Origin of the sequence: Cellulomonas sp. URHD0024 (assembly GCF_000426185.1) — a bacterium.
Lineage (GTDB): Bacteria > Actinomycetota > Actinomycetes > Actinomycetales > Cellulomonadaceae > Cellulomonas.
The window spans coordinates 1-106,543 of the sequence record NZ_AUEW01000015.1 but is presented as its reverse complement, the minus strand read 5'-3'; the positions used below and the strand labels follow the sequence as shown (position 1 = coordinate 106,543).

General features: G+C 71.2%; 94 protein-coding genes, 4 tRNA genes, 1 pseudogene and 1 riboswitch. Of the genes and pseudogenes, 49 read left to right on the top strand and 50 right to left on the bottom strand.

Going from position 1 to position 106,543, the window contains the following annotated elements; translation table 11 throughout:
• On the top strand, window positions 1-348 hold a 348-nt coding region (locus tag I847_RS26850), incomplete at its 5' end, for an HNH endonuclease signature motif containing protein (RefSeq protein ID WP_028050431.1).
• A gap of 273 nt (window positions 349-621) precedes the next feature.
• Window positions 622-972 carry an MmcQ/YjbR family DNA-binding protein gene (locus I847_RS0115580; protein WP_034610559.1) on the top strand — a complete coding sequence of 117 codons (351 nt, stop codon included), beginning with the start codon at window positions 622-624 and terminating at the stop codon, window positions 970-972.
• A gap of 58 nt (window positions 973-1,030) precedes the next feature.
• Here I847_RS0115580 and I847_RS0115575 read toward each other — a convergent pair whose 3' ends face one another.
• Window positions 1,031-2,155 (bottom strand): LLM class flavin-dependent oxidoreductase, encoded by a 1,125-nt coding sequence (locus I847_RS0115575; RefSeq protein WP_028050429.1) that lies wholly within the window; start codon window positions 2,153-2,155, stop codon window positions 1,031-1,033.
• A 170-nt stretch (window positions 2,156-2,325) separates the two neighbouring features.
• Here I847_RS0115575 and I847_RS0115570 point away from each other — a divergent pair, with 170 nt between their 5' ends.
• The gene (locus I847_RS0115570; RefSeq protein WP_231384243.1) at window positions 2,326-3,780 is read left to right on the top strand and encodes an alpha-amylase family glycosyl hydrolase; all 1,455 of its coding nucleotides are present in this window, start codon (window positions 2,326-2,328) and stop codon (window positions 3,778-3,780) included.
• 157 nt (window positions 3,781-3,937) lie between these two features.
• Here I847_RS0115570 and I847_RS0115565 read toward each other — a convergent pair whose 3' ends face one another.
• Both I847_RS0115565 and I847_RS24110 read right to left on the bottom strand, forming a co-directional pair.
• A complete protein-coding gene (locus I847_RS0115565) occupies window positions 3,938-5,944 on the bottom strand; it encodes a glycosyl hydrolase family 28-related protein (protein WP_051274968.1) in 2,007 nt (668 codons plus the stop codon).
• Window positions 5,945-6,104: 160 nt separating this feature from the next.
• Window positions 6,105-7,583 carry a glycosyltransferase family 39 protein gene (locus I847_RS24110; RefSeq protein WP_051274967.1) on the bottom strand — a complete coding sequence of 493 codons (1,479 nt, stop codon included), beginning with the start codon at window positions 7,581-7,583 and terminating at the stop codon, window positions 6,105-6,107.
• A gap of 117 nt (window positions 7,584-7,700) precedes the next feature.
• Between I847_RS24110 and I847_RS0115555 the strand changes: the two genes are divergently transcribed.
• Window positions 7,701-9,011 carry an NAD(P)/FAD-dependent oxidoreductase gene (locus I847_RS0115555; protein ID WP_028050426.1) on the top strand — a complete coding sequence of 437 codons (1,311 nt, stop codon included), beginning with the start codon at window positions 7,701-7,703 and terminating at the stop codon, window positions 9,009-9,011.
• Window positions 9,012-9,019: 8 nt separating this feature from the next.
• On the opposite strand, the gene I847_RS0115550 is transcribed toward I847_RS0115555, so the two are convergent.
• The 3 genes from I847_RS0115550 to I847_RS0115540 form a co-directional block, all read right to left on the bottom strand.
• The gene (locus I847_RS0115550; protein WP_028050425.1) at window positions 9,020-10,567 is read right to left on the bottom strand and encodes a PQQ-binding-like beta-propeller repeat protein; all 1,548 of its coding nucleotides are present in this window, start codon (window positions 10,565-10,567) and stop codon (window positions 9,020-9,022) included.
• Between the two features lie 10 nt (window positions 10,568-10,577).
• Window positions 10,578-12,005: a PQQ-binding-like beta-propeller repeat protein gene (locus I847_RS0115545; RefSeq protein WP_028050424.1), complete on the bottom strand. Its 1,428-nt coding sequence runs from the start codon at window positions 12,003-12,005 to the stop codon at window positions 10,578-10,580.
• Window positions 12,006-12,104: 99 nt separating this feature from the next.
• Complete coding sequence (locus I847_RS0115540; protein ID WP_081681009.1) at window positions 12,105-13,787, bottom strand: glycosyl hydrolase family 18 protein; 1,683 nt, start codon at window positions 13,785-13,787, stop codon at window positions 12,105-12,107.
• A 320-nt stretch (window positions 13,788-14,107) separates the two neighbouring features.
• Between I847_RS0115540 and I847_RS0115535 the strand changes: the two genes are divergently transcribed.
• The 3 genes from I847_RS0115535 (at window position 14,108) to I847_RS27185 (ending at window position 15,672) form a co-directional block, all read left to right on the top strand.
• Window positions 14,108-14,344 carry a hypothetical protein gene (locus I847_RS0115535; RefSeq protein ID WP_028050422.1) on the top strand — a complete coding sequence of 79 codons (237 nt, stop codon included), beginning with the start codon at window positions 14,108-14,110 and terminating at the stop codon, window positions 14,342-14,344.
• A 27-nt stretch (window positions 14,345-14,371) separates the two neighbouring features.
• Entirely contained in the window at window positions 14,372-14,851 is a 480-nt protein-coding gene (locus tag I847_RS0115530) for an NUDIX domain-containing protein (protein ID WP_028050421.1), read from the top strand.
• A 128-nt stretch (window positions 14,852-14,979) separates the two neighbouring features.
• Window positions 14,980-15,672: a DUF2510 domain-containing protein gene (locus tag I847_RS27185; protein WP_034610555.1), complete on the top strand. Its 693-nt coding sequence runs from the start codon at window positions 14,980-14,982 to the stop codon at window positions 15,670-15,672.
• Between the two features lie 17 nt (window positions 15,673-15,689).
• Here I847_RS27185 and I847_RS0115520 read toward each other — a convergent pair whose 3' ends face one another.
• Entirely contained in the window at window positions 15,690-17,438 is a 1,749-nt protein-coding gene (locus I847_RS0115520) for an APC family permease (RefSeq protein WP_081681007.1), read from the bottom strand.
• Window positions 17,439-17,672: 234 nt separating this feature from the next.
• Between I847_RS0115520 and I847_RS24100 the strand changes: the two genes are divergently transcribed.
• The gene (locus I847_RS24100) at window positions 17,673-18,362 is read left to right on the top strand and encodes a rhomboid-like protein (RefSeq protein ID WP_051274966.1); all 690 of its coding nucleotides are present in this window, start codon (window positions 17,673-17,675) and stop codon (window positions 18,360-18,362) included.
• 28 nt (window positions 18,363-18,390) lie between these two features.
• Here I847_RS24100 and I847_RS0115510 read toward each other — a convergent pair whose 3' ends face one another.
• The 4 genes from I847_RS0115510 to I847_RS24095 all read right to left on the bottom strand — a co-directional run bounded on the left by I847_RS0115510 (window position 18,391) and on the right by I847_RS24095 (window position 22,888).
• Window positions 18,391-20,559, bottom strand: a complete 2,169-nt coding sequence (locus I847_RS0115510) for an MMPL family transporter (RefSeq protein ID WP_028050419.1) — start codon at window positions 20,557-20,559, stop codon at window positions 18,391-18,393.
• A gap of 74 nt (window positions 20,560-20,633) precedes the next feature.
• Complete coding sequence (locus I847_RS0115505; RefSeq protein WP_051274965.1) at window positions 20,634-21,170, bottom strand: TetR/AcrR family transcriptional regulator; 537 nt, start codon at window positions 21,168-21,170, stop codon at window positions 20,634-20,636.
• A gap of 87 nt (window positions 21,171-21,257) precedes the next feature.
• On the bottom strand, window positions 21,258-22,502 hold the full coding sequence (locus I847_RS0115500) for a hypothetical protein (RefSeq protein WP_196804588.1): 1,245 nt from the start codon (window positions 22,500-22,502) through the stop codon (window positions 21,258-21,260).
• 11 nt (window positions 22,503-22,513) lie between these two features.
• A complete protein-coding gene (locus tag I847_RS24095) occupies window positions 22,514-22,888 on the bottom strand; it encodes a hypothetical protein (protein ID WP_034610553.1) in 375 nt (124 codons plus the stop codon).
• A 197-nt stretch (window positions 22,889-23,085) separates the two neighbouring features.
• On the opposite strand from I847_RS24095, the gene I847_RS27180 reads away from it, so the two are divergent.
• The 7 genes from I847_RS27180 (at window position 23,086) to I847_RS24080 (ending at window position 31,659) form a co-directional block, all read left to right on the top strand.
• Window positions 23,086-23,562: a hypothetical protein gene (locus tag I847_RS27180; RefSeq protein WP_051274973.1), complete on the top strand. Its 477-nt coding sequence runs from the start codon at window positions 23,086-23,088 to the stop codon at window positions 23,560-23,562.
• Between the two features lie 44 nt (window positions 23,563-23,606).
• Window positions 23,607-24,821 carry a hypothetical protein gene (locus tag I847_RS24090; protein ID WP_196804587.1) on the top strand — a complete coding sequence of 405 codons (1,215 nt, stop codon included), beginning with the start codon at window positions 23,607-23,609 and terminating at the stop codon, window positions 24,819-24,821.
• The gene (locus I847_RS24085; protein WP_051274963.1) at window positions 24,818-26,221 is read left to right on the top strand and encodes a Dyp-type peroxidase; all 1,404 of its coding nucleotides are present in this window, start codon (window positions 24,818-24,820) and stop codon (window positions 26,219-26,221) included. Before I847_RS24090 ends, I847_RS24085 begins: the two co-directional genes overlap by 4 nt.
• On the top strand, window positions 26,214-27,986 hold the full coding sequence (locus I847_RS0115475; protein ID WP_028050415.1) for a peroxidase family protein: 1,773 nt from the start codon (window positions 26,214-26,216) through the stop codon (window positions 27,984-27,986). The genes I847_RS24085 and I847_RS0115475 overlap by 8 nt, the downstream gene beginning before the upstream one ends.
• A 434-nt stretch (window positions 27,987-28,420) precedes the next feature.
• On the top strand, window positions 28,421-29,050 hold the full coding sequence (locus I847_RS26840; RefSeq protein WP_028050414.1) for a DUF2510 domain-containing protein: 630 nt from the start codon (window positions 28,421-28,423) through the stop codon (window positions 29,048-29,050).
• 153 nt (window positions 29,051-29,203) lie between these two features.
• Window positions 29,204-31,021, top strand: a complete 1,818-nt coding sequence (locus tag I847_RS0115465; RefSeq protein WP_028050413.1) for a ribonucleoside triphosphate reductase — start codon at window positions 29,204-29,206, stop codon at window positions 31,019-31,021.
• The gene (locus I847_RS24080) at window positions 31,018-31,659 is read left to right on the top strand and encodes an anaerobic ribonucleoside-triphosphate reductase activating protein (RefSeq protein ID WP_034610551.1); all 642 of its coding nucleotides are present in this window, start codon (window positions 31,018-31,020) and stop codon (window positions 31,657-31,659) included. Before I847_RS0115465 ends, I847_RS24080 begins: the two co-directional genes overlap by 4 nt.
• On the opposite strand, the gene I847_RS0115455 is transcribed toward I847_RS24080, so the two are convergent.
• Window positions 31,654-32,157, bottom strand: coding sequence for a hypothetical protein (locus I847_RS0115455; RefSeq protein WP_028050412.1), 504 nt, complete (start codon window positions 32,155-32,157; stop codon window positions 31,654-31,656). The genes I847_RS24080 and I847_RS0115455 overlap by 6 nt on opposite strands.
• Window positions 32,158-32,326: 169 nt before the next feature.
• Between I847_RS0115455 and I847_RS27175 the strand changes: the two genes are divergently transcribed.
• Complete coding sequence (locus I847_RS27175; RefSeq protein WP_028050411.1) at window positions 32,327-32,983, top strand: DUF2510 domain-containing protein; 657 nt, start codon at window positions 32,327-32,329, stop codon at window positions 32,981-32,983.
• 128 nt (window positions 32,984-33,111) lie between these two features.
• Window positions 33,112-33,324, top strand: coding sequence for a chemotaxis protein CheW (locus I847_RS26835; RefSeq protein WP_155856175.1), 213 nt, complete (start codon window positions 33,112-33,114; stop codon window positions 33,322-33,324).
• Between the two features lie 47 nt (window positions 33,325-33,371).
• Here I847_RS26835 and I847_RS24075 read toward each other — a convergent pair whose 3' ends face one another.
• Both I847_RS24075 and I847_RS0115435 read right to left on the bottom strand, forming a co-directional pair.
• Complete coding sequence (locus tag I847_RS24075; RefSeq protein WP_034610550.1) at window positions 33,372-34,721, bottom strand: FAD-binding oxidoreductase; 1,350 nt, start codon at window positions 34,719-34,721, stop codon at window positions 33,372-33,374.
• A gap of 120 nt (window positions 34,722-34,841) precedes the next feature.
• On the bottom strand, window positions 34,842-36,284 hold the full coding sequence (locus I847_RS0115435) for an FAD-dependent monooxygenase (RefSeq protein WP_028050410.1): 1,443 nt from the start codon (window positions 36,282-36,284) through the stop codon (window positions 34,842-34,844).
• A gap of 145 nt (window positions 36,285-36,429) precedes the next feature.
• Between I847_RS0115435 and I847_RS0115430 the strand changes: the two genes are divergently transcribed.
• Window positions 36,430-36,999: an NADPH-dependent FMN reductase gene (locus I847_RS0115430; protein ID WP_028050409.1), complete on the top strand. Its 570-nt coding sequence runs from the start codon at window positions 36,430-36,432 to the stop codon at window positions 36,997-36,999.
• Window positions 37,000-37,033: 34 nt separating this feature from the next.
• Here the strand turns inward: I847_RS0115430 and I847_RS0115425 are convergent, their stop codons facing one another.
• Window positions 37,034-38,056, bottom strand: a complete 1,023-nt coding sequence (locus I847_RS0115425; protein ID WP_028050408.1) for a LacI family DNA-binding transcriptional regulator — start codon at window positions 38,054-38,056, stop codon at window positions 37,034-37,036.
• 371 nt (window positions 38,057-38,427) lie between these two features.
• Here I847_RS0115425 and I847_RS26830 point away from each other — a divergent pair, with 371 nt between their 5' ends.
• Window positions 38,428-43,998: a discoidin domain-containing protein gene (locus tag I847_RS26830; protein ID WP_051274962.1), complete on the top strand. Its 5,571-nt coding sequence runs from the start codon at window positions 38,428-38,430 to the stop codon at window positions 43,996-43,998.
• A gap of 171 nt (window positions 43,999-44,169) precedes the next feature.
• On the opposite strand, the gene I847_RS0115415 is transcribed toward I847_RS26830, so the two are convergent.
• The 4 genes from I847_RS0115415 to I847_RS0115400 are packed head-to-tail and all read right to left on the bottom strand — an operon-like array spanning window position 44,170 to window position 47,634.
• Complete coding sequence (locus I847_RS0115415) at window positions 44,170-45,372, bottom strand: ABC transporter permease (RefSeq protein ID WP_028050407.1); 1,203 nt, start codon at window positions 45,370-45,372, stop codon at window positions 44,170-44,172.
• On the bottom strand, window positions 45,369-46,073 hold the full coding sequence (locus I847_RS0115410) for an ABC transporter ATP-binding protein (protein WP_028050406.1): 705 nt from the start codon (window positions 46,071-46,073) through the stop codon (window positions 45,369-45,371). Before I847_RS0115410 ends, I847_RS0115415 begins: the two co-directional genes overlap by 4 nt.
• Window positions 46,070-47,101: an efflux RND transporter periplasmic adaptor subunit gene (locus tag I847_RS0115405; protein ID WP_081681003.1), complete on the bottom strand. Its 1,032-nt coding sequence runs from the start codon at window positions 47,099-47,101 to the stop codon at window positions 46,070-46,072. Before I847_RS0115405 ends, I847_RS0115410 begins: the two co-directional genes overlap by 4 nt.
• A complete protein-coding gene (locus I847_RS0115400; RefSeq protein WP_028050404.1) occupies window positions 47,098-47,634 on the bottom strand; it encodes a hypothetical protein in 537 nt (178 codons plus the stop codon). Before I847_RS0115400 ends, I847_RS0115405 begins: the two co-directional genes overlap by 4 nt.
• A 162-nt stretch (window positions 47,635-47,796) precedes the next feature.
• Here I847_RS0115400 and I847_RS0115395 point away from each other — a divergent pair, with 162 nt between their 5' ends.
• The 5 genes from I847_RS0115395 (at window position 47,797) to I847_RS0115370 (ending at window position 52,591) form a co-directional block, all read left to right on the top strand.
• Window positions 47,797-48,459, top strand: a complete 663-nt coding sequence (locus I847_RS0115395) for a response regulator transcription factor (protein WP_028050403.1) — start codon at window positions 47,797-47,799, stop codon at window positions 48,457-48,459.
• A complete protein-coding gene (locus tag I847_RS0115390) occupies window positions 48,456-49,586 on the top strand; it encodes a HAMP domain-containing sensor histidine kinase (protein WP_028050402.1) in 1,131 nt (376 codons plus the stop codon). Before I847_RS0115395 ends, I847_RS0115390 begins: the two co-directional genes overlap by 4 nt.
• 64 nt (window positions 49,587-49,650) lie before the next feature.
• A complete protein-coding gene (locus I847_RS0115385) occupies window positions 49,651-50,052 on the top strand; it encodes a VOC family protein (protein WP_028050401.1) in 402 nt (133 codons plus the stop codon).
• A gap of 195 nt (window positions 50,053-50,247) precedes the next feature.
• Window positions 50,248-52,050, top strand: coding sequence for a bifunctional UDP-sugar hydrolase/5'-nucleotidase (locus I847_RS0115375; protein WP_081681001.1), 1,803 nt, complete (start codon window positions 50,248-50,250; stop codon window positions 52,048-52,050).
• Window positions 52,051-52,126: 76 nt separating this feature from the next.
• Window positions 52,127-52,591, top strand: coding sequence for a hypothetical protein (locus I847_RS0115370; protein ID WP_028050399.1), 465 nt, complete (start codon window positions 52,127-52,129; stop codon window positions 52,589-52,591).
• On the opposite strand, the gene I847_RS0115365 is transcribed toward I847_RS0115370, so the two are convergent.
• The 4 genes and pseudogenes from I847_RS0115365 to I847_RS27450 all read right to left on the bottom strand — a co-directional run bounded on the left by I847_RS0115365 (window position 52,546) and on the right by I847_RS27450 (window position 55,912).
• Window positions 52,546-53,151 (bottom strand): dihydrofolate reductase family protein, encoded by a 606-nt coding sequence (locus I847_RS0115365; RefSeq protein WP_028050398.1) that lies wholly within the window; start codon window positions 53,149-53,151, stop codon window positions 52,546-52,548. The two genes, I847_RS0115370 and I847_RS0115365, sit on opposite strands and share 46 nt — an antisense overlap.
• Window positions 53,152-53,169: 18 nt before the next feature.
• Window positions 53,170-53,373 (bottom strand): DUF2510 domain-containing protein, encoded by a 204-nt coding sequence (locus tag I847_RS24065; RefSeq protein ID WP_034610547.1) that lies wholly within the window; start codon window positions 53,371-53,373, stop codon window positions 53,170-53,172.
• A gap of 79 nt (window positions 53,374-53,452) precedes the next feature.
• Complete coding sequence (locus I847_RS27455) at window positions 53,453-55,072, bottom strand: peptidoglycan-binding protein (protein WP_369751743.1); 1,620 nt, start codon at window positions 55,070-55,072, stop codon at window positions 53,453-53,455.
• A pseudogene (locus tag I847_RS27450) lies at window positions 54,987-55,912 on the bottom strand (helix-turn-helix transcriptional regulator). Before I847_RS27450 ends, I847_RS27455 begins: the two are co-directional and overlap by 86 nt.
• A 103-nt stretch (window positions 55,913-56,015) precedes the next feature.
• Between I847_RS27450 and I847_RS0115345 the strand changes: the two are divergent.
• From I847_RS0115345 to I847_RS0115335, 3 genes are all read left to right on the top strand, one after another.
• Window positions 56,016-56,900 carry an aldo/keto reductase gene (locus tag I847_RS0115345; protein WP_028050396.1) on the top strand — a complete coding sequence of 295 codons (885 nt, stop codon included), beginning with the start codon at window positions 56,016-56,018 and terminating at the stop codon, window positions 56,898-56,900.
• 19 nt (window positions 56,901-56,919) lie between these two features.
• Window positions 56,920-57,285: a DUF2255 family protein gene (locus tag I847_RS0115340; protein WP_028050395.1), complete on the top strand. Its 366-nt coding sequence runs from the start codon at window positions 56,920-56,922 to the stop codon at window positions 57,283-57,285.
• Between the two features lie 207 nt (window positions 57,286-57,492).
• Entirely contained in the window at window positions 57,493-58,806 is a 1,314-nt protein-coding gene (locus tag I847_RS0115335; protein ID WP_028050394.1) for a glycosyltransferase, read from the top strand.
• 184 nt (window positions 58,807-58,990) lie between these two features.
• Here I847_RS0115335 and I847_RS25800 read toward each other — a convergent pair whose 3' ends face one another.
• Window positions 58,991-60,151 (bottom strand): ScyD/ScyE family protein, encoded by a 1,161-nt coding sequence (locus I847_RS25800; protein WP_051274961.1) that lies wholly within the window; start codon window positions 60,149-60,151, stop codon window positions 58,991-58,993.
• Between the two features lie 309 nt (window positions 60,152-60,460).
• Window positions 60,461-60,544: riboswitch (cyclic di-GMP riboswitch) on the top strand.
• A gap of 40 nt (window positions 60,545-60,584) precedes the next feature.
• Between I847_RS25800 and I847_RS0115325 the strand changes: the two genes are divergently transcribed.
• On the top strand, window positions 60,585-61,616 hold the full coding sequence (locus I847_RS0115325) for a hypothetical protein (protein ID WP_028050393.1): 1,032 nt from the start codon (window positions 60,585-60,587) through the stop codon (window positions 61,614-61,616).
• Between the two features lie 108 nt (window positions 61,617-61,724).
• Here I847_RS0115325 and I847_RS24050 read toward each other — a convergent pair whose 3' ends face one another.
• Window positions 61,725-63,338 carry a VWA domain-containing protein gene (locus I847_RS24050; RefSeq protein WP_081681017.1) on the bottom strand — a complete coding sequence of 538 codons (1,614 nt, stop codon included), beginning with the start codon at window positions 63,336-63,338 and terminating at the stop codon, window positions 61,725-61,727.
• Between the two features lie 402 nt (window positions 63,339-63,740).
• Between I847_RS24050 and I847_RS0115315 the strand changes: the two genes are divergently transcribed.
• Window positions 63,741-64,157, top strand: a complete 417-nt coding sequence (locus tag I847_RS0115315; RefSeq protein ID WP_155856172.1) for a hypothetical protein — start codon at window positions 63,741-63,743, stop codon at window positions 64,155-64,157.
• Window positions 64,158-64,318: 161 nt separating this feature from the next.
• Window positions 64,319-65,419, top strand: coding sequence for a TIGR03118 family protein (locus I847_RS0115310; protein WP_028050391.1), 1,101 nt, complete (start codon window positions 64,319-64,321; stop codon window positions 65,417-65,419).
• 372 nt (window positions 65,420-65,791) lie between these two features.
• On the opposite strand, the gene I847_RS26820 is transcribed toward I847_RS0115310, so the two are convergent.
• From I847_RS26820 to I847_RS24040, 4 genes are all read right to left on the bottom strand, one after another.
• A complete protein-coding gene (locus I847_RS26820) occupies window positions 65,792-65,932 on the bottom strand; it encodes a hypothetical protein (protein WP_155856171.1) in 141 nt (46 codons plus the stop codon).
• A gap of 289 nt (window positions 65,933-66,221) precedes the next feature.
• Window positions 66,222-67,397, bottom strand: a complete 1,176-nt coding sequence (locus I847_RS0115295; protein WP_028050390.1) for a zinc-dependent alcohol dehydrogenase — start codon at window positions 67,395-67,397, stop codon at window positions 66,222-66,224.
• Window positions 67,394-67,849, bottom strand: a complete 456-nt coding sequence (locus tag I847_RS24045; protein ID WP_051274959.1) for a hypothetical protein — start codon at window positions 67,847-67,849, stop codon at window positions 67,394-67,396. Before I847_RS24045 ends, I847_RS0115295 begins: the two co-directional genes overlap by 4 nt.
• A 330-nt stretch (window positions 67,850-68,179) precedes the next feature.
• A complete protein-coding gene (locus tag I847_RS24040) occupies window positions 68,180-68,788 on the bottom strand; it encodes a DUF5709 domain-containing protein (RefSeq protein WP_196804586.1) in 609 nt (202 codons plus the stop codon).
• A 159-nt stretch (window positions 68,789-68,947) separates the two neighbouring features.
• Between I847_RS24040 and I847_RS0115280 the strand changes: the two genes are divergently transcribed.
• A complete protein-coding gene (locus I847_RS0115280) occupies window positions 68,948-70,465 on the top strand; it encodes a PQQ-binding-like beta-propeller repeat protein (protein ID WP_196804585.1) in 1,518 nt (505 codons plus the stop codon).
• 133 nt (window positions 70,466-70,598) lie between these two features.
• Window positions 70,599-70,674: transfer RNA gene (locus I847_RS0115275), tRNA-Lys, on the top strand.
• Between the two features lie 121 nt (window positions 70,675-70,795).
• Here the strand turns inward: I847_RS0115275 and I847_RS0115270 are convergent.
• The 4 genes from I847_RS0115270 to I847_RS0115255 all read right to left on the bottom strand — a co-directional run bounded on the left by I847_RS0115270 (window position 70,796) and on the right by I847_RS0115255 (window position 73,786).
• A complete protein-coding gene (locus tag I847_RS0115270; RefSeq protein ID WP_028050388.1) occupies window positions 70,796-71,101 on the bottom strand; it encodes a hypothetical protein in 306 nt (101 codons plus the stop codon).
• A 133-nt stretch (window positions 71,102-71,234) separates the two neighbouring features.
• Window positions 71,235-71,864, bottom strand: a complete 630-nt coding sequence (locus tag I847_RS26815) for a hypothetical protein (protein WP_155856169.1) — start codon at window positions 71,862-71,864, stop codon at window positions 71,235-71,237.
• A 192-nt stretch (window positions 71,865-72,056) separates the two neighbouring features.
• Window positions 72,057-73,244 carry a hypothetical protein gene (locus I847_RS26810; RefSeq protein WP_051274958.1) on the bottom strand — a complete coding sequence of 396 codons (1,188 nt, stop codon included), beginning with the start codon at window positions 73,242-73,244 and terminating at the stop codon, window positions 72,057-72,059.
• Window positions 73,241-73,786 (bottom strand): RNA polymerase sigma factor, encoded by a 546-nt coding sequence (locus I847_RS0115255; RefSeq protein WP_028050386.1) that lies wholly within the window; start codon window positions 73,784-73,786, stop codon window positions 73,241-73,243. Before I847_RS0115255 ends, I847_RS26810 begins: the two co-directional genes overlap by 4 nt.
• 151 nt (window positions 73,787-73,937) lie before the next feature.
• Here I847_RS0115255 and I847_RS0115250 point away from each other — a divergent pair, with 151 nt between their 5' ends.
• The gene (locus I847_RS0115250; protein WP_028050385.1) at window positions 73,938-74,501 is read left to right on the top strand and encodes a YqgE/AlgH family protein; all 564 of its coding nucleotides are present in this window, start codon (window positions 73,938-73,940) and stop codon (window positions 74,499-74,501) included.
• A gap of 18 nt (window positions 74,502-74,519) precedes the next feature.
• Here I847_RS0115250 and I847_RS0115245 read toward each other — a convergent pair whose 3' ends face one another.
• The 3 genes from I847_RS0115245 to I847_RS24025 all read right to left on the bottom strand — a co-directional run bounded on the left by I847_RS0115245 (window position 74,520) and on the right by I847_RS24025 (window position 78,970).
• Window positions 74,520-75,320, bottom strand: a complete 801-nt coding sequence (locus I847_RS0115245) for a hypothetical protein (RefSeq protein ID WP_028050384.1) — start codon at window positions 75,318-75,320, stop codon at window positions 74,520-74,522.
• A gap of 192 nt (window positions 75,321-75,512) precedes the next feature.
• A complete protein-coding gene (locus tag I847_RS24030; RefSeq protein ID WP_034610543.1) occupies window positions 75,513-76,148 on the bottom strand; it encodes a cysteine hydrolase in 636 nt (211 codons plus the stop codon).
• Window positions 76,145-78,970, bottom strand: coding sequence for an FAD-binding and (Fe-S)-binding domain-containing protein (locus I847_RS24025; protein WP_051274957.1), 2,826 nt, complete (start codon window positions 78,968-78,970; stop codon window positions 76,145-76,147). Before I847_RS24025 ends, I847_RS24030 begins: the two co-directional genes overlap by 4 nt.
• A 95-nt stretch (window positions 78,971-79,065) precedes the next feature.
• Here I847_RS24025 and I847_RS0115230 point away from each other — a divergent pair, with 95 nt between their 5' ends.
• On the top strand, window positions 79,066-79,758 hold the full coding sequence (locus tag I847_RS0115230; RefSeq protein ID WP_028050383.1) for a GntR family transcriptional regulator: 693 nt from the start codon (window positions 79,066-79,068) through the stop codon (window positions 79,756-79,758).
• 66 nt (window positions 79,759-79,824) lie between these two features.
• On the opposite strand, the gene I847_RS24020 is transcribed toward I847_RS0115230, so the two are convergent.
• Window positions 79,825-82,998 carry a glycoside hydrolase family 3 protein gene (locus I847_RS24020; RefSeq protein ID WP_051274956.1) on the bottom strand — a complete coding sequence of 1,058 codons (3,174 nt, stop codon included), beginning with the start codon at window positions 82,996-82,998 and terminating at the stop codon, window positions 79,825-79,827.
• Window positions 82,999-83,220: 222 nt separating this feature from the next.
• Here I847_RS24020 and I847_RS0115220 point away from each other — a divergent pair, with 222 nt between their 5' ends.
• Genes I847_RS0115220 through I847_RS0115210 form a run of 3 tightly spaced genes read left to right on the top strand, consistent with a single transcriptional unit; the run spans window position 83,221 to window position 85,451 of the window.
• The gene (locus tag I847_RS0115220) at window positions 83,221-84,369 is read left to right on the top strand and encodes an ROK family transcriptional regulator (RefSeq protein WP_028050382.1); all 1,149 of its coding nucleotides are present in this window, start codon (window positions 83,221-83,223) and stop codon (window positions 84,367-84,369) included.
• A complete protein-coding gene (locus I847_RS0115215) occupies window positions 84,366-84,839 on the top strand; it encodes an Rrf2 family transcriptional regulator (RefSeq protein WP_028050381.1) in 474 nt (157 codons plus the stop codon). The genes I847_RS0115220 and I847_RS0115215 overlap by 4 nt, the downstream gene beginning before the upstream one ends.
• Window positions 84,840-84,884: 45 nt before the next feature.
• Window positions 84,885-85,451: a GNAT family N-acetyltransferase gene (locus I847_RS0115210; RefSeq protein WP_028050380.1), complete on the top strand. Its 567-nt coding sequence runs from the start codon at window positions 84,885-84,887 to the stop codon at window positions 85,449-85,451.
• A gap of 39 nt (window positions 85,452-85,490) precedes the next feature.
• Here I847_RS0115210 and I847_RS0115205 read toward each other — a convergent pair whose 3' ends face one another.
• On the bottom strand, window positions 85,491-85,934 hold the full coding sequence (locus tag I847_RS0115205; protein ID WP_028050379.1) for a hypothetical protein: 444 nt from the start codon (window positions 85,932-85,934) through the stop codon (window positions 85,491-85,493).
• A 118-nt stretch (window positions 85,935-86,052) separates the two neighbouring features.
• Here I847_RS0115205 and I847_RS0115200 point away from each other — a divergent pair, with 118 nt between their 5' ends.
• Complete coding sequence (locus I847_RS0115200; protein ID WP_028050378.1) at window positions 86,053-86,265, top strand: hypothetical protein; 213 nt, start codon at window positions 86,053-86,055, stop codon at window positions 86,263-86,265.
• A 73-nt stretch (window positions 86,266-86,338) separates the two neighbouring features.
• Here I847_RS0115200 and I847_RS25790 read toward each other — a convergent pair whose 3' ends face one another.
• Window positions 86,339-87,481, bottom strand: a complete 1,143-nt coding sequence (locus tag I847_RS25790) for a hypothetical protein (protein ID WP_051274955.1) — start codon at window positions 87,479-87,481, stop codon at window positions 86,339-86,341.
• A 174-nt stretch (window positions 87,482-87,655) separates the two neighbouring features.
• On the opposite strand from I847_RS25790, the gene galE reads away from it, so the two are divergent.
• Window positions 87,656-88,615 carry a UDP-glucose 4-epimerase GalE gene (galE, locus tag I847_RS0115190; protein WP_028050377.1) on the top strand — a complete coding sequence of 320 codons (960 nt, stop codon included), beginning with the start codon at window positions 87,656-87,658 and terminating at the stop codon, window positions 88,613-88,615.
• Window positions 88,616-88,649: 34 nt separating this feature from the next.
• On the opposite strand, the gene I847_RS0115185 is transcribed toward galE, so the two are convergent.
• The 4 genes from I847_RS0115185 to I847_RS0115165 all read right to left on the bottom strand — a co-directional run bounded on the left by I847_RS0115185 (window position 88,650) and on the right by I847_RS0115165 (window position 92,050).
• Entirely contained in the window at window positions 88,650-89,570 is a 921-nt protein-coding gene (locus I847_RS0115185; protein WP_028050376.1) for an LLM class flavin-dependent oxidoreductase, read from the bottom strand.
• Between the two features lie 209 nt (window positions 89,571-89,779).
• Window positions 89,780-90,721 (bottom strand): DUF2510 domain-containing protein, encoded by a 942-nt coding sequence (locus I847_RS0115175; protein ID WP_028050375.1) that lies wholly within the window; start codon window positions 90,719-90,721, stop codon window positions 89,780-89,782.
• Window positions 90,722-90,779: 58 nt separating this feature from the next.
• Window positions 90,780-91,691 (bottom strand): cation diffusion facilitator family transporter, encoded by a 912-nt coding sequence (locus I847_RS0115170; RefSeq protein WP_028050374.1) that lies wholly within the window; start codon window positions 91,689-91,691, stop codon window positions 90,780-90,782.
• Between the two features lie 5 nt (window positions 91,692-91,696).
• Window positions 91,697-92,050 (bottom strand): metallopeptidase family protein, encoded by a 354-nt coding sequence (locus I847_RS0115165; protein WP_028050373.1) that lies wholly within the window; start codon window positions 92,048-92,050, stop codon window positions 91,697-91,699.
• A 147-nt stretch (window positions 92,051-92,197) separates the two neighbouring features.
• On the opposite strand from I847_RS0115165, the gene I847_RS0115160 reads away from it, so the two are divergent.
• From I847_RS0115160 to I847_RS24010, 6 genes are all read left to right on the top strand, one after another.
• Window positions 92,198-92,270: transfer RNA gene (locus I847_RS0115160), tRNA-Glu, on the top strand.
• A gap of 42 nt (window positions 92,271-92,312) precedes the next feature.
• Window positions 92,313-92,386: transfer RNA gene (locus tag I847_RS0115155), tRNA-Asp, on the top strand.
• A gap of 39 nt (window positions 92,387-92,425) precedes the next feature.
• Window positions 92,426-92,501 (top strand) — tRNA-Phe (locus I847_RS0115150).
• A 201-nt stretch (window positions 92,502-92,702) separates the two neighbouring features.
• A complete protein-coding gene (locus tag I847_RS0115145; RefSeq protein WP_028050372.1) occupies window positions 92,703-93,155 on the top strand; it encodes a phage holin family protein in 453 nt (150 codons plus the stop codon).
• Between the two features lie 114 nt (window positions 93,156-93,269).
• Window positions 93,270-93,677 carry a phage holin family protein gene (locus I847_RS0115140; protein ID WP_028050371.1) on the top strand — a complete coding sequence of 136 codons (408 nt, stop codon included), beginning with the start codon at window positions 93,270-93,272 and terminating at the stop codon, window positions 93,675-93,677.
• Entirely contained in the window at window positions 93,674-93,994 is a 321-nt protein-coding gene (locus tag I847_RS24010) for a DUF3618 domain-containing protein (RefSeq protein WP_051274954.1), read from the top strand. Before I847_RS0115140 ends, I847_RS24010 begins: the two co-directional genes overlap by 4 nt.
• Before the next feature lie 140 nt (window positions 93,995-94,134).
• Here the strand turns inward: I847_RS24010 and I847_RS0115130 are convergent, their stop codons facing one another.
• Window positions 94,135-94,341: a BldC family transcriptional regulator gene (locus I847_RS0115130; protein WP_028050370.1), complete on the bottom strand. Its 207-nt coding sequence runs from the start codon at window positions 94,339-94,341 to the stop codon at window positions 94,135-94,137.
• A 547-nt stretch (window positions 94,342-94,888) separates the two neighbouring features.
• Here I847_RS0115130 and I847_RS0115125 point away from each other — a divergent pair.
• Window positions 94,889-95,098 carry a DUF3073 domain-containing protein gene (locus I847_RS0115125; RefSeq protein ID WP_028050369.1) on the top strand — a complete coding sequence of 70 codons (210 nt, stop codon included), beginning with the start codon at window positions 94,889-94,891 and terminating at the stop codon, window positions 95,096-95,098.
• Window positions 95,099-95,418: 320 nt separating this feature from the next.
• On the opposite strand, the gene purM is transcribed toward I847_RS0115125, so the two are convergent.
• Genes purM through I847_RS0115105 form a run of 4 tightly spaced genes read right to left on the bottom strand, consistent with a single transcriptional unit; the run spans window position 95,419 to window position 99,020 of the window.
• Entirely contained in the window at window positions 95,419-96,540 is a 1,122-nt protein-coding gene (purM, locus tag I847_RS0115120) for a phosphoribosylformylglycinamidine cyclo-ligase (RefSeq protein ID WP_028050368.1), read from the bottom strand.
• A complete protein-coding gene (gene purF / locus I847_RS0115115; protein ID WP_028050367.1) occupies window positions 96,537-98,084 on the bottom strand; it encodes an amidophosphoribosyltransferase in 1,548 nt (515 codons plus the stop codon). The genes purM and purF overlap by 4 nt, the downstream gene beginning before the upstream one ends.
• 50 nt (window positions 98,085-98,134) lie before the next feature.
• Window positions 98,135-98,620, bottom strand: coding sequence for a hypothetical protein (locus I847_RS25785; protein WP_051274953.1), 486 nt, complete (start codon window positions 98,618-98,620; stop codon window positions 98,135-98,137).
• Window positions 98,621-98,645: 25 nt separating this feature from the next.
• Window positions 98,646-99,020, bottom strand: a complete 375-nt coding sequence (locus I847_RS0115105) for a sterol carrier family protein (RefSeq protein WP_028050366.1) — start codon at window positions 99,018-99,020, stop codon at window positions 98,646-98,648.
• A gap of 186 nt (window positions 99,021-99,206) precedes the next feature.
• Here I847_RS0115105 and trpS point away from each other — a divergent pair, with 186 nt between their 5' ends.
• From trpS to I847_RS0115090, 3 genes are all read left to right on the top strand, one after another.
• Window positions 99,207-100,181 carry a tryptophan--tRNA ligase gene (gene trpS, locus I847_RS24000; RefSeq protein ID WP_081680991.1) on the top strand — a complete coding sequence of 325 codons (975 nt, stop codon included), beginning with the start codon at window positions 99,207-99,209 and terminating at the stop codon, window positions 100,179-100,181.
• 61 nt (window positions 100,182-100,242) lie between these two features.
• Window positions 100,243-100,857 carry a hypothetical protein gene (locus I847_RS0115095; protein ID WP_155856168.1) on the top strand — a complete coding sequence of 205 codons (615 nt, stop codon included), beginning with the start codon at window positions 100,243-100,245 and terminating at the stop codon, window positions 100,855-100,857.
• Window position 100,858: 1 nt separating this feature from the next.
• Complete coding sequence (locus tag I847_RS0115090) at window positions 100,859-101,758, top strand: hypothetical protein (RefSeq protein WP_028050364.1); 900 nt, start codon at window positions 100,859-100,861, stop codon at window positions 101,756-101,758.
• 370 nt (window positions 101,759-102,128) lie between these two features.
• Here I847_RS0115090 and I847_RS23995 read toward each other — a convergent pair whose 3' ends face one another.
• Together I847_RS23995 and I847_RS0115080 are read right to left on the bottom strand one after the other, a co-directional pair.
• The gene (locus I847_RS23995) at window positions 102,129-102,443 is read right to left on the bottom strand and encodes a hypothetical protein (protein ID WP_034610540.1); all 315 of its coding nucleotides are present in this window, start codon (window positions 102,441-102,443) and stop codon (window positions 102,129-102,131) included.
• A gap of 2 nt (window positions 102,444-102,445) precedes the next feature.
• A partial coding sequence (locus tag I847_RS0115080; protein WP_028050362.1) for a PA14 domain-containing protein occupies window positions 102,446-106,543 on the bottom strand: 4,098 nt, incomplete at its 5' end.

Here is a 106,543-nt window from a genome sequence, read left to right as displayed (position 1 = left end):
ATCATCGCCCGCGACGTGACCTGCACCTTCCCCGGCTGCCGACAACCCGCGACCCGCTGCGACCTGGACCACATCACCCCCTACGACCCATCCCAACCCGCGCACACCCAAACCACCGCCGACAACCTGCACGCCCTGTGCCGCCACCACCACCAAGCCAAGACCAAGAAACACTGGAACGTGCACCGCAACCCCACCACCGGAGTCACCTGGTGGACCAGCGCCGACGGCCTCACCTTCGCCCGCCACCCCACCCCCGCCCAGATCGACTACACCGCCCTCACCACCCACCCACCACCACCACCACGACACAGCGGCACAGCCGAGGACCGACCACCACCCTTCTGACGCAGCTGGCACCCCGCCGATGAACGACGGCGACAACGGTCTACCGACGTGCATCCGCGCGCCTACGGACTGGCGAGCGTCCGCCAGTCCGTAGGGGGAGTGTCAGATGAACGGTGGGCGGGGCCCGGCGTTTCTTAGAGGTTCGAGGGGTTGATGCGCCCCTCGAAGGTGATGGCGAACGCGTTGAGTGCGGCCTTCCATCGGATGACCCATCGTGCCCGGCCCCGGCCTGTGCGGAGGGCGGTCGGACGGTGAGGGCTGTTGGATGGACGGATGGACGTCAGCGACGTACGCAGAGCGGCCCTGGCGCTGCCGGAGGTCAGCGAGCGCTCGAGCTGGGGCCAGCCGGCGTGGTTCCACCGGAACATGGTGGCGCGGATGTGGGACGACGAGCGGCTGACCGTGCGAGTCCAGGACGATGGTGAACGGTTGGCGCTCGTCGAGCAGATGCCCCGGCTGTACTCGACGACCGACCATCACGCAGGAAGCAACCTGGTCCTGATGACGCTTGCGGCCGTCGACGCGGTGTCCCTCGAGGCGCACCTCGCGGAGTCGTGGTGGTGGGCGGCGCCCTCGGTCCTCCGCAAGCGCCACCCGCAGCTCGGCCCGACGGAGCCGGCCTGAGCGAGGCTCCCAGGGCCGCAGCGCTTCGCTGAGTGGCGCTCCGCTCGGTGGAAGGCGCTCACCCGAGCGCCGGCACCGTCTCCGCCGCTGAGGTGCGGGCCGCGAACCGTGGGAGGACCTCCTCGCCGACGCGGTAGGCCTCCTCGACGTGCGGCCAGCCGGACAGGATGAACTCGTCGAACCCGGCGGTGGCCAGCTCGGCGAGCCGATCGGCTACCTCGTCGTGGCTCCCGACGAGCGCGGTGCCGGCGCCCTCGCGGAGCAGGCCGATCCCGGCCCAGAGATTCGGGGCGACCTGCTGGTCGTAGGCGGACCCCAGAGCAGCGAGCCCCTGCGTGAGGCTGGTCATGCGCGCCTGGCCGACCGACTCCATCGTCGTGAACCGCGCTTGTGCCGCGGCGCGCGCCTCGGGGTCCATGCCGGCGAGCAGACGATCCGCCTCGCCCCAAGCCTCGTCGGCGGTGTCGCGGGAGATGACGTGCAGCCGGACACCGAACCGCGGGCTCCGGCCCAGAGCCGCGGCCGCGGCGCGCACCCGCCTCAGGCGCTCGACGAGGTCCGGGAGTGGCTCGCCCCAGGCGAGGTAGACGTCGGCGTGCCGGGCGGCGACCGCCTCGGCGGCCGGGGACGCTCCGCCGAAGTAGACGTCGGGTCGCGGTGCTTGCAGCGACGGGAAGCCACCGTCGGTCAGGGTGTAGTGCGGCCCGTCGTGCGAGAGCCTCGTGGGTCCCCAGAGCCCCGCGAAGACCTGGAGGAACTCCGCGGTCCGCGCGTACCGCTCGTCGTGGCTCAGGGTGTCGCCGTACGCGCGCTGCTCGGCGGGGTCCCCGCCGGTCACGATGTTCACCGCGAGGCGCCCGCCGGACAGTCGCTGGAACGTCGCGGCCTGCTGGGCGGCCAGTGTCGGGAGCAGGAATCCCGGTCGGAAGGCGACGAGGAACCGGAGGCGCTCCGTCACGGACAGCAGCGCAGCGGTGGTGATCCAGGCGTCCTCGCACGCGGCTCCGGTCGGCGTCAGGACGGCGTCGAAACCCGACTGCTCCGCCGCGCGGGCGATCTGGCCGAGGTAGGCGAGCGACGCGGGGCGGGTCAGGACCCGTCGCGCGACTCCGGCAGCGGCGACGACGTTGGCGACGTGCCGGCCGTCACCGTTGGTGGGGAGGAACCAGTGGAAGGAGCTCATGTCGACCTGTCCGAACATCGCGCCGGAGGAGGAGCGCGACGTCGTCGCGTTCGTCTGCCGCCGGCAGGTCCGCCGTGGGAACGAGGCATCCTGGGCACCACCGGCGTGGATGACAAGCGACGGGATCCGTCGTCTCACGGCTCGGATGGCCGCGGACATAGGTTGGGGAGGTGGGCGACACCCAGGAGACGACGGATGACGGCACGACTGCGGGCGACGGCACGACCGTGAGTGACGGCGTGAACCACGCGCGCGAACCGGACTGGGTGCGGCACGCCATCTGGTGGCACGCCTACCCGCTCGGGTTCGTCGGCGCCTACCCGCAGATCGGCGCGACGCCCGACGAGCACCGGTTGCGGCGGATGATCGGCTGGTTCGACCACGTGATCGCGATCGGGGCGTCGGGGGTCGCGCTCGGACCGATCTTCGCCTCGGAGAGCCACGGGTACGACACGGTCGACCACCTCCGGATCGACCCGCGACTCGGCACGGACGAGGACTTTGACGTGCTCGTGGACGAGGCACACAGCCGCGGGCTCAGGGTGCTGCTCGACGGGGTGTTCAACCATGTGGGCCGCTCGTCGCGGATCGCTCGACGGTCGATCGAGGCAGCCGAGGGGCGGACGGACGACGAGGTGTGGCTGAGACGGGTTGAGGGCAGCGGGCCGACCGACTTCGCCAGCTTCGAGGGGCACGGCTCGCTGGTCACGCTCGACCACGAGCACCCGTCGGTCGTCGACTACGTGGTGCGCGTGATGAACCACTGGCTCGACCGTGGTGCGGACGGCTGGCGGCTCGACGCGGCGTACGCGGTGCCGACGAGCTTCTGGGCCCAGGCGCTGCCGCGGGTGCGGGCCGAGCACCCCGACGCGTGGGTCGTTGCGGAGGTCATCCACGGCGACTACGCCGAGTTCGTCAACGAGTCGGGCGTCGACTCCCTCACGCAGTACGAGCTCTGGAAGGCGATCTGGAGCTCGATCGAGGACGCCAACCTCTGGGAGCTGGCGTGGTCGCTGCAGCGGCACGACGAGTTCCTGGACACGTTCGTGCCGATGACGTTCGTCGGGAACCACGACGTGACGCGCATCGCGAGCAAGATCACCGACCCGCGCCACGTGGCACACGCGTTCGTCGTCCTGTTCACGGTAGGTGGGACCCCCTCGCTGTACGCGGGCGACGAGCTGGGCTACACGGGCGTCAAGGAGGACCGCATCGGCGGTGACGACGCGGTCCGGCCGGAGTTCGCCGCCCAGGGGCCGGGAGCGGACGGGTCGGGACCAGACGGACCGGGAGCAGACGGACCTGAAGCGGACGGGTCGGCGGCGGACGGGTCGACGGCGGACGAGCGACGCGAGCGTGCGGCCACGATCCTGCGGCTGCACCAGGACCTGGTCGGGCTCAGGCGTCGGCACCCGTGGTTGCACGGGGCGCGGACGTCGCAGGTCGAGCTGGCCAACGAGAGGTTCGTCTACGAGGTCCGGTCGGTCGAGGACCCGAGCGAGGCGCTCGTCGTCGTCCTGAACATCGGCGACGACGAGGTCGCGCTCCCCGCGGGTGAGGTGCTGCTCGCGAGCACGCAGTCAGGAGCGGTCTCGCCGCACGGCTGGGCGATCGTCGCGCGCTGAGGCGGACCGTCGTCGAAGGTGTCGTCGCGAGGCCACAGGAGTGGGGTGGCGCACCGGCTCTCCCGGTGTCGGTGCGCCACCCGTTTCAGGGTGGATCGAGGGAGACGTGAGGTGTGACGGGACAGGGGCCGCGACCGGCTGTCCCGTCACCCGGAGATCACCAGGCCGACGGTGCCGGCGGCACGACGACCGGCGGGCGGTCGTCGCAGGTGATGGTGTTGGGCAGCTCCCAGGACGCGAACCACGGGCCGGTGGTGCCGCCGCCGTCGTTGCCGCCACCGTCGATCGCCGACCACTCGGAACCGGCCGGCGTGAAGTGGAACGTCCCGCAGTTGTTGATGCCGACGGCACCGACGTTGCGGGCGTCCACGTTGGTGAACGAAGCCGAGCCGGCCGCACGGGCGCTGACCACGGACGTCCCGGTGCCGTCGACGTGGATGTCGCGGAAGTGGACGTTGGTGATCGAGTAGAGGTCCTTCACCGGCCAGTCGGCGACGAGCATGATCGCGTTGTAGGTGTTGTCGAGGAAGTTGTCCCCGACCACCTGGACGTCCGCGTCGATGTTCTTCTCGAGCGCGTAGAACCAGATGGCACCCAGGCCGATGTTCCAGTTCAGCTCGTACGTGCCCGACCGGACCGTGGTGTTGTCGGTGATCCACAGGTGCCCGGTGAACGCCTCGGCGCCGAACCGCGACCCGACGTGGATGGCTGAACCCTCGCGCAGCGGGTCGGCGATCAGGTTGTTGGACACCGTGTTGTCGGTGCCGCCGTAGATCGCGATGCCGTTGGCGAGCGTCGGGGTCTGGATGGTGTTGTGGTCGAACGTGTTGCCCGCGTCGGCGGTGTGCTCGGACCACATGGCCAGGCCGTCGTCGCCGGTGTTCCGGATGAAGTTGTCCTTCACGACCGAGCCGGTGACGCCCGTGTGGAAGTTCAGGCCGTCGGCGATCTGGTCGACGATCACGTTGTTGGTGATCGTGAGGTTGTTCATCGGGCCGTCGAGCCAGATGCCGACCTTGGTGTGCTGGATGTAGAGGCCGTCGATCGTCGAGTCGCTGAGCGCCCCCCCGATGCCGTTGACCTGGTCGGTGTCGATGCGCTCACGCACGTCACCACGGATGGTGAACCCGGCCAGGTGCACGTTGTGGCTGCCACCGACGGACGCGTCCTTGCCGTAGAAGCCGACACCGAGGTGCACGGAGTTGTCGGGCGCGGGCGTCGCGAGCGCGACCTCCTTGCCCCGGATGATCGTGTACCAGCTGCCGGCGCCCTGGATGGTGACGTCGTCGACGACGATGTGCCGGTTGACCTGGAAGACGCCCGGGGGCACGTACACGGGCAGGTGCGCCTTCTTGGCGAACGCGATCGCCTTGTCGAACGCGTCGGCCGAGTCACGGCGGCCGAACGGGTCGGCGCCGAAGAGCAGCACGTTCGCGGCCTTGAGCTTGACCACCGGTAGGCCGACCTGCTCCGAGTCGAGCAGGTCGATGACGGTCCAGGCCACGCCGGCCGGCGCGGTCAGACGGACGACCGAGCCCGCTGCGTACGTCTTGCCGAGCAGCACACGCTGCTCGTCGTAGAAGTGCATGGGACGGAACGGCGTCGTGATGGTCGGCGTCGGGGTGGTCGCGGCCGGCACACACGCGCACTCCGTGATCCACCAGTCGGCGTGCAGCAGGCCCGCGTTCGGGTCGTTGGAGAACGGGTACTGGTTGTAGAGGTACGAGTACTGCGACGTCAGGTCGGCGGTCCCCGCCTTCTTGCCGTTCACCGAGATCGGCAGGGACGCCGTCAGGCCGCCGCCGGTGGGGGCGTCCGGCAGGGCGTACCGCACGGTCACGGCGTTGGCGGCCTTGGGCAGCGTGAAGTCGACGTACTGCCCGGGAGCGAGCTCGACGGCCTGGCGACCGGACGCCTCGGCGGGGAGCGAGTACGCATTCCGGTCAGGGCCGATCAGGGTGCCGTTGGTGGTGGCGTTCTCGGCCTCCTGCTCGACGAACGCAACGGCGGCGCCGCGCCCCGCGACGAGGGACGGGTCCAGCGCGGCGCGGGTGACGGGGGTCGGCGTCGGGGGCGTGGGCGGGGCGGGGTGGGCGGACGCTGCACTCGCCGGGACGACGAGCGCGAGGACGAGTGCGGTGAGCAGAGCGGGGACTGCGGACACAGATCGACGAACGGGGTTCCTCACGGGAGCGCCTCCTTGCGCAGCCGGGGCGGCGCCGGGGGTGCCCGCGCCGCATGTCGGAACACACCGTAGGTACTGGACAAATGGTATGACAAGACCGAATGACACATTGCAAGAACTTACGTACTTGCTGCAAGTTCTATGCATCGAGATGGGTGACCTGCGGCCAGGCCTTGTCCCACGTCCCGGCCGGCGCCGCGCAGACCTGGACCGTGCGCCCCTGCTCCTCGTTGTCCACGTCGACACCGTTGTCGACGTGCGCGACCACCCGGCAACCGACCGCCCACGGCGGCGCCTCGTCGTACCCCACCAGCACGAACGGACCGTCGGAGCCTGCCGGTGGACCCCAGGCCGCGAAGCCGTTGTGCCCGCTGTAGACAGGCACGCCGACGCCGTACCACTCGAGCGCACCGGCCTCGCCGTAGTTCTGCGCGACCACGAGACCGGCGCCCGACGACGACACCGCGGACTGCACCGTCGCGACGAAGGCGGGCCAGCCGATCGTCTCCGCCTCGTCCTCGTTGATGTCGGAGTAGAACGACTGCCCGAACGCCCGTTCCGGCAGGATCGGAAGCCCGGCGGGCCACACGAGCAGACCACTGAGTCCAATGGCCGCACCGGTCAGCACGACGGCTCGGGTGCTCCACCGCTCGACCAGCCCGCACGCACCTGCGGCGACGAGCACCGGCACCGCGCCGACGACGTAGTAGGCCTTCCCCCCGGTCAGGAAGAACACCACCACCATGAACGTGAAGGCCCACGCGAGCGGGCGGGCGCGCACCAGGGACGGCACGCGGAACAGCCGCACGAGGCCGTAGATCCACACCGGCGCGGTCAGCGGGCTGAACTGCACGATCAGGAGCCCCAGGAAGTTCAGTCGCTCGCCGAGCACGCCGTACTCCGAGCGGATGTCCGCGGCGAGCGTCAGCTGCGGCCACCCGTGCAGCGCCTGCCACGCGAGGTTGGGCACCCACAGCACCAGCGCGATCGCCACGCCGCCCCAGGCCCAGGGCGACCGCAGGTGGTGACGCACGGCGGGCGTGAGCGCGACACCCACGACGATCCCGGCGAGCAGGAACACCGCCAGGTGCTTGTCCTCGAGCGCGATCCCCGTGAGCAGGCCGACCAGGAGCCAGCCGCGCGGGCGGTCGCGCGAGAGGGTCCACAGGGTCGCGTACACGATGGCGACCCAGAACAGGGTGTCGACCGTCGCCGTCGTCAGCATGTGGCCCAGCACGACGGTGACCACCCCGGTGCCCGTGGCGACCATCGTCAGGATCTGCGCCGCAGTTCCCCCGCCCACCTCCCGCGCGGTGAGGGCCGACAGGACCAGGACCCCCGCCATGGCCAGCGCCGAGGGAAGGTGCAGCGCGACGAGCGAACCGGGCGCCACCACGTCGGCGAGGTGTGCGAGGAGCGGCGTCAGCGACGGCTGGTCCGGGTAGCCCCAGGCGAGGTGGCGACCGGCGGCCACGAAGTAGAGCTCGTCGCGATGTGGGCCGTACCGGGCCGAGAACGCGACGAGGACCACGAGCAACCCGCCCGCGGAGATCAGCACCCAGGGCCAGGCGACGGGCGGCAGCACGTCCCGACGCCGACCAGCGTCGGTCGCGACCACACCAGGAGCGTAGCGAGCCAGGGCGGGAAAGGGACATACCGGATACCGTCGGCTCGGGGACTGAGCACGAGGAGTGGGCTCGGGGACTGAGCACGACAAGTGGCCTGGAGGGCACCCATGAGCACACGCCCGCACGTCGTGGTGGTCGGCAGCGGCTTCGCCGGCTTCTTCGCGGCCCGGACCCTCGAACGCCTGGTCCCGCCCGGGGCGGCCGACCTCACGATCGTCAGCGCCACCGACCATCTCTGCTACTCGCCGCTGCTTCCCGAGGTCGCGGCCGGGCGCCTGGACCCTCGTCGGATCGCGATCCCGCTGCACTCGGCCCTCAGACGGTCGCGGATCGTGCAGGGCCTGGTCGAGCAGGTGGACACCACCGAGCGCACGCTCGACGTCGCCTGCGACCTCGCGGACCCGTTGGTCCTGCGCTGGGACCGGCTGGCGATGACGGTCGGGTCGGTGACCCGCAAGCTGCCCACGCCCGGCATGGAGGAGTACGCGCTGGGCCTCAAGACGCTCGTGCAGGCGGTCTACATCCGCGACCACGTGCTTCGTCAGATGGAGATCGCCGACGCCACGAGCGACCTGGGTGAGCGGCGCGCGCGGCTCACGTTCGTGGTGGTCGGGGCGGGGTACGCGGGCACGGAGACGGCCGCGCAGCTGCAGGTCATGACGACCGCGCAGCTCGACCGGTTCCCGCGGCTGCGCACCGAGGACCTCACCTGGCTGCTGGTCGACGTGGCACCCGCGGTGCTGCCCGAGCTGGGTCCGCGCCTCGGTGAGTTCGCGCTGGACGAGATCCGGGCGCGCGGCATGCAGGTGCGGCTCAGCACGTCGGTCAGCGAGATCGCGCCCGATCACGTCGTGCTCTCCGGCGGGGAGACGATCCCCTGCCACACGGTGCTCTGGACCGCAGGGGTCACGCCTCCCCCGCTCGTCGGCTCGCTCGGGGACGCGGTCGAACGCGGTCGGCTCGTCGTCGACGCGGAGCTCAAGGTTCCGGGGGAACCCGGCGTGTGGGCCGCGGGCGACTCGGCGTCGGCACCGGACCCGTACGACCAGCAGCACCGCGCCTACCCGCCGACCGCGCAGCACGCCCAGCGGATGGGCGTGGTCCTCGCGCACAACATCGCTGCCAGCCTCGGGCACGGGGAGCCGGTCGAGTACCGGCACCACGACCTCGGGCTCGTGGCCGACCTCGGACGGCGCAGCGCGGTCGCGCGTCCCCTCGGCGTGCCGCTGACCGGGTTGCCCGCGAAGGTCGTCGCGAAGGCCTATCACCTGTACGCGGTCCCCTCGATGGCCAACCGCGCGCGCATCGCTGCCGACTGGGCGCTCAACCTGGTCAGCCGCCCGGTCCCGGCGCAGCTCGGGCTGGTCCAGCCGGGCCAGGCCCGGTTCGCCGCCGCCGAGCACACGGCCGGACAGTGACGTAGCGCTCAGCCGAGGCGCATGAGCCCCTCGGGGCCGTCCGTGCCCTGCGCCGATCCGAGCAGCGCGTCGCCGACGCCGTAGACGTAGTCGACGCCCTCGGGCAGCGGCGTCCTCCACCCCTGCTCGCCGGTCGTCGGGTCGAGCGCGACGAGGTCGATGTGGCTGGCGTCGTCGACCTTCGTGGCCGTGACGAGCACGTGGTGCGCGTCCATCATCGGATAGCTGAACTGCCAGCCCTTGGGCGCGTCGACGGACCACAGCTGCTCACCAGAACGCGCGTCGACTGCGGCCAGCCCCGTGATCGTCGCCACGACGACCCGTCCGCGGGCCACGAGCGCCACAGAGAACCCCGCGATCGGGATGTGCGTCTTCCACCGGACGCTGCCGGTCTCGACGTCCACCCCGTGCAGAACTCCCCCGCCGACCACGTCACCCTGGACGGACCTGTCCGCCCCGAAGAGGAGGAGACCCCGCGCGCTGCCGTCGTCGACCGCCGTGAGGATCGGGGCGCCGTCGTAGGTGAACGACGGCTTGTCACCGCCCAGCACTCTGGTCACGGAGAGCCCCGACCCCAGATAGGTGTCCTGGAGCAGTCGGCCGCTGCTGGGCTCGCCGGTGACCGACCCACCCGCGACCGGGCCGTGGGTCCGGTCGACTGCGAGCTCCTCCTCGTAGACCCGTGCGCCCGTCGCGTCGAAGAGCATGGTCGCCCGGTCCCGCTGGTCGAGCCCGACGTAGTCGCCCACCTTGCTGAGGCGCGGCGGGACCAAGGTCTGGTCCATGTCCAGCCCTCGCGTGAGCGCCGGAGTGCGCGCGGTCCACCGCGGGTCGCCCGTGAGCAGGTCACGCGCGTCGATGTCGACCGAGCCGTCGGGCGGAGCCTGGTCGGTGGCCGCGTAGGACGCGAGGACGGCGACCCCGTCGAGGACGACCAGCGAGGCTCCGGTCGCATCCCACCGGGCGACCTTCCGGCCGTCCGCGGTGTCGACGACCTGGACGAAGGTCGTCGTGGCGGGAAACTCCTGGAGATCGTCGCCGTACCGGGTGAACCCGTCGCTGACCAGGCAGGCGATCTGCGCCGGATCGGCGCCGTCGGTCGTCGGGACGCACGCGGGCGCCGACACACCAGACGCCGACTGCGACCTCGTTCGGGCCGGATCAGGTCCGTAGAGCTCGGTCGACCAGCGCACCGTGCCCGTCGCCAGGTCGGTCGCGACGAGCACCTGTGAGCCGTCTTCCGCGGTCATCGGACCGATCATCACCCCGTCGACGACCGCTGCGACCTCCAACCTGTCCAGCGAGTCCGACTGCCACCTGATCGGCAACCCGTCGCCGATCGGCGCGAGCACCCCCGGCACGGCGGCCAGCCGGGCGACGGCGGCACGCTCGCGCGCGTCCGCCACGACCTGGAACCCGACGACGCCCAGCACCGTGACGACCGCGGCGCCGCCCACCCACCAGCGGCCTCTCCGGCGCGACGGTCGAGGTGGCGCGCCGTCGACCTCGGAACGACCGTCGTCCAGGTCGACCTCCTGCATGCCCCCGCGTGCCATGCCCGGGAATCTAGCCCAGAACCGCCACACCATCCGGCCTCAGGCCGAGAAGCACCCGTCCGGCGCCGGCGGTGGAGTGGATGCCGTCGGGAAGTGGTTCCGACCAGACCGGGAGGCCGTCGTCGAGACCCAACGCCAGGAGCACGGAGCGGTCCGGGCCGGCGACGGGCTCGTCCGCGACGAGCACCCCGTGGCCGTCCGTGGCCAGCGCCCCCGGGACGTGGCCGGCGGTCACCGCCGAGCGCCACAGGAGCGCACCGGTACGTCCGTCGAGGGCGACGATCCCGGCCATCGTCGGGAAGTAGATGCGGCCGCGCACGACGAGAGCCGATCCCGAGGCGACCTCGTCGGAGATCCACCGGTGCACACCGGTCCGGGCATCCCAGGCGCGCACCGAGGTGTCGGAGGTGAGCACGAGCTCGGGCACGCTCCCGTCGTCGACCGTGACGTCGAGATATGTGCCCGGGACGTCGACGTCGCGGCGCCCGGCGCGCAGGATCGTCGAGCGGACCTCACCGCCCTTCGTGGTGCGCAGGAGCGCCAGGACTCCTGAGACCTCGTCGTAGCGGTAGCCCTCGACCGCCGGCCGCGGAGTGCGCACGACGTGCCCCGCGGCGTCGAGCAGTGCGACGGACCAGCCAGGGTTCGACACGCCGACCAGGTCGCCGGCGCCGAACACCTGGACCGCCGACAAGAACGCGGCCTCGCTCAGGTCGACGCCGGCGCGCATGGGCCTGTAGCGCCAGCGTTCCACGCCCGTGAGGAGGTCCTGAGCCGTGACCGACCCCGGCGCGCTCAGCACCGCCAGCCCGGGCACGACGGCCATGGAGGTGACCCCCGGGGCCGGGCGGTCGGCGGCCGTCCGGCCGTCGCGCGTGTCGAGGACGACGACGCGGGTGGTCCTCGGGGGCACCACGGCCGGCCTGAGCGCCTCGTCGAAGTGGCGGAAGCCGTCGTTGACCAGGCAGGCGACCTGGTGCGCGCCCGCCGGCTCGCACGGGTTGACCCGCCGGTCGAGGGACGCCGCGCGGGCCGGGTTCGGGCCGAAGATCGACGTCGCCCACCGCATGTCACCGGTCCGCTCCTCGAGGGCCACGACCGACTGCGACCCGTCGTCCGCGACGCTGAGCCCCACGAACGCGCCGTCGGCCACGATGCCCTTGCGCACCACGTTCGCCAGGGCGACCGGCGGACGCCAGCGGACCCGCACGTCAGGGCCGACAGGTTCCACGACGCCCGGTACGGCCGCGAACCGGGCGACGGCCGCCCGCTCCCTCGCGTCGAGCACCGCCTGGGTGCCGACGAGGGCCGCGACGGCGACCAGTGCGACGACCCCGAACCCCCACCAGCTGAGGCGGAGGCGCGGCGCTTCGTCGACGGGCACGACCGCCGGCGCGTCGAGGAGCTCGACGGTCTGCAGGTGGCTCCGGTGCCCCATGGTCGGAGGCTAACCCGCCGCACCGCGCACGGGCGCGCGCAGAACGCACCGAAGCCCGGCCACGGGAGAGGAGTGGCCGGGCTTCGGCGGTGCGAGGGGCTACTTCAGCCCGTTGGAGACCGCGGTGATCAGCTCACCGCCGCCTGTGTCACCCGAGAGCTCCCAGAAGAAGCTGCCGCCGAGGCCCTTGCTCTTGGCCCACGACATCTTCCCCGCGATCGTGCTGGGCGTGTCGTAGCTCCACCACTCGGAGCCGCACTTGGCGTACGCCGTGCCCCCGACGGTCCCCGTCGCCGGGCACTTCGTCTTGAGGACCTTGTAGTCCTCGATGCCCTGCTCGTAGGTGCCCGACGCCGCGCCGGTCGCCGAACCACCCGGCGCCGACTGCGTGACACCGCTCCAGCCGCGGCCGTAGAAGCCGATGCCGAGGAGGATCTTGCTGGCCGGCACACCCTTGCCGATGAGCTTGTTGACCGCGTCCTCGGAGTCGAAGCCCGCGGTCGGGATGCCCGGGTACGAGGTCAGCGGCGAGTGCGGTGCCGTCGGCCCGCTCGGGGCGAACGCGCCGAAGTAGTCGTAGGTCATCGGCTGGATCCAGTCGAGCTTCTGCGCACCGGACGCGTAGTCGGCGAGGTCGATCTTGCCGCCGTTGCTGCCGTCGGCCGTGATCGCGGCGGTGACCAGCTTGCTGCTGCCGAACGTGGTGCGCAGCGCGCTGACGACGGTGTTGAACGCAGCCGGTCCGCTCGAGTCGCACTGCAGACCGCACGCGTTCGGGTACTCCCAGTCGACGTCGATGCCGTCGAACACCCCGGCCCATCGCGGGTCGTTGACCAGGTTGTAGCAGGAGCTGGCGAACGCCGTCGGGTTGGCCGCGGCCTGTGTGAAGCCCGCCGACCAGGTCCAGCCGCCGAACGACCAGAGGACCTTGAGGCCCGGGTGCTTGGCCTTGAGCTTCTTGAGCTGGTTGAAGCTGCCCGCCAGCGGCTGGTCCCACGTGTCGGCCACGCCGTCCACACTCTGGTCGGCGGTGTACGTCTGCTGGTAGTCGGCGTAGGCGTCCCCGACCGAGCACTGGCCGTTCGTCGTGTTGCCGAACGCGTAGAGGATCGCGGTCAGCTTGGCGGCCGAACCACTCGTCTCGATGTTCTTGACGCGGTAGTTGCGGGCGTACACGCCCCACTCGGCGAAGTACCCGACGACCTTCTTGCCGCCCGGAGGCGGCGGCGTGGTCTGCGTGGGAGTCGGGGTGGGAGTCGGGGTCGGCGTGGTCGTGGGCGTGGTCGTGGGCGTGGTGGTCGGCGTGCCCGTGCCGCCCGAGCTGCACGACGCTCCGTTCAGGCTGCAGGTGGCGGGCGTCTTGAACGGGCCGGTCGCGACGTAGCCCCAGGTGATCGAGGCGCCAGGTGCCAGCGTGGGCGCCCAGCTCTTGTTCACGGCCTTGTAGTGGTTGCCGGTGCGCGTGACGTCCGCGTCCCACGAGCTCGTGATCGCGTCGCCGGCCGGCAGGTCGAACTCGAGGGTCCAGCCGTTGACGGTCGCGGAGGTGCCGTTGGTGAGCGTCACGCCGACCTGGTGACCGGTGCCCCAGTCGCCCTGGGAGACGAACGCCGCGGAGAAGGTGCCCGCGGCAGTGGCCGGCTGGGCGGCGACCAGGACGGCCGCGACGAGGGTGGTGGCCGCGGCGAGCGCGACGGCCACGAGCGCGGGACGCCGTCGTCCGCTGCCGGAGCCGAAGCCCTCGCCGCTGCGAGGAGATGCCGTACGTCGGGTGGATGCCATTGAGCGTGTCCCCTGTCCATCGTCGTTGCGTGGAATATGTAAGGCATACGTACAAATGGTTCGCATCGGACGCTAACGGCCTTCACCCGCTCTCCGCAACGATTCGCGCGGCCCTCGGGTGGTGGCACCTGTCGGGACACAATTCCGAGGGGTGGGGCACAGGCGGGACGTTCGCCGGCGGGAAAGCGGTGACCGTGGGGCGATACGTGGTGGTTCGTGCCGATTGGTCTGCGCCTACCGGGCGAACTTGCGCGTGTCGGCGCGAATCGGCCGCGGTCCCGTCGAAAGATGGAGGTGTTACGCAAGACGAGGGAGCCGACATGACGGTCACCGACGTGCAGCTCCGGGTGGACCCGGAGGTCGAACGGCAGGTGCGTGCGGAGCACGCGAGCGCGACCTGGTTCGAGCTGGCCAGCGCGACTGCCAAGGCGCACCGCGAGTACGACGCGGTCCGGCGCCAGCACGACGACGACGCCACGGCCAGTGCCCGAGGTCGGCTGCACGTGCTCGAGGTCATGCTCGACGAGGAGACCCAGAGGCTGCACCCGCACGCGTGAGGCGCTGCTTGACGCTCTAATAGGGCGATGGTCTCGAACAGCGCCGGCATCCTGCTGTTCCGACGAACCTCGGACGCCGGCATCGAGGTCCTCCTCGGCCACATGGGCGGACCGTTCTGGGCGCGCAAGGACGCAGGCGCGTGGACGATCCCGAAGGGTGAGCCGTCTCCGGGCGAGGACCCCTACGCGGCGGCGCTGCGCGAGTTCGAGGAGGAGCTGGGCTCAGCGCCACCCGCGACCGACTCCCCTGACCTCGACCTCGGCACCGTCCGGCAGAAGTCCGGCAAGCTCGTCACCGCGTGGGCCCGGGAGGGGGATCTCGACCCGGCGCTCGCCGTCAGCAACACGGTCGAGATCGAGTGGCCGCCGCGGTCGGGACGCCTGATCGAGATTCCCGAGATCGACCGTGTGGGGTGGTTCGACGCCTCCCGGGCCGCCGAGCTCGTCGTGGCCGGGCAGGGCGAGCTGATCGAACGGCTTGTCGCGCTCGTCGCCGGGCAGCGTTGACGACCGCCCATCGAAATCCCCCCTGACCAGCATGGATGGGCGAAACGGGGTAGATCCCGACGATTCCTCAACTCTGCGGAGGCACCGGTCGATAGAGGACATGGATCGTTGAAGGGCGGTGCACACGGATGGGCCTGACCGGCCAGGAGCCCCGGGGCGATGGCTCGTCCCTGGAGCTCGCCGCTGCGCGGGCCGGCACGGACCAGCAACCGGGCTGGTACGCCGACCCCGTCGAGGCTGACCGGCTCCGCTACTTCGACGGTGCCGGGTGGACCGACTGGGTGCAGGGCGCGCAGCCGACGACGGCGTCCCGACCCCCCGCTCGACGGCTCGCGCTGGTGGCGGCCGTGACCGCCGCGACGTTCGGCACCCTCTCGGTCGGTGCGATCTGGCTCCAGTCGGCCGACCTCGCCCACGCGAGCACCCCGCCGGTCGTCACGGCGGCGCCGGTCCCGTCGAGCACCCCGATCGCGCCGGTACCGAGCGACCCGACGGCCACCCCGCCGGCCGCCGCCGGTGCCTCGTTGACGTGCGAGGACCTGTTCTCGGACGTCATCGACGAAGCCCGCACCAACCCGGCCCCGGGCCGGGCCCCGATCTCCATCGTCACGCTGCACGGCACCGCGGTCCTCGAGGACCACTCCGCCGAGCTCGCGGCAGGGACGCTGGTGATCGCGCCGGGCCAGACCGAGGCCGTGGTCCTGAGCTGCCGGGGCATCGCGACGGCGACCGACGGTGACGACTACCCGGTCGAGTTCTCCGGGGTGGTGGACGCTGCACGGAACTGGTCCGTGCACGTCACCGACGCCCCCGGCGCCTAGCGTTCGCCCGGCCGCGGTCAGACCGGCGCGGGCGGTTCCCCGTCCTGCGACGCCGGCGGATCCTCGCCGGTCGTCGTGACCGCGGTGGCGCCCGGCGGCAGGTTGGACCGGTCGGGAGCGATGACGATGCCGGGCAGGCCGGAGTCGGGCAGGCGGAACACCGTGTCGGGGATGGTCGCGGGCCCGGCGAGGACCAGGTCGTGCGCGCCGCGCATGGGCAGGGTCTCGCCGCGGAAGAACGACGGCTGGCGGATCCACCAGACCAGCATCAGGACGAGCCCGATGAGGATGGCCACCACGCCGACCACCGCCACGGCGCCGATCCCGGCGATGGTCACGTTCTCGTCGTTGTCGTCGGTCAGCCAGTCCGGGGCCGAGAACTGGATGAGCGCGTACACGAACGCAACCAGCAGGATCAGACCCCCGAGCGAGGGCAGCACGCCCTGCATGAAGAAGTCGCGGCGGGTGTGGTGCAGGGTGCGGCGGTAGAACCAGCTGCACGCGAACCCGGTCAGGCCGTAGTAGAAGGCGATCATCAGGCCGACCGACCCGATCAGGGCGGTGAGCAGGTTCGGGCTGATCAGCGTGAAGATCAGGTAGAAGAGCATGGAGACGAGACCCATGGCGATCGTCGAGACCGTCGGCGTCAGGTACGTCGGGTGGATCTTGGCGAACGACGTCGGGATGGCCTTGTACGCCGCCATGGACAGCGAGGTGCGGGCGGTCGGCAGGATCGTCGTCTGCGTGGAGGCCGACGCCGACGTCAGGATCGACGCCGACAGCAGGAGCAGGGCGATCTTGCCGAGTCCCGAGTCGCCGAACAGCGCCGGCCCGATCGCGGCGAAGACGTCGTCGGCGTTGTCGGGGTTGCCGAGCCCGATGCCCGTGGTGCCGACCCCCGCGAAGGCGACGGCCGCGGTGGAGACCATGAGGTACGTGACCAGCAGCAGGACGGTCGAGAGGATCGCGGCCCGGCCCGGGGTCTTGGCGGGGTCGTCGGACTCCTCGTTGACCGAGACCGCCGTGTCCCAGCCCCAGTAGATGAAGACGGCCGTCAGCAGGGCCGGCGCAATGACGGTGGACAGGTCCAGGCCGCCCGGCCAGAACCAGCTCCACTGCGGGGTGAGCGAGTAGGACTCGCCGTTGCCGGTCCACACCTTGGTCAGCGCCACGACGGCGAACATGATCAGGACGAGGACCTCGACCGACAGCAGGACGTACTGGATGCGCGCCGAGACCTCGATCCCGCGATAGCAGATGTAGGTCATGACGGCGATCCACAGGAGCCCGACGGCCGTGGTCCACGCGGTGCTCGAGTCCAGCTCACCGGCCGCGTCCCAGCCGAGCTCGCCGAGGAACGTGAACGTGTAGGTCCCGGCGATCTGCGCCAGGTTCGCCATGACGATGACGTCGGCCGCGATGATCCCCCACCCGCCGAGCCAGCCCGTGATCGGGCCGAACGCGCGCGTCGCCCAGGTGAACGTGGTGCCGCAGTCCGGCTCCGCGCGGTTCAGCTCCTGGTACGCGACGGCGATCAGGTACATGGGGACGAACGCGAGCAGGATGATGGCCGGCGCCTTGACGCCCGCCAGGATCGCCCCGCCCCCTGCGACGACGAACCCGAGGCTCGCGGCCAGGCTGTAGGCGGGCGCGGTGGACGCGGTGCCGACGACGATGCTCGAGACGAGCCCGAGCGCACCGCCCTTGAGGCCCTTGCCCGTCTCGGGAAAGCCCAGAGGTGCGGCGTCTGTACTGGGATCGGACACGAAACCTCGCAATGGCACGGCCCGGGGCGTCGTTGCCGCGAGCGGGGTGGACCGGGCGGATTCGTTGCACAGCCTTACCGCGAGAGCAGAGATCGCTCGTCACTCATGCATCAAGCCACGGAAACCGTAGCGTCCGTGTCCGTTCTCGGGAAGCCCTGCTGGACGGACGTTCGGGTGCAGGGGCGACCGGCCCGAGCGCGCGCCGTCCGCACCGGCTCCCGTAGCGTGCAGTCCATGACGAACCGGCCGGTCGGAGCGCTGGTCGGTCGCGTGCTGCGGGATGTGTGGGCCACGGTCCGGCGCGCCGACCTCGCGATCGCCTACTGCGCGGTGGTCACGGTCGTCACCGTCTGGGTGCACCTGCAGACGCCCGAGCGGCAGGCCGAGATCCTCGCCCGGGTCAGCACCAACCTGGTGAGCCTGCGCGCGGAGCCGGTCGTCGCGATGCTGGGCAGCGCGCTCCTCGTGCAGAGCGTCTGGGGTCTCTATCTCGTCGTGCTGCTGCTCGTGGTCCTGGCCTACCTGCAGCAGTTCGTCGGGCGGCTCGCCTCGCTGACGATCGGACTCGTCGGTCATGTCGGCGCCAGCCTCGTGGTGGCTCTCGGGCTGGCTGCCGGGATCTTCCACGGCGTCGTCGACAAGTCGGTGGCCACCGCGACCGACGTCGGGGTCAGCTACGTGATGGCCTGCGCGATGGGGTTTCTCACCCTGGCCGTGCCGCCTCGGTGGCGCTGGTGGTACCTCGCCGCGATCGCCGTGTACTGGTTGCTGCCGGCCGCCACCCCGACGTTCACCGATGCCGGGCACGCGACGTCGCTGACGCTCGGCCTCCTGCTCGCGTTCGTCGCGTCGCGCGCCGTGGCGGCCGACCACAGGTCGCCTGCGCCGGGCCCGGACGACGTCGACCCGCTCGAGGTGCATTGAGGCACGCTCGAGCGGGTCGACCCGGTGCTCAGTGCGACGGGACGGGCTCCTCGGTCGGCCGGTCGTCGGCGAGGCGCAGGTTGGCGCCCTCGATGTCGACCTTCGGCGTGACCCTCGCCAGCCAGCGGGGCAGGCTCCAGGCCCGGTCGCCCAGCAGCGCGAGGACGGCCGGCACGATCGTCATCCGGACCACGAAGGCGTCGATCAGCACGCCGATCGCCAGACCGAAACCGATGGCCTTGATGGTCGGGTCGTCGACGAGCGCGAAGCCGGCGAACACCGAGGCCATGATCAGCGCGGCCGCGGAGACCACGCGGGCTCCGTGGCCGACGCCGGCGATGGTCGCCTCGGTCGCGTGGCTGCCGTGCACGAACTCCTCGCGGACGCGGGACACGATGAACACCTCGTAGTCCATGGCGAGCCCGAAGAGGATGCCGATCATGATGATCGGCAGGAAGCTGACCAGCGGACCCGGGTTGTCGATGCCGATCAGGCCGCCGGCCCACCCCCACTGGAACACCCCGACCACGATCCCGAACGTGGCACCGACGGTGAGCAGGAACCCGAACGCAGCCTTCAGCGGCACCATCCAGGAGCGGAACGCGATGAGCAGCAGGAGGAACGACAGGCCGATCACGACGCCGAGGTAGATCGGCAGCGCGGCGGCGAGCTTCGCGGAGACGTCCACCCCGACCGCGGTGGTCCCGGTGACGGCGACGCTCTCGGACGGGCCGTCGGCGAGCGGCTGGACCGTGTCGCGGATCGTGCGGACCAGCTGCGCCGTCTCCTCGGTGCTCGGGCTGCTGTTGGGGACGACGGTGACGAGCTGCGTCTCGCCGGACTCGCTCGCGGCGCCCGGCTGCACGACACCGACATCGCCGAGACCCTGGATCGCGCTGGTCACGTCCGCCGCCAGGGCAGCCGTGGACTCGGCGGTGTCGCCCTTGACGACGATGATCAGCGGGCCGTTCGCGCCCGGGCCGAACGACTCGGCGGTGAGGTCGTAGGCGACGCGCTGGTGGCTGCCCGCGGGAGCGGTGCCGCCGTCCGGGAGCGCGAGGTGCATGTTGAGCATCGGGATGGCGAGCGCGGCCAGGCCCAGGACGCCGAGGATGACGACGGGGGTGCGGAAGCGGATCACGCCACGCGCCCAGCGGAACCCTGCGCCGTCCTGCGCGTTCGGCGCGATCGCACCGGTGCGCTGCTTGCGCGGCAGGATCCGCTTGCCGACGAAGCCGAGCAGCGCGGGCAGGAGCGTGAGGGCGACGATCACGGCGGTCAGCACGGTGCCCGCGGCCGCCAGACCCATCGTCGTGAGGAACGGGATCCCGGCGATGCCCAGGCCCGCGAGCGCGATCACGACGGTCGCCCCCGCGAACGTCACCGCGGAACCCGCCGTCGCGACGGCCCGGGCGACCGACTCCTCGTAGTCGAGCCCGTCGGCGAGGTTGTTGCGGTGCCGCGAGCTGATGAACAGCGCGTAGTCGATGCCGACGGCGAGCCCGAGCATGAGCGCGAGGATCGGCGCGGTCGAGGTGATGTCGACGTACGAGGTGAGGATCAGCAGGACGCTCATCCCGGCGCCGAGGCCGACGAGCGCGGTGAGCAGAGTCATGCCGGCGGCGACCAGCGAACCGAACGTCACGACGAGGACGACCGCCGCGACGAGCACGCCGATGCCCTCGGTCGCGCCGATCTCGGGCACGGCCTGCGAGAGCTCGCCACCGGAGACGACCGTGAGCGCGTCGGTGCTGGCCGACTCGCCGAACGCGTCGAAGGCGTCCTTGGCCTCCTGCGAGACGTCCTCGAGCGGCGTGCCGTAGACCACCCGCACCAGACCGGTGCGCCCGTCCTGGCTGACCGCCTTCGAGACCGACGGCGGGACCACGGCGACCACCCCGGGCAGCGCCGCGGCGTCCGTCAGAACGGGCGCGAGGACCTCGTCGGTGACCGTCTCACCCTCGGGCACCTGCACCACGAGCGTGGCCGTCGCGTTGGCGGCTCCGGGCAGGTCCGTCCGCAGGTCCTCGAGCGCCTGCTGCGCCTCCGTGCCCGGGATCGTCAGCTTGTCGCTGGGCGAGCCGCCGAGCACGACCGCGCCGAGGCCGAGCAGGACGACGATGGCGGCCCAGACCGCGACGACGCGGCCGCGCCGGCGGTAGGAGAACCGTCCCAGTCGGTAGAGGAGCTGTGCCATGGGGTGTTCCGTTTCGATCGGTGTGGCGGGGTGGTGGAGTGCGCCACGTCGTCGGGGCACCGGGGTCGTTCGGGCTAGAGCAGCAGGCGCCTCATGCACGTCTGTAGGAGGGCGCGGAGGCTCTCGTCGGTGTGGTGGTGCTCGCGGCACTCGGCGATGACCCCGTTGAGCGCGAAGTTGGCGATCGCGAGCTGATCCGGGCTCGAGGAGCCGCCCAGGAGGCCGGGCAGCGCACGGCACGAGTCAGCGACGGCGACGAACGAGGGGACCTCGACCAGGACCTCGGCGCCGTCGAGAACGACGGCAAGACTCCGGAACTGCACCACGACCTCGATGAACTCATCGATCGCACGCTCCTGACCGCCCGACGTCGGGTCTGCCAGCAGCTCCTTGACGAGCGTGTCGAGCCGCTGCGCTGCGGGCTCGAGCACTTCCGAGATGATCGCGGCCTTGTTGGCGAAGTGATAGAGCACCGTTGCCTTGGAGCATCCCACCGCCGCGGCGATGTCCGCCAGGGAGGTGTCGTGGTAGCCGTGGTCCACGAACAGCTCGAGCGCGTGGTCGAGGATCTCCCGACGGGTGCGCTCGCGCAGGGGAACGGTCGTGATCACCGGCAGAGCGTACCTGACCGATCGGTCAGCGGCCGACCGGTCGGTCAGGCGTCCTGAACAACGCCGACGACGCGCAACCAGACGGGCTCACTCGAACTGCTCGTCCCCCGTCGGCTCTTCGTGCGGCACGGCGTTCCACTGGTGCCGCAACTCGGACAGCTCTCCGTACATCCGCTTGCGCACCCGGTTCTGGTTGCCCAGCGGACGGTGCTCCGCGATCGTGTGCCAGGGGTTGAACGACAGCCGCTTCGCGAACTCCAGCTGCGCGGGAGAGTCGAACGTCTGCCGGGGCAGGCGGAGCGTGGCGACGGGCACCCGCGGCGACAGCGCGGTGGGCCACACCACGCCGGCGTTCTCGACGGGCATCAGGTGCGGGTCGGTCTGGAGCTGGAGGCGGACCTCCAGCTCCACGTCGCCGTGCGAGAGCGCTGCGACCATCGCGTCGCGCAGGTAGTCGTCCGGGGGGCGCAACGGCAGGCGCGGGACGGGGGTCCTCGCGCTCGTCGTCGGCCAGAACGAGTACGACATGGCCTGGCCCTCGCCCATCAGGTACGGCACGCAGCTGTAGTAGGGCGTCTCGAACGGGCTGGTCTGGGTCTTGCTGTGGATCGCCTGCATGAGCATGTCGAGCACGCGCGGGGCGCGCAGGTTCAGGAAGTAGAACAGCTGCGCGTTCTGCACGCTCCAGCGCTGCAGCGCCGCGTTGGCCTTGGCGTCGGGCGTCACGAACGTGGGCGTCGACAGCCCGAACAGGTCGAGCGTGTGCGCCTCGTCCTCGAGCAGCTTCGGCCCCTCGACGCCGATGAGCTTGACGGCGATGCTCAGGACGCCGAGGTCGTCGATGTCGGGCGGTGCGTACGGACCCGGCCCCGCGAAGCGCACCCACGCCTTGAACGTCTGCGGCTTCGCGTAGATCCCCCGCTGCAGGTTCTCCGGCAGGTTGTCGTGCACGGTGAACTCACCCCGGCAGATGCCGTGCGTCTTGGTGTTCCCGCCCCGCTCGACGCCGCCGGGCCGCCACAGGTCGGTCATCTGCTGCGTGAAGCTGCGGACGATCGAGTCGGTGACGCTCTCCTCGTCGACCATCCTGCGCTCCTCGGCGATCGCCAGGTGCAGGTTGCGGCGATGGAGGTTGATGAGCGACGTCGTGAGCCGGTCGAGCGGGCCTTTCAGCAGCGCGTCGAAGGCGGGTCGGACGAACGGGTCGAAGCGACGTTCCAGCCGGATCAGCGCCATGGTCGTGTCGGCGACGACGTCGCGCCAGGCCACGCCGGTGCTGGCACGCGGCTGCGGACGACTGGCGTTCGAGCTCGTCGGATCGGGCGGGCTCACGGTCGGCGGGCTCAGTCGCGGGCGGCGAGAACGGCGAGCGTCGTGTTGGCCGACGAGATGAGCGCGGTGGTGACCGCGGCACGGCGTGGCAGGTCTCCCCGGATGCCCGACACGACGGCGGAGACGGTGTCCGACGCGTGGATGAGGATGGCCAGACGGGTGAGCCTGCGGCGGGAGACGTCATCCGCCGCGAGCAGCTCCACCCCGAGCAGGATCGTGCGGATCCCGAACATGCGGAACGGGTACATACCTGCGCGCGCTGCCTGTGGATCTTTGGACAGCTGGCGCAGGAGGACCTGCGGCGCGACGAGCCCGAGCACCCCGTTGACGATCCGCACTGTCGCCAGGACCTGACCGGAACGGCGTGCCACGCTCGAGACCGCCATTGCGTCCACCCCCTGATCGAGTCCCGTGCCACGCTGGCACCGGCGCGTGCTGCTGTCAACGCCCGACGCCCGCGCGAACCCGCTGGTCGCGGCACCCTCACCCTTTACAAGCGCTGTGGGCAGGGCCAGGCTGAGGAACGATCAGGCCCGGGCGGACCGACGGCCTGCGGGCGGGGGGAGGCCCGACCATGGCGGGCATGTTCACGTTGCTCCATCGACGCGCGAGCGCGCAGCCACGCACCGAGGCGGACCTGCTCCGCCTGGGCAACGTGCTGCTCGACGAGCTCTTCCGGGCCAGCCCCGCGGGACCCGTCCCGATGGGCCGGATGCGCGGAACGCTGCTGGCCTTTCCCGGGAGCCGCGCCGCCCGACCCATCGCCGCGTTCGCGCGCGCGCTGCTGTGGCAGGGCAAGGTGGTGGATGCCGAGCAGACCAGCCTGAAGAACCTCGTGACGCCGCTGCGGTTGCGGGCGATCAAGGCGGCGGTGTCCACGGCGGCGAGCTGGGTGGACGGCGACCCGACCGTCCTCATCGACTACTCGCGCACCTCGCGCGTCGCCGGCATGGTGCGCGACGAGATCCGCCTCGTCGGGCCCGGCCTGTACCTCGGCGTCGTGTGGATGTGGCGACGGCGGGTCGGCTGGTTCGCGCTGCGACCGCAAGGGACCAAGTAGTCCACCGGTTCGACGGACGGGGCTCCCATGGTCGAGACAGTGGCATGCCGGCCCAGGTAGCGGTGTGCGTGCAGGCGGCGCTGGTCGCGGACCGGGAGCAGGCCGCTCGAGACCTCGTCGCGACGATCCCGGCAGACGACTTCGCCACGACGGGCACGGTGCACTTCGCCCGCGTGTTCGTCCTCGACGGCGTGCTCGACCTCGACGGCCGGCCCATCCCCCCGTCGGTCGTGTACATGGCGGACGTGGACGGCTCGGCCGACGAGCACCTCCGGGCGCTCCCCCCGAGCCTGCACGCGCTGCTCGCGCTGTGCGTCGGCTACCCCGGTGCGCCGCCCGACGTCCTCGCATGGTTGCACGCGCACGCACTGCGTCCGGCCGCCTACTACCGCCACACCGCCGACCGCCCGGTGCAGCAGATCACGCGCGAGGCGTACCTGCGCGACCAGGTCGAGGAGCTGCTGGACCGGCTCCCTCCTGGACGGACTGCGACGGCCGACGAGGTCGCGCGCGCGGTGCACCAGGAGATCCGGCGTCGGCCCGACCTGTCCTGGGCGTCACGCCGGCCGGCCGGCCCCGGACCGGTGTACGCGGTCCGCCGGCTCGGCACGCTCGCGCTCCTCGCCGTCGCCGTGTTCCTCGCGCTGCCCGTCGTCCTGCCCGTGCTCCTCGCGTGGCTCCTGGTGGTGCGGTTCCTGGAGCTGCGGGACACGCCCGAGAGCGGAGCCGTCGACGTCCGGCACATCGACGCGGTCCGCCGCCACGAGGACCACGGCGTGCAGAACCCGTTCACGGGCGTGGGGTTCGTCAAGCCCGGCGTCGTCCGGCACGTCACCATGCGCGCCGCTCTGCTCGGTCTCGACCTGGCCTTCCGGCTCGTCATGTACCGCGACAACCTGGCGGGCGTCCGGACGATCCACTTCGCCCGGTGGCAGCCGGTCGACGGTGGCCGTCGGCTCATCTTCGCCAGCAGCTACGACGGCAACCTCGAGAGCTACATGGACGACTTCATCTCGTTGCTCGCGTGGGGGATCAACCTCGTCTTCAGCAACGGGGTCGGCTTCCCGCGCACCCGCTGGCTGTTCTTCGGCGGCGCCAAGGACGAGATCGCCTACAAGCACTACCTGCGCAGGCACCTGGTCCCGACGACCGTCTTCTACTCGGCCTACCCACGCCTCGCGGCCGTCCACGTGGACCGGAACGCCGACGTGCGTCGTGCTCTGCGCGCCAAGGACCCTCGCTGGCTCGAGGCGATGTGAGCACGGGCACGACGGCCGAGCGGCTCGAGCTGTCGGACGTCCAGGGGCTGGTGGTGCGCGGCTACGGGAAGCTGCCGTGCGCGGCCTACGTGCTGCTGCACGCGCCCGAGCCCGACGGCCTGCGCAGGCTGACCCGCTGGGCGGTCGGGCGGGTCACGGCCGGCGACGACAGCCCCACCGACCGGGCGGTGAACGTGGCCGTCACGGCTGACGGGATCCGCGCCCTGACCGGGTGGACCGACCTGCCGGACGGGTTCTCCGAACCGTTCCGCACCGGCATGGACACCGAGTACCGCAACCGGATCCTGGGCGACACGGGTTCGAACGACCCCCGCGGGTGGCTGTGGGGCCGAGCCGCCACTCAGCCGCTGCACCTGATGGTCCTTCTGTACGCGCGGGACGCTGCGATCCTCGCCGCCGACGTCGAGGAGGTCCGCAGCCAGGCCCGAGCCGGCGGCGTCCGGGTGCAGCGCGTGCTCACGACCGACGAGCTGCGCGACCGGGACGCCTTCGGTTTCAAGGACGGGGTCTCGCAGCCGACCATCGCCGGGGTGAGCGACGGTGCCGACCCGCCGGAGGCGCTCCTGCCCGGGGAGTTCGTGCTCGGCTATCGCAACGAGTACGGGCAGCGCTCGGAGCGGCCGCTGCTGCGGGCCGCCGAGGACCCGACGAAGCTGCTCGTCCGCGACCGTTCCGGCGCACCGGACCTCGGTCGCAACGGCACGTACCTCGTCGTCCGTCAGCTCAGGCAGGACGTCGAGGGCTTCTGGGGCTGGGTCCGCCAGGCCGCCGGCGACGACGAGGCGAAGGGTGAGCACCTCGCGGCGCGCATCGTCGGCCGGTGGCCCAGCGGTGCGCCGCTCGCCCTGGCACCGACGGCAGACGACCCGGCCCTCGGCGACGTGAACGACTTCGGCTACCACGACGTCGACCCGATCGGGCTGCGGTGCCCGGTGGGCGCCCACGTCCGGCGGGTCAACCCGCGGGACTCGCTCCCCCCGAGACCCGGGACGGACGCGTCCCTGCGGGGAGTGCGGCCCCACCGCCTGGTCCGGCGAGGGCGGACCTACACCGACGGCGACGAGCGTGGCCTGTACTTCCTCGCGCTCAACGCCAACCTGGCCCGGCAGTTCGAGTTCATCCAGCACGGCTGGCTGAACGGCAACGCGTTCACGACGCTCGACGACCCGGACGACCCGCTCGTCGGCGCACGGATGCACGGTCCGTCGTCGTTCACGGTGCCGGGGCAGCCCGTCCGGCGCCGGTACCGGGACCTCCCGCAGTTCGTCCAGGTGCGCGGGGGCGCCTACCTCTTCCTTCCGGGCCTGCGGGCCCTCCAGTTCCTCGCGGCAGGTCCGCGGACCGGTTCCGACCAGCACACTCGGGGTAGCGATGCGTGAGCAGTCGATGTTCGGCAAGGTCGTCCAGTTCTTCGACCAGCGCTACCGATGGCACCGGTTCCCCACTCTCCTCGGGGTGCTCGCGCTCATCGGCATCCGGAACACCTTGCGGGCCCGGAACCTGTTCAGCACCACGAGGGGCTCGGGCGTCCAGGCGCCCCCTGCTCCCGCGAGCCACCTGGTCGCCCGCACCACCGACGGGTCCTACAACGACCTCCGGCACCCGACGATGGGGATGGCCGGGACGCGGTTCGGCCGGAACGTTCCACTGGAGGTCACCAAGCCCGAGGTCGCGCCCCGGCTGTTCACCCCCAACCCCCGGACCATCTCCGACAAGCTCCTGCTGCGCCACGAGTTCCAGCCGGCGACGACGCTGAACGTCCTCGCCGCCGCCTGGCTCCAGTTCGAGACCCGCGACTGGTTCAGCCACGGCACCGACATGGAGCACCCGATCCACGTCCCGCGCCCGGCGGGCGACGACTGGCCCGACGACCCGATGGTGTGGCCGAGCACGCCCAAGGACCCCACCAACCAGGCGACGGACGGGTCGGCGACGTTCGTCAACACCGAGACCCACTGGTGGGACGCGTCCCAGGTGTACGGGAGCACGCCCGCGTTCGAGGCTGCCGTGCGGACCGGGTCCGGTGGGCGCGTGAAGATCGGCGACGACGGCCTGATCGACGTGGACCCGACGCTGATCAGCACCTCGGGCGGCCAGGACGGGTGGTGGGTCGGTCTCGAGCTCATGCACACGCTGTTCATGCGCGAGCACAACGCCATCTGCGCCCGGCTCGCGTCGTCGTACCCCTCGTGGAACGACGACCAGCTGTTCGAGAAGGCGCGGCTGGTCAACGCGGCACTGATCGCGAAGATCCACACGGTCGAGTGGACCACGGCGATCCTCGGCCACCCCGTGCTGCACATCGCCATGCGCGCCAACTGGTGGGGGGTGGCCGAGGAGCGGGTGCACGACCTCATCGGCCGGATCAGCTCCAGCGACCTGATCAGCGGCATCCCTGGCTCGCCCACGGACCACCACGGCGTCCCGTACGCGATGACCGAGGAGTTCGTCGCGGTGTACCGGATGCACCCGCTGATCCCCGACGACTACGAGATCCGCGACGTCGTCACCGGCGACGTCACCGAGAACCTGGACTTCCTCGACCTGCACGGCGGCCCGAACTCCCGCGCGGTGCTGCGGCGGGCGACGGCGAAGAACCTGTTCTACTCCCTGGGCACAGCCCACCCCGGGGCCATGCGCCTGCACAACAACCCCCGTTTCATGCACCGGCTCGCGCGCAACGACGGGGTGTTCATCGACCTGGCCGCGATCGACGTCCTGCGCTCCAGGGAGCGTGGCGTGCCGCGGTACAACGAGTTCCGCCGCCTGATGCACATGGCGCCCGTCCGGAGCTTCGAGGAGCTCGGCGACGATCCCGAGACGGTCGCCCAGCTGCGGGAGATCTACGACGACGACCTGGAGGACGTCGACCTGATGGTCGGCATGCTCGGCGAGCAGCTGCCGCGCGGCTTCGGTTTCAGCGACACCGCGTTCCGGATCTTCGTCCTGATGGCGTCCCGACGACTGAAGAGCGACCGCTTCTTCGGCCTCGACTTCAACGCGAAGGTCTACACGCCGGAGGGCATGGCCTGGATCGACGGCAACGACATGTCCTCCGTCCTGGTGCGGCACTACCCCGAGCTCGCACCAGCCCTGCACGGGGTGCGCAACGCGTTCGCGCCGTGGCCCGTGCCCGCGAGCTAAGGCGCGTCTGCAGGGCGTGCCGCCGGGGCCGGTGAGGATCGGGCCCATGATGCGCGCCGCCCCCACCTCGTTCGGCGCGCTGCTCGCCGGCTTGCTGACCGCCTCCAGTCCGGCGGGCCGGTCGCCTCCCCGACGGCGAGCCAGGCCGCGCCCCCGCCCGGCCGGGCCGCCGAGTTCGTGCGTCGGAACCGAGTTCGATCGTCTGAACGCACGCAATCGGTTCAAGCGCACGAACTCGGCGGTGGCGACGAGCCGCCGCCGGTCGGGGGCTCGGGTGGGTCATGCGTCGGCTCCTCGTCGAGCGGTCGACGGCGTGGGATCGCTCCCACGGTGCCATCGTACGGTGGGGGGCCGCGGCGCGGCCACGGGCCGCAATCGGGTGAATCGCCCAGAGGCGCGCGGGCTGGCCGCCCGGGTGCTGGGACCATGGCGGCATGGACGCCCACCCACCGGCAGGCTGGTACCGCGACGGCTCGACCGCCGGCGCGGTGCGCTGGTTCGACGGTTCGGCGTGGACCGAGCACGTCAGGCCGGATCCCGCGCAGGCGCCGGTCGCCGTGGCGCACCCTGCGGCGCAGTCCACGTTCGGGGCGCAGTCGACCTTCGGCCAGCAGCCGTCGTCGTTCGGTACGTCGACGTTCGCCACGTCGACCTTCGGTACCACCGTGCCCGAACGGCTCGGACAGTCGCTCAACCTGTCGGAGACGATCAGCCAGAGCGCCGCCTACAAGCAGAACCGCCTCGGCGAGGCGCTCCGGCTGCGGCGCAGAGGCTTCGGACTGTTCGCCGCCGCGCTCGTGGTCTTCGTCCTGGCGGGTGCGATCGGCATCGCCATGGGCGGCGCCGACACGATCTGGTACGCCGCTGCGGTCGGCGGCGTGCTCCTGTGCGTGCGAGCGTGGCGCGACTACCAGAACGCGACGTTCCGGGACGCGCCGACGCTGACGCCCGTCGGCTGGATCCTGGTCGGGGCCGGACTCCTCGTGGCGCTCGCGATCTTCGTCGCGGGCCCGATCGCCGGGGTCAACGCCATGTCCCACCTCGGGGACACGGTCGGCCAGTAGGCCCCCCCGGGGGCGATCTCGACTCGCCCGGCGATCCTGCGCGGGGGCACGCCCGGCGCGGGTCTAACCTCGGTCCCACGTATCGAGCACCACCCCCGCACGGGCGGCGCCGGTCCCAGTCACCCCCAGGTTTCGACCAGACGAGGACCAGCCATGACCACCGCTTCCGCGCGCCCGGACGGCGCCCGCACACCCCTCACCGTCGACGTCGCGGACACGATCGACGAGTACCTCGACCGCTCCGACTGGCGGGTGAACGCCAACGCCAACCAGGGCTACTCGCTCGGCGGCCTGATCCTGCAGACCGCCGGCAAGGTGACCGCCAACTACTGGTTGTCCACGGTCTACGCGCCGGCCGTCGGGGAGGCGCACCGCACGGGCGACCTGCACATCCACGACCTCGACCTGCTCTCGGGCTACTGCGCCGGCTGGTCGCTGCGCATGCTGCTCAGCGAGGGGTTCAACGGGGTCCCCGGCACCATCGAGTCACGACCGCCCCGCCACTTCTCGTCGGCGGTCGGACAGATCGTCAACTTCCTGGGCACCCTGCAGAACGAGTGGGCGGGTGCGCAGGCGTTCAGCTCGTTCGACACGTACATGGCGCCGTTCGTGCGGACGGACGGGCTGGGGTACGACGACGTCCGGCAGCTGGTGCAGGAGCTCGTGCACAACCTCAACGTGCCGTCGCGCTGGGGCACGCAGACGCCGTTCACCAACCTGACGTTCGACTGGACGTGCCCGGACGACCTGCGCGACGAGGTGCCGCTCGTCGGCGGCGAGCCGGTCGACTTCACCTACGGCGACCTGGCGCTCGAGATGGCGATGATCAACCGCGCCTACATCGAGGTGATGACGGAGGGCGACGCGTCGGGACGGGTGTTCACCTTCCCCATCCCGACGTACAACATCACGCGCGACTTCGACTGGGAGTCCGAGAACGCGGACCGCCTGTTCGCGATGACCGCCAAGTACGGCCTGCCCTACTTCCAGAACTTCCTGAACTCCGACCTGGAGCCGGGCCAGATCCGGTCGATGTGCTGCCGCCTGCAGCTGGACCTTCGGGAGCTGCTCAAGCGCGGCAACGGGCTGTTCGGGTCGGCCGAGCAGACAGGGTCGCTCGGTGTGGTCACCGTGAACTGCGCGCGGCTCGGGTACGTCCACCGCGGGGACTGGGACGGGCTGATCGCCGCGCTCGACCGCCTGCTCGAGCTGTCGCGCGACTCGCTCGAGCTCAAGCGCGAGGTCATCGACCGCTACATCGAGGAGGGGCTCTTCCCCTACACCAAGCGGTACCTGGCGGGCGGCCTGGCCAACCACTTCTCGACCATCGGCGTGAACGGCGTCAACGAGATGATCCGCAACTTCACCGACGGCGAGCTGGACATCACCTCCGCGGCCGGGCACCTGTGCGCGGTCGCGCTCCTCGACCACGTGCGTGCGCGGATGGTCGAGTTCCAGGAGTCGACCGGCCACCTCTACAACCTCGAGGCCACTCCCGCGGAGGGCACGACGTACCGGTTCGCCAAGGAGGACCGCCTCCGGTACCCGGACATCATCCAGGCGGGCACCGACGCCAACCCGTACTACACCAACTCCTCGCAGCTGCCGGTGGGCTTCACCGACGACCCGTTCGAGGCTCTGGACCGGCAGGACGAGCTGCAGACCAAGTACACCGGCGGCACGGTCCTGCACCTGTACATGTCCGAGCGGCTGTCGACGCCCGAGGCCTGCCGCAAGCTGGTCCAGCGGGCGCTCGAGAACCACCGGCTGCCGTACATCACCGTGACCCCGACGTTCTCGATCTGCGCGGCGCACGGCTATCTCGCCGGCGAGGTGACCGCCTGCCCGACGTGCGGCGCCGAGACCGAGGTGTGGACCCGCGTCATGGGGTACCACCGGCCGGTGTCGTCGTTCAACGTGGGGAAGAAGGGTGAGCACGAGGAGCGCCTGCACTTCAGCGAACGGCCGTGACCACGACCAGGCTGGCCGTCGCAGGTCTGACTCCACTGTCGACCTGCGACTGGCCCGGCCAGCTCGTCGCCACCGTGTTCCTGCAGGGCTGCCCGCTGGCCTGCACCTACTGCCACAACCCGTCGCTGATCGACGCCCGCGTGCCGGGGTCGGTCGAGTGGGCGTCGGTCCTCGACCTGCTCGCGCGCCGCCGCGGGCTGCTCGACGGCGTCGTGTTCTCGGGGGGCGAGCCCACCCGGCAGCTCGCGCTGCGCGCCGCGATGCTCGAGGTGCGTGAGCTCGGCTACGGCGTCGGGCTGCACACCGCCGGCGTCTACCCGAGCCGCCTCGAGCAGGTTCTCCCCCTGGTCGACTGGGTGGGGCTCGACATCAAGTGCGTGCCGCGGCTCTACCCGGCCCAGACCGGGGTGAACGCGTGGGGAAAGGCGTTCGCCTCCCTGAGGCTGGTCCAGCGCGCCGGCGTCGCGATGCAGGTGCGGACCACGGTCGACCCGACCGTGCAGACGCCTGACGACGTCCTCGAGCTCACCAGCCTGCTCGCCACGCTGGGTGTCGACGAGCACGTCCTGCAGCAGGTCCGGCCCGACGGCACGACGGCCGCCTACCAGGAGGCCCTGCACGCGGGGCAGCCGCTATGACGCGACGACGACCCCACCGGCGACGGCGTCGGCGAGCACCCCCGCTCTCGGGTCCTTGACCCCGAGGGCCAGCGCACGTTCGTAGGCGATGCGCCGCACCTCACGTGCCTGCTCGGCCGTGAGGGCGGCGGGAGGGTCGCCCTTCGCCGCTTCTGCAGGCGCGTCCTTCTTCTTCAGCACCCGGTTCACCCACTGCTGCACGCGGGGTGCGACGGCGTCCCGCAGCGCCTCGCCCGCGAGCTTGGTCAGGTAGTCGATCACCGGCTTGGCGATCGCCAGTGCCACCGGGGCCAGCAGCGCGAGCGCCACCGACGTGTCGACGTCCGGCCTGTCGACGTCCGGCCTGTCGACGTCCGGCCTCGTGGTCGCGGCCTCCGGGTGGTCGAAGTAGTGCCTGCTCGTCTCGTCCAGGACCGCCAGCTCCTCGGGTGCCTCTTGCGCGAGCACGATGCTCGCGAGGTCGAGGACCGCCTGTCGGGTGGCCGTGTCGTCGTCCATGCGTTCACCCGTCCGGTCGTCGGAACCCTGTCGTTGTGACGATCCTCCGACCGACCGATCCGGACAAGGCCGGGCGAAGTTCACCCGAGCCGGAGGGCCGGCGTCGGCGGTCGAGTGAATCGGCCGGCCGAGGGACCCGTTTCTCAGGCCCTCCTGCGACCATCCCGAGATGGCCGACACGCTGCTCCCGGCCGCCGGGTGGTATTCCGACGGGTCGACCGTCGGCGTGCACCGGTGGTTCGACGGGACGGCCTGGACCGAGCACACCCGGCCTGAGCGGGACGCGTTCGACCCGAGCGCCTCCACGGCGCTGCCGTCCGACAGCCGCTTCGCCACGGACGACGCCCCCGCCGTCGGCAGCGTCCTGCCGTCGCGCAACGGCATGGCGATGAGCGTCGCCGACCACGAGGCCCGTGAGGAGTCGTTCCGGAAGCACCGGCTCGCGGACGCGTGCCGGGTCCGGCGGGGCGCGATCGGTGCGTTCTGCTCCGGCATCGCGCTCGTCGTCGTCACGTCCGGGATCAGCCTCGCCCTCCAGACTCCGAGCGAGCTGTGGATCGTCGGCGGCCTCGGCGCGGGATTCCTCGTGTGGCGGGCGGCTCGCGACTACGGCCGCGCGGTCTTCCGCGACGCACCGAGGCTGTCGATCGTGTCGTGGACGGTCGCGATCGTCGGCCTGGTCGCGGCGGTCGGGCTCTTCGTCTCCGTGCCCATCGAGGCCGTCCACCACGCCTCGGCGGCACTGGACGGGGTCACCGACCTCACGAACCTCCCGGGGCTCGGCGTGCCGACCGACATCCCCGAGCTCACCGACCCGACGGGATAGCCGAGTCGGGTCGCAGGGACGCGAGAGACGGGACCAACGGCACGGGTCAGCGGCCCGCCTCCTTTGCGACGATGGTCAGGCCGGCGACCCCGGTCACTGCGAGTACCCGGATCCCACGAGGAACTGCCATGACCACCACGACCTATCACCTCCCTTCCCGACGAGTGCCGCACCACCCCGCGGACGTGCTCGAGACGATCTACACGGCGCCGGCACCGGTGTGGGGCACCTCAGCCGCGCAGCACGGCAGGTACGTCGGCTACCTCGTCGGCAGCATCGTCGTCTGGACGCTGCTGCCTCTCCTGGTCACCGGGGCGATCGGCGCGCTGCTCTCGATCTAGGTGTCGCGCCTACCGCGCGGCCGATCGCGGTCGCCTGGTCGGTGCGCTCAGAAGCGATGGTTCGCGACGAAGACGCCGGTGCTGTCGATCGCTGCCCGGACCTGCGCGAGGCGTCGTGCGCTCGTCGCGTCGAACGCGGTCGAGGCGTCGACCGGGTCCTCCGCGAAGTTGAGGTACGGGCGGTGACCGGTCGTCGCACGCAGGGCACCGACGAGGTCGGCCGCGGCGGCGTGCCCGGCGGTCGCCATCTGTGGGGTCGCGGCGATGGCGACCCCGAACGCGAGGAACTGGCCGTCCAGCCGGGACAGGGCGGCGCTCGCGTCAGGCCGGCCCAGTGCGCCGCCGAGCTGACGCAGCTCGGCCGCCAGGAGCGGGGACGTCGTACCTGCGACCGTCCGGGACAGGAACGCGTCGATCGCGGCAGCGGGCAGCGCGTCGAGGATCGCGGCGTCCGAGACGCCGGGCGTCGGGCCCTCCGGGTCCATGTGCAGCCGGGTGAGGGCGGCCGCGGGGACCCGGCCGAACGTGTCGACCTCGGGCGCGACCGCGCGCAGCGGCGCGAGGATCCGGCGCGCGCTCTCGTCGTCGGCCAGCACCGCGCCGTCGATGACGACGACGTGCCGACCGCGCAGGAACGGGGGCAGCTCCGGCATCGGCGGGAGTCGCAGCACGCGGAACGAGGTCGTGACCTCGTCGGGGGCAGCGGGCGCCCAGTCCGACCAGGCGCGCAGCAGGGCCTCGGCGTGCACCGCGTCCCACAGCATGAAGCCGGCGAACGCCGTCTCGACCGGGTAGAGCCGGAACTCCAGCGACGTCACGACGCCGAACCCGCCGCCTCCGCCCCGCAGTGCCCAGAACAGCTCAGGCTCGTGGTGGGCGTCCGTGCGCACCACCGAGCCGTCGGCGGTGACGACCTCTGCTGCCGTCAGGCTGTGTGCGGCCATGCCGAGACTGCGCGCGTACCAGCCGATGCCACCGCCGAGCGAGTACCCCGCCACGCCCACGTCGGGCGACGAGCCGTGCAGCGCGGCGAGCCCGTGCTGGGCGGCTGCCTCCACGACCGGCTGCCAGACGACGCCGCCACCGACGCGGGCGATCCGCGCCACCGGGTCGACGTGCACGGAGTCGAGCAGGTGCGTGCGCAGCAGGACGGTGTCGTCGAGGCCATGAGCCGCCAGCGGTCCCGCGTTGTGGCCGGTGCTCTGGGGCGCGACGCGCAGACCGGCGCGGACGGCGTCCCGCACGACGTCGGCCACCTGCGCGGAGTCGGCCGGCACCGCGACGGCGGCGGGCCGTTGGTCGACCGCCACGTTCCACGCCGCACGAGCGGCGTCGAAGTCGGCGTCGCCGGGGAGGTGGAGGTGCTGCGGCCGGGGGGTGGTGAGCAGGGCGGGCATGGTGGTTTCTCCAGGTTCGGTGGGGTGGTGCTCCCACCGTCGCGGTGCCCGCTTGCACGCCGGTTGCGCCCTACTTGGAGCCGACCTTGAAGCCCTCTGTCGAAGTGAAGGACCTAAGCCCTACGACGCGGTGAACCAGGTGGCGAGCGCGTCGGACAGACCGACGTCGGCGGGATCCCCCGCCCAGGCGACGTACCCGTCGGGCCGGACCAGCACCGCCGCGGGCGCGACCACCTCGCCGACGACCGGGAGCTCCCACGGACCGTCGTAGGTGGCCTCGACCTGTCGGACGCCCAGGGCGCTGCCGGGTCGGCCGCCGAGGTCCAGGAGCAGCGGCCGGGCGTCGTGCAGCAGGACGGACACGCGCGTCGGGCCGTCGGCGGTCCGGACGTCGAGGTCCGGCATGCGTCGGCCGACGAGCGGGTGCCCCTCGCCCAGGCCGTAGCGGACGTCGAGGCCGGACAGCATGCCGGCGACCCGTCGACGCGGCTCGTCCATCGCAAGCAGCTCGCGGACGATCGCGCGCAGGGCGTCGTGCCCGTCGTCGCCCGTGCTCAGTGCGACCTGCGCCCGGATGTTCCGCAGGACTCGGGCGCCCACCGGGTGCCGCTCTCCGTGGTACGTGTCGAGAAGCGTCTCGGGCGACGTGCCGTCGACCACCCGCGCCAGCTTCCACCCGAGGTTCACCGCGTCCTGCACCCCGATGTTCAAGCCTTGTCCGCCCTGCGGCGGGTGGACGTGCGCGGCGTCTCCAGCGACCAGCACGCGACCTGCGCGGTACGACGACGCCTGGCGGGTCGCATCCGTGAACCGGGAGATCCAGGTCGGGCTGTGGGCGCCGTAGTCGGTGCCGTAGGCGAGGGTCAGCGCCTCCCGGACGTCCTCCATCGTGGGCTCGCCCGGGTCCCCGACGCGCCGCTCCCGCAGGACGACCCGGTACGGTCCGCCGCCCGCGCCCGGGTCGACCGGACCGACGCCGCCGCCCTCAGGACGCGCGCCGACCAGCGGCTCGTCGGTCATCGAGACCTCGGCGATCACCCAGCTCGTCGTCGGGTCCGAGCCGACGAAGTCGATCCCCGCAGCCTTGCGGACGACGCTGCGCCCCCCGTCGCACCCGACGAGGTACTGCGCGCGCAGCGACCGGCCGTCGGTCAGCACCGCGTCGACGCCGTCGCCGTCCTGCACCAGACCCGTCACCTCGCGCTCGCGGACGATCGGCACACCCAGCTCGTCGACCCACTCCGCCAGGAGCCTCTCGATCTCGCTCTGCCGCAGTGCGAGCCCGTACGGGTGGCGCGTCGGGAAGTCGCTGATGTCCAGCGGGGTTCCGACGAAGCCCGTGATCTGCGTCGTCCGGCCCGCCCTCAGGAAGCGGTCTGCGAGCCCGCGCTGGTCGAGCACCTCGATCGTGCGGGAGTGCAGGCCACCGGCGCGGACGCCGTCGACCGCCTGCGTGGCTCGTCGTTCGACGACCGCGACATCGACGCCCGCCAGCGCCAGCTCTCCCGCGAGCATCAACCCGGTCGGCCCGGCGCCGGCGATCACCACAGCACGGTCGGTCATTCCCCCATCGTGGCTCACCCCTCGACCGGCAGGGGGTTCGACCCGACGTGCGGGCTGACGGGCCCGGCCCGCGCCGCGCGGATACGGTGGGTGAGCCGCCCGCGCGGCGACCAGCGGATCGCTCCGTCCTGGAGGTGGGTGCATCGTGACCGCGTACCGAGTCGGGTACTTCGTGGGCAGCCTGTCGTCGACGTCCATCAACCGGACGCTGGCGAAGGCGTTGGTCCGCCTGGCTCCCGACGACCTCGAGCTCAAGGAGATCCCGATCAGGGACCTGCCGCTGTACAGCCCGGACTACGACGCGGACTTCCCCGCCGAGGCGCGCGCGTTCAAGGCGGCGATCGCCGCCGTGCAGGCGGTCCTGTTCGTGACGCCCGAGTACAACCGGTCCATCCCCGGCGCGCTCAAGAACGCGATCGACTGGGCCACCCGCCCATGGGGCGAGAACTCCTTCGACCACATCCCGGCTGCCGTGATCGGGATGTCGACCGGTCCCATCGGCACAGCCCTGGCCCAACAGAGCCTGCGTGGGGTCCTCAGCTTCGTCAACGCGCGGCAGATGACGGCTCCCGAGGCGTACCTGCGCTGGACCCCGGACATGTTCGGCGACGACGGCGAGGTGCTCCTGGAGTCCACGGAGGCGGTGCTGCGCAGATTCCTGGCCGAGTTCCGCGAGCACGTGGTGCGCGTGCTGACGGTCCTGCCACGGTCGTGAGCTGACGCGCCTTCGGCCAGCCGACCGACAGAGGTCAGGCCGACCCGCGGATCACGAGGGTCGGGTCGAAGAGGTGCGCGGTCGGCGGCAGGCCCGGGTCGTCGAGGAGCTCCAGCAGCAGCCGCGCCATCTCGGCCGCCATCGTCTCGATCGGCTGGCGGACGGTCGTCAGCGTCGGCCGGCACATGAGGGCCGACGTGCTGTCGTCGAACCCCACGACCGCGACGTCGTCGGGCACCGAGAGCCCGCGGTCCTGCGCCTCGAGGATCGCGCCGACGCCCATGTTGTCGTTCGACGCGAACACCCCGTCGACGCCGTGGTCCAGCAGCTCGGCCATGGCACGGCCGCCGCTCTCGACGGAGAACGTCCCGGGGGCGACGACGTGCTCGATACCGAGGCGGGCGGTCGCCTCGCGGAACCCGGCCATCCGGTCCATGGCTCCCGCCATCTCCAGAGGTCCCGCGATGATCCCCAAGGAGCGGCACCCCCGTGCTGCGAGGTGCTCGGCGGCGAGCGCGCCCCCGGCGCGGTTGTCGACGTCGACATAGCTGATCGGGAGCGACGCCTTCGGCGGGCGTGAGAAGAGCACCACGGGCACGCGCTCGTCGCTGAGGAGAGACGGCAGCGTGTCGTCGCTCTGCGCCGAGACGAGCAGGACCCCGTCGGCAGAGCCTTCGCGCACGTAGGTCACGACGCGCGTGCGCTCGGCGGGGGTGACGGCGAGCATGAGGACGGGGTGCACGTCCCGGGGCCGCAGCGAGCTCATCAGCCCGCCGGAGACGCGGCCGAAGAACGGGTCCGCGAGCACCTCGCCCGGACCCCAGGCGTCGGGGTCGTCGCCGGCCGTGCCGGACACGACGACGAGGACCGTGCCGCTGCGCCGCGTGACGAGCGAGCGTGCCGCTCGGTTGGGCACGTAGCCGGTGCGGGCGATCGCCTCCTGCACCACCTCGACGATGTGGGGCGCGACGTCGGGCTTCTCGTTGATGACGCGCGAGACCGTCGCGCGGGAGACGCCAGCGACCCGCGCGACGTCCTCGAGGGTGACAGTCGTCATCGCACTCGTCGCCCGTTCAGCCGTCCTCGCATCGTCCACACGGTAACAGCGAGTGCGCTGGGACGGATCCACGAGGTGGTCCGTTCGGGTTACCTCATAGAGCGCTCTATTGCGCATACCCAGGTCCAGTCGACAGAATTCGCCCGCGCCCCATAGAGCGCTCTATACCCGACTTCTCCCGACGATCCGACCGGACGAGTCGTTCCGGGTCGGAAAGCCGCACGAACGTACGTCCCGCACCCACGGGACGGACAGGCACGTACTCGGCACCTCGAGCTCCCCTCGCACGGCCGCACCACCAGCCCCCCATCGCCCCGCCCGTCGACGTCGACGGGCGCACCGGTCGACGACGACCGGAATCTGGAGGACAGATGTCAGCCCGCTCGTTCGTCCGCTCTCCCTCACAGCTGTCCCGACGACTGCGCACCACCGCCGCATCCATCGGCGTGCTCGCGCTCGCCGTGACCGCCCTCGTCGGCGGGATGGGCGCAGCGCAGGCCGCGACGACCTACGACCTGCTCTCGCAGGGCAAGACGGCAACCGCGTCGAGCGGCGACGCCGCGCAGGCCGTGGACGGCAACCTCGACTCACGCTGGGAGAGCGTCCACAACGTGGACCCGCAGTGGCTCCAGGTCGACCTCGGCTCAGCCCAGGCGATCGACCGGATCGCGCTGGACTGGGAGGCCGCGCGGGCGTCGAACTACACCGTCGACGTGTCGACGGACGGGAACGTGTGGACGGAGGTCTACGTGGGGACGACCGCGGCCGACACCGGCGGCGGTCACTTCCGTGAGGTCGCCGACCTGGCCACCACCGCGACCGGCCGCTACGTGCGGGTGACCGGGACGTCGCGCGCGCTCCCCTACGGCTACTCCCTCTGGGAGTTCCAGGTCTACGCGAAGGGCGCCGACGTCGCGCCCGGGAAGACCGTCGACGTCGTGAGCACCGGTGCGAACACCTGGCAGCTCCGGGTCGACGGCCAGCCGTACCTCGTCAAGGGCGTGACCTGGGGTCCGTCCGTCGCCGAGCTGCCCGCGAACATCGCGAACCTCAAGGCGGCGGGCGTCAACACGATCCGCACGTGGGGCACCGACGCGAGCTCGGCCGCCCTGTTCAGCGAGGCCGCGAAGGCCGGCATCCGGGTGATCGCGGGCTTCTGGCTCGCGCCCGGTGGCGGTCCCGGCAGCGGTGGCTGCCCCGACTACGCCAACTACACGCAGGCCCAGAAGGACGCGGAGATCGCGACGGTCCTCACGTGGGTCAACACGTACAAGGAGAGCGACGGCGTCCTGATGTGGGACGTCGGCAACGAGTCCGTGCTCGGCCTGGGCAACTGCACCAGCGCCGCGGGCGTCGAGGCTCAGCGCATCGCGTACGCGAAGCTCGTCAACGACATCGCGGTCGCGATCCACGCGGCCGACGCCAAGCACCCCGTGACCTCGACCGACGCGTACACCGGCGCGTGGCCGTACTTCAAGCAGTACGCCCCGGCGCTCGACCTGCTGGGCATCAACTCGTACAAGTCCATCACGAACGTCCAGGCGGACTGGGAGGCCGGCAGCTACGGCAAGCCGTACGTCATCACCGAGTCTGCAGCGGACGGCGAGTGGGAGGTCCCGGACGACGCGAACGGCGTCCCCACCGAGCCCTCCGACGTCCAGAAGGCGGCCGGCTACGCCCGCGCGTGGAAGGTCGTCACGGACAACCCGGGCCAGGCGCTCGGCGCGACGATGTTCCACTACGGCACCGAGAAGGACCTGGGCGGCGTCTGGCTCAACGTCTTCACCGGTGGCGAGAAGCGCCTCGGCTACTACGCGATCGCGAAGGCCTACGGCGGCAGCGCGGCCACGGCCAACCAGCCGCCGGTGATCTCGGCCATGACGGTCCCGACGACGTCCGTCGCGCCCGGTGCCACCTTCACGGTCTCCGCCACGGCGACCGACCCCGACGGCGACCCGATCGCCTACTCGGTCGAGCAGTCCGGCAACTACGCGGACGGCAACAAGAACCTCGTCGCGGCGACCGCCACGGCCGGTGCGACGCCCGGCACCTTCACGGTGACCGCCCCGCAGACGCCGGGAAGCTGGAAGTTCTACGTGGAGGCACGTGACGGCCACGGCAACCTCGGCATCGAGACCCGGTCGGTGAAGGTCGCAGAGACCGACGTCAACCTCGCCCTCGGCAAGCCGACCAGCTCGTCGGCCAACCCGCAGTTCCTGCCCGACGGCGCCGTCGACGGCAACCTCGCGACGAAGTGGGGCAGCTACGTCGACCCCAACGCGGGCTGGGCCGGCAAGGACAACGAGTGGTTCCAGGTGGACCTCGGCGCGACGAAGAACATCGACCGCGTGAAGATCGCGTGGGAGGGCGCCTACGGCTCGTCGTACGACATCCTCGTCTCCACCGACGGTCAGAGCTGGACCACCGCGAAGCAGGTCCGCGCGCAGACGCTGACGGCGTTCCCCGCGTGGGTCACGCACACGTTCGCTCCGGTCGACGCCCGGTACGTGAAGCTGCAGGGCATCACGCGCGGGACGCAGTACGGCTACTCGTTCTGGGAGTTCCAGGTGTTCGCGGCGGCGCCCGGCTCGGGCGGCTCCGGCGGCTCCGGTGGCTCCGGCGGCGGCACACCCACGGGGTGCACGACCGACGTCACGGCCGGCGCGACCGCGACGGCGTCGAGCGAGCAGAACACCAACGACCGTCAGGCACTCTTCGCCGTCGACGGCGTCTACCAGGTGGACGCGAACACCCCTCGCTGGGGCAGCGCGCTCGACCCGAACGCCGGCTACGCCGGCAAGGACGACGAGTGGCTGAAGATCCAGCTCGCCGCCTCGCAGAGCATCTGCGGCGTCACCATCCAGTGGGAGGCGGCGTACGGCAAGAGCTATGACATCGAGGTCTCGACGAACGGCACGGACTGGACGACGGCGAAGCAGGTCCGCGACCAGTCGCTGAGCCAGTTCCCCGCGACGGTCACGCACTCGTTCGCACCGGTCACCGGCCGGTACGTGCGGCTCAAGGGCATCGCCCGCGGCACGCAGTACGGCTGGTCGATCTTCGAGATGCGCGTGCTGGCAGGCGCCGGCGTCACCGACCCGAACCCCGACCCGGGCCCCCCGCCGGCGACCGACCCGGGCCTCGAGCCCGGTGCGGGCAAGACCCTCGTCTGCGGCCGTGACCTGGTCAACGCCGGTGGCGTCACCGGGACCGCGTCTCGCGGCAACGCGGGCGACGCCCTGGACGCCAACGTCTGGTCGCGCTGGGACTCGGGTGCCACGGAGCAGCCGCCGGGCAGCAACAACTGGGTCGGACGCGATGGCGAGTGGATCCAGGCCGACCTCGGCGCCGTGAAGACGATCTGCGGCATCAAGCCGTACTGGGAGGGCGCGTACGCCAAGGACTACGACGTGCTGGTCTCCACCGACGGCTCGGCGTGGACCACGGCAGCGCAGGTGCGTGGCGTGGACGGTGCCGGTCCGAAGGTGACGCGGTTCGCCGCGACGTCGGCCCGCTACGTCAAGATCCTCTCGGTCACGCGTGGCACGCAGTTCGGGATCTCGCTGTGGGACCTCGAGATCTTCGAGCCCCGCTACGTCAAGATGCCGACCACCGACCTGCTCGGCGACCGCGTGCTGGTCTTCGACCCGTCGATGAACGCCAAGGACATCCAGGCGATCTTCGACTCGGTGTTCGCGGACCAGGAGACCACGCAGTTCGGCGAGGGACGCTGGCAGTTCCTGTTCACGCCGGGCACGTACACCGTCGACGCCCGCATCGGGTTCTACACCGCGATGTCCGGCGTGGGTCTCGACCCGACGGACGTGGACATCAAGGGCGGTGACTGGGTCGACGCCGAGTGGTTCGACATGAACGCCACGCAGAACTTCTGGCGCTCGGCGGAGAACCTCTCCTACACGCCGACCGGTGGCGTGGGCCGTTGGGCCACGTCGCAGGCCGCTCCCCTGCGTCGCATCCAGGTGAACGGCGACCTGCTGCTCGACTCCGGCCGCTACGGCTGGTCGTCCGGTGGCTACATCGCCGACACGAACGTCACCGGCTGGGTCAAGGGCTGGACGCAGCAGCAGTGGTTCACGCGTGACAGCTCGTTCGCCACCTGGGGCGGCGTCGTGTGGAACAACGTGTTCTCCGGCGTGCAGGGCGTCGTGGCCGACGGCGACCAGCCCGGCAAGCCGCGGGCGACCCTGCCGAACTCCTACGCCGCGTGGCCCAAGCCGCCGGTCACCGCCGTCGCCACCACGGGACCGATCGCGGAGAAGCCGTACCTGTACATGTCGAACACGACGGGCGACGTCAACGCCGCCTCGACGTGGTCGGTCTTCGTTCCCGGTGAGCGCAACGGCACCACCGGCACCACGTGGAAGGACAGCCACACGACGGGCACCTCGCTGCCGCTGAGCTCGTTCTTCGTCGTCAAGGCAGGTGCCACGGCCACCCAGGTCAACGCGGCCCTCGCGGCCGGCAAGAACGTCCTGTTCACGCCGGGCGTCTACCGGATGAACCAGACGATCGAGGTCACCAAGCCCGGCACGGTCGTGCTCGGCCTGGGCATGGCCACGATCATCCCGACCGGTGGTGGGTTCGGCATGCACGTCGCCGACGTCGACGGGGTCCGCCTCGCGGGTCTGCTGTTCGACGCCGCCGTCACCGAGTCCCCCGCGCTGCTCGTCGTCGGGGACAAGGACGTCCACAAGGACCACTCCGGCAACCCGATCGTGCTCAACGACGTGTTCATGCGCGTCGGCGGCCCGGTCGCCGGCAAGGTCAAGGCCGCGATGATCATCGACGCGGACGACACGATCGTCGACCACGTGTGGTCGTGGCGTGGCGACCACGGCGAGGGCATCGGCTGGGACAAGAACACGTCCGACTACGGCTTCGTCGTGAACGGTGACGACGTGTCGGCGTACGGCCTGTTCGTCGAGCACTACCAGAAGTACAACGTGTTCTGGAAGGGCGAGAACGGTCGCACGATCTTCTTCCAGAACGAGCTGCCGTACGACGTCCCCAACCAGGCGGCCTGGCAGAACGGCGCCACCCGCGGCTGGGCGGCGTACAAGGTGGCCAACTCGGTGACCCATCACGAGGCGTGGGGGCTGGGGTCGTACTCCAACTTCACCTCGGACACCGAGGCCGACGAGATCACGGTCGACAACGGCTTCGAGGTGCCGATCGCCCCGGGCGTGAAGCTGCACCACATGGCGACCGTGTCGCTCGGCGGCGAGGGCATCTTCGAGCACGTCATCAACGGTGTCGGCGACCGGCAGTACAAGTCGGAGACGATCCCGAGCTACGTCGCCGAGTACCCGGACGGTGAGAACGTCGGCGTCGCACCCCAGGTGCAGGCGGTCGACCCGGAGACGAACCCGGTGACCAAGCCGGCGACCGACCCGGGCACGGACCCGGGCACGGACCCCGGCACAGACCCGGGCACCGACCCCGGCACGGACCCGGGCACCGACCCTGGTACGGACCCGGGTACGGACCCGGGCACGGACCCCGGCACGGACCCCGGCACGGACCCGGGAACGGACCCGGAGACGGGCATCGCGGTGCACCTCTCGCTCTCGGCGGTGCCGGTCGGCGACAAGGTGACCGTGACGGTGACCGGACTCCAGCCGGGTGAGCAGGCCGAGGTGTGGCTGCACTCGACCCCCGTCCTCCTGGCGCGAGGCACCGCGGCAGCGGACGGGTCCTACAAGGTGACGGTGACCATCCCGACGAGCACGCCGGTCGGTGCCCACACCGTCGTCGTGCAGGCCGAGTCGGGCACCGCGTCCGCCGCGGTGCAGGTGCTGGCCGCCGACAAGGGCACGCTGGCCACCACCGGCGCTGCCGTGGCGGGGATCGCCCTGCTCGGCGCCCTCAGCGTCGCACTCGGGTCGGTCCTGCTCATGGCGAGGAGTCGTCGCCGGGCCTGACAAGACACAGCGGGGGCGGGCCGTCACTGACGGTCCGCCCCCGCTGTCGTTCCCGACCGACCGTGGGCGCCGTATCGTGGCGCGATGTCGGAGCCGACACCACCGCCGCTCGAGCACAGGCTGCGGAGGTCGGACTGGCCCGGCGCGATCCGGCCGGTCGGCACTTGACTCTCACGCCGTCCGCAGGGCTTCGGTGGGCGGGACCCGGGCGGCGCGCATCGCGGGATACAGCCCGACGAGCGAGCCGACGAGGAGGGCGCAGGCGAGCCCCGCCGCGACCGGGCGCCAGGGCACGGTCAGCGCCCAGCCCTGGGAGGCGGCGAACGCCCAGGTCAGCGCCACACCGAGGACTGCGCCGGCGAACCCGCCGAGCAGGGACAGCAGCACCGACTCGACGAGGAACTGGCTCCCGATCGAGCCGCGCGTCGCGCCGAGCGCCCGGCGGACACCGATCTCCCGACGCCGCTCCAGCACGGACACGACCATGACGTTCGCGATCCCCACTCCCCCGACCAGCAGCGCCACCGCCCCGAGCCCGAGGGCCAGCAGGGTGAAGGACCGGTTCGCGGCGTCCTGCGCCGCGAGCGCGTCGGACGGGCGGGACACCTGGACCTCGTCGGGTGCCGCGGGATCGGCCGTGCGGCCGAGGACCGCCCGCGTCGCGACCACCTGGTCGGGGTCCACGCGGACGTAGACACCCGACGCGGGCAGGCTGCCGTCGAAGAGCGCGTGGGCGACCGGGGTCCCGATCATCGCCGCCTCGTCGAGCTCGGACGCCAGGACGACCGGGTCGAGGATGCCGACGACCGTGTAGGGCCGGCCGTCGATCCACACGTCGACGCCGCCGTCGAGCGGGCCGACGGCGAGCCGCCGGGCGGCCGTGGAACCGAGCACGACCGCCGGGTACCGGGATGTCGCAATGTCGAGCCACCGCCCCTGCGCGAGGGTCGCCGCGACGGTCGACGGGAGGTCGAGGTCGACGGCGACGACCCCGACACCGCTCGTGTGACTCTCGGGCACCCGGTCGTTGCGACGCACGGTGGCGTCGACCTTGCGCACGGCGGCGACCGAGGTGACCGTCGGGACCCGGGCGATCATGGCGACGGACTCGTCGGGCAGCGTCGCGTCGTCGCCGAGCAGCCCCTGGCCCGGTGCGACCGTGAGCAGGTTGGTGCCCAACGAGTCCAGCTGCGCCTGCAGGTCCGCGCGCGACGACTCGGACAGCCCAAGGACCCCGACGAGCGCGGTGATCCCGATCGCCACCCCGAGCGCCGACAGCGCCGTCCGCCCCTTGCGGACGGTGAGCCCGCGGGCGCCGAGCCTCAGCCGGTCGCTGGGCGCCATGCGTCGCACGACGGCTGCGCCGGCGGTCATGGCTGCACCGCGCCGGTCAGGACGGGGCACGTGTCGTGCTCCACCCGCCCGTCACGCATCGACACCACGCGCGGCAGCCGGCCCGCGATGTGCTCGTCGTGCGTGACGACGACGATGGTCGCGCCCTCGTCGTGCAGCCGGTCGAACAGGTCGAGCACGGCCGCGCCGGAGGCCTGGTCGAGGTTGCCGGTGGGTTCGTCGGCGAGCAGGATCCCGGGTGCGTGGACCAGCGCCCGCGCGACCGCGACCCGCTGGGACTCGCCGCCCGACAGCTCGGCCGGCGTGTGGCCGGAACGGGCGCCGAGCCCGACACGGTCGAGCGCCTCGCGCGCCCGGCGCAACCGCTCGGGTCGGCGGACGCCCTGGTAGAGCAGCCCGTCGGCGACGTTCTCCAGCGCGGATCGCCCGTCGAGCAGGAAGAACTGCTGGAAGACGAAGCCGAGGTGCACGGCGCGGACCCGGGACAGGGCGGCGTCCGACATCGTCGTGACGTCGTCGCCGGCGAGCAGGACGCGGCCCGTCGTGGGCCGGTCCAGAGCACCCATGACGTTGAGCAGCGTCGACTTGCCTGAACCGGACGGCCCGACGACTGCGAGGTAGTCACCGGCCTCGATGCCCAGGTCCACGTCGTGCAGCACCGTGAGGGCCGCGGGGCCCGTGCCGTAGGTCTTGGCGACCCGCTGCAGGTCGAGGAGGGTCATGGCGTCACCACGACCTCGTCGCCCTCGACAATGCCGTCGCCCGACACCTCGACGGACGTCCCGGCGAACGCGCCCGCGGTGACGTGTACGTACTGGGTCGAACCGTCCGCGCGCACCTTCTCGAGGCCGTACCCGCCGCCCGAGAGCGCCACCAGCGCGGTGACCGGGACCTCGAGCACGTCGGTCGCGACGACCTGGTCGAGCGCCACCGGGACCGAGGCACCGTCGAGGAGTGCGCCGACAGTGTCGCCGGTCGCCGAGATCGAGACGGCGAGCTGCTGCTGGTCGTCGACCGTGACGATGTCGGCGGCCGTCACCGTGCCGTCCGTTCTCGACCCGTCGGGGAGGCTCAGGTGCGCGGTCGCGCCGACCGGGGCGAGCGCGGCCTGGCTCGTCCGCAGCGTGCACGACACGACCTGCTGCGGGGAGCCGACGCCCAGCACCGGCGTGCCGGGCTCGACCGGCGCCCCGAGGTCGGCGGTGTGCTCCGCGACCCGCAGGTCCTGCGGCGTGAACACGACCTCACCGAGCCGGACGGTGCCCGTCTGCGCCTCGCCGAGCGCCTTCTGCCAGCGCCGGACCGCGGCGGTCGTCGCCGCCGTCCAGTGCTGGTCGACGCTCAGCGCGACGGAGTACCCGAGGTCGACGAGCGCCTGCTCGAGCTGTTGCACGTCGGCGCCGTTCACGGACGACGGGCCGAGGTCGCGCCACGCGGGGAGCGTCCCCGTGAGGCGGACGACCGGGCGGGTGTCGACGACGTACAGGACCTGTCCCTGGCCGACGATCGAGCCGGCCGGGGCGAGGGCGGTGAGCGTTCCCTGCGTCCGCGCGTCGATCGAGGTCGTCGCGCCGTGACCCAGCTCGCAGGGGGTCGTCGTGCTGGCGACGAGGTCGGACCGGTCGACGGTCGCCGTGGCGCGGGGCGTCGACGACGAGGGGTCCGCCGACGGAGCGGCGGGCGCCCCGCACGCCGCAAGGAGGGCGACGAGTGCCGCCGGGACTGCCCGGCTGGGGTGTCGCATGGTCATCCCCCGTCCTTCGGGGGCTGGACGCCCGCGGCGTCGGCGCACGCCTTGAGGTCCTTCTCGAACTGCGGGTCACCCGGCTTCGGGTCCCCGGGAGCCGAGGTCGGACCCGCGTGGACACGCTGGCTGACCCGGCCGCCGTCGAAGACGGGGTCGGACACGTTCCACCCGCGGTCGCGCATGCACTGCGCCTGGTCGAGGAACGCCTGCTTCTGCTCCTCGGTCAGCGGCCGGCCGCCGTCCTGCGGCTCCATCAGCTGCTGCCACTTCGCGCAGGCACTGCGGGCCGCGTCCATCTGGGCCTGCGTCACCCCGCTGCCGTCGACGGTCAGGTGCCCGTCGACCGGGTCTGGGACGTCGACGCCGTGGTCACGCATGCACTGCGCGAACCGGAGCATCGCGTCGTGCGGATCGAGCGTGGCCTCCGGGGTGGCCGTGGCCGTGCCCTCCGGGAGCGCCGTGGGAGGCGGGTCCGACGAGCAGGCAGCGAGAAGCAGGACGCCCAGGACGGCGAGTGCGGTCACGACGCGGTTCACGATGACGCTCCTTGGGTGCGGTGGTCCAGGTGTCCTCAGCCCACCGCGACGTGCGTTCGGGCAACGTTGGCTCCGGGAGCCGCACCCGGCCGCGCGCTTACGCTGGCTGAACACGACGGGGCCGATGCTGCGCGGACGACCGGCATCGCGACGGAGGTGCACGTGAGGGTGCTCGTGGCCGAGGACGAGGACGTCATGGCCGACGCCCTAGCGCGCGGGCTGCGCCGTGCCGGGTACGCGACGGACGTCGCGTGCGACGGCGGGACGGCGCTCGAGCTCGCCGGCCTCAACCGGTACGACGTGGTGCTGCTCGACCGCGACCTGCCGGTGGTGCACGGCGACGACGTGTGCCGCGCCCTCGTCGCGGCCGGCTCCGCCGCGCGGATCCTGATGCTCACCGCCGCGGGCGGTCTGGACCAGAAGGTCGACGGCTTCGCGCTCGGTGCCGACGACTACCTCGCCAAGCCGTTCGCGTTCGCGGAGCTGCTCGCGCGGGTCCAGGCGCTCGCCCGTCGCACCGCCCCGGCGCAGCCTCCGGTGCTGGCTGCGGGCGACCTGCGCGTGGACGTCGCCCGCCGCACGGCGACGCGGGCGGACCGCCCGGTCGACCTCACGCTCAAGGAGTACGGGGTGCTCGTCGAGCTGGTTCGCTCCGGCGGGGCCGTCGTGTCCGCGGAGGACCTGCTCCAACGCGTCTGGGACGAGAACGCCGACCCGTTCACCAACGCCGTTCGAGTGACGATGGTGGGCCTGCGCCGCAAGCTGGGCGACCCACCCGTCATCGAGACGCTCCGGGGCTCCGGCTACCGGCTGGTCGTCCGGTGAGGCGTTCCCTGAGCGTCCGCTGGCGGCTCACGCTCTTCTACACCCTGGTGGTCGCCCTCTCCGGGGCCGTGCTGCTCGCACTCGTGTACGGCCTCGTCACCCAGTCCCCGGGCAACCAGTCCGCGGACGTGCACGTCGTGCCCGGGAGCGAGCAGGTGCACGTGCCGATGCAGGGTCCCGTCATCGCCCAGGTCCGCGAGGACGCCGTCGGGTCGACGATCGACCAGCTCGTCCGCAACTCGTGGCTGGCGCTCGTGCTGGTCACCGCCGCGTCGGTCGGGCTCGGCTGGCTCGTCGCGGGCCGGGTGCTGCGGCCGGTCCACACGATCACCACCCGAGCACAGGCCATCTCCGCGGACTCGCTCGACGAACGGATCGCGCTCGGCGGCCCCCGCGACGAGCTGCGCGAGCTCGCCGACACCTTCGACTCCCTGCTCGCCCGCGTCCAGCACACCGTGCGCTCCGAACGCCGCCTCGTCGCGACGATGTCCCACGAGCTGCGCACACCGCTCGCCAACCAGCAGGCCGCCCTCGACGTCGCGCTCGCCGACCCGGACGCCGACGCGGTCGAGCTCCGCGCGGCGGCGGCGACCGCCCTCGACCAGAGCCGTCGGGCGGCCCGCACCATCGACGCGCTGCTCGTGCTCGCCCGCGCGCAGTCCGGCGAGGCAGCCGGTCCACCCGTCGACGTCGACCTGACGGCTGCCCTCGCCGATGCGGTGGACCAGGTCCGCCGACCCGACGACGGCCTGACCTGGGACGTGCACCTCGACGAGGTGACCATCCCCGGCGAGCCCGTCCTGCTCGGCCGCGCGGTGGCCAACCTCGTGCAGAACGCCGCCCACCACAACATGCCCGACGGACTGGTCGCCGTGTCGCTGTCGTCGACTCCCGACGGTGCCCGGGTCGTCGTGGAGAACACCGGGCCGCTCGTCCCGGCAGACGCGGCGGCGGACCTGGTCCTGCCGTTCCGGAGGCGGGCCGACGACCGGACCGGCGCCGACGCCGGTGTGGGGCTGGGTCTGACGGTGGTGCGCGCGGTGACCGACCACCACGGCGGCCGGCTCGCGCTCAGCCCGCGCTCGGGCGGCGGCCTCGTCGTGGAGCTGGTCCTTCCCGCGCGGTGAGGACCAGCACCCAGGTCGCCACACGCCGTAGCACCCGGTCGCGCGTCGGTGCAGCATGGGAGCCATGGAGATCCAGCTGACCATGGTCGGGCTCGTGGTGAGCGACATGCCGACCGCGCTGCGCTTCTACCGGCTGCTCGGGCTGGACATCCCGGCAGGCGAGGACGACAAGCCGTTCGTGCTGCACCGGATGGGAAGCGGGGTGACGCTCTTCTTCGACACCGTGTTCACTGCTCGCCACGACGCCGGCCACGCCCGCCCCGCGCGCGGCAGCTACCAGACGCTCCTCGAGTTCTACCTCGGCGACGACGCGGCGGTCGACGCCACGTACGCCGAGCTCACCGCGGCCGGGTACCACGGCCGCATGGCGCCGGAGCAGACGAACGCGCCCTACGCGGCCATGGTCGACGACCCCGACGGCAACGTCGTCCTGCTCACGTCGGACGACGCCCTGACCACGCCGTAGCTCGGCTCGCAGACTGGGCAGCCCACCGCGCACGCAGCCCCGTCAGGGCGTCGCCGGCTCCCGCTCCTTCTTGGCTTCGTCGTCGTCGGAGGTGAACGAGTCGAGAACGATGCCGCTCGGGTAGCCGTCGCCCTTCCCAAACCGGTCCAAACTAGGCAGGGTTGCTGGTAGCCCGACCCCGACCGAGGAGCCCCCATGCCGATCGTTCGCCCGCGCCAAGGTGCCGCCGCCGTCGTCGCCGCCCTGGCCCTGGTTCTCACGAGCGCCGCCGCCGCCGACGCACACGGCAAGCCACCGAAGCCGCCGAAGCCCCCCAAGACGGTGGCCGTCAACCTCATCGCGTTCAACGACTTCCACGGGGCTATCGACCCACCCACAGGCAGCGGTGGACTGGTCAACGGCACACCGGCGGGCGGCGTCGAGTACCTCGCCACCGCGGTGAAGAAGCTGCGGGCCGAGCAGGAGCAGGAGTCGCCGTACAACTTCACCGTGGCCGCAGGCGACCTCGTGGGCGCGAGCCCGCTGGTCAGCGCGGCATTCCACGACGAGCCGACGGTCGACGAGATGAACTCCCTCGGCCTGGACGTGACGAGCGTCGGCAACCACGAGTTCGACGAGGGCGTGACGGAGCTCCTCCGGCTGCAGAACGGCGGCTGCCACCCGGTCGACGGCTGCCAGGACGGCGACGGGTTCAGCGGCGCCAACTACCCGATGCTGGCGGCCAACGTCGTCGACAAGACGACCAACCGTCCGATCCTCGCGCCGTACACGATCGAGAAGGTCGGCGGCGTGAAGGTGGCCTTCGTCGGGATGACGCTCGAGGGGACGGCGGGCATCGTGAACCCGGCCGGCATCACGAACGTCACCTTCCTCGACGAGGCGACCACGGCCAACCGCTACGCCCGCGAGCTGCGGCACAAGGGTGTGAAGTCGATCGTCCTGCTCCTGCACGAGGGCGGTCAGCAGAGCGGCCCGCCCCCGCTGGACCCGAGCGGCTGCACCGGATTCACGGGCGCCGTGACCGACATCGTGTCGCACCTGGACCCGGCGTACGGCGTGGTCGTGAGCGGTCACACGCACCGGTCCTACACCTGCGCGTTGCCGAACTCCTCCGGCGCGAGCACCGTCGTCACCAGTGCCGGGAGCAACGGCACCCTGTTGACGGACATCCACCTCACGCTCGACAAGCGGACCAAGCGGCTGGTCTCGGCCGACGCCCGCAACCTCATCGTCGAGAACGGCGTCAAGAACGCCGACGGGACCTGGCAGCAGTCCGCACCAGGCATCTACGTGCGCAACCCGGCGACGGTCGACGCCGACGCCCAGGTCATCGCCGACAAGTACCGCACCGCGGTCGCGCCGCTGGCCAACCGGATCGTCGGCTCGATCACTGCCGACATCACCCGGACGCCGAACACGGCGGGTGAGAGCGCGCTGGGCGACGTGATCGCCGACGGCATGGTCGCCTACACCGCGTCGGCAGGCGTCCAGCTCGCCCTGATGAACCCCGGCGGCATCCGTTCGGACCTGACCTTCGCGAACTCACCAGGTGGTGAGGCGGCGGGCCAGGTGACCTACGGCGAGGTGTTCACCGTGCAGCCGTTCAACAACCTGGTGGTCACGGTGACGCTCACCGGCGCCCAGCTCAAGGACGTCCTGGAGCAGCAGTTCGCCGGCTACGCCGGCCAGACGACGACGAAGATCCTGCAGGTGTCCGCGGGATTCACGTACACCTACTCGCCGTCCGCGGCCCTGGGCAGCCGGGTCAGCGACATCGCTCTGAACGGCACGCCGATCGACCCCACCGCGACGTACCGCGTGAGCACCAACGACTTCCTCGCCAACGGAGGAGACGGGTTCACCAAGCTCACCGCCGCCACCGACCGCACGACCGCACCCGGTTTCGACGTCGACTCTCTGGCGGCCTACCTGGGCACCGGTCCGAAGGGCCCGGGCCCGCAGAACCGGATCACGGGTGGTCCCGTGCCGACCCCCTGAGGAGCTGACGGGACCGCCCCGTCGATCGACGCCGTGCTGACGTACGGCGGGTGAACGCCGACGAGAGGTCCGTGCCATGGTCGACGCTGCGCTGCGCCGCACCGCTCATCTGCAGACGGTCGTCGAGTTCGACATGGGGTCGAACCCGGCAGACGCGCCCGAGCTGGGCGAGCGGACTGCGCACGTGCGCCGCATCCTGGGCATCTCGGGTGCCGTCCTGATGGCCGGGGCGATCGGGGTCGGTGTCGCGAGCGGCCCGGAGCGGACGAGCGAGGGGACGGAGGTCGAGCGTCCCGCCGCGCAGGTGTCCCCGTGCCGTCCCGTGGGCGCACCGCCGCCGGGTCCCGACGAGCCGCGCGCGTGGTGCTCGTGGCCCGTCCCGGCGTCGGCGTCGGACGAGATCGCCATGCGGGAGGCCAGCGATGCCGCGGTCGCACGCGCTCGAGCGTTCTCCGAGAAGCTCAGCGTTCACGACCGACAGACGGCACCGAGCACTCAGGTCATGTCGCCGGTGCTGGGGTCGGCGCCCGTCGGGCCGTAGCGCAGCTGGACTGCACCCGCACTCCCCGCCACGGGCGGCTCGAGCAGCCTGAACCCGGACGGCCGCGAACCCTCAGGGAAGACCTTCTTGCCCTGACCGAGGACGATCGGATAGACCCAGAGCGTCAGCACGTCGAACAGTCGCTCGGTGAGCAGCGTCTGGACGAGGTCGACACTGCCGATGACGTGGGTGCTCTCATGGCGGTCCCGCACCGCCTCGACCTCCGCGACGAGATCCGGGCCGAGCTGGCTGGACCCGGACCACTGCAGGTCCGGCGTCCCACGACTGGCGACGTACTTGGGCACCGTGTTGAGCTGCTGGGCGATGTCGTTCTCCTGGTGCGGCCAGTACCCGGCGAAGATGTCGTAGGTCCGGCGCCCGAGCAGGAGCGCGTCCATGCTCGCGATGCCCGCACCCACCGAGCGACCGACCTCGTCGTCGAACAGCGGCGCCTGCCAGCCGCCGAAAGGGAAGCCGCCGGACGGGTCCTCCTCCGGGCCGCCGGGCGCCTGCGCGACGCCGTCCAGGGTGACGAACAGGTCGATGTACAGGCGGCCCATGGTTGCTCCTCGCCCAGCTCAGAACGCGGAGATCACCGCCACCGACAGCGGCACGTTGATCCCGCCGGGGACGTAGGCCGCCCCCCACGGTGGCCGTTCGTACCGGACGACGCCGGGGCGCTCCGGCTCGACCAGGTAGCCGGTCCAGCCGGCACCGTCCCAGTAGCGCAGGCGCGAGGGCTGCTGCGGATCCGGGTACCAGTCGGCCGGGGCTGTGGGCACACCTTCACGGTACAGCGCGAGTGGTCCGACGGCACGACCCCGGCACAGGATGCGCGACTCGGTGCGTTCACCGGCTCGGTCAGCCGCCGAGGACGACCTTCCACGTCTTCGGGCCGACGATCCCGTCGACTGTCAGGCCGTGCGCCTTCTGGAACCCCTTGACCGCGGCCTGCGTGCGAGGCCCGAACACGGAGTCCACCGTGACGCCGACGTGCGCCTGGACGATCGCGACGTCGGCGCCCCTGTCACCCCGGCGGACCGTGGGCCGACCAGTCGAGGTGCCCTCGGTGCGAGCCGGCTGACCTGCGCTGAGCTGGAGCATGACGGCCCAGGTCCGGGGTCCGACGATGCCGTCCGGGACCAGACCCCAGGGACGCTGGAAGGCGATGACAGCCGCCCGGGTCCGCGGTCCGAAGATGCCGTCGACGTCGGCGTGGACGATCTGCTGGATCAGCGCGACCACGTCGCCGCGGGCACCGGCTCGGATCCCGGCGCGGATGACGGCGGGCGGGACCGCGGACGCCTGCGTCTGGAGCGTCGGCCGCGTGGGCACAGCCGGCGGGGACGCGATCGGAGGGGCGGGTTTCGGAGGGGCGGGGGTTGGAGGGGTGGGGCTGGGAGCGTCGACGAGACCGTCGGGGAGCCCGACGTGGAACGTGACCCACTGGTAGCCGGGGATCCCCGCGGCGTTGAGCGTGCGGAAGAACAGCGAGTGGTCGCCCTTCGCCTGATGCGTCAGGACGACCCTGCCGCCGCTGACTGGGGTGAAGGGGTCGCCGACGTTCGCGATCCACTCGGTGGCCGAGCCGGGCTCGTCCGCCACCACGAGCGTCACCGTGGTGGCGAGCGTGTACGAGCCGTCGACGAGCTGAGGAACGGTGACCGACAGGGCGGCCGGCGCGACGACCGTCCAGCTGAACGACGACCTGTTGACCCCACCCTCGGAGTCCGTGCCGGTGACCGACAGCGTGTGCCGGCCGAGCCTGAGGCCATCGAAGACGTACTCGAACCTGCCGTCGGCAAGCTTGACGTGGCGACCGTCGAGGGTGCCTTCGAGCGCGGACCGGTCGATGTCGCGGTACACCGAGACCGGGATCGTCACGCTCGTGGAGGCCGTCAGGTTGCCGGGCGCGAACGGCCGGCCCTCGTCCTCGTACCCGAACATCGAGATGGTGGGCAGCGTCTGGTCGATGCGGAACGTCGTCGACGTCGCGAACTGGTCACCCTCGAGGTCGACGGCCTCCACCCGGACCGTGTGCTCGCCGTCGCCCAGCGCCGCGAGCGTGTACGGACCGAAGCCCGGGGCCCACGGGACAGCGACCTCGCTCTCGTCGACGAAGACGTTGGCTGACCGCAACGGCTCGGTCAGGCCGGCCAACCTGAGCGTGGGGGTCGGGTCGTTCGTCCATCCCATGACCCCGGCGATGGTGAAGGTCGGCAGGGTGCCGGGAGCCGCGGAGGCCACCGTCGCGCAGCTCAGCGTCAGCGCGACGGTCACGGGCAGGGTCAGCAGGGCAAAGGTGCGGGCACGGGTCAGGTCGAGAGGCCTCATACAGCGGCTATCGGCACACAGGGACCGGATCTGAACAAGTGTCCAGGTCGAAGTACCGATCTCAGGATTCTCTGGTCGCCGTGCTCGGTGCTGCGCCGACCTCGGGTTGACCCGCCAAGGTCGTCGCGGCCCACGACGAGAGAGCACCAGGGCGTCGGCCGACGGCGAGCCGGGCACCGCCGAGTACACGTTGAGCTGCAGCCCGGGGTCGGCCGGCAGCACGAGGGCCTCGTAGTCGAGCTCGATGAGGCCGACGACCGGGTGGTGGAACGCCTTGGTCCCGGAGCGGTGGTAACGGACGTCGTGCGAGGCCCACAGGCGGCGGAAGTCCTCGCTGCGGGTGGACAGCTCCCCGACGAGGTCGGTCAGGCGCTTGTCGTAGGGGTTGCGGCCGGCCTCGGCGCGCAGGATCGCGACGGCGTCGTGCGCGATGCGGTCCGCCTTCTCCCCCCAGAATTCCCGCGCGGCGTCCGGGTCGAGGAACTGGAAGCGGGCGGTGTTGACCGGGCGCCCGGGCGCTCGCTGCGGCGAGTCGTAGAGCGGTGCGTACAGGGCGCGCCCGAGCAGGTTCGCACCGAGGACGTCCAGCCGTCCGTTGCGCACGAACGCCGGTGCACCTTCGAGGCTGTCCAGGATGCGCTGCACGACGGGTCGCAGGACGGGCGTCGGCGCCCTCCGGGCACGCGACCGGGCGGTGCCCGAGGCATTGGCCGTACGGGCGAGGTCGAACAGGTGACCGCGCTCGGCCTCGTCGAGCTGCAAGGCCTCGGCGAGGGCTTCGAGGACCTCCTCGGAGACCCCCGAGAGGTTCCCGCGTTCCATCCGCGTGTAGTAGTCGATGCTCACGCCGGCGAGCATCGAGACCTCCTCGCGGCGCAGCCCCGGCACCCGCCGGTTGCCGCCGTAGGCCGCCAGTCCGGCGCGCTCGGGCGTGATCCGCCCGCGGCGCGTCATCAGGAACTCCCGGGTCTCGGCGATCAGGTCCATACCGTCGACCGTACTTTCGGTCGCCGGTCACCGGCAGGTTCTGTCGTTACCCGGTAACGGCAGACCCTCCCAGGAGCCTCGGCCGGTTCGTAGCGTGGAGGTCATGACGATCCCCACGCTCACCCTGAGCAACGACCTGACCATGCCGGCCCTCGGCTTCGGGGTGTTTCAGACCCCACCCGCCGAGACGGTGGCCGCCGTGCGCTGCGCCCTGCAGGTCGGCTACCGGCACATCGACACCGCCGCCGCGTACGGGAACGAGCGCGAGGTCGGCCAGGCGATCCGCGAGTCCGGGCTGGGGCGCGACGAGATCTTCGTCGAGACCAAGGTCTGGATCAGCGACTACGGGTACGAGTCGACGCTCCACGCGTTCGACACGTCGGCTGCCAAGCTGCGCGTGGACACGATCGACCTGCTGATCCTGCACCAGGCGCTGCCCAGCCGGTTCGACCTGACGATCGAGGCCTACCGGGCGCTGGAGACCTTGCTGGCGGACGGGAAGGTCCGCGCGATCGGGGTGTCGAACTTCATGCCTGACCACCTCGCCGACCTGCTCGCCGCGACGACCGTGGTGCCAGCCGTCAACCAGGTCGAGGTCCACCCGTACTTCCGCCAGCCGGGCGTCCTCGCCGCCGACGCGGAGCACGGCATCGTCTCGCAGGCGTGGTCCCCCATCGGCGGCATCACCTTCTACCGCGACTCCGGACACACGTCGACACTCCAGGACCCGACGATCACCGCCATCGCGGCAGCCCACGGCAAGACGCCGGCGCAGGTGATGCTCGGCTGGCACCTGCAGCAGGGCCGCTCCGCGATCCCCAAGTCCGTCACCCCCGCACGCATCGCGGAGAACTTCGACGTCGCAGACGTCCAGCTCACGGCCGACGAGCTCGCCGCGATCGACGCCCTGGACACCGGTCACCGCGGGGGACCCGAGCCCGAGGCCATGACCCTCGAGGCCTTCGGCCGCCCCATCCCCGAGGCCTGACGTGCGAAGGAGCGCCGACATGACTACCTGGGACCCGTCCGACCTGGCCGCCATCGAGGGTGACGACGAGCTGCGAGTCGCCGCCCGACGGCCGGACGGGACGGTGCGCCCGTCGACGATCGTGTGGCACGTCGTCGTCGACGGCAGCCCGTTCATCCGCTCCGTACGAGGCGAGGACGGTGCGTGGTACCGGGCGGTCCGACGCACGGGCACGGGCACCATCGACGCCGGCGGCGTCCACGCCGACGTCACGTTCACCCGGGACGAGACGCACGACGAGGCGATCGACCGCGCCTACCGCAGCAAGTACGGCAACGGCTCGCCGGTGCGGGCCATCACGAGCGAGACCGCGACGGCCACCACCCTGCGCATCGACCGGCTCTGACACGCGCGGGACGCCCGGGCGCACCCGGGCGTCGGCCACACCCGGCCGCAGGTCGGCTGCAACCGCGCCACCAGCAATTCGCAAGGAGAGCGCGGCACGCTCGTCGCAACCCGGACGGACCGGATGTATCAGGCCGCTCGGCCCGGGGGTCTGACAGAGCGGCCACCCGCCGTCCACCCACCGTTGCGAAGCCGGAGAGCACACGTCATGAGCAAGGTCCTGTTCACCCTCTCGCCGATCACCGGGCACGTGCGACCCGCACTGCCGGTCGTGCGGGCCCTCGTCGACGCCGGCCACGACGTCGACGTCTACACCGGGAGCAAGTTCGCCGACGCCGTCCGGGCGACCGGCGCGCGGTACGTCCCGATGACCCTCGGTCGCGACGAGGACGACGCCGAGGTCACCGCCTGGAGCGACGCGAACGGCGCCCCCGGGCCGGGCCTGCGCCGGTTGCGCTGGGAGATCGTGCACCTGTTCGTGCGGACCGTGCCCGCGTACGTCGAGGACGTCTCCGCCTACCTCTCCGCCGAGCAGCCCGACGTCGTCGTGGTGGAGAGCGCGTTCGTCGCCGGGGCGCTCGCCGCCCGTCGGCACGGCGTCCCGTCGGTCCAGCTGTCCGTCCTCCCCCTGCAGCTGTCGGGCCGCGACGTCCCGCCCTTCGGGCCCGGCCTGCAGCCGCCGCGCCACGCGCTCGACCGTCTCGCCCACCGGGCGCTGACCCTCCTGATCCAGAAGGTCGTCTTCCGGGAAGCCCAGCGCGAGGCGCAGCTCGTGGCCGCGCAGGTCGGCGCCGGACACCTGGACGTCTTCTTCTTCGACTGGGTCGGCACCCTCGCCGACAGGCTCCTGCAGGCCTCGGTTCCCGGGTTCGAGTACCCGCGCCTGGAGCCGCACCCCGAGCTCGAGTTCGTCGGCCAGATCACGCCGCGCGGCGTGGACGCGTTCGACGAGCCGGCGTGGTGGTCGGACGTGCTGGCGGCCCGCGAGGGCGGCCGGCCCGTCGTGCTGGTCACGCAGGGAACCATCGCCACCGACCCCGACCGGCTGCTGCGACCGACCCTGGAGGCTCTGGCCGACCAGGACGTGCTCGTCGTCGCGACGACGGCGGTCGGAGAGCCCGACGAGATCCTGCCGGACCGGCCGGCGAACGTGCGCGCCGCGCGGTTCGTACCGTTCGAGCACCTGCTGCCGCTCGTCGACGTGCTGGTGACCAACGGCGGCTTCGGCGGCGTCCAGCAGGCGCTGGCGCACGGGGTCCCGCTCGTCGTCGCAGGCCGGACCGAGGACAAGGCCGAGGTCACCGCACGGGTCGTCTGGTCGGGCACCGGGGTCGGGGTCCGCACCGACCCGCAGGACATGGCCACAGCGGCCGCCGTCCGCGCCGGTGTGCTTCAGGTGCTCGCCGACCCGTCGTACCGCAGCCGTGCGGCCGAGCTGGCCGCGGAGTACGCGCGCTACGACGCGGTCGCCCGGACGGTCGAGGTCGTCGAGGAGCTGGCGCGGGAGCGCGCGACGGTGTGACGACTGCAGGCCCGTCAGCGTCAGAGCCTCGTGCGACGGTTCTGGGCATAGGTAAGACGTCGGTGAGGCTGGCTCGGGCGCACGGCAGCCTGAGCACGAGCCACCCTGCACGACCGGACGTACCCCGCTCGGCCGACACTCGATGTCGGCCGAGCGGGGTCTCCTGTGCTGACGCGGGCTCTGGTCAGTGGACCTTGGCCGCGACGATCGACGCGTCCGGACCGAAGACGTTGGTCGAGATGTACAGGCGACCGTTCTCCCACTCGATCCCGGCCGGCTGCGTGAACGCCCCGAGCGGGGTCACCGTCCCGTTGCGGCTGATCGTCGAGACCTGGTTGCCGAAGAGCTCCGCGACGAACACGGTGCCGTTGGGCGAGACGGCCACACCGGTCGCCCCGGCCAGGCCGGTCGCCAGGAGCCGGACCGCACCGGTGCGCGGGTTGACCTTGTAGACGGAGCCGAGGTTGCCCAGGCTCCCGTCCTCCGGGCCGCCGGGCAGCGAGGAGACGTACAGCCAGCCGTCGGGACCGAGCTCGACGTCGGTCGGGACCGGTTCGAGGTTGACCGTGGCACCGACGACGCAGTCGGGCAGCCCGAACGCCCCGGCCAGCTCCGCAGTCGCGGTGAACGACGACGGCGGCAGGACCGCGACCGTGCGGACCGTGCCGCGCCGATCGACGGACAGGACGTCGTTGCCACCCGCATCGGCGACGTACGTGATCCCGGGCAGCATGAGCGACCCGTACCCGTGCGAGTCGACCCCACCAGGCGCAGGTGCGACGAACGGCGGCACCACGCAGTCGGGCGCGAGCCCCTGGAACCCGTAGGAGTTGACCGCGTCCGGGTTGTTCGCCTGCTCGAAGGCCAGCAGGTCGGCGACCTGGGTGACCGTCCCGTTCGGCGAGCGACGCATCAGCAGCGAGGACGAGACCGACTCTTCGTCACCGGCGCGGGTCGCGAACGTGGCGTAGCCGAACAGGGACGACACGGCGTCGAGACCCGTTCCGGGCGGCTCCTCGACCAGGGTCCTCGGCGCCTGCCCAGGCTTGATGGACAACAGGAGGCTCGGGACGTCTGGCGCTGGCGATGACTGCCCGACGACCAGCCTGCCCCACGGGTCGACGTCGAACGTCAGCGGACTGATGAGGTGCTCGGCGACCGTGGTCGTCGACTTCAGGACCGGTGGCTTGCCGTGGCCGTGGCCGTGGCCGGCGTGCCAGTGCTTCGACATGGTGCCGATGCCGTGGCGACCCCAGTCGCCCTGTCCGTGCGCGGAGGCGGGGATCGATCCGGCGACGAGCAACCCTGCTGTCGCCGCGACGATCCCCAGAGTACGCAGACGCATCTCCAGAACCTTTCGCTCAGTCGGTTGGCACCCTTGGGCGCCTCAGCCCGACAAGCCCGACAAACTGGACATCTGACTATGCCGCCGCTGTGCGATTCCTGTACAGGGTCGTCGGCGTGCTGAGATCCCTTCACCGCGAGATCGAGTGGGGCGACAGCCGACGGCGCCTCGTCCTCCAGGCGCCGGACGCTGCCCGGGGTGCGTGGTTGGAGCGCGAGACCTCTTCGTCACCCGCACGAGTGGCATAACGTGCGATTCCGGGTGAAACGAAACATCTTGGACACATTCGACGGGTGGGTCCTGCGAAGGTTCGGTCGGCGAAGCAATGATCTCGAACCTGTATCTGGTCGCCTGGGTTCGAAGGAGCCAGTGGCGAACCCGGCGCTGTGCATGTGATCCCCGATGCACTCGACTCGATGCTGGGAGCAGCCCCATGAGCACGATCCCTCGCCGTACCCTCGCCGTCCTCGGCGCCACTGTCCTCATCGTCACCGGCGCTGGTGCAGCGCAGGCCTCGGTGGCATCGTCCGGCACCGGCTTCGTCGGAAAGGGCGACGTGCAGTCGGCCCTCGGCTGGAACAACGCCAAGCTCCAGGACAACGCGGAGAAGCTGACGTTCACCACCAAGCAGGCGGCGGCACAGGGTTACGCCCAGGCCCTGTCCCAGGCAGCGGAGCAGGCTGGCACGCAGACGGCCAGCCAGACCGGCTCGCAGACCGGCACGCAGTCCGCCAGCCTGACGACGACCGAGCTGTTGTCCTGCAGGAAGACCAACGGTGCCGTCGCGCAGCAGTCCCGCACCGGCGTCAAGTCCGGCGTCCGCTCGGACACCCGGGAGGCGACGGTCACCGACACCCGCGAGGCCAGCCGTGACGCCTTCCACACCGGGAGCCGGACCGGCTCTCGGGCGGGGACGCTCGTCGGGTTCCTCAACAGCAACGTCGCGTACGAGGCCCGCAAGTCCAACCAGTTCACGGGCTTCAACCTCACTGGCTTCCAGCCGGGCAGCCCGTCGTTCAGCGCGTCCGGACCGGTGCAGTGGGGTGCGGACGCCTTCGGGGACTGGTCCTTCGGTGACTGGGTCCCCGCTGGTGACTACGCCTTCCCGGAGTACGTCTTCGGTGAGTACGAGTTCGAGGCATGGTCCCTGTCGGACGCCGTCTGGGGCAACTGGGACACCGACAACACCAACCAGGAGCCGGACGTCTGCCTGAACAGCAGCGGCAACGTGAACGCCAACGTCGACCCCGCGTCACTGGTCCACATCTTCACCGACGGCCCGCTCGTCGAGTCGGCGGTGCAGTCTGGCGCGGTACGAAGCGGCGCGATCGTCGAGGGTGAGGTCGTCCCGGGCCTCATCTCCGAAGCCCCGATCCAGTCGGGCCCGGCCGTTCCGGGAGCCGTCGGTGCCACCGGTCCTGCGCAGCTCTTCGTGAACGGTGTGCTGTTGCCGAGCATCGCCTGATCCACGACGACGAGGGACGCACCCGCACGGGTGCGTCCCTCGTTGCGTGCCCTGCTGACGTCGCGCCTTGACTGTGCTCGTGAGACGGCGGCCGCACCGCCTGGACGATCAGCCGGCCATCTGCTCGTAGGTGCCGATGAGGCCGACGAACTCCGATCGCAAGCCGTAGGGATCTTTGCCGAGCGCGGCTTGGGCGCGTTCCCGTGCCCGGGCCGGGTCGGCACCCTCGGCGTCCTGCGAGCCGGTCACCGCCAGTCCGAACTCCACGACGGCGGACGCGAACCTGAAGTCTGTCGAGGGACGGTCGGTGTAGTCGCCGGCTCCGGCGGGGAAGACGACCTCGGTGCTGGCCGTGGCGCCCGGGTGCTTGTAGCGCACGTGCACGGTCAGGAAGTCGCTGGAGCCCCCGGCTTCGACGTCCTGATAGTCCAGGTCGTCCTTCGTCGAGTCGCCTCGAGCCGGAACCAGCTCGTAGAACGCGGTGACCGAGTGCCCGGCGCCGACGTCGCCGGCGTCCTTGGCGTCGTCGGCGAACTCCTCGTCCTCGAGGCGGCGGTTGTCGTAGCCCAGCAGCCGGTACTCGGCAACGGTCGCGGGGTTGAACTCGACCTGGACCTTGAGGTCCTGGGCGACGACGAACATCGTCGACTCGAACTCGTCCACCAGGACCTTGCGCGCCTCGTCGATCGTGTCGATGTAGGCGTAGTTGCCGTTGCCGTGGTCGGCGATGGCTTCCATCGTGTTGTCCTTGAGGTTTCCCATCCCGAAGCCGAGCACCGAGATGTAGACCCCCGACCGGGCGTGGTCCTCGATCAGCTCGGTGAGCTGCTCGGGGGTGGACGGTCCGACGTTGAAGTCACCATCGGTCGCCAGGACGACCCGGTTGTTCCCACCCTCGACGAAGTTCCTCGCCGCCAGCTCGTACGCGGTCTGGAGCCCCTGCGCACCGCCGGTCGAGCCTCCGGCCTGCAGCCCCCTCAAGATCCTCACCAGCTCGCCGTGGTGGTCACCCGACACGGAGTCGGCGAGCACCTCGTCGCTGCCGGCGTAGGTCACGATCGAGACGGTGTCGTCCTCGTCGAGCTGGTCGACCAACAACGCGAACGAGTCGGCGAGCAGGGGCAGCTTGTCGGGTGCGTTCATCGAGCCGGACACATCGAGCAGGAAGACGATGTTGTTGCCGCGGCTCGTCGACTTCTCCGCCGTGGCCTGCACACCGATCATCGCCAGCTGGTGGTCCGGCGCCCAGGGCGCGTCCGAGATCTGCGTCGTGACGGTGAACGGGTCTGCCGCACTCGGCTCCGGGCTCGGGTAGTCGTAGTCGAAGTAGTTGACCAGCTCCTCGATCCGGACCCCGTCCGGCGCCATGCCGGAGCGCAGCTGGCGACGCAGGTTGCTGTACGACGCGGTGTCGACGTCCGAGGCGAACGTCGACAACGGGCTCGTCGTCACGTCCTGGAAGGACTGCTCCGGCGAGTCGTCGTACTCCTCCTGATCGTCCACCGGGGCCTGCCGCCAGTCCTGAGGGGCGACGGCTCCGTCGTGGGCACTGTCCGGCCCGAAGGAGTCGTCGCCGCCCTCCGCACTGCAGGCGCCGAGCGCGCCGACGACAGCAACCGCAGCAAATGCAGCGACCACACGGGTCGTCGCCTTTGTCCGAATCGTCGCGCGGGGACGCCCCGTCGAGGCACCCAGGGCGCCCTTGAATGGCGAGACGCGCATCATTTCCTCCATTGTTCGAGGATTGAAGCGTGGCGGTTGGCACGGCCCGGGACCAGCACGAGACGGTCACGCAGACATCCCGTTCGGATAACGAGCATCGCGCTTGGCAACAATGAGGTCTCGAAACGTGCAGAACTCCGATGACCAGTGAGTTCGTCGTCTGCTCGGCCCGGCGCCTGCGACGATCAGCGCACCCCGGAGCCGATCGACGAATATCTCGGGCTCGTCGCACTCCGTACGCCGGGGGCAAACACTCCACGTGCGAGTGAACATTCCCCAACGGCCCACGGGCATCCCGCGTTGCTGCTACAAATCGGTCTGCATCATTCTGAAGAAGAGTGTCACTGGTGACACACTGGTCGGAGTTTCAAGTCAGGCCTTCCGCGACTGATGGGAGTGACCATGCCAGTCGAGCGGGGCGCGCCGAAAGCGGCAGCTCTCCTGATGCTGGCTGCGGTCGCCGGCAACGTGGCGTTGGTCGTGTTGAGCGTCGTGCTGCCGGTTGTCACCGTGCCGAACGGTCAGGTGGGCTGGCAGCCGCGCGAGACTCTCGTCGAGCACTACGGCTGGCGTGGCATCCTTCCGGCCGTCGGGCTGCTCGTGGCCACCCTCGTCGTGGCGCTGCTGCTGTGGTCGCACAGTTGGGCCGCGATCATCGCAGCGCGCGTGCTGGCTTCGCTCGTCCTGGTGGCAACACTCGTCTCGGTCGTCGCCTTCCACCGTGTCGGCTTCCTGACGGTGCCGGTTGGCGGGCTGCTGCTGGCCGCTGCACTGACCGCTGAGCCGGCTGCGCGCACACCAGCCTCCGCGGTCATCTGAACCGCCCCACGGCAACACAGTGGCCTGACGAGACAGCGCAGGTGCGCTGTCGTTCATCGATCTGGCGCCGCCGACGATGAACCCGACGGGATGCTGCCTCGTGGTCCGAAGGGAGGGCTGTGCGCCGACGCCGGCCCCGGACAGTCCAGGAGGCCTCACCCATGTCTGCCAGATCGACCTTCATCGGAGCTTCACTCTCGGCGGCGGTCCTCGTGCTGGCCGTCGCAGGCCCGGCGGCCGCGCACGACGACCACCACCACGACCACGACGGGCACCACTCCACGTTCCAGCAGGTGAAGCTCGTCGCCGATCTTCCTGGTGTCGCGGCGACCACCGACCCCGATCTCGTGAACCCCTGGGGACTGTCTCGCGGGCCCAACACCCCGGTGTGGGTGTCCGACAACGGGACCGACGTGACGACGGTCTACCGGACCGACGTCGCGGGTAGCCCCGTGACGAAGGCGCTCAGCGTCGCGATCCCCGGCGGCGCGCCGACCGGGCAGGTGTTCAACGACACGACCTCGTTCGTCGTGCCCGGGACCGGCAACCCGGCGCGGTTCATCTTCGTCGGCGAGGACGGCGACCTGTCCGCATGGAACGGCGGAGCGTCCGCCATCGCCGTCGGGCACGTCGACGGCGCGATCTACAAGGGCCTCGCACTGGTCCACGCGTCGTCCGGGCCGCTCCTGCTCGCCGCCAACTTCCACGACAACCGGATCGACGTGTTCGACGGGTCGTTCACGGGTGTTCCGACGGCGCCCTGGATGTTCCACGACCGGTACCTGCCCAAGGGCTACGCGCCGTTCAACGTCGCCGAGATCAACGGCAAGGTCTTCGTGACGTACGCGAAGCAGGATGCGGCCGGTGAGGACGACGTCGCCGGCCGGGGCCACGGGTTCGTCGACGTGTACTCCGACGCCGGCCGGTTCGTGCAGCGCTTCGCCACGCGCGGTGCGCTCGACTCACCGTGGGGGCTGGCGGTCGCACCCGCGTCGTTCGGCAGCTTTGCCGGCGACCTGCTGATCGGCAACTTCGGAGACGGTCGCATCCACGCCTTCGACCTGTGGAGCGGGCACCCGCGGGGCACGCTGAGGGCCAGCGACGGGCGCCCCCTGGCGATCGAGGGCCTGTGGGGACTGATGGTCGGTGATGCCGTGGCCGGCGGCGCCGACTCCGTGTGGTTCAGTGCCGGACCGGGCGACGAGGAGCACGGTCTGCTCGGCCTGGTGAAGGCCGCCCCGCCGCATCACCACGGATGGTGACGCTGGCTCGACGGCCCTGCAGCGGCTGATTCGTGGAGCGTCCGTCGTGCGCGACGCGCGGCGGACGCTTCACGGCGGGGCGCGACGAGCAATGCGTCGACCTTCCCCAGACCGGCACCCGCCGAGCTGCCTCAGGTGAGCCCTCACCTCGTCGCAAAGGGGATCACTTTCGTCTCCTGTTGCGAACGGCGTCGATGGTCAAGCCGACGACGGCCGCCACAACGACAACGGCGATCACGCCCCACATGCCGCCCGTCTCACCGATGGTGACCACCGTGGCTACCTCCTGCGAGGTCAACGCTCCTGCCGCGACGCCATCGTCACTCCGTCCCCCGCCACGAGGTCAGAACTCGCGTTTCGCGATCCCGAAGGTCAGCGGATGTTGTCGCTCGCACCCGTGGCGCGCACGGCGCCCCGGCGACGGGTGGAGGTGAGGGGATCGGCGACGTCCTCGAGGGACTTGCGCTCCACGTCGACCCCGATGAACCACGCCACCAGGCCGCCCGTCAGCATGAAGGCGGCTCCGGCAGCCGGTCCAGCCGCGTCGGGATCATTCCGCGCACCGCCTGCGGCGGCGCTGTGGGTGCACTCATCTCGGTCCCTCGCTCTCGCGCGTCGGGCCGGTCCGCGGGAGGTCGCCGAAGGGAGCTGCAGCCATGCCGGGATCCTCTCCGTCGAGGCGTCGAACGGGACCGGCTGCTGCAGTCATGTGTGGGAAAAACGGTGTCATCCGGTCCGCGCGAGCGCATCCCGAGCCGAGGAGGCGTGCGCCCGTCAGCTGGACGGGCGCACGTCCTCCAGGTCAGCCGCCAGGCAGGAACACCGAGCGGATGTTCTCGTCGGCCTTCTCCTTGAACATCGTGTAGCCCTGGGGCCCCTCGCTGAGCGGCATCGTGTGGGTGGCCAGGTGCTCCGTCACCAGCTCGCCGCGCTCCATGCGCTCGAGCAGCATCGGGATGTAGCGGTGGCCGTGCTGCTGGGCGCTGCGCAGGGTGAGGCCCTTGTTCATCACGGCCCCCAGCGGGAACTTGTCGACGAGACCCGCGAACACCCCGAGCACGAACACCGTGCCGCCCTTGCGGCAGTTGTAGATCGCCTGACGCACGGCGGTCGGCCGGTCCGTCTGCATCCGCAGCTGCTGCTTGACCTGGTCGTACCCGAAGGCCACCGACGGGCTGTGTGCCTCCATGCCGACCGCCTCGATGCACACGTCCGGACCACGCCCGCCCGTCCGTTCACGCAGCTCCTCGACGATCGTCGTCTGCTCGTAGTTGAGCGTCTCGCAGCCGATGTGCTGTGCGGTGGAGCGCAGGCGGTAGTCGAACCGGTCGATGACGACGACCTCGTCCGCGCCGAGGAGCATCGCCGCGCGCGCCGCCATCTGTCCGACGGCCCCGGCACCCCAGACGGCCACGACGTCCCCTGGCCGGACGTTGCCCAGGTCGGCGCCCATCCAGCCGGTCGGGGCGGAGTCGGACGCGAACAGCGCGCGCTCGTCGCTGACCCCGTCGGGCACCCGGAATGCGCCGATGTCCGCGTACGGCACGCGGATGTAGTCCGCGTGGCTGCCGCCGAAGCCACCCATCGCGTGCGAGTACCCATAGCACCCGCCAGGGTTGGCGCCCCACAGCGACTCCGTGATCCCGGGGTTGGTGTTGCCGTTGTCGCAGCAGGAGTACAGCTCGTTGCGGCAGTACCAGCACCGTCCGCAGGAGACGAACGAGCACACCACGACGCGGTCGCCCACGGAGTGCCGGCGCACGTCGGGACCGACCTCCACCACCTCGCCGACGAACTCGTGGCCCAGCACGTCGCCCTTCTGCATGAACGGGATGTAGCCGCCCAGCAGGTGCAGGTCGGAACCGCAGGTCACCGTCCGGCGGACACGGACGATGATGTCCTCCGGGTTCTGGATCTGCGGGTCGGGCACCTCCTCGACGGACGTCTCGTTGACTCCGGTCCAGAGCAGCGCCTTCACAGCAACCCCTCCCCCTTGGCCAGCTTGATCGCCTTGCGCAGGGGTGCGTTGAGCGGCGTCTCCTCCGTGGTGACGTTGCGGTCCGGCCGCAGCACCCAGCCGACCTCGAGCACCTGCTTGGCGTCCCGGAGCGCGACGCGCAGCTCCCGCACCGGGTCGGCCCGCTCGGACAGGTCCGAGCCGTCGCGCCAGCGGGCGAACAGCTCGGTCCCCTTGTCTCCCGGTGCCGCCTGCGTCCGCACCTCGACCGCCTCCCCGAGGTCGGCCAGCGGTCCGGGCGTGCCGCCGGGGAAGTCGTCCAGCGGCCGGGCCACGGTGACCACCCGCCACCGCGTCAGGTCCTGGTCCGCCTCGTTCGTGCCGCGGTCCGCAAGCTTGCGCACCGCGGCGGCTGCGGCTCCCGCGGCCGCCACCCCGACCGCCGTAGCGGTCGTCGTCTTGCTCGAGCCCATGTTCGTCTCCCGAGGGATTCACCGGCGTTCGCCCGCCGAGCGGGCCGCCGCGGCCGGTGCCGCGCACGCAGTCCCGGCCTCCAACGTGGAGCAGCGCCGTCTTGACTGCGTCGGCCGCGCGGTTCGCCTCGGATGTCACCGGCCAGCGGTGGTCGTCCGGCGTGATCCCGTGCGGAGCTGCGCCGACCGCGGTTTGGCCGCGCAGGTCCGTCAGGCTATGGCCGAGATGCGCGGTCCGCATCCCGCGCGGCGTGGCGGCCAGCCACCATGGCGTCGACCGCTCACCGGGAGGCAGCCATGCGTCCGCAGAGACCGCCGCCTTGCGGGCGATCAGGACCCGTCGCGTCCCAGGTACGAGCGGTCGGTGCTGAACGTGTCCTCGGTGAGCCCGAGGTCGCCGACGACGTCCGCCTCGGTGTCGTCCAGCTCCGCGGCCAGGTCGTCGGCGAGGACGTCCTGGTCGTCGCTCGGGTCCTCGTCGTCGAGGGTGTCGTCCCCAGGGTCCGCGAGCTCCAGCTGGTCGAGGACCAGGTCCTCGTCGTCGACCACGTGGAGGGCGGCCTCTTCTGCGCTGACCGTCCCGGCGGTGGTGCCGGTCTCGATCGCGAACACGTCGGTTCCGTCGGCGACGACGGCGTCGTCGTCCTCGACCAGCTGGCCCGCACCGTCGGGAGCGAGGTTCGGGTCGGCAGGGGCGACGTCGTCCCAGACCTCGGGCTCCTCTTCGTCGAGGCGCTGGGTCAGCGTCTCGCCGTGCGCCTGCTCCCAGGCGGTCTCGCCGAAGTGGTTCGGCCGCGGGTGGTCGGGTGGCGAGTAGCCCTCGTCGAGGATCGTGTCGTCGGTCGGCTCGGCCATCGTGTCTTCGCCCGGAAGCTGGTTCGAGTCGCCTTCCGAGCCGAGAGCCGGGTCGGTGCTGGTGGCCGGGGTCTCTTCTGTCATATCTCCACGATGACATCGCGCTCCGAGCCGTGCGCGGCGACCGCTGACGACTCGCTACCAGGACGCAACCCGTTCTGCTTGCGAAGCGCAATGGCTCACGCATCAGGCACTCACGCGATCGGGGCACCACCACGGGCCTGTCGTCAGTACCGTCACGGCATGAGGGGACGCACCATGCAGGCCGTCGAGCTGACCGACGGTGAACCCACGCACGTGTCGCAGGACGACGCCCCTGACGCGAGCACGAGCGCCACCAGGTCGACGAAGAAGCGGCGATGGGCGCTCGCCGGCGGCGTCGCGCTGCTCGTCGCGACGCTCGCGGCAACCCAGGGCATCATCAGCTGGCGCCAGAACGCAGCCATCGCCCAGCTCGCCGCTGTCGACGGGGTCGTACCCGAGCTCGACGGGCACCTCGACGCCGGCAAGAGCTACTCCGCGAGGGAGACCAGCGCCCTGTTCGGGTCGCCGGTCGGTGGTCAGCTGGTCCGCGGCCACGACGGGTCACTGACCTACCAGTGGGGTCCCGCCGACCACCCGGCCTGGAGCAGGCAGGTGCTCGGCCCCGTTCCCGCACTGGCCGGAGCGTTGTCCGTCGACAGCCCGAGCCTGTGCGCGCCCGACGTGACACCGGACGCCGACGCAGACAAGGCCACGCGGGTCGTCTGCCTGATCACCGACGGTGGCACGGCCGTCCTCGACGAGCAGGGCCAGAACAAGGACGTGCCGGCGACCGCGACGTTCATCGACGTCCTCGACACCGCTACCGGCGCTCCGCTGGCCACATGGCCCGCACCTGCGACGACGACGTTCACGCCGATGGACGGGCAGGTGATCGTCGGGAGCACGCAGGGCGCCACCGACACCTTCACCAGCCGCGACATGCTGACCGGCGCAGCATCCTGGACCCATGAGGTCGCTCTGACCGCCGACCAGACCACCGAACCGCTGCGCGGCAGCGTGAGCGTCTCCCGCTTCAAGGACACGCTCATCCTTCGAACATCGGCCGGCCGGCTCCAGCTGCTGTCCCCGGACGGTGACGTCGTCCGCGACGACATCGGCACGGACTCGGACGCCCCCTGGGGCTGGCAGCCAGGCCCGACCGGCCGGCTCATCCTGGAGACCTGGGACGACGCAGGGACGCCCTCCGCGATGCTTCTCGCTCCAGACGCGAACCCGAAAGCCGACCGGACCCTGGCCGGCGGGCTTGCCCAGCCCGCCGTGGACGACGGCAGCGTCCCGGGGCTTCTCCTCACCGCAGACACCGCACTGCACGCGTGGGACGCCGACACCGGCGCCGCTCGCTGGTCCTCGAAGAGCCTCTTCGACCTCGCGGAAGGCGGCACTCGGCCGTCCATCCTCGTCATCCACGGCCGGGTGTACGTCCTGACCTCGACCGGTGTGGTCGCGCTGGACGGGCACAGCGGCGAGACCCTGTGGCGCGTCAAGCCCGACAAGGGGCAGGTCGCGACGACCCTCCTGACGGACGCTCACCACCTGTTCGTCGGGTACGAACGCGCCGACCAGGCCGGCGCAGCGCAGCTCGTCGCCTACCCCTTCGACGAAGGTGCACCCTCGTGGCACATGACCTACCCGGAGGGGATCGACCACGTCGTGTCCTGGGACGGCCGGCTCATCGGCTACGACCAGGACTTCACGACGTTCACGCTCCTGAGCTGACCGCCCTCGACCGCCGCTGAAGGCCGTCGCATGGTCACCGCGACCGCAAGGCCGACTACCATCGGCGGGCGGGAGCAGGCGGAACGCACCGGTGCTATCCGGAGAGTTCCACGGATGAAAGCCCTGATCCCCCGGGCCTCTAGCTCAATTGGCAGAGCAGCGGACTTTTAATCCGCGGGTTGTGGGTTCGATCCCCACGGGGCCCACCATCTGCGACCTGCACCTTCGCAGGCGATCGCCCTAGGGCTGACGGCCCGCACGACGGTCGGCGGCGCGCGCCGTCTGGGGGTCGTCCGGGAGGGCGCTCCACATGCTGCTGGGCCGCCCTGGCTACCGACGACGCAGCCCGGCAACTACGGGGGCGGGCTCGGACTCGATCCAGACCGCGGAGGCCCAGACGGCGGCGAGCTCGATCGTCAGCTCGACGAGCTGACCGTTCAGGATGATGAGCTGGTGTTCCGTGCCCTGCGAGGCCTTGAGCCGCATCGCCAGCTGGGTCACTCCGCTGGCGTCCTTCTGAGGCCCGAGCTCGTACGTGACTCCGTTGATGTGCATGAAGCCGTTCACAGGACGCCCCAGCCGGCCATACGAGACCACCTCCGCAGTGGTGTCGTCGACCCGGTTGCCGACGACCACCCCGACAGCGTGTCAGCGGTCCCCGGGACGCAACACCCGAACGGCGGCCGGGGCACGACGAACGTGGTCCTCGACGGCTGCGTGGTCGTCGGACCGGCGTTGTCTCCGGTCCGACGACCAGCGTGCGTTGGCGTCAGCCGCGTCCCCACGCACCGCGGAACGGGCCGCTGTCGCGACCGCCGAAGCCGCCGAACCCATTGCCGGCGTGACGAGCGCCCTTGCCCAGGTGGTGACCGTGACCCACACGCTCACCCGGGTCCTTCGTTGCGCCCCTCCTCCAGTCCGTGCCCCAGACCTTGCCCGGGGTCGCGGCCGGGTCGCCGCCGTGTGACCTGCCGTGGTCGGGGTTGCCGAGCTTGTCCCGGTCGGCGCACGGGTCCGTGGGCGACGGGGTCGGTGTGGGCACGCCGGTCGACGTCGGGGTGGGCCAGGGCGTCGGACTCGGCTTGGGGGTCTTCGACGGCTTCGGCGTCGGCGTTCCCTGCGGATCAGGCGTGGGCGTCGCCGTCGGACTCGGCTTGGGGGTCTTCGACGGCTTCGGCGTCGGGGTCGCCGTGGGCGTCGGGGTCGCGGTCGCCGTCGGCGTCGGCGTCGCGGACGCGGTCGGGATCACCAGCGGGGGCTTGGTCCCACCGGCGGGCTCATGGGCCAGCGCGGGTGCCGCGCCGACCAGACCGACGGTCAGGACGATGCCCGTGACCTTGACGGGGATGCTCGCTGCGCCGATCTTCGTCAGCACGGCTGCGAGGGTGGTTGCGCTCACGTTTGCCTCCAGGATCGTCGCGGTCCCGGGACCACCCCGTCGGGGCGCGGGCCGCTGCACATGCCCGAGCCATCGCACGTCCACCGCCCAGGGGTACGGGTCGCCGCCCGATCGGTCGACCGCTCAGGGGTACGGGTGACGCCGATCGGTCAACCGCCCAGGGGTACGGGTGGACGCCGATCGGTCGACCGCTCAGGGTCGCGGCGACCAGTCGCCGTCGGTGCCGCCACGCCCGCTCCCACGGGGCGCGTCCCAGCCGGTCGAGCGGGGGCCCGCGTCGACCGTCGACCTCCGGCCGTCCGTGGGCGGAGCCTGGGACCCGCGGCCGCCGTACGCGGGCGCCTCGCGACCGCCGTCCGTGGGCGGGACCCGCCGACCGCCGTTCGTACCGGGGTCCGCGCCACCGTCGGACCCCGGCCTCGGGCCTGGATGCGGCGACGCGGTCGACGAGCCGCCTCCCCCGCCGGCGACCCCGTGACCGCTCCGGCCGTCCGAGGGCGACCATCGGTCGACCGACCTGTCGGCAGTCGGCACGTCGCCACTGCCGGCGACGACATCAGGGCTGGAGCCGGCATCCACCGAGCCGGTGCGGTCCGGGGACGCATACCCGTCTCCACCGCCCGAGAAGTCGCGCGTCACGCCGTCCCAGCCGACGCCGTCCCAACCAGCGCCATCCCATCCAGCGCCATCCCACCCAGCACCGTCCCAGCCAGCACCGTCCCAGCCAGCACCGTCCCAGCCAGCGCCATCCCAGCCAGCACCGTCCCAGCCAGCGCCATCCCAGCCAGCACGGTCCCAGCCAGCGCCGTCGCCGAACCGGTCACCCCAGGTCCGCACGACCCCGTCGCGCGCCCCGGCTCGCTCGGCGCCGTCGCGCTCGGGAGCGAGCGCGGTCACCACCCGGTCCACGCCGTCGTACGGCCGGTCCGGGCCGCCGCACCCGGTGCAGTCGCCCGTGTGAGAGGCCGGCGCGGGCGGTTCGACCTGGGTCACGGCGTGCCAGCCGTCGACGACCACCCCGACGATGGCTTTCGCCGGTTGCTGGACCGCGGCGGGAACGCCGTGCACGGTCGCTGCACCGACGATCCCCACGGCCGCGGCGGCGGTGACGAACGCGGCCTTGAGACCGACGCTCGCCCCGACGACGGCCACGGCGCGTCGGACACCGGTGCGCCGACGGTTCGGCGGGACCGCGGCGGGAGGACTCGCGGCGAACAGGGCGCGGAGCCGATCGTCGGGCGCGGGGGGCTCGACGGCGGCCTGGGCGCGCAGGGCCGTGACGAAGGAGGTCAGCTCCGGCTCGCCCGGGACCACCTCCCCCGCCAGGAGTGGCTCGTCAGGGATGCGCCGCACGTCCTCGTCATCGTCGGGGAGGTTCACCGGGGCACCCCCTGACGAGAGATCACCCGGCGCAGCGCGGCCAGGCCGCGGCGCTGGAGGGCCTTGACCGCGCCGACGGGCTTGCCCAGCACGTCGGCGGTCTGCTCGAGGGTGAGGTCGGCGACGACGCGGAGCGTCAGGACGTCCCGCTGGTCGACGGTCAGCCGGCCGAGCAGGGCGACGACCGCCTCGGTCGACAGGGTGGCGAGCGCGTCGTCCTCGGCGCTTCCCCGTGCGACGGGCTCGACGTCGGCGACCGGTTCGGCCAGCGGGCTGTGGGCTCGTCGGCGCCAGTCGTCGACGGCTCGCCGGTGCGCGATGGTGAACACCCAGGACCGGAAGTGGCTCTGGTCGCCGTCGAACCGCGGCAGGCCGGTGAACACGGCGAGGAACACCTCGTTGGTCAGGCCTTCGACGTCCTCGACTCCGCGCGTGCGCAGGTACGCGGCGACGGGACGGACCAGGTCGCGGTACAGGCTCTCGAACGCCTCGCCGTGCCCGTCGCGGGCGGCGGCAAGGAGCTCGTCGAACCGGTCGAGCATCTGGTCAGGGCGCGCCGAGGGACTGGTCCATGCGCAACCCCCGTCCGCGTCGTCGTCGGATCGTGCCAGCGATCACCGTAACCGTGGCACCAGGGGCCGGCCACCGCTGTACCGGGCGGCGGCCACCGCCGCGACGGGGAATGATGGGCCGGTGCCCGGCGACTCGCACCTGCGTGGGCGGCTCCTCGTCGCCACCCCGAGCCTGCGCGAGCCGACCTTCCACCGGACGGTGATCCTCCTGCTCGACCACGGGGTCGACGGCGCGGTGGGCGTGGTGCTCAACCGCCCCTCGTCGGTGGACGTCGACGTGGTCCTGCCCGCCTGGCACGCACAGGTGAGCGATCCGCCGCTGATCTTCCACGGCGGACCCGTCGGGCTGGACGGCGCGATGGGGGTGGCGACGATCCCGCGCGGGCGAGACCTGCCGACGGGGGTGGACCGCATCACGGACGACTTCGCCCTGGTCGACCTGGACGCCGAACCGACTGCGGTCGTGCCGCACGTGCGCGGCGTCCGGGTGTTCGCGGGCTATGCCGGCTGGGGCGGGGGCCAGCTGGAGGCCGAGATCGGGGAGCGGTCCTGGTTCGTCCTCGACGCGCTCCCCGACGACGTCCTCACGTCGACGCCCCTGCACCTGTGGCGACGCGTCCTGAGACGCCAGGGCGGTGACCTGGCGATCGTCTCCACCTACGCGGAGGACGCCAGCCTGAACTAGCCAGCCGGTGGGGACCGGTCAGAGCGACGCTGCTGTCGTCGTCCGCCTGCGGCGTGCCTGGCGCAGGGCGAGGTACGCGGCTCCGAGCGCCAGGGCGACGCCGGTGGCAGCGACCGGTGCGCTCACAGTCCGGCCGTCGGCGTTCGGGCCGGCGCTGCCCAGGAGGACGTCACCTGGCGCGATCCGGCCGGAGTCGAGGGCTGCCTGGTACTCCTCGTCGTACGCGGCGAGTCGCGCTGCCATCTGCCGGCCCTTGACGTCCCGGAACCGCTCGACCGGCAGTGCGCTGACGCCGACGATGTCTCGGGCCGCCGCGTTGAGCGGTCGAACCTGCTGGAGGTCGTGGGACACCTCGTAGAGGTCACCCTCTGGTCCGCCTGCTGCGAGGATCTCGCTGGGGCTGACCTGCTCGATGTCCTTGATCTCGTCGACCGACCATCCGAGCTGCACGAACTCTCCGGTCTCGTCCACGACGACGACGTTCGTGGCGACGCCGTCCACGTACTGCACGGCTGCGTACTCCACGACCGAGACGTCGTCCGGGGACAGGGCCGTGGCGCTCGAGGCGTGGACCAGGTCGAGGAACACGTACCTGACCGGGTCGCCGAACGTCGTTCCCTTGCCGGACTTCGCCGTGCCGTCGAGGTTGGCGACGTGCTCGGCGGCCGTGCCGCCGTGCACGCTGTCCAGGACGGCCTGCGGGACCGGGGGGACCTCCGCCCAGTCCTGCGAGGCATCGGCCTGGGCCGGTGTGCCGACACCCGCGACGAGCAGGCCGGCTCCGAACGAGACCGCAGCAACGGTCAGTCGCCGCTTCATGTGTCCTGCAGGGTGGGGGTGGTCGCGCATCGGGGTCGTCTCCTCCGGTCCGGGAGGGACAGCCCCTCGACCCCCATGTGTGCCCAGGACGCCGGTCCTTGCAGGGGCCGGTCGCGATCGGTGCGCTGTGCACCCGAGGGACGCACGGACGGGCGGCGGCCCGGTGGCGTGACCGGACCGCCGCCCGGACGCTCAGTACCCGCGGGAGCTGTCGGCGGCCACAGGGGCACCGCGCAACGCGGAGACGTACTCGTCCGTCGTCATCGGCTTGGAGAACATCGGGTAGTCGTAGGTGATCGCGTTGTCGTGCTCGGCCTGGGAGGTCGCACCGACGGCGTCGGTGAGGGTGATGACCTCGAAGCCCTTCTCGTACGCGGACCGCATGGTCGACTCGACGCAGCAGTTGGTGAGGAAGCCCGCCAGCACCACGGTCGTGATGCCCTTGGACCGCAGGATGAAGTCGAGGTTCGTCGACCCGAAGGCGTCCAGGCCACGCTTCCCCTCGACGACGATGTCTCCCTCGCCGGGCGCGACGTCAGGGACGAAGTCGGCGCCCCACGACCCCTTCACGAACGCGTTGGAGTCCACGACGCCCTTGAGGATCCCGTACGGGTGCGCGGTGATCTCGCCGTAGCCCGCCGCGAAGGTGATCGGGCTGTGGATCACGGTGGCGCCGGCGGCACGCGTGGCCTCGAGCGCGGTCGCAGCGTGCGCGAGCATGTCGGTGCTCTTCATCACGGCCTCGACCGCGCCGTGCAGGACACCGCCCTCGCTGGTGAAGTCGTTCTGGAACTCGATCAGGACAAGGGCGGTCGTCTCGGGGTTCATCTCTGCTCCTTTGCTGGATGGTGCGGACGGGGTGGTGCAGATCCAGGGCGGGCCAACGCCTGCTCGGCCAGCAGCTCGACGACGTGCCGGTAGGTGGCGCCCGTGGCGCGCGTCATGCCGAGCTCGCAGGTGCGGTTGCAGCTAGCGTGCGCCTGCGCGTCGAGGCGGACAACCTCGGCGGCCTCGCGACGGGTCGCCGCGGCGGTGAGCTCCGGGTGGAGCATCCCGCGGTCGCCGGCGAACGCGCAGCACCCCCAGTCCAGGGGGACCGTGACGGTGTCGGCGACGGCTTCGGCGACGGTCAGCAGAGCCGGGTCCAGGCCGAGCTGGGTCGACGAGCACGTCGGGTGCACCGCCACCGAGGACAGCCGCTGGTACGGCCCGAGCACGGGCAGGACACGTTCCGCGACGAAGGCGACCACGTCGACGACCTGGAGCTCGTCGCCCAGCAGGTGCCGGAAGCCCTCGGTGCACGACGAGGCGTCGCACACGATCGGGCGCCGACCGCCGTCGGTGGCCTCGCGCACGACCGGGAGCACGAGAGCCCGCATCGCCTCGTGGCCGGCCACGAGCCCCTTGGACGACCAGGGCGTCCCGCAGCAGAGGGAGTCGATCCCGTCGGGAACCAGCAAGGAGAGCCCGGCCGCAGCGCACAGGTCCTCGAACGCGACCTGGACCCCGGGGCCCTCCGCCGGGCCGAACATGACGTTGACGCACGCGGGCAGGTACACCGCGTCGGGCGTCGACCGGGGCACGGGCCGACGTCGGGGAGCGCCGCCCCGGGGCAGGTCGGGGGTCCACTGCGGCACGGTGTCGGCGCCCAGCGCGACGCGACCGGCGGCGGTGACCGCAGGGGCGAACGGCACGGCGCCGGCGAGCGTGAGCGCGGAGGCTGCCAGGGACGTCGTGGCACCCCAGTGCTTGGCGGCCGCGGTCCAGACGGCCTTCGTCGCGACGGGCAGGTTCTCCTTGCGGAGCGTCTTGACCAGCAGGCCCGTGTTGATGCCGACCGGGCACGCGGTGCCGCACATCCCGTCGACCGCGCAGGTGTCCACGCCTGGATACTCGTACGCCAGCTCGAGGCGCTCGGCCGACGCTGCGTCCCCGGCCACCTCGAGACTGCGGATCTCGCGCCGGAGCACGATGCGCTGACGCGGCGTGAGCGTCAGGTCGCGCGACGGGCACACGGGCTCGCAGTAGCCGCACTCGACGCAGCGGTCGACCTCCGCCTCGACCTGCGGGGCCAGCTTGATGTGCCGCAGGTGGGCGTCCGAGTCGTCGGAGAGCAGGACGCCGGGGTTGAGCAGTCCGGACGGGTCGAAGAGCCGCTTCACCGCACGCATCACGTCGTACAGCTCGTCGCCGTACTGCCGGGCGACGAACGGCGCCATGACCCGGCCGGTGCCGTGCTCGGCCTTGAGCGACCCGCCGTTGTCGAGCACGAGGGACACCAGGTCCTCGGTGAACCCCGAGTACCGGGCCAGCTGCTCGCTCGTCTCGAACCGGTCGGTGAGCATGAAGTGGAGGTTGCCGTCCTTGGCGTGCCCGAAGATCACCGCGTCCTCGTAGGCGTACCGGTCGAACAACGTCGTCAGCGAGTCGCAGGTGTCGGCCAGCCGTTCGACGGGCACGACCACATCCTCGAGCAGGGCGGTCGTGCCGCTGCGGCGCGCGCCCGCCACCGACGCGTAGAGGCCCTTGCGCAGCTTCCACAGGTCGCGACGAACCGCCGGGTCGGTGCTCAGCTCGGCCTGGCCGACTGCACGTCGCGCGGAGCCGACCAGGTGCGACAGCTCGTCGGCCGTCGTCGCCTGGTACTCGACGAGCAGCGCGGCCTGCCCGCGAACGGTGAGCGCCGCGACGGCCGGCGGGCAGTCCGCCAGACCTTGCCCGGCGCGCAATGAGGTCGCGTCCATGAGCTCGAGCGTCGCGGCACCGGTGGCCACCAGCGCAGGCAGAGACCGGTTGGCGGACGCCAGGTCGTCGAAGACCAGCAGCGCGGTGGCGGCGTGCGGACGGACCGGGACCGTACGGAAGGTCGCGGAGGCGACGAAAGCCAGCGTCCCCTCGCTGCCGACGACGAGGCGCGCGAGCATCTGCGGCGCCGTCTCGAAGTCGACCAGGGCGTTGATCCCGTAACCCATGGTGTTCTTCATCGCGAACTGCCGCGCGATCGTCGCGACCGACGACGGGTTGTCCAGCACGCGCCGACGGAGCTCGTGCAGCCCCGCGTACAGGACGGGCTCGAGGGTCCGCAGCCGCTCGTCCGCGTCAGCGGCGCCGGTGTCGACCACCGTGCCCGACGGCAGGACCACGACCAGCGACTCCAGGGTGCGATAGCTGTTCTCCACCGTGCCGCAGGCCATGCCCGAGGAGTTGTTGGCGACGACCCCGCCGATCGTGGCGGCGACCTCGCTGGCCGGGTCGGGACCGAGCTTGCGGCCGTGCCGGGCAAGCGAGGCGTTCACGCGTCGGACCGTGACGCCGGGCTGCACCCGGACGCGGGCACCCTCGGAGAGCACCTCGATCCGCTGGAAGTGACGGCGCACGTCGGCGAGCACACCGTCGCCGCCGGCCTGGCCCGACAGGCTCGTCCCGCCCGAGCGGAATGTGAGCGGCACTCCCGCCGCCGCGGTCTCGCGGAGCAGGCGGCCGACCTCGTCGGCGTCCCGTGGCGAGACGAGCGCCTGCGGGACCAGCCGCACGTGCGACGCGTCGTGCGCCGCTGCCCGGAGGCTGAGCTCGTCGGTGCGCACCTGCGCGCGGTCGCTCACGCACCCCGCCAGCACGGCGGCGAGCGCGTCCGGCGTCGATGCCGTCATGAGGCTCCTGGGGTGGTCTGAAGGGACGATTGTCGGACAAGTAGACTCACCTGACAAGAGCTACGCTCGTCCACGACGCGACGAAGGGAGCGGCGATGGCGCGAGGGATCGTGGTGACCAGCCTGGTCGACGCCGTGGTCGAGGACCTGCGCACCCTCGTCGTGACCGGCACCCTGGCCCCCGGCACCCCGCTCACCGAGCTCGACGTGGCCACCCGGTACGACGTGGCCCGGGCCAGCGCCCGCGCGGCCATCGAGCGACTCACCGCGGAGAAGGTCCTGGTCCGGAACAACCACAAGACGGCCCGGGTCGTGGAGCTCGGCCCCGACGACGTGCGGGACATCTACCGGACGCGCACGTACCTCGAGTCCGAGGTCCTGCGTCGGCTCGCCGACGAACGCCGCGTGCCCGAGTCGGCCCGCCAGGCCAACGCCGAGATCGCCGCGCTCTGGGCGCGAGGTTCCTACGCCGTCGTCGAGCCCGACATGCGGTTCCACACGAGCCTCATCGACGCGCTCGGCAGCACCCGGACGAGCGCGATGTACCACTCGCTCGCGTTCGAGGTGAAGCTCTGCATGGCCCAGCTGCAGGGTCGGCAGCGGCTGAGCCCGGAGATCATCGTCGCCGAGCACGCACGGCTGCTGGACCTGATCGCGGCCGGCGACGCCGACGGTGCCGCCCGCATGCTCGACGAGCACCTGGCCCGCGCGCGCGAGCTGCTCGCGGAGTCGCTCGGCGGCGAGGCAGGGCCGCAGGCGATCGTCCCCTCGTCGGCGATACCCGTCTAGCCCGAGCCCGCACGCCCGAGCGGCGCGATGCTCGACGGCACCGCGCCGCTCGGGTGGAGGGTCCGACTAGTGGTGCCGGCCCGGCTTCCAGACGTGGCCGTGGTCGACCTCCACGTACTCGACGAGGTGCCGGAACTGGGCCGTGTACGGCCCGACCTTGATGCCGTGCACGCCCTGGTCGGCAGCGAGCTCGGCGAACGGCGCCGACTGGCTGACGACGTTCAGGATGTGGATCGCACTGCGCTGCAGGTCACCGAGACGCATCGGGTACACCGTGGGGTAGCTCCCCCGGAGCGTGACCGTGTACGCGACCACGGGTGACGTGGCGTCGGCCGGGTCGGCGTGCACCACGTCCGTGACGGTGATGCCCGCCTTCTGAGCCGGGGTCAGCGCGGTGTTCGCCGGCGCGAGCAGCGCGTTGACCGCGTCGTACGCCGCCTGGACCGTGCCGTACGGCGCGACCGGGGTGAACACGCCGCCGTCGGACACCCCGGACAGCGGCACCTGGGACAGGTCCGTGGTCGAGTCGACCCGCGTCGCGACGGTCTGGTCGCCGGTCGCGGACAGACCGAACCCGCCGAGCTGCCACTGCCACGACGTGAACGTGAACGTCCCGAAGTGCAGGAGGTTCTTCGTGTACGCCGGCATCCCGTTGAGGTCGACCGTCGGGGTCACCTTCTTGATCGTGTTGATGATCTCGCCCGGGTTGTTCCCGGGCTCGATCAGGTCGTTGCCCGCGTACTGCGTACCGAGCGGCGTGGCCTGGTTGACCGAGGTCCAGTCCGTCATAACCAGGCCCTTGAACCCCCACTCGCCCCGCAGGACGTTGGTCACCAGGTCGTACGACGCGGCCGTGTAGTGGTCGTTGACCTGGTTGTACGAGGTCATGACCGCCATCGGCTGCGCGCTCTTGACCGCGATCTCGAAGCCCTTGAGGTACAGCTCGCGCAGCGCCCGCTCCCCGATCACGGAGTCGGTCGCGTTGCGTTGCGTCTCCTGGTTGTTCGCGACGAAGTGCTTGATCGTCACCCCGACACCCGGCACGCTCTGCACGCCCTTGGTCTCCGAGGCAGCGGTGAGCCCGGTGACCAGCGGGTCCTCCGAGAAGTACTCGAAGTTGCGGCCGTTGAGCGGGTCGCGGTGCAGGTTCATGCCCGGAGCGAGCCACAGCGTCACGCCGTACGTGGCCATCTCCGCACCGATGGCGGCGCCCACCCTCTGCTGGAGGTCCGGGTTCCACGTCTGCGCGAGCATCGTGCCGATCGGCCAGGCCGTCGCCCACTGGTACTCGGTCGGCGTCTGCGTCGTGATCTGCTGGGTCAGGCGCAGTCCAGCCGGCCCGTCGGACAGCGTCATGCCCGGGATGCCGAGGTTCTCGTACTTCGGTGTCGTGTAGCCGGCGGCACCGACGGCCGTCAGGGTCGACCCCGCCGCCGAGGAGCCCTCGACGATGTCCGCGAGCTGGCTGACGTTGAGCCCGGCGACGAGCTGCTCGAGGGACGCCCTGCCGCGCTTGACGTCGTAGAGCGTGGTCGCCGGGTTGGTCCGGACGTACTTGACCGTCTCACCCGGACGCGGCTGGTACGCGGTGCCGGTGCCCTCCCAGTTCGTCTGCGACCTGTCCAGGTACGCGGTCGTGCTCGAGATCGTGGTCCCGTCGAACGGTGCGTACGGCGAGCCCGGGGGCACCGTCACGTTCTGCTGGTACTCCGAGCGCTCGTCGTCGACGCGGAACCGCCGCGGGTCGAGACCGATCCGCTGCGCGTGCGCGATCTCACGCGCCTGCGTCGGGTAGGAGTAGAACGTCGCCGGGTCGCCTGTGAGCTCCTGGGCGGGCGCGACGTCGTCCTGCTCGTGCCGCACGAGCGTGGTGGTGACCGTCCGCGGCAGCGAGAGCCTGGCCGCGACCTTCGTGCTGCGCGACGAGTCGCCGACCCGGACGAGGTAGTCCCCCGCGTCCAGCACGTACGCGGACCGAGCCTTGTCGAACGACGACATCTCGCTGGTACGGAACGTGATGGTCACCCTCTGCGACGCACCGGGCGCCAGGGTGTCCGTCTTCGCCGAGCCTGCGAGCTCCTGGTAGGGCGTGTCGAGCCCGGTGGTCGGAGCCGAGAAGTAGACCTGGACGACCTCCTTGCCGCTCGCCTTGCGGCCCGTGTTGGTCACCCTGGCCTTCACCGTGACGTGCTCGGCGTCGGCGCGCACCTTCTCGGTCTCGATGCGGAACGTCGTGTACGAGCCGCCGTACCCGAACGGGTAGGTGACGACGCCGGCCGGGTGGGCCGGGTCGATCGACCTGTAGAAGGAGTCGAAGTACCGGTAACCGACGTAGATGCCCTCGGAGTACTGCTCACGCAACGGGTTGCCGTCCGCGTTGGCGAACGTCGCCGACGCCGGGTAGTAGGAGTACTGCGACGCCCACGTGTCGGTGAGCTTGCCGGACGGTGTCACTGTGCCCTTGAGCACGTCGACCAGCGCGTTGCCGGCCTCCTGGCCCGGCTGGCTCATGAGCAGCAGCGAGTCGAGCGGGGCCTTGCCGGTCGGGTCGGCCGTAGACCCGTTGATCTGCGCGTAGAACGAGGTGTCGACGACGCCGCCGACGTTCAGGACCACCACCACGTGCTTGTACGTCTGGCCGATGAGCTGGATGTCCGCGCGCTCGACGTCACGCAGCAGGAAGTCGCCCTGCCCCGACGAGCGGTCGGTGCCCTCGCCCGAGTTGCGCGCGACGACGAAGATCGCGGTGTCGGTGGGCGCGGTCGGCTGAACGCTCGCCGGCGTGAGGGGCTGCTCGACGGAGGAGTAGTCGATCGGCGGCCCGAAGGGGTTGCCGCCGCCGTTCGCGTACTTCGCGTCGTACGCCGCCGTCATGGCGTCCCAGTAGGCACTGCTCGTCGTCACCGCGTACCCGGCACCCTCGAGGCCCTGGCGCACCGTGATGGTGTACCGGTTGTTGACGTCTCCCGAGCCGGTGCCGCCCTTGACGGTCTTGTACGCGCCGACCCCGAACACGGCGACGTTGCCGGTGCGAGCCATGGGCAGCGCGCCGCCCTTGTTGTCCAGCAGGACCATGCCCTCGCCGGCCGCCTCCCGGGAGAGGGCGGCATGGTCGAGCTCTTGCTGCGACGGGTTCGGGTCGGTCGTCGCCGCGTGCGCGACGCCCGCTCCGACCAGGCTCAACGCCGCGGCGGTGACCACGACAGTGGCCCGCCGGGCGACGTGGTGATGCAGGTGCATGGTCGTCCTCCTTGACAACGATGGGCGCGAGAGAACGAGGCACCGACTGCTTCAATGCACGCCAAACCGGTCGAAATCTCGCTTTCGTGACCGTATGCGCGATGGTTTCGACGTGTCAACGCGTGAAAAGATGGGAACGCTTCCGCATTTTTGAACGGTGAGCGGCGCATTATTCGTCCGGTCATCGTTGGAATGGCTGACCCGTGGGCCTAGAGTGCGGCCATGACGACGCTGCCGCAGGCCTCGCCGAGAGACCGCACGCGCGACGACCTGTACCAGCTGATCAGCAGCTTCGGCTCGATGACCCGCACGGACCTGGTCGAGCGCACCGGCCTGTCCAGGAGCACTGTTGCGGGCGCGGTCGCCCGGCTGATCGACGAAGGTCGCGTCGTCGAGGTCGCGCCGCAGGAGAAGGGCCCCGGCTCCGGCAGCGGCCGGCCCGGCGCGTTGCTGCGGGCCGTGGTGAGCGGCGGCGCGGTCGCGGGCATCGACTTCGGGCACGCCCACGTGGCCGTCGCCCTCGCCGACCGGTTCGGCACCCTGCTCGGCGAGCGCCGCGCGCCCGTCGACGTGGACCTGCGCGCGGACGACGCGATGGACACCGCAGCTCGCCTGCTCGACGAGATGCTGGCCGAGCACGGAGCCGGGCAGCCGACCGCTGTGACGGCGGGGATCCCTGGTCCGCTCGACGCGCGCACCGGGCTCGTCCGCTCGTCGACCATCTTGTCGAGCTGGGTCGGTCTCGCGCCCGCGCGCGAGCTCGAACGCCGGCTCGGTGTGCCGGTCCAGGTCGAGAACGACACCGTCATCGGGGCCGCCGGCGAGCAGCACGGGGGCGCGGGCCGCCTCCACGACACGTTCCTGTACGTCAAGGCCTCGCACGGCATCGGGGCGGCCATGGTGATCGACGGGCACCTCTTCCGCGGCTCCACCGGGCTCGCCGGCGAGATCGGGCACACCCACCTGGCGGGCGCGGCCGAGCTGTGCCGCTGCGGCAGCCGCGGGTGCCTGGAGTCCGTGGTCTCGGCGTCAGCGGTCCTCGCCCGCATCGCCCACACCCGACCCACCGCGACACCGGACCAGATCGGCATCGACTCGCCCGACGAGGTCACCGTCCGCATCGTCAACGAGGCCGGCCGTACGCTCGGCCGGGTCGTCGCCGACCTGTGCAACCTGCTCAACCCTGGCGCGATCGTCGTCGGCGGCGAGCTGGGCGCCGTCCCGGCATTCGTGGCCGGGGTCGAGTCGTCGGTCCGGCGGCACGCGCAGCCCGCGACCGCGGCCGCGACCGAGGTGATCGCGGCCGAGCTCGGCACGGGGGCGGAGCTCGCCGGAGCCTTACGCCTTGCCGCGCTGGCGGCGTCGAGATGATCGATCCGGTGGTCGCGGCGCTCGTCGACCTCCTCGAGCAGGCCGAGAGCGTCAACCCGACCGTGCGGACCCCCGGCGAGGTGCGCACCGTCGGCCGTGTCCTCGGGTCGATGGAGGTGGCCGTCCTCGCGCAGATCACGCGGGTCGCGGCCGCGAGCGCCGACGAGATCGCCAGATCCGCGGCACTGCCCGTCGCCACCGTCAACAAGGCGCTCCGGTCGCTCCAGCAAGCGGGCCTCGTCGAGTCGACGCGGGGCCCGCGCGGGCACCTCGCGCACCGCGCGACCGCCCAGGTCCCACTCCTACGAGAAGCTGCTCGGACCCGCGCGGCCCGCCAGGTCACCTACGGCCTGTCGGCACTGACCTCCGACGAGCGGGCGCTGCTCGAGGCGGCCGCCCCAGCGGTCGCAGCGTTCACGCGCGCACTCGGCCTGCGTGACATCCACCCCGACCACGACACCGAGGCGTGACCTTCGCCGCACCCCGGCGGCGTGCCACCTTCGTACGATGGCGTGATGGCCGTCCAGGTGCGTCCCGCAGTGGGTCGGTACGACGACTTCTCCGAGGTCGTCGGCGTCAAGAAGCCCGGCGGCCGGGGCTGCTGGTGCATGTCGTACCGGGACAGCCGGGTGCCTGAGGACGAGCGCGCGCAGTACATGCGCGACGAGTGCGCGCAGGAGCCCGGACCAGGGGTGCTCGCGTACGTCGACGGTGTGGTCGCGGGCTGGTGCTCGGTCGCACCGCGCAGCAGCTACCGGCGGCTCATGCACTCCCGCACGATCCCGTTCCTCGACGACCGCGACGCGTGGAGCATCGTCTGCTTCGTCGTGCGCGCCGGGTTTCGCCGCCGAGGTCTGATGCACCAGCTGCTCGCCGGCGCGGTCGAGCACGCGCGAGAGCAGGGCGCCGACGTCGTCGAGGGCTACCCCGTCGTCGTCCCGCAGGACGACCGGGTCGATGTCGTCTCCGGGTACGTCGGGACCACCCGGCTCTTCGAGGCGGGCGGGTTCGTCCAGGTCTCCGCGACGAGCGCGCACAGCGGCGGGCGCGACCGCGTGGTCATGCGCCGGGAGCTGCACTGAGAGGTCTGCTGGATCCACCGCGGGCGGGACGGCGGCCGGTCAGGTGCCGACGAAGTAGGCGTACGGCGCCACGCTCACCCCTTCGACGATCGCGCGCTCGTCGGCGTCACCGGCGAGCGGGTCGAGCGCGCGGGCATCCGAGGACGACATCGAGAACAGCGAGAACCCCGCCACGACGTCGAACCCGACGTCCGACACAGTGCACCGGTGACCCTTGGCCTCGAGCTCCGCCACCACATCGTCCATGACGCGGTACGACAGCTGCACACCGTCGAAGAAGACCTCCTGACCGCCGCCCGTACAGGCGATCTCCACGAGCTCGACGACGTCGCCGTCGTAGCTCACGACGAGTGACGGATCGGTGCGGTACACCGCCCGCGGGGACGTGCCGGGATGGACGGGCGGACCGAGTCGCTCCTCGACGTCAGCCCGCCGATCGCCGATCGTGACGTCGGCGACACCGGCACCGGGCAGGATCTCCATGGCCCCAAGATCCCACGTCACGGATGCCGGCGGAACGGCGACGTCGACGTCGCTACGCGCTGAGCGAATCACCCGGTCCTGCGGGCATCGAACCCGGCCGGGCGACGTTGACGCGCACATGGACACCACGAAGACACAACCTCTGACCGCAGCCGACCGCTGCGACCGCTGCGGTGCCCGGGCCTACGTGCGGGTCTTCCTGCCCGTCGGCGAGCTGCAGTTCTGCGCGCACCACGCACGCGCGCACGCCGCCAAGTTCGCCGAGCTGGCGACGCACGTCCAGGACGAGACCGACCGGCTGCTCGCCGACGTGGGGTCCGGCGCCCTCTGACGGCCCACCCGACCACTCCGAGCACGTCTGACAGCCCGTCGGGGCGGTCCCGCGCTGACGGTCCTTGCTGCCCTCACACCGTGACGAGCTCCGGCGACGGCACCATGGCCTCGCGGCGGGCGGAGTAGCGGTCGTAGAGCGTGACGATCAGCGCGACGATGTAGGCGAACAGGAGCACGTCGCCGGCGGACAGGTCGGCCGCGCCGCGGGTGGCCAGCGCGGCGAACACCAGCATCGCGACGACACTGATCACGGTGTTGACGGCGACCTGCACGCCCAGGTGCACGGCTCCGGCGCGTCCGGTCCGCGCCCGCCAGACGGCCAGCCCGGCGAAGGCCACCACGGTGGCGGCCACGACGAGGAACACCACCGAGAGCCGGGCGTCGAGCAGTGGCCACGACAGGAACATGATCATGCTGACCAGACCGGCGAGGGCGACCTTCTCGAGCACGTGCCCGACCCCGCGGGGCGCGACGGCGACGGGTCCTCGCGGGATCCAGCCGACGCGTCGCGCGATGACGTCGGAGTCGAGGGTGAAGGGCCAGTCGGCGGGCGGCAACCGGCGCGCCAGCCGCAGCCCGACGATCACGAGCACGGCGATCAGGACCAGCAGCCCGACGACCACCCACGGCCGGTTCGCGACACCCTCGGCCCAGGTGGAGGTCCCCGGCACGCCGAGCACACGCTCCTTGAACTCGTCGGTGAAGTCGAGCTGCGCGACGTGGATCCACCACTCCTGCGGCAGCTTGATGAACACCCAGATCAGCGCGGCGGTCCACACGAATGCGCGGTTCGCGAGCCGTCCCGCGTCCCTGCGCGTGCGGACGACCTCGATCGCGATCACGAAGTACTCGAACGTGTTAGGGAAGAGCATCAGCAGCCACCGCTCGCCGGTCAGCTCGAACGCGAGCACGCCGACCAGCCGGTAGTACCAGAGCGCGGCGGCGACCCCGAGCGCGAAGGGGTTGCGCCAGTTCCTGATCACCGACAGGTACGCGATGGTCAGGTAGTAGATGTCCAGCGCCTTGTCGTAGGACTGGTAGTTGTCCAGCGGCAGGTCGGTGAACGTCGCGAACACGGTCTGGTCGATGCCGTCGATGACGAGGGCCGCCAGGAGCGCCGGCAGCGGGAACCGCGGGATGAACAGCGGCACCACCAGCCGCAGCCCGACGATCAGCAGGAAGACCGACCAGTCGTGCGCACTGACGTTCGCCATGCCGGGCACTCTAGCCAGGGACGACGGTCGAACGGGCCCAAACTCACCCAGAACGCGTGCAGGGTCTGGGCATGATGGCGGTGATCAGCCCCTTGGCCGGCATCTGGCAGGTCCGCGCGCCGTCTCGCCACGGTCCCCCTCCGAACACCGCGCCGCGTCGGTAGGCTCACCTCCATGACATGGCTGGTCACAGGCGGTGCCGGGTACATCGGGTCGCACGTGGTTCGGGCGTTCGGGCAGGTCGGCCTGAGCACCGTGGTCCTCGACGATCTGTCCAGCGGGCACAAGGACTTCGTCCCCGGCGGCGTCCCGCTGGTCGAGGGCTCGATCCTCGACACCGACCTGGTCGCGGACACGCTCAGCCAGCACGGCATCGTGGGCGTCGTGCACCTCGCCGGGTTCAAGTACGCCGGGGTCTCGGTCAGCCGTCCGCTGCACACGTACGAGCAGAACGTCACGGGAACGGTGCACCTGCTCGAGGCGATGGCCTCGCAGGGTGTCGACGCGATCGTGTTCTCCTCGTCGGCAGCGGTCTACGGCACCCCGGACGTGGACCTGGTCACCGAGACCACGGCCACGAACCCGCAGTCCCCGTACGGCGAGTCCAAGCTCATCGGCGAGTGGCTCCTGGCCGACCAGGCGCGCGCGGCCGGCCTCCGGCACACCTCGCTGCGGTACTTCAACGTGGTCGGCTCGGCCACCGACGACCTCTACGACACCAGCCCGCACAACCTCTTTCCGCTGGTCCTCGACGCGCTTGCCGCAGGCCGCACGCCACGGATCAACGGCACCGACTACCCGACGCCCGACGGCACCTGCGTCCGCGACTACCTGCACGTCGCCGACCTCGCCGCGTCGCACGTCACGGCGGCCCAGGCGCTCACCGAGGGTCGCACGCTCGAGCCCGTCTACAACCTGGGCTCCGGCGACGGCGTCTCCGTCCGGGAGATCATGACCGCCATGGCGCAGGCGACCGGCATCACGTTCGAGCCCGAGCTCGCCACGCGACGGCCCGGCGACCCCGCCCGGATCGTCGCCAGCGGCGAGCTCGCCGCACGCGACCTCGACTGGCAGATGCGCCACACCCTCCTCGACATGGTCACGAGCGCCTGGTCAGCCCGCCGGGCCCACTGAGCCGCCCGCACCGTCCGAGCCCGCATCGGTGCGGTCAGCGTGGCGGAACGTCCAGGGCGTGCAGCCGTGGGAGGTGGGCGACGAGGGCCTCCAGGGCGGCCGGTGAGCCCGCGTAGACGCCCGCGTCGCGGGGCCAGTGCACGATCACGTCGGTGAATCCCAGCGCAGCCGCACGCTCCACCCCCTCGACGACGAGCTCCGCCGACTGCATCGAGAAGATCGGTGCGCCGTCCAAGGAGAGGTACCGACGCAGCGGCGGCTCGCTGGCGTCCCGGTGAGCGGCGACAGCCTGGTCGACGCTCTCCTGCATCGTCGCGAGACCCGCCCACCACTGCTCCTGCTCGGCTGCCGGGTCGCCCCCCTCGGACAGGAACGTCTGCCCGTACGTGACCCAGCCCTGCCCGTACCTCGCCGCGAGCGCCATCGTGCGCGGCCCGTTGGCGGCGACGACGAAGGGCGTCCGCGGCCGGGCGATGGTGCCGGGGATCATCCGGGCGCCGTCGGCGCGGTAGAACTCCCCCTGGTGCGTGGTGACCGGGGTGGTCAGCAACGTGTCGACGAGGCCGACGAACTCCTCGAACCGCCGCGTCCGCATCCCGCGGCTGACCGGGTCACCGGCCACCCACGAGTCGAGGCCCTCGCCGCCGGCACCGATCCCGAGCAGGAACCGGCCACCGCTGATGTCGTCGAGACCCAGCACGTCCTTGGCGAAGGGCACCGGATGCCGGAAGTTCGGCGATGCGACGAGCGTTCCCAGACCGATGCGGGACGTGACCGCCGCTGCCGCGGCGAGCAGCGGGACGGTCGCGAACCACGGCTGGTCCACGAGCGTCCGCCACGCCAGGTGGTCGTACGTCCAGGCGTGGTCGAAGCCCCACTCCTCGGCGAGGAGCCACTTCTCTCGCCCGACGTCCCACCGATCCTGCGGCAGCACCACGATCCCCACGGCAACCATCCCCCGACCCTACGGTCCGGCCAGACGTGGACTCGAGCGCCAGGGGGTCAGGGTCCGCGGATCATGGCCGCGCAGTCCCCGCAGCAGCCGAAGGAGAGCCATGCGCTCGCGCCCGTTCCGTGTCACCTCGGTCCTGGTCAGGATCGCGCTCGTGCTGCTTGCCGCGGCCGACGGTTACCAGGGAGCACGTTGGTCGGGCTACGGGTTCGTCAGCTGACCGGCTCCGGGTCCGGGGCCATGCACAGCAAGGTGCCGGTCCCGTCGTCGCGCGGCATGACGGCCCTGGCCTCTGCCGGGCACTGACTCTTGTCGGTGACGACCTGGACGCCGACGTAGTCGTGCGGCTTGTCGCAGGACACGTGGGTGGCGACCTTGGCGGTCTCGCGCCAGCAGGAGCCTGCCCCCTCCGGACCGAGCCGCGCCGATCCGGTTCCCGCGACGACGACGGCGATGATCGTGCTGACGTAGACCAGGACGGCGGTTGACCCCGCGACGACGGCCAGAGCGATCTGCCCCGAGCTCCACGGCCGACCGCCCAGCTCCACCATCTGCTTGTAGCTCTTGCGGCAGCTGCGCAGCATGAAGAAGCCGGCGAAGGCGGCCGCGCGGGGGAGGTACCGGACGATCGTCGGTGCGCCCGCCGACGTGAGCCAGGCGGCGACGACGATCCCGAGCAGCAGGCTGCCGATGCCGAGCCACAGCTCCTGCGTGACACGTCGACGGACCTTCGCGGCTTCCGCCTGGTTGGCGAGCCCTCGCGACCAGGGGCCGGACCCCGCACCCGCGCCGAAGCCCCCGAACGCCGGCGACCCGTAGCCCTGCGCAGGGGATCCGAACGTCCCACCGCCGAAGGCTGCGCCGAGCGGCGACCCGGGCGCCTCCCCGAACGTCGGGAACGCGGACTGCACCGGGCTCGACGCCGGCGACCGGCGCTCCTCCGGCCTGTGCACAGGTGACGAGGCGGGCCCTGGCAGGAACGTCTGCGTGGTCGCGGGCACGGGCTGGAACGCGTGGCTGGGCGCAGGCGCCACGGGCATCGTGGGAGCGGGCCTGGTGTGCTCCGTCCACCGGGAGCCGTCGAACCAGCGCACGACGGCAGCCGTCGCCCCGTCGTCGTACCAGCCCGGGCTGATTCCCTGCTCCCCTGCCACGCCCGTGACTCGGCATCGCTGCGCGCGACCTTGAGCCGAGCATCGAGAAGGCCGCCGGTCAGGCGTGCGAGTGACGCTCCTCGCGGGTGGCCGACGGAGGTTCCAGCTGGAACGTGCAGTGCGCGACGTCGAAGTGGCCGGCGAGGCAGTGCCGCAGGTCGTCGAGGACACGGCCGGCCTCGCCGCTGGCGAGCAGCTCGTCGGGGACCTCGACGTGCGCGGAGAGCACCGGCACCCCGGACGTGATGGTCCAGGCGTGCAGGTCGTGCACGCCGAGAACCCCGGGCACCCCGCAGATGTGCGACCGGATCGCGTCCAGGTCGACCCCGCGCGGGGTCGCCTCCAGCAGCACCCCGGCAACGTCACGCAGGAGCCCGAGGGCGCGCGGCACGATCATCAGGCCGATCAGCACGGACGCGATGCCGTCGGCTCGCAGGAACCCCGTCGCCAGCACGACGACGGCCGCGACGACCACCGCGACCGACCCGAGAAGGTCACCGAAGACCTCGAGGTACGCACCCCGGACGGTCAGCGACTCCCCCTGGCCGGGGCGCAGAAGGGCGAGGCTCACGGCATTGGCGACGAGCCCCACGCAGGCGACGCCGAGCATCAGGGCGCCGTCGAGGGGTTCGGGCGTCACCAGGCGTCGCACGCCGCCGACGATCACGAGCACCCCGACGAGCCCGATCACCAGGCCGTTCACGAGCGCGGCGAGTATCTCGGCACGCTGCCACCCGAACGTCCGGGCGGCGGTCGCGGGCCGCATGGCCAGCGCGGTGGCCCCGAGCGCCAGGCCGACCCCGGCGGCATCGGTCAGCATGTGTCCGGCGTCCGCGACCAGGGCGAACGACCCGGACACGACCCCGCCGACGACCTCGACCACGAGGACCACCAGCGTCAGCACGAGCACGACCAGGAGCCGCCCCCGGTGCGCCTGCGCGGCGGTCGAGTGGTCGTGGTCGTGACCCACCCGGATCAGCCCCACCCGAGCGCGTGCAGTCGATCGTCGTCGATCCCGAAGTGGTGCGCGATCTCGTGCACGACCGTCACCGCGACCTCCTCGACCACCTCGTCGCGGTCCTCGCAGAAGTCGAGCGTCGGCAGCCGGTAGATCGTGATGCGGTCGGGCAGCGAGCCGGAGGCCCAGAAGTCGCCGCGTTCGGTCAGCGGCGTCCCTTCGTACAGGCCGAGCAGGTCCGGCTCCTCGGGCGGCGGCGAGTCCTCGACGAGCACCACGACGTTGTCCATCATCGCGGCCAGCTCGTCCGGGATCTCGTCGAGCGCGTCGCGCACCGCGTCCTCGAACTCGGCACGCGTCATCTCGACCATGAGCCCATCCTCGCAGGCCGGAGCCTCGTCGGAGGGGGCCGCAAGGCCAGCGGCGACGGGCCGCGCGGAGCCGCTTTGGAGATCGGGCCGATGACCCCGTATGCTCATCACCGGTCTTCCGACGCCTCGACGTCAGGGGTTGGACTAGCCCCCATCGTCTAGCGGCCTAGGACCCCGCCCTTTCACGGCGGTAGCACGGGTTCGAATCCCGTTGGGGGTACGAGTAGGACACGCAGTTGCAAGAAGGCCTTAGCACCACCAAGGCCCCGTAGCGCAGTTGGTTAGCGCGCCGCCCTGTCACGGCGGAGGTCGCGGGTTCAAGTCCCGTCGGGGTCGCTCGATTCGCCGGTCTACGGACCGGCGTTCTCGTTTCAAGGCTCTGTAGCTCAGTTGGTAGAGCGCACGACTGAAAATCGTGAGGTCACGGGATCGACGCCCGTCGGAGCCACCACGCAAGCCCCGCCCGGGACGGATCCGGTGCGGGGCTTCGTCGTGTGAGCGTCGGCCTGGGACCTCGGCCGAGCAGCCGGGCCGCGCCGCCGAGGGCTCCGCATCCGCCATCGACGCGGACCTGCCGCAAGCCTGTCGGCACCGCTGACGGCGCCGCGACACCTAGGGTGGAGCCCAGCACCTCAGCGGAAGGAAAACGCCCATGACCAGCACCTCCGGTCCTGAGAAGTCCGAGCGGTCGAGGAGCTTCTTCGACCGCATCACCGAGCCGTTCACCGAGAAGGCGCGCGAGAGCATCGAGCGCGTCGAGGACCACGTGCGCGAGGCCGTGCAGACGGAGATCAACGCCGTCGCCAGCAGCGTCCGCGCCCGAGCGGTCGAGGTGCGTCCGTCGGCGATCGCGTTCGGCATCGCGGCGCTGGTGACGTTCTTCGGTCTCGCGCTGTTCGTCACCGCGGCCGTCCTCGGTCTCTCGCACGCGGTGGAGCCCTGGCTGGCGGCGCTGATCATCGGCGTCGCGCTGGTGCTCGTCGGCGCCGGCGCCGCCGCCTGGGGACGCCGCCACCTGCCTCAGACGGGACCGGCCATCTCGGTCGTCCGCGTGCACGAGCCGACCCACCCGGCCGAGGAGCACGTCCACCCCTGGGAAGACTGACCACCGCGCGCAGACCGCGCACCGCGCGAAGACATACCACCGCATATCTCGCGTGTCGGCGCTGCGACCAGCACACTTGTACCTCGGAGAGTCACCAGAGCGAGAGGTTGCGCCATGACCACCCAGTCGGGACCCCCAGGTGACGAACGATCCCTGGGCAAGCTCGTCGCCGAGATCAGCGGGACGGCCGAGAGGCTCGTCCGGGCGGAGATCGAGCTGTTCAAGGCCGAGCTCACCGGGCGGGCGCAGAAGATCGGCACCGGCGCCGGGCTGCTCGCCGGCGCAGGCGTGCTCGCGCTCTACTTCCTCGGCGCGGCCATCACGACGGCCATCATCGCGCTGGCCCTGGTCGTCGACCTCTGGCTGTCGGCCCTGATCATCACTGTCCTGCTGCTGATCGTCGTCGCCCTGCTCGCCTGGCTCGGCATCCGGAGCATCAAGAAGGGCACCCCGGCACCCATCCAGGCGATCGAGAGCGTGCAGGAAGACATCGACGCGATCAAGACAGGGATCCGCTCATGAGCGACGACACGACCGACACCCCCGCCAAGCCCGTCGAGCCGTTCAGCACACCGAAGATGGTCGCTATCGAGGCGGACATCAAGGTGGCGCGTGCCGAGCTGGCCGAGTCGATCGACGAGCTCGTCGCCCGACTCGACCCGCGGGCGCAGGCAGGCAGGGCGATCGAGAACGGGCGACGGCTGTGGACGGACGCCACGACCGGTGACAGCGGGCCGGAGGCTCGCACGCGGGCGTTGAAGGTCCTCGGGAGTGTCGCGGCCGGGGTCGCTGCGCTGGTGGCGCTCGTCGCAGTCGTTGCGGCGCGTCGCGGCGACTGAACGGGTGGTTCCCGTCCTCTCGCAGCCGCGGAGGATGCTCAGAGACGTGTGGCCCCGTGAGGGCCCGCGCGCGCTCGGCCTCGTTGCTGGGCGCGCTTGCACCCCGGGTGTGCGGCCCGGGCTGTCAGCCTGCTGTTATGTCAGCCGTCCGAACGTTGCTGCGGAATACCGTTGAGAAGGTCACGAACCTCGGACTCGCGGTAGCGGCGGTGTCCACCCAGCGTGCGGATCGACGACAGCTTTCCGGCCTTGGCCCAACGGGTCACCGTCTTGGGGTCCACGCGGAAGAGCGTGGCAACCTCGGAGGGGGTGAGCAGAGTCTCGGACTCTGCAGTGTGTGCGTTCACGAGCTGCCTCCTGGCGGCATCTGACACTCGGCACCGACGGCATCGGTACCCGGTTTCTTCGGGTGCGACTGCGCCGACGAATCGACGAGTCGATCGACCATCGGACCGTCGCCGGTCCGCAAAGCGGGACATCTCACCCAGCATGCATGAAAGGCAGACATATCGCATACCCGTAGAGCGCTCTATGAGCGATCTTCACAGCATGCTCCTGCATCACGCACGACCGCTCCCCTACGAGCGGTCGCACCAGACTAAACCCGACCAAACGGGCAAACCACCCCGACACGCCGAGGGAGCGCCATGATCTGGACGTCTGTCCGGCTGGTCCGGCGCCAGTGTCCACCCCCGGGACGCCGTGACGATACGACCGGCCGGGCGACGCCAATGGGGATGTCTCGGACACGTGACGAGCATCGCCCGGCGCGAGTGGTCGGAATACGCGACGACCATGTACGGTTGCCCCACGAAGAGACGAAAATTCAGCACCCCGGGGCCGCACGTGTCAGCACGGAGCCGCCCCGCATCCACGTAAGAGGGGGTCGATGCCATGGGGCGCGGCCGTCAGAAGGCTAAGCAGACGAAGGTTGCCCGGGAGCTGAAGTACTTCAGCCCGGAGACCAACTACCGGGCTCTCGAGCAGGAGCTCACGTCGCACGGCCACAACGATGTCGTGACCGACAACCGCTCTCGCGCGGTTGTGGAGACCGACTCTGACGACGACGACGACTACCGCCGTTGGTCGGACGACGATCGTTGACGCGGTAAGTCTCTGACCTCGCGGTCATCGCGAGGTCTGCGCAGGTTCCCTGCGCGAAGCCACAGCAGGGTTGTCGCTGGTGCGTACCGTCTTCGGGCGCCGGCGACACCCTGCTGGTTTTCGTCCACGGACCTGCCCGGGGGGCCGGCCCCTGCGGGCGGACTCGAGCCGACGCGCACGGGTTCGAGCGACGCGCCGGCCCAAGGTCGACGCGGGCGGCCTCGAGCGACACGGGCCGGTCGAACCACCACGGCTGTTCGACGGACGCGGGCGGGTCGAGCGAACACTCGCATGAAGACCCGAGACCCAGACTGAGCCCCTCAGACGCGGTAGGCGCCCGTGAGCTGGACCGCTCCGCCGTGCACGCCCTTGGTCCCGGCGACGAACCCGGGTGACCCCACGACGTCCGTCGACGGGTCCGACGACCGCACGGTGCCGAGTGCCCAGGCGGACATGCCCAGCTCGCGCGCGTGCGCGAGAACGCCGTCCACGGCGTCCGGCGCGACGATGGCGACCATGCCGACGCCCAGGTTCAGGGTGCCCTCGAGGTCGGTCCACGGGACCTGCCCCAGGCTCTGCACCAGCGAGAAGATCGGCGGGAGCTGCCAGCCGCCACGGTCGATGTCCGCGACGAGCCCCTGCGGGAGCACGCGCGCGACGTTCGAGGCGAGGCCTCCGCCGGTGACGTGGCTGTACGCGTGCACACCGTCGACGGTCGCCCGTTCCACGAGGGCCAGGCAGTCGCTCGCGTAGACGCGGGTCGGTTCGAGGAGCTCCTCCCCGAGCGTGCGGCCGAGCTCCTCGACGTGGCGGTCGAGCTGCCAGCCGGCCACCTGGACGACCTTGCGCACCAGCGAGTAGCCGTTCGAGTGCAGGCCGCTCGACCCCAGGGCGATCAGCACGTCGCCCGCGCGCACACGCTCCGGCCCGAGCAGCTGGTCGGCCTCGACCACGCCGGTCGCAGCACCAGCCACGTCGTAGTCGTCGGCACCCAGCAAGCCGGGGTGCTCCGCGGTCTCGCCGCCGACGAGGGCGGTACCGGCCACGGAGCAGGCGGCAGCGATGCCACGCACGATGCCCGCGATGCGTTCGGGAACCACGCGTCCGCACGCGATGTAGTCGGTCATGAACAGCGGCTTGGCGCCGACCACGACGATGTCGTCGACGACCATGCCGACCAGGTCGAACCCGATGGTGTGGTGGATGTCGAGGGCCTGGGCGATGGCGACCTTGGTGCCGACGCCGTCCGTCGAGGTGGCCAGCAGCGGCTTGCGGTAGGTCAGCAGAGCACTGGCGTCGTAGAGGCCCGCGAATCCGCCGACCCCGCCGAGCACCTGCGGCCCGTGCGTGGCCCGCACCGCGTCCTTCATCAGCTCGACGGCCTTGTCACCGGCCTCGGTGTCGACACCGGCGGCCGCATAGGTGACCTGCGCCCCGTTCACGGGTGGTCCAGCGCGGTGCCGCCGCCGACGCTCGGGACGATCGAGAGCAGGCCGTCCTCGGGTGCGCCCAGCGGGAGCTCGTTCTGCTCCAGCAGGTACTTGCCCAGGCGGTCGCCTGCCGGCAGCTCGATCGGGTACTGACCGGTGAAGCAGGCGGCGCAGAGCTGCGACGCGGGCTGCTCGGTGGCGGCGATCATGCCCTCCGTGGAGATGTAGCCGAGGGAGTCCGCGCCCAGGGAGGCCGCGATCTCGTCGGGAGACAGCCCGTTCGCGATGAGCTCCGCACGGGAGGCGAAGTCGATGCCGTAGAAGCACGGCCACTTGACGGGCGGGGAGCTGATCCGCACGTGCACCTCGGCCGCACCGGCCTCGCGCAGCATGCGGACGAGGGCGCGCTGGGTGTTGCCGCGGACGATCGAGTCGTCGACGACCACCAGACGCTTGCCGCGGATGACCTCGCGCAGCGGGTTGAGCTTGAGCCGGATGCCGAGCTGCCGCAAGGTCTGCGACGGCTGGATGAACGTGCGGCCGACGTAGGCGTTCTTGGTCAGGCCCTGACCGAAGGGGATACCCGACTCGGCGGCGTACCCGACCGCAGCGGGCGTGCCCGACTCGGGCACCGGGATGACGAGGTCGGCCTCGACGGGGTGCTCCACGGCCAGCCGACGACCCATCGCCACGCGGGCGGCGTGCACGGACCTGCCGGCGATCGTGGTGTCGGGACGCGCCAGGTAGACGTACTCGAAGACGCAACCTGCGCGGTCCGGCGTCGCGAACTTGGTGCTGCGCAGCCCGTCGGCGTCGATCGCGATGAACTCGCCCGGGTCGATCTCGCGCACGAACGACGCGCCCACGATGTCGAGCGCCGGCGTCTCGCTGGCCACCACCCAACCGCGCTCCAGCCGTCCCAGCACCAGCGGGCGCACGCCCTGCGGGTCACGCGCGGCGTACAGCGTGTGCTCGTCCATGAACACCAGGCTGAACGCGCCGCGCAGCCGCGGGAGCACCTCGAGCGCCGTGGCCTCGAGCGTGTGGTCCGGGTCCCCAGCGAGCAGCGCCGTGATCAGCGCGGTGTCCGTGGTGTTGCCGCGAGCCAGCTCGCCGCGCCGCTGGCTGCCGTAGCGCTCCGCGACGAGGTCGACCAGCTCGGCCGCATTCGTGAGGTTGCCGTTGTGGCCCAGGGCGACGGTGCCGGCGGACGTCGGTCCGAGCGTCGGCTGCGCGTTCTCCCACGTGCTGCCACCGGTCGTCGAGTAGCGGCAGTGCCCGATCGCGATGTGCCCCTGCAGGGCGTTCAGCGCGGTCTCGTCGAAGACCTGGGACACCAGTCCCATGTCCTTGTAGACGAGCAGCTGCTGGCCGTTGGAGGTGGCGATGCCCGCCGACTCCTGGCCGCGATGCTGCAGGGCGTAGAGCCCGAAGTAGGTGAGCTTGGCGACTTCCTCGCCGGGAGCCCAGACACCGAAGACGCCACAAGCGTCCTGAGGGCCTTTTTCGTTGGGGAGGAGGTCGTGGTTCAGACGTCCGTCTGCGCGGGGGGCCACTGCCTCATCGTCTCATACGACGACGGCCGGGCGACGAACGCGACCAGCCCTCAGACGTCGTCGCGACCCGTCTGCCGCACGCTGCGCCGATCGGCCAGGACCGCGAGGAGGCCGCCGACGAACCCGCCGACGACCGCTCCGGTGAGGGCCAGCACCGTCGTCACCGCGTTCTCGCCGTCGAGGAACGGGAGGAACCCGGACCCGTCGGACGCGCGCGGGATGGTGGGACGCACGATCGCCGTGACGATGAGCGCGAGGAGGAAGCCGACGATCGCACCCGCCGCGATGAAGGCGCCGAACTTGGGAGCGTGCCGGATCGTCGCATCCCGCGCCGCGGTCAGCTCTTCGGGGGTGGGGAGCCGCTCGGTGTCCCTAGGCGGCGACTCGGACGTGACCGGGCTGGCGGGCTCGGACGTGACCGGGGTGGCGGGCTCGGAGGTGACCGGGGTGGCGGGCTCGGGGTCGACGGGCACGGTCGGCTCGGGATGCGCCGGGGTCGTGGGCTCTGGGTCTGCCGGCAGGGGGGCGTCGGGCACGTCGTGATCCTAGGTCAGGTCGTGTTCACGACCGCGCGCGGGCGGCCTGCAGCGGGAGCCAGTCCCGCAGGTCCGCACGCTCGCCGGAGGCGCGGATCCGTCCGCCGGCGACGGCGTCGTCCCAGGTCAGCACTCCGGTCGCGAGCTGCAGCCAGGTCTGCGGATCGGTCTCGACGACGTTGGGCGGGGTGCCCCTCGTGTGACGAGGTCCCTCGACGGCCTGCACCGCACCGTCGGGCGGCACGCGCACCTCGACGGCGTTCCCGGGCGCGACGTCGGCGAGCTCCTCGAGCGTGAACCGGACGGCCGTGCGTCTCGACGGCACCTGGGACGGGTCGGCGCGCCACGCGGCCAGCGCAGCCCGCCCGTCCGCGGGGTCTGTTCGGCGACGCGGCGGCATGGACCGATTCTCCCTCCTTCCGCGCCGCGGAACTCGTCGACTAGCCTGCGTGCATGACCACGACCACCACCTGGCGCCCGCTGCACCCGTAGCAGCCTCCGGTCGTCGTACCCCCGAGCTGCTCGCGCGGCGCCGGGGGTCTTTCTCTGTCGTGACGCGCCAGCAGCTCCTTTCTGAGGAGTTCCCATGCATCGAATGCTCACCGGCGAGCGACCCACCGGGCCGCTCCACATCGGTCACCTGTTCGGCAGCGTCGAGAACCGGGTGCGCCTGCAGCGCGAGGGCGTCGAGACCCTGCTCGTGGTCGCCGACTACCAGGTGATCACCGACCGGGACGACACGGGCGACATCGCCGCGAACGTGCGCGAGGTCGTCCTCGACTACCTGGCCGCGGGCATCGACCCCGCGGCCGCCACGATCTTCACGCACAGCGCCGTCCCTGCCCTGCACCAGCTGATGCTGCCGTTCCTCTCGCTGGTCAGCGTCGCCGAGCTCGACCGCAACCCGACCGTCAAGGCCGAACGGGCGGCCTCAGGCCGAGCCATGTCCGGGCTCCTGCTGACCTACCCGGTCCATCAGGCGGCCGACATCCTGTTCTGCCACGCCGACGTCGTGCCCGTCGGCCGCGACCAGCAGCCGCACCTGGAGCTCACGCGCACGATCGCGCGCCGGTTCAACCAGCGGTACGGCGACACCTTCGTCGAACCCGTCGGGCTGCTGTCGGACGCCCCGGTCGTCCTCGGCACCGACGGGCGCAAGATGAGCAAGAGCCGCGGGAACGGGATCGAGCTCCGCGCGACGGCCGACGAGACCGTCCGGCTGGTCCGGTCGGCGCGCACCGACTCCGACCGGCACCTGACCTACGACCCGGTCGGGCGGCCCGAGGTGGCCAACCTGCTCCTGCTCGCGTCGCTGTGCACGGGTGAGGGTCCGGAACAGATCGCCGAGCGTCTCGACGGCTCCGGCGCACTGAAGGCGCTGGTGGGCGACGCCCTCGTCGCGCACCTCGCGCCGCTGCGGGCTCGACGTCGAGAGCTGGCCGCGGAGCCGGGGCTCGTCGCGTCGCTGGTCGCCGAGGGCAACGCGCGCGCGAACGAGCTGGCCGATGCGACCCTGCGCGACGTCCGCGCGCGCATGGGCATGGACTACGCGAGTATCTGAACGGTGGGGTCGGCGCCCTTTCCTGGTGTCGCCAGCCCCAACGTCGGTCGGAGGTGACCCGATGGCACGACACCCTGGACGCCTCGTGGCGCTCGTTGCCGGCGCCGGGCTGCTCGGTCTGCTGGGCGCCTGCGACGTTCCGGTGAGCGAGCCTCCCGCATCGGTACCGCCCGAGCAGCCGCCGGCCGCCGTCCCGACGCAGGGCACCGGCGCGCAGGAGGAGCCGCTGCCCGAGGCGCCCGCCCAGCCGGTCCTCACGACCGCGGTCGCCGGCACGGGCGCCGGCAACCTCGTCGCGCCCGACACCGTCTGCGTGTTCTGGACGTGGGGCGGTGACGGGCTGCCACAGCTCACCGACGGCCTGTGGTTCACGGTCGACCACCCCGCGGTCGTACCGCAGACCTGGACCGCGTCCCACGACGCCTGCGGGGACAGCGGCAACGGTGTGCAGTGGTGCGACGGCGCCAAGATCACCGTCGACGACTCGACGTGCGTCATCGGATTCGTGCGGGCCGGGACCCCGTCGGCGCAGGCCCTCGTCGGCATGGTCGGCACGCTGACGTGCACGGCTCCGCTGTCGGCGCCCGACTGCGCGAGCCTCACTCAGACGATCGACGACAGCGCGGACGTCTCCCCCGACCTCGACCTGGAGGCCGTCGCGGCCGGTGGCGGCTGACATGGCGGCACCTGCCGGCCGGACGCTGCCGCAGTGGCTGTCCACCGCCACCCAGATCGCCGCACCGATCACGCTGATCAGCACCCTGCTGTTCTACTTCGGCTACGTCTACACCAAGTCGCAGTACGCGTACTTCGGGGTCGATGTGGACACGATCGGGCTGACCCCGCGGGACTACGTGATGCGCAGCCCGCAGCCGCTGCTCGTCCCCCTGCTCGTGCTCGTCGTCCTCTCCGTCGCGGCCGTCGCTCTGCACGGGCGGCTCCGGGCGGAGGCCGACGAGCGCCGGCTGCTCCCCGAAGGCGACGCGCACATCCGCCGCGTCGCGCGCCGCTGGGTCATTGGGAGCAGCGCCGTGCTGGGCCTGGGTCTCGTGCTCCTGCTCGCCTACGCGTGGTGGGGGGCGTGGCTGTACCTGTCGCTGGTGTCCGCCTGCCTGATCGGCGTCGGGGCCGGCGTCTGCGCCTCCGCCCTGCCCTTCGCGACGACCAAGGCGCCCGGGGTCGTCGCCGGGCTATGGGTTCTCGTGGTGGCCGCCGCGTTCTGGGCCGTGTCCATCACCGCCGAGTGGTCCGGGCGCGGGCAGGCCCAGAGCGTCGCCCGCAACCTCGACCAGCTTCCGGCGGTCATCCTCGACAGCCCCGCCGACCTGCACCTGCGCAACACCGTCGCGGCCCCTGAAGATTTGTGCTGGCTTTCCGGCAACGCGCCGGATCCCGACTGTGCAGCCCTCACCGACGAGCCGCGGTACCGCTACCGCGGGCTGCGACTGCTGGTGCAGGGGCCGTCGGCCATGTTCCTCGTGCCGACGCAGTGGTCGCCCAGCGCGACGACGCTCATGGTTCCGCGCGACTCGGACGCGCGGCTCCAGTTCCAGTTCGTGAACGACAGCCCGTTCTAGTCCGGCGGTGGGTCGACGCCTGGTCGCCAGCGACCCGGGCGACGTAGGCATACGCCGCCCGGGCCGAGGGACGATCAAGACGATCACCGCAGCGAGAACGATGAGCAGCGCTGCGACGACGATCAGGACGCGTAGGCAGTCCTGACGCGCCGCGCCGTCGGCCGGGGCCCTGCTCCGGTCATCGGGTCCTCCCTGGTCAGCGTTTCGACGACCCCCGCGTGAATAAGCTATGACGATCTCGACGGGGAAGTACCGAGAAGCGCGACCTTTCCATGCGAACCGCATCAACTGTGACCGCCACGGAACATCGCGGCGACCCTCGCCGATCATCCGCGGGAGCGACGGCGGGCCCCAGGGCCGAGCAACGAATCTAGAACGGGGCGGTGGCCACGTTCCATACCAGTGCGGCAAATACGAGGAACGAGACGAGCGCAAGCACCCAGCCCGCGACGCGGCGCCGCCTAGCGATCGTCACCAGCTCGAAGACCACCCCAGCCGCAGCTGCAAGCGGAAGCAATGCCGTCCCGCCGATATCAGCAAGGGGCGCTCCCGCGGCAAAGAGGTTGGACAAATAGTAGGACGTGTCAAGCAGAACCACACATGCGAGGCCTACTTGGACAAGAATTACCAGTGCCGTCGACCATGTCCGGTAGGCACCTGGCCGGTGGTCGTCGTCGATTGCCATCGTCAGCCTCCCTCGATGATTCCGAAGGAACTCGTGAGATTGGTCGCGAACTTTCCCCACAATACATTCGTAGCACCGGAATTGATGGAAGATCCCGGCCATTGCGCGTTCAGTCCACCATCCCCGCCGCGTGCGTAGACGTTGAGCCGCAGGCGCCCACGCGAATCTTGCGTGATCGAGAATGTAATCTTGTGGTTCGCACCCTCTTTATGGCCAGGAAGAGAGACGAAGGTGAAAGACGTCGCATCCATCGCGACAACCTTAACCGGGCTCTTTCCGAAGAGATTGCATTTTGTACCGACCTTCAGGTTCTTCGAACAACCCCCGGCCGGCATCGGAAAGTAAGCTCCGAGATGACTCTGCATCGCAGCCATGATCTTTCTTGGCGTCATCTTGCGCTCACGGGCCCCATAGATCACATACGAGTGCCGGTAACCGTAGGCGAGCCCAGTCAGGTCAGAGTCGTTGATCGGATCGGGCGGGTAGACATAGTCGTTGTCGACGCCCCCTTCGACGGGGTCGACCGACAAGAAGCGGCCGAGCGTCCCGACGTACACCCGGGCCCCCATCTCGATGGCAGCGATCGTGCTGATGTGCTCGTACATCTTCTGGTTCTGGCCGACCCACGCGTTGTCGATGTTCGAGGGCAAGTTGTCCCCGACCGAGTCCTCCGCCTTCGGAGTTCCGATGGCCTTCGTGGACGGGTCCAGCACCTGACCGAACGGGTCGTACGTCGTCAATGCGCCGGTGCGGGCTCCAGTGGCGTCGGCCGTGACAATGACGTCGCCGTGGATGTTCGGGTACGACCAGGTGGCCGTGCCCGAAGTTGGCAGGCTGACCAGGACTCCGCCGGGCAGCGCAAGCTGGCGCTGCGTGACGTTGTTCGAGGTGTCCATGACCAGGTCGGCGGTGTCACCGTCGCCGGTGAAGCCGTAGTGGACAGACGTCGTCCCCACGTCCTGGCCCGCTCGGGCGATGATCCGGTTGGTCGCGTCGCGCTGGTAGGTCACGAACGATCCCGAGTCCGTCGTGGTCGAGACGTGCCGCCCCGCGCTGTCATAGGCCAGGTTCTGGTCGGCGAGCTTGGTCGTGTTGCCCTGGGCGTCGTACTGCAGGTTGGTAGCGCTCAGGCTCGTTCCCGTCACCGGGCTCGCCCCCGAGACCGGGTTGGTGACGGTCGTCGAGACGAGACGATCGGCCCAGTCGTAGCAGTACGCGGTCGTGCGTGCGGCCAGCCCGGTCGGAGTATCCGTCAGCATCGTCCGGTTGCCATCACGGCCGGCCGACGTGTTGGCTCCACATGTGCCTGACTGGGCGAAACCGTACTCCAGCTTGTGGCCGGGAATGTCCGCGCGCGCCAACCGACCCGCACCGTCGTACCAGTACGCCGCGCTCGAGACCGTCGAGCCGTCCGTCACGTTCGCCGTGAGCACGCGTCCTGACTGAGAACGCACGACCTGGTCGGAGACGGCGGCCGAGCCCACGAAAGTGTGGTCGAGCTTGGCGAGCATGCCCGCGGATGAATGGGTGAACGTCGTCGACGTGCCGTTGCCCGCCGTCGTGGCGGAGGCTGTCGGGTAGGAGACGCTGGCGACCTCGCCGCGGTCGTATGTGATGTCGGCGATCGTCTTGCCACCGTCGGTCAGCGTCTTGCCGCCGTCGATGACGGTCTTGACCTGGCTGTCCGCGTTGTACGTGACCCCCGAGGCGTACGTACGCACGGTGCCGTTCGTCGCCTTCACGGTTGTCGTCGATCCGGACGGGCGGCCGGCAGTGTCGTAGGTCGTGAGCGTCGTGACGCCCCACACGTCGGTGTAGGAGACGACCCTGCCGAGCAGGTCGACCTTCGTCGTGACCGTGCCACCGTTCGCAGATGCGACCGCCGAGTCGGACACCGACGTGGTCAGCGGGTCGCCCCCGACCTTGTACAACGACGTGACCGTACGCGTGCTGGTCGCGCCGGGGTACGTCACCTTCTCGATGCGCCCGCGCGCGTCGAACGTGGTGCACGTCCAGGCGGTGTCACCGGAGGTCTTGTTGCCCAGCGGTCGGCCGTAGTTGTCGTAGACGACGGTCGTCGAGATCGGAGAACCAGTACTGGGCGACGGACCTGTCGTGGTCTTGACCAAGCCCGCCGGTTTGGCACCCGCCGGCACGGCACACTCGTTCGGCTGGATGTCCGTGTCCGAATAGTAGGTGTCGCTCGTGCCTCGGCCGGCATCGAACGTCCCCGACGCTGTCGCAGCCGGCAGCCAGCGGCCGGTACGACGGCCGAAGCCGACGCCTGGCACCTCGTAGCTCGTCGTGGTTGTCAGTGCGAGGCCGTTGGGGTCCTCGGTCGTGGTCAGCGCCTGGCCGAGCCACGGGCTCGACCCGTACCCGATGCGGGACATCTGGGCGGGAACCTGGGCCGAGACGACGGCAGGTGTACCTGCCGGTACGGCCGCGGGTGCGGTGTCGTCCTTCGTCGTGCTGGTGACGAGCCCGTAGTCAGGCGTCAAGGCCGAGTCGGGGATCGAACCGGTCGTCACCCCGGGACCGGACCAGGACATCGCCAGCTTGCCGGGACCAACAGCGTTGACGTAGTCAATTCTGATTCGCGCCCATCCAGGCGCCGGCCGGCTGACGTTCGACGAGTTCGTCGCGTTGGTCGGTGGTGCGAGCACACGGATGTCGTCGATCCACACCTGGAGCTGGTCGTCGCCGCCGGCGGTGAGCGTGTAGGTCCCGGCCTGCGGGAACCTGATCAGTCCGGTCAATCGCGTACCCCACGGGGCTGTGGTGATGCTCGGGTCCGGCATCGCAGTACCCCAGTCCCTGGTGAGGCTGCCGGTGCCCAGACCCAGGCCGAACGCCTTCGGCTGGCCGGCCAGCGCTCCGCCGCTGTAATAGGCGGTGTTCAGACCGGGCATCCCCTCGTCGTAGCCGGTCGTCGAATGCGCCGTGGTCGCGATGCAGGAGGCGACGGGACGGCGGTCAGCACCGAAGCACGACGTGTCAGCCGGTCCGAACGACTCGGTCGGCCGGTCGCGGTCGTCGTAGATCTTCGTCGACATCCGGCCCAGAGGATCGGTGGCGGACAGAACGAGGTCCTTGGCCGGGTCCCAGACTTTCCTGGTCGTGGCACCGCTCGGCGTGGCGTCCGTGAGTGTGCGCCAGGCGTTGTCGAAGGTGACCGTGCGCGCGTGCCCGGAGATGCCCGTGCGGTCCACGTTCGTGGTGGTCGCGTTCGTGTAATCGAAGCTGGTTGCTGGTCGGCCTGCCGCGGTGATGCCGTCAGCGGCCGGCATGGTGATCGTCTTGGCCTTCGGCGACTTCGCGGCGAGGTTGTCGTAGACGACCTGCACCTTGTTGGCGTCCGACGCATTCCGGGTCACGTCGGCCCCGAGCCAGTCCATGATCAGCGGGGTGCGCAGCGCCCTGAGCTCGCCGGTGGTCTCGTACTCGAAGTCGGTGACCTCGTTCCCCGGGTCGATGATGCGGATGAGGCGACCGTCGGAGTTGTAGCGCAGCCAGGTCGACTCACCCACCCCGCTGCCGGAAGCTGGCGGGTAGACGATCCGGCAGGTCATCCCCAGCGGTGCCAGGGCATCGGCCGGGCAGGCCGGCGCAGTTCCGCCCTCGGGCGCCAGGTCACCGGAGTAGTAGAACTGGACCTGCTTGCCCGAGGCGCGGTCGGTGACCGAGTCGAGCTGACCGGTCGCCCCGCGCCAGGCGACCTTGGGCGCGGCGGGCTTCTTCGCGTCGGTCGGGGGGGTCGAGGACTCTAGGCGGCCGTTGGTGCCGAAGACGTAGACGGTTCCGTCCTCGTCGGTCAGGTTCACCAGGCCGGCACCGGACAACGCCAGGACGCTGAACTCGCCCGACGGGGGCGCGTACCCGCCCTCGGACTTCTTCGTGTACGTGTGGGTCGTGCCGGTGACGTCGGTGAGCACGACAGTGGTGGCCTGGATGTCGGCGGATGCGTACTCGCCGCTGTTGCCGGCCAGGGCTGTGGACGAGGACCACCCGGAGGGAAGGGTCTCGAAGGTCGGGGACAGCCAGCTCGATGGGACGATGATGCCGTTGGGGTAGCCCGGGCCCTTGGCCCACAGCTGGAA

Bases quoted from the DNA above. Each gene is read 5' to 3' on its own strand.
- I847_RS0115220 (WP_028050382.1), top strand. From the start codon at position 83,221: ATGACGACGCTGCCGCAGGCCTCGCCGAGAGACCGCACGCGCGACGAC.
- I847_RS24030 (WP_034610543.1), bottom strand. From the start codon at position 76,148: ATGAACCCCGAGACGACCGCCCTTGTCCTGATCGAGTTCCAGAACGAC.
- I847_RS0115165 (WP_028050373.1), bottom strand. From the start codon at position 92,050: ATGGTCGAGATGACGCGTGCCGAGTTCGAGGACGCGGTGCGCGACGCG.
- I847_RS25790 (WP_051274955.1), bottom strand. From the start codon at position 87,481: ATGGCGAACGTCAGTGCGCACGACTGGTCGGTCTTCCTGCTGATCGTC.
- I847_RS0115255 (WP_028050386.1), bottom strand. From the start codon at position 73,786: ATGCTCGACCGGTTCGACGAGCTCCTTGCCGCCGCCCGCGACGGGCAC.
- I847_RS0115090 (WP_028050364.1), top strand. From the start codon at position 100,859: ATGGCGGCACCTGCCGGCCGGACGCTGCCGCAGTGGCTGTCCACCGCC.
- I847_RS0115315 (WP_155856172.1), top strand. From the start codon at position 63,741: ATGCCAGTCGAGCGGGGCGCGCCGAAAGCGGCAGCTCTCCTGATGCTG.
- I847_RS0115575 (WP_028050429.1), bottom strand. From the start codon at position 2,155: ATGAGCTCCTTCCACTGGTTCCTCCCCACCAACGGTGACGGCCGGCAC.
- I847_RS0115215 (WP_028050381.1), top strand. From the start codon at position 84,366: ATGATCGATCCGGTGGTCGCGGCGCTCGTCGACCTCCTCGAGCAGGCC.
- I847_RS0115435 (WP_028050410.1), bottom strand. From the start codon at position 36,284: ATGACCGACCGTGCTGTGGTGATCGCCGGCGCCGGGCCGACCGGGTTG.
- I847_RS24010 (WP_051274954.1), top strand. From the start codon at position 93,674: ATGAGCGACGACACGACCGACACCCCCGCCAAGCCCGTCGAGCCGTTC.
- I847_RS0115145 (WP_028050372.1), top strand. From the start codon at position 92,703: ATGACCAGCACCTCCGGTCCTGAGAAGTCCGAGCGGTCGAGGAGCTTC.
- I847_RS24075 (WP_034610550.1), bottom strand. From the start codon at position 34,721: ATGCCCGCCCTGCTCACCACCCCCCGGCCGCAGCACCTCCACCTCCCC.
- I847_RS23995 (WP_034610540.1), bottom strand. From the start codon at position 102,443: ATGGCAATCGACGACGACCACCGGCCAGGTGCCTACCGGACATGGTCG.
- I847_RS24090 (WP_196804587.1), top strand. From the start codon at position 23,607: ATGCCGGCCCAGGTAGCGGTGTGCGTGCAGGCGGCGCTGGTCGCGGAC.
- I847_RS0115510 (WP_028050419.1), bottom strand. From the start codon at position 20,559: ATGGCACAGCTCCTCTACCGACTGGGACGGTTCTCCTACCGCCGGCGC.
- I847_RS0115580 (WP_034610559.1), top strand. From the start codon at position 622: ATGGACGTCAGCGACGTACGCAGAGCGGCCCTGGCGCTGCCGGAGGTC.
- I847_RS0115540 (WP_081681009.1), bottom strand. From the start codon at position 13,787: ATGGCATCCACCCGACGTACGGCATCTCCTCGCAGCGGCGAGGGCTTC.
- I847_RS0115280 (WP_196804585.1), top strand. From the start codon at position 68,948: ATGAGGGGACGCACCATGCAGGCCGTCGAGCTGACCGACGGTGAACCC.
- I847_RS0115325 (WP_028050393.1), top strand. From the start codon at position 60,585: ATGAGCACGATCCCTCGCCGTACCCTCGCCGTCCTCGGCGCCACTGTC.
- I847_RS0115375 (WP_081681001.1), top strand. From the start codon at position 50,248: ATGCCGATCGTTCGCCCGCGCCAAGGTGCCGCCGCCGTCGTCGCCGCC.
- I847_RS0115095 (WP_155856168.1), top strand. From the start codon at position 100,243: ATGGCACGACACCCTGGACGCCTCGTGGCGCTCGTTGCCGGCGCCGGG.
- I847_RS0115365 (WP_028050398.1), bottom strand. From the start codon at position 53,151: ATGGGCCGCCTGTACATCGACCTGTTCGTCACCCTGGACGGCGTCGCG.
- I847_RS0115410 (WP_028050406.1), bottom strand. From the start codon at position 46,073: ATGACCCTCCTCGACCTGCAGCGGGTCGCCAAGACCTACGGCACGGGC.
- I847_RS0115425 (WP_028050408.1), bottom strand. From the start codon at position 38,056: ATGACGACTGTCACCCTCGAGGACGTCGCGCGGGTCGCTGGCGTCTCC.
- I847_RS26840 (WP_028050414.1), top strand. From the start codon at position 28,421: ATGGACGCCCACCCACCGGCAGGCTGGTACCGCGACGGCTCGACCGCC.
- I847_RS26820 (WP_155856171.1), bottom strand. From the start codon at position 65,932: ATGCTGACGGGCGGCCTGGTGGCGTGGTTCATCGGGGTCGACGTGGAG.
- I847_RS27180 (WP_051274973.1), top strand. From the start codon at position 23,086: ATGTTCACGTTGCTCCATCGACGCGCGAGCGCGCAGCCACGCACCGAG.
- I847_RS24095 (WP_034610553.1), bottom strand. From the start codon at position 22,888: ATGGCGGTCTCGAGCGTGGCACGCCGTTCCGGTCAGGTCCTGGCGACA.
- I847_RS26835 (WP_155856175.1), top strand. From the start codon at position 33,112: ATGACCACCACGACCTATCACCTCCCTTCCCGACGAGTGCCGCACCAC.
- I847_RS0115345 (WP_028050396.1), top strand. From the start codon at position 56,016: ATGACGATCCCCACGCTCACCCTGAGCAACGACCTGACCATGCCGGCC.
- I847_RS0115370 (WP_028050399.1), top strand. From the start codon at position 52,127: ATGGTCGACGCTGCGCTGCGCCGCACCGCTCATCTGCAGACGGTCGTC.
- I847_RS0115105 (WP_028050366.1), bottom strand. From the start codon at position 99,020: ATGCCGCCGCGTCGCCGAACAGACCCCGCGGACGGGCGGGCTGCGCTG.
- I847_RS24050 (WP_081681017.1), bottom strand. From the start codon at position 63,338: ATGCGCGTCTCGCCATTCAAGGGCGCCCTGGGTGCCTCGACGGGGCGT.
- I847_RS0115185 (WP_028050376.1), bottom strand. From the start codon at position 89,570: ATGGTTGCCGTGGGGATCGTGGTGCTGCCGCAGGATCGGTGGGACGTC.
- trpS (WP_081680991.1), top strand. From the start codon at position 99,207: ATGCATCGAATGCTCACCGGCGAGCGACCCACCGGGCCGCTCCACATC.
- I847_RS0115230 (WP_028050383.1), top strand. From the start codon at position 79,066: ATGGCGCGAGGGATCGTGGTGACCAGCCTGGTCGACGCCGTGGTCGAG.
- I847_RS27175 (WP_028050411.1), top strand. From the start codon at position 32,327: ATGGCCGACACGCTGCTCCCGGCCGCCGGGTGGTATTCCGACGGGTCG.
- I847_RS0115465 (WP_028050413.1), top strand. From the start codon at position 29,204: ATGACCACCGCTTCCGCGCGCCCGGACGGCGCCCGCACACCCCTCACC.
- I847_RS0115125 (WP_028050369.1), top strand. From the start codon at position 94,889: ATGGGGCGCGGCCGTCAGAAGGCTAAGCAGACGAAGGTTGCCCGGGAG.
- I847_RS0115545 (WP_028050424.1), bottom strand. From the start codon at position 12,005: ATGGGGCACCGGAGCCACCTGCAGACCGTCGAGCTCCTCGACGCGCCG.
- I847_RS0115455 (WP_028050412.1), bottom strand. From the start codon at position 32,157: ATGGACGACGACACGGCCACCCGACAGGCGGTCCTCGACCTCGCGAGC.
- I847_RS27185 (WP_034610555.1), top strand. From the start codon at position 14,980: ATGGGCCTGACCGGCCAGGAGCCCCGGGGCGATGGCTCGTCCCTGGAG.
- I847_RS0115530 (WP_028050421.1), top strand. From the start codon at position 14,372: ATGGTCTCGAACAGCGCCGGCATCCTGCTGTTCCGACGAACCTCGGAC.
- I847_RS0115405 (WP_081681003.1), bottom strand. From the start codon at position 47,101: ATGACCATGCGACACCCCAGCCGGGCAGTCCCGGCGGCACTCGTCGCC.
- I847_RS0115245 (WP_028050384.1), bottom strand. From the start codon at position 75,320: ATGAAGCGGCGACTGACCGTTGCTGCGGTCTCGTTCGGAGCCGGCCTG.
- I847_RS24040 (WP_196804586.1), bottom strand. From the start codon at position 68,788: ATGACAGAAGAGACCCCGGCCACCAGCACCGACCCGGCTCTCGGCTCG.
- I847_RS24025 (WP_051274957.1), bottom strand. From the start codon at position 78,970: ATGACGGCATCGACGCCGGACGCGCTCGCCGCCGTGCTGGCGGGGTGC.
- I847_RS0115535 (WP_028050422.1), top strand. From the start codon at position 14,108: ATGACGGTCACCGACGTGCAGCTCCGGGTGGACCCGGAGGTCGAACGG.
- I847_RS25800 (WP_051274961.1), bottom strand. From the start codon at position 60,151: ATGCGTCTGCGTACTCTGGGGATCGTCGCGGCGACAGCAGGGTTGCTC.
- I847_RS0115555 (WP_028050426.1), top strand. From the start codon at position 7,701: ATGAGCACACGCCCGCACGTCGTGGTGGTCGGCAGCGGCTTCGCCGGC.
- I847_RS26830 (WP_051274962.1), top strand. From the start codon at position 38,428: ATGTCAGCCCGCTCGTTCGTCCGCTCTCCCTCACAGCTGTCCCGACGA.
- I847_RS0115415 (WP_028050407.1), bottom strand. From the start codon at position 45,372: ATGACCGCCGGCGCAGCCGTCGTGCGACGCATGGCGCCCAGCGACCGG.
- I847_RS24100 (WP_051274966.1), top strand. From the start codon at position 17,673: ATGACGAACCGGCCGGTCGGAGCGCTGGTCGGTCGCGTGCTGCGGGAT.
- I847_RS0115210 (WP_028050380.1), top strand. From the start codon at position 84,885: ATGGCCGTCCAGGTGCGTCCCGCAGTGGGTCGGTACGACGACTTCTCC.
- I847_RS0115310 (WP_028050391.1), top strand. From the start codon at position 64,319: ATGTCTGCCAGATCGACCTTCATCGGAGCTTCACTCTCGGCGGCGGTC.
- I847_RS0115140 (WP_028050371.1), top strand. From the start codon at position 93,270: ATGACCACCCAGTCGGGACCCCCAGGTGACGAACGATCCCTGGGCAAG.
- I847_RS0115200 (WP_028050378.1), top strand. From the start codon at position 86,053: ATGGACACCACGAAGACACAACCTCTGACCGCAGCCGACCGCTGCGAC.
- galE (WP_028050377.1), top strand. From the start codon at position 87,656: ATGACATGGCTGGTCACAGGCGGTGCCGGGTACATCGGGTCGCACGTG.
- I847_RS0115335 (WP_028050394.1), top strand. From the start codon at position 57,493: ATGAGCAAGGTCCTGTTCACCCTCTCGCCGATCACCGGGCACGTGCGA.
- I847_RS24020 (WP_051274956.1), bottom strand. From the start codon at position 82,998: ATGCACCTGCATCACCACGTCGCCCGGCGGGCCACTGTCGTGGTCACC.
- I847_RS0115385 (WP_028050401.1), top strand. From the start codon at position 49,651: ATGGAGATCCAGCTGACCATGGTCGGGCTCGTGGTGAGCGACATGCCG.
- I847_RS24045 (WP_051274959.1), bottom strand. From the start codon at position 67,849: ATGGGCTCGAGCAAGACGACGACCGCTACGGCGGTCGGGGTGGCGGCC.
- I847_RS0115550 (WP_028050425.1), bottom strand. From the start codon at position 10,567: ATGGCACGCGGGGGCATGCAGGAGGTCGACCTGGACGACGGTCGTTCC.
- I847_RS0115475 (WP_028050415.1), top strand. From the start codon at position 26,214: ATGCGTGAGCAGTCGATGTTCGGCAAGGTCGTCCAGTTCTTCGACCAG.
- I847_RS0115205 (WP_028050379.1), bottom strand. From the start codon at position 85,934: ATGGAGATCCTGCCCGGTGCCGGTGTCGCCGACGTCACGATCGGCGAT.
- I847_RS0115340 (WP_028050395.1), top strand. From the start codon at position 56,920: ATGACTACCTGGGACCCGTCCGACCTGGCCGCCATCGAGGGTGACGAC.